We start from the raw sequence: 87,263 nt of genomic DNA on the forward strand, positions 1-87,263 counted from the left end.
TGGTGGTGGTGTGAGTGCGTGGAGTGCTTTCTTTGGCGTGGGTCTCTTTCATATTGCCGAAACGTGTTCCGCAAGGCAAGGGGCGGCCATGTAACGGACTCTGGCAAAAATGCCAAGTTCGGGCATTTCTGCCAGAGTCCGTTACATTCTGCCCCTTAACCGCCTTGCTTCACACTCTCCTAAGATTCTCCTAATAATCAGTCCATACCATTGCCGATTGTTTTTTTTATCTGTACAATTATCTGGTAATCTCTACAAAAGACACAGGAGGGTCGGTCTTGGCCAAAAAACGGCGTCGTAAAAAATCGAATCAGCAGGGAACCGCCACTTTAATTTTTATACTGGCGTTATTTGTCATTGGAGGGGGTCTCGGTGCCCGCTACGTGATGAATAAGGTGTTCACCCCGCAAACAACACAGGAACAGTCTTCAACGACGACCCTGTCACCGCAACAACGCCGGCAACGGGCGTTCATTAAACAAATGGCAACGCCAGCGGTCAAGGCTTACCATGAGACCCATCAAGTGCTGCCAAGCATCGTGATTGCGCAGGCCATATTGGAATCTAATTGGGGCCAATCACAGTTGTACAAGGAAGCTAAAAATCCTTTTGGGATGAAAGGTAGCTACAATGGGCAGACCCAACTATTTCCAACTAAAGAATATGAAAACGGCAAAGAGGTCACCATCAAGGATTATTTTCGGGTGTATCCTAACCTGAAGGCGGCCATTTTGGATCATGACCTCGTCGTTTACCATCAGTTTATTACAACAAGAACGACGAACTACGCCACGGCGGCCAAGGAACTCCAAACAAACGGCTATGCCACAGACCCCAGCTATGCGAAGAAATTGATCAACATGATTGAAAGCTACCGGTTGGCACGGTTTGATTCATATTAATGTGATGATGGAAAGATGCTGATGAGGCATCTTTTTTACTATTTGGTCAAAAATCAGTTGCACGTTAATACACAAGTGAGTACTAGTTGAAACTTGGTGCAGACAGGTCTAAAATTCTTGTCAGAACAGGTGGAAACCGGTAAGATAAATTATCGATAAGATTAATAGGGAGAGATGTCTTAATTGCTTGAGCTCATCGGGAAACTCTACGGACCATTCTTTGACCTGCATAATTGGGAAACGGTTTTGGCGTCCGGTAGCGACTGGCTGATTATTTTATCATTAGTCATGATTGAATGTTTGCTTTCTGTGGATAACGCAGTGGTACTAGCGGCTCAGACGCAGGCGTTACCCAACAGAGAGATGCAAGAAAAATCCTTGTTTTACGGTATCTGGGGTGCGTATATTTTCCGATTCTTGATTATTGGGATCGGGACGTACCTCATTAATTTTTGGGAAATCAAGGTGTTAGGGGCAGGCTACTTGCTGTTCTTAACCATCCAATATTTCACCAAGAGCCGAGTGAAGCACACTCGGAAACTAGTTTCAGACCGAAAACGTAAGAGTCCGATTTCGTTATTCTGGTCAGTTGTGATTCAAATTGAATTGATGGACATTATCTTTTCAATTGACTCGGTGTTGGCGTCACTCGCAATCTCACCAAACCCAGTCATTGTGTTGATTGGTGGGATGATTGGGATTCTCGCAATGCGGGGCATTGCAGAGATGATCATGCGTTTGATGAAAATTGTGCCAGAGTTGGAACCGATGGCATACGGGTTGATTGCGCTAATTGCAGTCAAGTTGTTTGTCAGCATTCCACTCATTGATATTGAAATTCCAGCGTCGATTTTTGGACTGATCGTTTTGGGGGCGGTTATTGTCACCCTGATCATTCACTTTATTCGACGCGGAAGAAGGGAGCTCGTAAATGGCAACGACGATCACAAAGGATAATTTAGCTGAAGAAACGAAGGCGGGCCTCGTCTTCGTTGATTTTTGGGCCCCTTGGTGCGGGCCATGTAAGATGATGGATCCCGTTTTAGAGCAACTGGAAAACGACTACGGTGACCGAATTAAGTTCGGCAAGCTGAATGTGGATCACAACCAGGACCTTGCGATGAACTATAAGGTCATGAGCATCCCGAGTTTGGTGTTGTTTCGAGACGGGAAGGCCGTTGAAAAGATTACTGGCCTTTACCCGAAGGAAAAGTTAGCCGCGTATCTCGACAAAAAATTGGCAGCTCACGCGTAACAGTTTTGACTGCTGTCGTTGAAGGAGGAACAAGCATGAAACTTGGATTTATTGGCACTGGCGTTATGGGTGCTGCAATTGCGGGGCATCTATTGGATGGCGGTCATGAGTTGTTTGTTTATAACCGGACGAAGGCCAAAACGGATGACCTGGTCAAGAAGGGGGCAACCTGGCTGATACGCCTGGTCAAGTTGCAGCTCAGGCGGATATCATTTTTTCGATGGTAGGATATCCCAAGGACGTCGAAGAAATATACTTCGGCGAGACTGGCATTTTCTCAACGTTGACAGCTGGCAAGATCGTTGTTGACATGACCACCAGCACGCCGACCCTGGCAGCTAAAATCGCGGTTACCGCAAAGGCGTTAGGGGCAACCGGCCTTGATGCGCCGGTTTCCGGTGGTGATGTTGGTGCCCAAAATGCTGCCTTAACCATCATGGTTGGCGGCGACAAGGCAGCTTATGACAAGCTGATGCCGCTCTTTGAGCTGATGGGTAAGTCCATTCATCTCTTTGGCGAAGCTGGCAAAGGTCAACACACGAAGATGGCTAATCAAATTATGATTGCTGGCACAATGACGGGCATGGTTGGAATGATGACCTACGCGAAGGCGGCTGATCTGCCTGTGGCGGATGTCATTCAAACTCTGAGTGGTGGCGGCGCAGACAACTGGAGCATGGAAAACTACGCCCCACGCATCCTTGCTGGTGATTACACGCCTGGTTTCTTTGCAAAGCACTTCTTGAAGGATCTGCGGATTGCGCTTGATGAAGCGGACAAGATGAATCTTGAGTTGCCAGCCACTAAGGAAGCCAAGCACCTCTATGAAGTGATGGTGGATGATAAAGGGCTTGGTAATGATGGGACTCAAGGGTTGATTAAGTTGTATCAGGATAAATAGCTATAAAAAAGACCTGATTTGGTCTCTTTTTTATTTTGGAATTGTTTTTACGATTGAGGGGGTAGGTCGGTTCAAGGAGGCTCTTTCTAGGCAACTGTGCCGAAACGAGTTTCGAAAAACAGAAAGCTGCGCGTAAGCCAACTCTGGCAGAAATGCCCAGGTACGGCATTTCCGCCAGAATTAGCTTACACTCCGCTTCCTACCGTTTTTCTCCACTCTCTACCCATCCAAATCACTAAAGAAACTATAAAGCTTCTCCTGAGTAAGGCCCTTTTTCTCCTCCCCAGCAACATCAAAGGTGATCTGCCATTGTCGATCACAATCAACCGATTGCCATACTTCAACGCGTCATCCAAATGGTGGGTGATCATCAGGCAAGTTAAATCTTCCTCGGTGATCCGGTCGTTAGTGGTCTTCATCAACTCTTGCGACGTCTTGGGATCCAAGGCGGCCGTATGTTCATCCAGTAAGAGGATGTCCGGTCGCTTTAGGGTTGCCATGAGGAAACTCAACGCCTGTCGCTGACCACCCGATAAGTTACCAGTTGGGGTGCTTAATCGGTGATCCAGACCGTTATTCATTGTTGCTGTGATTTCTTTAAAATGGGGAAGGGACTTCCGTAGGCCACGCGGGACCAAGTGGCGTCCTTGTCCACGTTTGGCGGCTAACAACAGGTTTTCTGCAACGGTCATCCGCGGTGCCGTCCCGAGTTTCGGATCCTGGAAGACCCGGCTCAGAAAACGGGTTCGGCGTTCTTCAGATTCATTTGCGATGGATTTGCCGCGTAACAAAATGTCACCGCTGTCGATGGATAAGTTACCAGCAATTGTGTTAAACAGAGTTGATTTACCCGCCCCGTTAGATCCGAGGACGGTCACAAAGTCACCCTCATTAATCGTCAGGTTTAGTCCCTTTAACAGGGTCAGTTCCTCCGGCGTATTGCGGTTGACCTTGGTGACAACGTCGCGTAGTTCTAGAATTGGACTAGTCATGGCTTGTCACCCCCCGTTTAATGATGTGTTTGATATTAAACATCTTCTGGAAGACTGGCAACATCATGCAGATAGCAAGCACGATTGCTGACAACAACTGCAGGTCGTTGGTGTTGAATCCGAGACGCAGCACGATCAGCAAGACGAAGCGGTACAGAATTGAACCAAGAGTAACGGCAACGAGCCGTTGATTCATGGTCAGTTCACCAAAGGCAACTTCACCGATAATGATGGAGGCCAATGCGATAACGATGATTCCGATACCCATGTTGACGTCAGCGTAACCGTTGTTTTGTGCAACTAAGGCACCACCGAGGCCAATCAGACCGTTTGAGATCATTAGCCCCATGATCTGCATGTTGTCGGTTTTGATACCCAACGAGCGGGCCATTTTTTCATTATCACCCGTGGCGATGAATGCCTGCCCCAAATCAGTTTGTAGGAAGTATACTAAGGCAACGGTGACGATGGCGATGACGATTATCCCGAGGACGACACTGTCAAAGTATTCGGGCATCGCTTTAAAAAAGTCAGCCTTGAGTAGGGTCGGCTTATTGAGCAACGTTAAGTTTGCTCGGCCCATGATCCGCAGGTTGATTGAGTAAGCTGCGGTCATAACTAAGATCCCAGCTAACAAGATTGGAATCTTGCCCTTGGTGTAGAGCAGGCCAGTAACTAACCCACAGAGCATCCCGACGCCAATGGCCATAATGGTTGCCCAGAAGGGATCCACGCCGCGATTGATCGCAGCGACACACGTTGCGGCACCCATTGGGAAGATCCCTTCAACGGTCATATCGGGGAAGTCGAGGATTCTAAACGTTAAGAATAGACCGATCAAGTGTGGCCCAGAGAAGTCCTTGGCCGATGGCTGAAACACCTAATCCAATGCTCATTTTACGATTTCTCCCTTCGCTTTAGCTTCCTTGATGACGGATGCTGGGAACGTAATGCCAAGTTGTTTAGCTTCCTTCATATTGATAATCAATTTACCATGACGTACAAATCTGATTGGCGTTGTGGCTGGTTTTTGACCCTTCAAGATCTTTGCGGTCATTTTGCCGGTCAGCACGCCGAGTTTGTACTGGTCCACACTATACGTGGCAAGGCCGCCGTCTTTAACCATGGAATCCACGGCCGGGAAGACGGGGACGTTGGCGGTATTGGCATTTTGTACGAGCGTCTGCATGGCTGAGGCAATCGTGTTATCGGTTGGCACATAGACTGCATCGACGCTGCGGACCATCTGTTGTGACACCTGTTGCACATCGTTCGTATTTGAAATGGAGTAGGCCTTCAATGGAATACCAGCTTGTTTGCACAGGACTTTAAACTGTTTGTACTGCTCAACCGCTGAATCATCGCTTGAAGTGTACATAATACCCAACGTTTTTAAATGCGGCATGACGCGGCGAATCAGGGCTAGCTGTTCGGCTAAGGGTGCCTGGTCAGACACCCCGGTCACGTTGCCGCCCGGTTTCGTATTGTTCGTCACTAAGCCGGCACCCTTTGGATCGGTAACGGCGCCCAAAATGATTGGAATTTTGGATGACGAATTAGCAAGGGCTTGTGCGGATGGGGTGGCGATACCAATCATGGCATCGGCGCCTTCGTTCACAAACCGGTTACTCATAGTCATCATGTTACTCTGATCATTTTCAGCGTTTTGATAATCGATCTTCACGTTCTTACCCGGCGCGGCGTAAACCCGCCGTCCTTCAATCCCTGAATGATACCATGGTGAATCGTGTCCAAAGCGGGTTGGGACATCAGTTGTAAAATACCCACAGTGGGCGTGTGTTTCCGGTCGGCTGCCTGGTTCGGATCATTTTCCTTCACGTAAGCAAAGCCCAGGAAAACGAGCAGAATGGCAATTAATGCATACAGTCGTTTCATAACAACCACCTATCTTAAAATAATGACAACACAACGTTGCAACATAAATCACACACAAAGGAAACTACCGCACAAAAAAAGACGACTCCTTGCGAAATCGTCTCGAGTGAGCGACGTGCAAGGTTGGGCATGCAGCGTCACTCGCAATCAAAGTAACCGGCATGGACACGTGAAATGAACAGGTGAGCTCAAACCGCATCCAAAATGGCGCAGTTTGTTACCGGAATTGCCAAGAACTATTTAATTTGGCAAAAAACTTTGTCATGCGTTGTTCCTCCAGAAATAAATTATCTTTATTATACAAAGGCGGGGGGGGAATGCGCAAGGGCAGAGTGTGAGACAAGGCGGTTTAGGGGCGGTGTGTAAGGGATTCTGTCTAAAAGTCCGGGTCTGACTTTTAGACCAGAATCCCTTACACGTTAGCCCCGTGCCTTGTCGAACACGTTTAATCTATGAGCCAAGAAAGGCGAAGCAAGATGCGCTTAGATGATAAAAACACAATGTAAGGGCCTGACTTTTTGCCAGAGTTGCTTACACAGTAGCCCTCTCGCCTTGCGGAACACGTTTAGTCTATGAGACCGAGAAAGGTGGAAGCAAGATGCGCTCAGATGCTAAAAAACACAATGTAAGGGCCTGACTTTTCTGTCAGAGTCCCTTACACGTTAACCCAGTGCTGTATCGAATAAGTTCAAATAATGAAACCAGAACCACCAAGAAAAACTTCCGCAATCCCAACAACCAATATCGCACCTATCAGGCCCTCAACTTGACCATTAAAGATAAATGTGGTAAATTAGCAAACAATTAGAATATTATGAGTCGTTGAAGAGAAGAGTAACCTGCTAAGTGGTTTAGAGAGTCTGCGGTGGTGGGAGCAGATGCACGGGTGCAGGTGAAGATGATCTCAGAGCATGGGGCGGTCATGATTGGCCAATACCCACGGAGGCAGCCGATACCCTGTCGAGTATGAAAATACTTTCGAGGCCTGAATTGCGAGATTGAGGCGAAGATGGGTGGTACCGCGCAATGTCGTCCCTAGTTGTTGAACAACTAGGGATTTTTTATCTCGATACCTTAAGGAGGAAAACGCATGACAGTAATTTTGAAAAATGGCTTTTTAAAGCAGCAGCAAGCAACACCGCTATCTGACACCGGTCGGCTAGTTAAAATCTTGGTTGTGAATCTAATGCCAAACAAGCTTGAAACCGAGCGGCAGTTTGCCGAGTTATTCAGTCAACTTACTGTCGACGTTCAGGTGACCTTCGCACGGATGGCCAGCCATCACAGCAAACATATCAGTGAGGCTGACTTTAATCACGCAGACTATGTGGCCCTCGAGGACCTTCAAAATAGTTACTTTGACGGGCTGGTTGTCACTGGGGCGCCAGTCGAGGAACTGGACTTTGAGACTGTGGACTACTGGTCGGAGTTCAAAGCGCTTCTAGACTGGCGAGAAACCCATGTCCGTGAAGTATTTTTGAGTGTTGGGCTGCCCAAGCTGGTCTGTATGCTGATTTTGGGATTCAAAAACACGTTTTACCAAGTAAGTTATTTGGTGTTTATCGGTGTCAAATTAACGCAGAAACTAAGCTGACCGCCGGGTTTGATGCCCTATCGATGCCACAGTCACGGCACTCCACGCTGACAAAAATCGATGACCCAGAAGTGGACGTTTTGGCCAGTGATCCTGAAGCTGGACCGGTCGTGATGCATGCTGTAAAGACTAGGTCTACCTATATTAGTGGGCACCATTAGTGGGCACCCTGAGTACGAAACGAATACGCTATTCAATGAATTTCATCGGGACATGGAAAAGGGATTGCCAATTCGATTGCCGAAACGGTACTTCTCAGCAGCTGTGCCCGCAAATACTTGGCGAGGTGATAGCGTCCAGTTGTATAACAACTGGGTGGCGTCGCTGAGTAATGTGCGCGTAACAACCTTTTGAATAAAAGCCTTAAGGGCAATTAAATCTTCATTAAAAACCATCGGCAATTGTTTGCGCCGGTGTTTTTTACGGCCAGGTTCGGTATACTTAATAGTGAAGAACGAACGGAGGTTAGTCATGAATAATCGAAACTGGTGGCTTTTAAATGGCCTTGGGGTCATCGTTTATTTGATTGGCACCCTGTGGCTCATGTTGCGACCGATTAAGGATATGCGTGCACTGCTGATTCCGGAACACCGGATGCAGACGGTTATTATTTGGAGCGTTATCGCGTTTGTTGTCTTTTTAATTGAATTGATCGTGCTGTTGGTGAAACGGCATGGGTTGAAGAAACGGGTTTCTGAGTCTTAGTAGGATTTGTTTTATGGATAGGAAAAGCGTCCGGCTGGTTGGCTGGGCGCTTTTTTCTGGCGTTAATTGTTTGTTGCGCTATTTTTCTGAGCCTTGGTTATGAGGCTTCTTGGTTGCTTTTGTGCTTTCTTATTTATTTGTGTGGCCTGCGATGTTGGTTCTGGCAACTGAGTAGCAATGACCACCGCACGCCCTTTTCACATTGCGGAAACGTGTTCAGCAAGGCACGGGGCGGCCATGTAACGGACTCTGGCAAAAATGCCAAGTTCGGGCATTTCTGCCAGAGTCCGTTACATTCTGCCCCTAAACCCGCCTTGCTTCACACTCTTACAAAATACTCCACAAATTATTCATAAAATGCAACGCCATGTCATACCGGATATCCTTAAAATGCAGGTAACATCCCGCCAAGATCCACCCCAGACCTGAATAGAATAGGGTGGTGACTGAGAAACTTAAGGTGTGCAGGAAACCAAAGATACAGCCACTGATTAGAATGCCGAAGAAAACGCTCCATCGGTTATTTTTTGCGAAGAAGAAATTAAAGAAGAACCCTCTAAAAATGAACTCTTCAAATACCGGCGCAGCAACCACACTATAGAAGTTATTCCAGAACGGGAGTTGCAGTGCCTGGGCATTGACCTCGCTTTGATTGGTTGGCATCGGCAGGATGTGGTGCACGATCAATTGTGACCACAACACCTGAACCGCAAGCATGCCAATGAAAAAGCCAAACAACTGTAAGATACTTTTAGTCGTAAACGGTCGTTTCTTAAAGTGGTGCGGGTTGCCCTGTTGCAATTGTCGCCGGTATAGCCAGGCGAATAGCGCCAAAATGACGGCCATCGTCATCAGCATAATGCCGATGTACTTGGTGGCTAACCCAGGATTGGATTTCGCATACCCGGTGGCTGTCGTCAGTTGTCCGGAATTGATCAAATAGATGATCAATAACACGATAAACGCGATAATACGAATGACTTGCCGTTTCAGATAGGTTGCCATGGGACACCCTCTTTTCATAAATTACTTATAGGTGACGATTTTGATCAAATTATGGTCAGGATCGCGAACCCACAGCGCTGTTGCATCGCCCTGCGCACCGGTGTAATCAATTGGGCCATCGTCAATTTCGACGGCATAGTTGGTCAGGTGCGACAGGGTTGCTTCAAGGTTATCTTTCGTTGAAAAGGCAAGGTCAGCAGTTCCAAGTGCGACGGTGCTGGCACTGATCTCCGGCTTGTCGGTCGGCGTTTCAAATTCGAGCCGGTGATGCCCTAAACGGACAGCAGGGCGGTCGAAATCTTTAATAATGGGAAGATCAAAGACCTCGTGATAGAAACGAACGGCGCGGTTAATATCACTGACGGTCAGGGTAATGCTATCAATATCTTTAATGTTCACGATGTGTCATCCTTTGAAATTAAATTGTGGCTTTCATTATACCACGAGTCACGGCGTCAGATGGTTGCCAATGAGTTGGTTTAGTGATAGGGTTATTAAGTTAATAGATGAAAATAGGGTCGACTGATGGGTCGATTGCGGGTGCAAGTTAGTCCCATTTTCTGAAAACTGGACTACTTACGAAATTCAATGATGTAATTTTATTGAAAATGCACCCTTTAAAAGTGGAACGATTGTATGGTATATGAACGAACGGATGGGTCTGGGCAGGCAATTACGTGTCCCGGGCCCCTTCTTTATGAACGAGAGGAGAATTGCAATGGCGTTATTAGAGGTTGAAGACCTAAGCATGAGCTTCGCTGATAAGAACTTATACGAGGATGCGAGTTTTCAGCTAAACAAGGGTGAACACATGGGCATCGTCGGTCAAAACGGGGTCGGAAAATCGACTGATCAAGATTATGACTGGGGACGAATTGCCGGTTACCGGTAAGATCACCTGGCAGAAGGGCATCGACGTCGGTTATTTGGATCAATACGCAGATATTCCTGATGGCATGAGGCTGATTGAATTTTTGCACACGGCGTATGCTAATTTATACGAACGCAACGATAAGATGACGGCACTATACACCGAGTATGCTGAAACTGCGGATGATAAACTGCTGGAACGCGCAGGACGGATTCAAGAGTATCTTGAAGCTAATAACTTCTATGATATTGAAACAGAAATCGAACGGATCATTTCTGGATTAGGCTCGATGACATCGGCCGCGATCATGAAGTGGCTAAGATGTCCGGTGGCCAACGGTCAAAGATTATTTTGGCTAAATTATTGCTGCAACAGCCTGACGTGATCCTTCTTGATGAACCGACCAACTACCTGGATGTGGCGCACATTGCCTGGTTAGTGGACTACTTGAATGATTTTGAAGGGGCCGCAATGATCATTTCTCATGATTATGATTTTCTAGACCAAGTGACGAACTGCATCATCAATGTGGCGTTTGGTAAGATCAACAAGTATCGTGGCAGTTTCAAAGCTGCTATGCGTCAGCGGGCTGAGCGTGAAGAAGCCCAACGTCGTGAATATGAGAAACAACAGGTTCAAATTGAAAAGACCGAAAAATTTATTTCGAAGTTTAAGGCCGGTTCACGATCAAAACAAGCGAAATCGCGTGAGAAACAACTGGCGCGGATGGACCGGGTCGATCCGCCGTCATCAAACATTCGGGCACAGTTCAACTTCCCCTATGAAGATACAGGCTCACAAAATGCGCTGGTGGTCGACCAACTCTCCGTTGGGTATAACCGCCCATTGTTGAAGCCGGTCACGTTCTCTGTGAACACCGGTGAAAAGGTTGGCTTTGAAGGCTTTAACGGGGTCGGAAAGTCGACGTTGATCAAGACGATTCTTGGCATTATCGATGCTAAGGGCGGGGCAGCCCATTTTTCACCGTCAGCTAAGGTCAGCTACTTTAGTCAAGACCTCGAATGGGATAACAACCAGCAAACACCAATGCAGATCATTCAAGAAAAATATGATCAGCTGCAACAACGGGCTATCCGCACCAAACTGGCAAAATGTGGTTTGGATGCGGCCAACGCGATGAAGCCTATTGGCCAACTTTCTGGTGGCGAACAAACAAAGGTCAAGTTAGCGATGATGGAATTTGAACCCGCAAACTTCTTGATCTTGGACGAACCAACAAACCATTTGGATGAAGAAACAAAGGAAGCCTTGAAGGACGCAATCAATGCGTTCCCGGGCAATGCTATTGTGGTTAGCCATGAGATGAGTTTTTATGAGGGATTGGCTGATAAGATCTTGAATGTGGAGAAGTTGAGTTTGAAGAATCAGAGTGTGTAAAGAGTGTGGAGCAAGGCGTTTTAGGGGCGGTGTGTAACGGACTCTGGCAGAAATGCCTGAACTTGGCATTTTTGCCAGAGTCCGTTACACGTTAGCCCCGTGCCTTGCGGAACACGTTTCGGCAATGTAAAAAGGGTGCACAGTAGCCGTTTTAACCTGGCTGCTAAAACCAGAAAAGTCCGGGCCGGACTTTTTGCCAGAGTCCGTTACACGTTAGCCCCGTGCCTTGCGGAACACGTTTCGGCAATGTGTGAAGGGAGCGCAGTAGCCTTTACAGCACGGCTGCCGAAAACAGAAAAGTTGGGGCTTGATTTTTTGGTCAGAGCCCATTACACGTTAACCCGTGCCAGCCTTGGGGAACACGCTTCGATGATAAGTCAGAGAAAACTCGAATTAATTGAAATTTGACCGTTCTATTGCCATAGAAGAAATGGTCAGTCAACTTTCAATGGTTTTCGAGTTTCATTTCGAACTTCTTTTCAAACTTAAATACTCTTAAAGTATGTTGAAGAATGCTAAACGTGTTTTTGGAGGTTGTTGGCTACGAGAAGTTAAGTGCTACAGCTTTTCTAGCCCACATTGCCGAAACGTGTTCCAGGAAGGCAAGGGGCGGCCATGTAAGGGACTCTGGCAAAAATCCAGAATCGGGATTTTCTGCCAGAGTCCCTTACATTCTGCCCCTTAACCGCCTTCCTTCCACACTCTTTAAACTTAACTAAAGTGTCAAACCACTGTGACGCCACTGCAATGCAGGCATGTTACAATGGTCACTATAAATGACATAAGGTTTGGAGCATATTTATGAAACGGGCATTACGAATTGTATTACTAGTGGTTGTGATGGTGTTGGTTGTTTTTAGTGCGCATCACTTGTTGCACTCTTCTGCCAAGCAGGAGACAACCGAGCAGAGCAGCCAAAAATCCAGTACCGGGTCTAGTCAAAAAAAGACTAGTACTTCAAGTGACGACACGACGCCGAGTTACATGAACAAAATCAACTGGCGTAAGTCCTCAGAGAACAAACCATATCCCGATTTAAACAAATTAAGCAACGTTTGGATCCACGTCTCTATTGCCAACCAGCGTGTTTACATTAAGGACGGCAACAAAACAGTCTACACGATGTATGCGTCAACTGGGATTCACAATTCAACACCGCGGGGGACGTTCCACATTCAAGCTGAACGGGGCGATTTCTTCTATAATCAATCCTCCGGTGAAGGTGCTCATTACTGGGTCTCGTTTAAAGACCATGGGGTTTATCTTTTCCACACTGTGCCGACCGACCAATATGGGAAGTACAACGTGAAGGAGGCCGACCAACTTGGCAGGACAGCTAAATCGCATGGGTGCGTGAGGTTGTCAGTTCCCGATGCGAAGTGGTTCTACAACCACGTTAAAGAGGGCACAAAAGTGGTTATCAATTAGTTTAAAAAGACCGTTCAACAGAAATGCTGAACGGTCTTTTTGTCACCTTTACATAACCTTTACACAAACGACACAGCTTCTTTACTTTGGTTTGGTAATCTATTGGTTGCAATACGAAATAAAAAACCACTCAGCTAAGTGCTGAGTGGCGGGTTTCTTAATCGTTAAAGGTGTTGTTTTCCACATCCGTAATAAATTTAGCTAAATGCGAGTAATAACTGGTGCGTTATCGATCATGTGGTGGTGACCACCTTCAGGCGTGGTTTCCAACCGAGCATGAGGGATTTCCTTTTGCATCCGGCGGGCGGTTGCTAATGGCATGGTTTCGTGTTCCCCAAAGGTCAGCAAAGTTGGTACCTTGATGTCCTTCAAGTGTGGTTCGAATTCCCATTCCTTCAGTTTCCCAGTAATCACGAACTCGTTGTCCCCTTGGAAGGCGTTGTAAACGGGGGTCGCCATTGTTGAGATCAAGTGAGAAATGGCAGCTGGCTTCTTACGGTCGACGTAGTTATCGTTTAAGACGTCAACGTAACCTTGGTACTTAGCGTCATCGTAGTTGCCTTTTGCTTCGCAGTCCTTCATGTAAGCGATGGCGTCAGCTGGCAAGAGGTCTTCACGCACTTGGTTGACGTGGGTGACGTATTCGTCGATGTTATCGACCATAGATGAGACAATGGCACCCTTCAAATGTTGACCGTATTTGGCAGCGTACATTTGAACCAGGCACCGCCCCATGATTGGCCAATTAAGTAGAAGTTGTCCAAGCCAAGCTTTTGACGGACTTCTTCAACTTCGTCAAGGAAGTAGTCGTAGGTCAAGTACTTGTCAGCAATGGCCTTATCGCTATAATCGGGTTGATCTGAGTACCATGAGCCTAATTGATCGTACATGTGGACCTGAACGTTGAGCCCCTGCTTCTTTAATTGTTGAGCAGTGTCTTCCCAGTATTCGTGGTTACCGCCAGGGCCACCGTGAAGGGCGAGTAAATGAATGTCGCCTTCACCCTGTGTGTTGGTCCAAAGATGGTAGCCGTTGTCGAGTGTGATAATCGTGGTTCCTTGTTTCATGATATCCCTCATTTCTGTAAATCGCTGCTTACTATGATAGCACTAATGGCCGAGATACGGTACTTGAAGATTGGTGGCCTTCAAGTCGATCGTGTAGAATAACGGCTGATTACCACGGACGGTCATTTCCATATCAGTTGCGTAGACGATCAGTCCAAGTTGATGCCCAGGTTGTAGGTTATAGTGCGTTGGCTGGAGTGCCACATCAAACCCGTAAAATTCGTTCGGTGAAACGGTTTTGGTGGTTGTCAGCCCATCGCGGTTTTGCAGGTTAATGTGTGCTTTGCTGATCAGTTGGTAATCGGAAAGGTTGGTGAGTTGAAATTCGCGCAGGCTTTCCTTTTTAAAATGGTAGCCGAGATCCATCGCCTGACCCGCTAATGTGACTGGAGAGGGCGTCAATCGTTTGAAATGACTATAATCGATCAACTGAAAACTTAACATTCCGACGTTTTGATTGACGGCGACTTGAACGTGAACTGTTGGGCGACCATCGATCACAAGCGGTTCAGTTTGTTTTGATGCCTTAAAAATCAGCCGGTGACCAGCCATGGCAGCGTTACTATCGTCGGTGAGTGCCGCCTGCCAGTGGTCCCAGTGCTTCGCATAGTAGCGGAAAACCTTAGTCGGAAGTTGGTCACTAAACCCTTGCTGGACTGGTTGCGGCTGATTAGCAGTGGTTAACTTATCCGCACCCAAATGGAGGGTCATCACCGGATTGTCGGGTGCCAGCCAATCTGATTGGGCGTGCCACGTTTCCGCCGTAGCGTTGTCTTGAATGAGAACATTTGGCAACAGTGTCTCAGCATGGTTATCCACATCGTAAAGTTCATGCGTCAGCCAAAGGTTGACCATGTCTGTGAAGTCTAGTGAGCGCAGATTGTTGATGTAAACGTGAGGGCCTGGTGAAGAATGACCTTTTTCGTGATTGGCAGATTTCGGATGGCTTGCCATAGCTTGCCAACATTCTTTGGCTTGACATTCCAGTCATTCAGACCATGAACGAGCAACAGGTCGGCTTTGATGTTGGCCACATCCTTACGATAATTGCGTGCGTCCCAGAACTGATTATAGTTACCGGTTTCTCGATCTTGGTCGAGGGTCATTTGATTAAGCGCATTTTGCCACTTCGATTTGATCCGGTAGTAGTCGCCGGGCTGTTTTTCACGTGAGAAGGTTTCTTCGGCTAAGACGTCGGCATCCTCTCCAGGGAAACCACCGGGTGCAATTACGAGACCGTTTTCGCGGTAGTAGTCGTACCAGCTTGAGATAGCGGCCTCACTAATGACGGTCTTTAAGCCTTCGACACCCGTGGTCGCTGCAGCTGTGGCAAGGGTACCGAGGTAGGAACGGCCGGTCATGGCAATGTGATGATTTGACCACCAGGCCTTGATGGCGATGTTATCCGTCCGATTAGTGAACGCCGTCCGTTTGCCATCTAGCCATTCAATAACAGCGGTCGCCGCAATCGTTTCTTCAATGTCACCGGTTGTGCGTAACCCATCTGAATCCTTGGTGCCAATGCCGGAAGCATAGGCGACCGCGAAGCCCCGAGCTAAGAAATAGTCATTTAAACTATAATCAAAACTGTTGCCCATCCGTTCCTCGGCAGTTTGGGTGAGGCTGGCAATTTCACGCGGCGCGGGCACATCACGGTTAATTTCAGCCTGATCGCCAATCGTATTGCTGGTGACTGGCTTTTCCGTCAGTGGAACATTGACGTTGTGGGTCAGCGCATCACCGGCCTCGTCATTTGTGCCCTGATTATAAGGGGAGGCTGTATAAAGCGTTGGCACTGGCTGTTGGTTTGATTCTGCTGGTCGGGTGACTTCGACCTTTAACAGGTCACGTTGACCGTCGTGATCAGTATCCTGAGGAGATTCTACATAGACCACCTCATGAATGAGTGCCGTCGTATCATAAACGGCTTGGGTTTTGCCATTAAAAATAACGGGTTTTTTAATCGCCGCATTGTGCACCATTGCCTGAAAATACCCGCGTGAGGTAAGATCATCCAAAAAGGTTTGACCATTCATATTATGGGTAATCAGCAATTGGTACCAGCCATGGAGCAATTCAGTATTGTCAAGGGTGGCAGTTTTAAAAATTGGGAGATTGACTTTATGGGTAATGGCGAGTGGGTCGCCGAGATCAAAATCACGTTCTGGTAAAAAATACAGAAGTTGCAGGTAGATATTATAAAATACTTGTTGCGAGACATTGTCGTGCGTTCTCAGGTAAGCCAACGCATTTTGCGTTGGCGTTGCCATGAGACCCGCAATCTTTTCTTCACCACTACTGAGCGTTTGTGTTTCGGGGAAGCTATTGATCAACAGTTGGTGAAAAAAGAGAACCGTGGGCAACGCCAAGTCACGTTCATGAATCATTTGAATACGCACTAGTTCAGTGCGTTCCTGTTCTGGCGTCACTGGTACGATAGCGAACTGATTGAGCTTCATCATTGAATCCTCCCTTAACCATTATTTGGTTTTTATTATACCCCTCCTTAAAAGCATGCCGGTCGAAGTTTGATATTCGAGCATGCTATAATAAAACAAGTTAACTGAGATTTGTTTGAAAGGGGTTTTCCATGAGCTACATTGGCGGTATCGCCTTAATTTTATTTACCACGACCATTGCCGGTGCCATTAGTGAACGCATTGGGATTCCAATCGTCATTGGGCAACTGCTGGTTGGCATCTTGCTTGGTCCTGCAGCATTGGCTGGCTGCACGCGAATGTGTTGCTGAATGCCGGCGCCGAAATTGGGGTCGTGATCTTGATGTTTATGGCTGGACTCGAGAGTGATCTTGGATTATTGAAGAAGTATTTCAAACCAGCACTGAGCGTTGCCACCTTTGGCGTTATTCTACCGATGATCTGTTTCTTTATCTATGGTGAAATCATGGACCAAGGGTTTGAACGGTCTGTCTTTTGGGGTGTTGTTTTTGCGGCAACTTCAGTCTCCATTAGTGTTGAGGTCCTAAGAGAATTTGGCCGTCTCAACTCGAAGGAGGGGGCGACCATCCTTGGCGCCGCCGTGGTGGACGACATCATGGCTGTGCTGATCTTAAGTATTTTCGTCAGCATGTTTGGCAACGTGAGTCAAACTGGCGGCTCACCCAATCTTTGGTTGAGTCTAGCAGAACAGGCGGTTTATTTCGTGCTCGTTTATCTGTTGATTCGCTGGTTAGCACCATTTTTGATCCGGTTATTTGAACACCTGGCCGTCCCGCAAGCCATTCCGATCATTTCTCTAGTGATCTGTTTGGGCATGGCCTACCTTGCGGACTTAACCGGCCTTAGCGCAGTTATCGGTGCCTTTTTCGCCGGGATTGCCATTGCGCAAACGAAGGCACACAAGGAAGTCAGTGCCAACATTAATCCGATTGGGTACGCCTTCTTTATTCCGATCTTCTTTGTCAGCATCGGACTGGAAATGAACTTTGACCACTTCCTGAGCAATATCTGGCTGATTGTCGTGATGACGATTCTTGCGTTGCTGACAAAACTCATTGGTGGGGGCTTGGGTGCAAAATTACTCGGGTTTAGCTGGAACAGTGCCTACGTGGTGGGTGCCGGAATGGTTTCGCGGGGTGAAATGGCTCTGATTATTGCCCAAATTGGGTATCAGGCCCATTTGCTGCACGCAAGCGTTTATTCAGAAGTGATTATTGTGATCGTGCTCTCCACATTATTAGCGCCATTAATGCTGAAACAGGCAATCAATGGATTATCAACCGAACAAGACTAAAAAGCACCCCTTAAAGGGCGCTTTTTTTAGTCCTGTTCAATTTCGTTTGGATCGTTGAGGCGGCTATGTTTCATCCCGTAAGTAAAGTAGAGGATCAAGCCAAAAGCAAACCAGATCAGTGAAGCAATCCACGTTTCAGCCTGCAGTTGTGTCAACATGAAGATGCAGAGCAGTCCAGACACGATTGGTAATACTGGGTAGAAGGGCACTTCGAACCCTTGGTGATTTTTGATTTCCTTGTTGTGTCGCAGTGGAATGATCCCAAAGGAGACAAACAAGAAAGCAATCAATGTCCCAATGTTAACCAGATTAGTTAACTGGTCAAGTGGCACAAAGCCACCCATGATACTGATGACAATGGTAATGGTCACAAGAGCGTTTCTTGGTAAGCCCTGACCATCCAATTTTCCTAAGAATTTCGGCAGCAGGCCATCCCGGCCAATCGAGTAGATCAACCGCGATGAACTGTAGATCATGGTGACCATCATGGTAAACATGCCGGCCATCGCGCCCAGAGAGATAATGCCTGCGATCCAGTTTTGGTGAACGAACTGTAGCGCGAAGGATACCGGGTCAGCCACGTTGAGGTCTTTGTAGCTCATCATCCGGTGAGGACAATGGAAACACCCACGTAGAGGATCGTTGTGATGATCAGCGTGCCAATAATGCCAATTGGCATGTTGCGTTTAGGATTCTTCACTTCGGCAGCTGAACTTGATACGGCATCAAACCCGAGGTAGGCAAAGAAAACGGCGGAAGCGCCCGCAAACACACCATGCACACCATACGGCGTAAACGGATGCCAGTTAGTTGGCTTCACGTAAAACGCGCCGACAACGATAAATAACAGAATAATGGCAATTTTAACAAAGACAATGATGTTGTTTAACCGGACGGATGTCCGCATCCCGCGTGCGAGCATGAGCGAGATCAGAACCACAATAATAATTGCAAACCAGTTTCCATACTGACCGTGGGCCGGGTCTAATCCGCCAACAATGGCAGCAGGGATGGGGACACCAAAACCGCTCATAAACGACTTGAAGTAGGCGCCCCAAGCGCTGGAAACGGCTGCCACGGCCAACACGTATTCCAGAATCAAAGCCCAACCGAGGACCCAGCCGACGATTTCGCCATAAACGAGATTGCCGTAGGAGTAGGCGCTTCCGGCAACCGGTATAGCGGATGCAAACTCAGCGTAGCACATGGCCGCGGTGGAACAGACAACGGCAGCAACAATAAAGGAAAGAATAATACCGGGGCCAGCTTGGTAGCCGCAACCGTCCCGGGTAAAATGAAGATTCCAGTCCCAATAACGGCACCAATTCCCAGTGAGATCAGATCGACAGCACTCATCGTTTTAGCAAAGTGCTTATCCGTCTCCAGATAACGGTCGATGCGCTCCCGGCGAAAAATACGAGCTCTAAGTGACATGTATGTTCCTCCAACTATATTAAATACTTTTTAGAAGATTAAACCTATTTTAACTTTGTTGAGAGCGCGGAGCAAGGCGTTTAAGGGGCGCGTTTAGGCTAGGTGGGAGAGAAGATTCTAAGAATGAAGTCCCGAACTTGGCATTTTTGACAAGATAGACGTGAGGGTTGGCTAAGATGTTGACGCAATAGAGTATATGTAAGGTTTTTTCTTTTCCATTGAATTAACTTGTCGCAATCTCCGGTTCAAAGATCCCAATTGCCTTTTCTGATTCGTTCTATGTTTATATTGTCGAAACGTGTTCAGGCACGGGGCTAACGTGTAACGGACGATGACTAAAAAGTCAGGCCCGGACTTTTCGGTTTTTGGGCAGCCGTGTTGTAATGACTACTGCGCTCATTTTTTATATTGCCTAAACGTGTTCAGCAAGGCAGAGGCTCCTGCCTAAGCCAACTCTGACAAAAATTCCAGGCCCAGGAATTTCTGTCAGAGTTAACTTAGGCTCCGCCCTCTAAACGCCTTGCTTCACACTCTGCACTGTACTTTACCCCCAAAACTCGTTAAAATAGATAGCAATCACTTATTACCTTAGGAGGAATTCATATGACAACAGAAGTTGCGAGTGGTGCTGTCGTTTATCAAGTTCGCGATGGCAAACCCTACTATCTATTATTAAAGAGTGCCACCAGTGTATTCTGGGGCTTTCCTAAGGGACACGTTGAAGCTGGGGAAAATTTGGCTGATACGGCACTTCGGGAAATTAAAGAAGAAACTCAGTTGACTGTTGAGCTGGACACGACTTACCACGACGAGTTGCAATACGACATGGCTAACGGTAATCATAAAGAAGTTCACTTATTCGTGAGTGAGGTTGCGGACAACGTCACGATCACGAAGCAGGATATTGAAATCGCGGATACCGCTTGGTTGCCATTTGACGAGGCAGTTGACCGGTTGACCTATGATAATTTAAAAGACCTATTAAAACGGGCTGATCAGTATATTTCTATGAAGATCACAGCCGGAAAATAAGGGAGAGGCCGCCTATGAAACGCGTTATTGTGATCACCGGTGCCACTGGTACTGGGAAAACCACGGTGAGCAGCTATCTCACCGACCAGTTTCACATCCCCCGAATTATTACGCATACAACTCGTCCCAAGCGTCCTGGAGAGCAGGAGGGTGTCGATTACTACTTTGAAACACCTGAGACGTTTAAACAGAATCACTACCTGGAATCTGTCCACTATGCCAACTACCAATATGGTTCGTCTTTAGAAGGGTTAGCCCGTGCCTTTTCAAAATCAGACCTTGTTAGCATTGTTTTGGATACCAAGGGTGCTGAGACCTACGTTAAAGAGTTGGATACTCGGGTGTCAGTTCTGTTCTTGACTGTCGCGCATCCTTTATTATTGAAAGAACGATTAGAGCAGCGCGGTGATCAGTTAGAAATGGTCAAGAATCGTTTAGCGAGTGATGAATATCGTCGTGACCTTACGTTACCGGCTGGTTTGTCAGGTATTGCTACGGTGATTCAAAATGATAAGTGGGACACGACTAAGAATCGTTTAGACGAATTCGTGGCTGAGTTAACAACACCAACCTCGCCCAAAGCATGATTAAACAGTTGTCGACAATATTGTGGTAGACTACTAAAAAGTAATCATTATTATTTAACTGCTGAAGATTGTCTGAACAATGAATCACTAACATGCCAGTCTTAGCAGAGGAGGCACATCATGCAACAAACGTTAACGCAAGCAATTGATGTTTTAAAAAAGAATCATTTAAAAGTGACGAAACAACGAAAGGCGCTCCTGACCTATCTGTTAGATAACCAGGATCACTACCACGATGTCACCTTGGTGGATGACTACATGCGCCAGCAATTCCCTGGCATGAGTCATAACACCATTTACCGCAACATTAAGGAATTTGAACAGGCGGGCATGGTGGAGCAACGGGTCGAGGGTGACCAGGCGCGCGTTAAATATCAGTGCGATTTTAGCCATCTGCATCACCACCACTTTATCTGTCAGCGCTGCGGCAAGGTCACAGAATTGAAAGAGTGCCCGCTTGACGTTTTCCAGGAACAATTGCCTGGATATCAGATTGTTGGTCATAGAATTGAACTTTACGGACTATGCGCACAGTGTCGTGCGGAAATGGCCGTAGATTAAAGACTAGCACCGCGTTGTTGGGTGCTAGTTTTTTGTTGAATGACAGGCATTTTTTATGGCTGAAACCTGGTTTTGGTACCCGCTTTATGGTTGACTAAAGGTTTTTAACCTAATATTATAGTTTGTCGTTTACTTTAGATGTTAGACTATTAGTATCAATGACAGCATAAGAAAAAATCCGCCTCAATTTGCGGGATCCTGTCCTGTAACGACTGCTAATTTTGGTTAAATTGGCCGGACGCTATTTTCAGAACAGACTTAAATTGGTATACTGTCAAAGAACCCTATTTTTAATTAATGAAAACAAGCTCATCAATTACTTAGAGTTGATTGAGATAATAATGGTATAGTATTTTATTTTAAAGGAGGTGCCATTTTTATGGCATATCGCACGCCACCATTTTTAACACCCTTTGCAATTCTTTCAATTGCACTGGCCTTAGGCGCGACTAACGTGGTGGTCAACAAAGTCAGTCATTCTACTGAGGGGACGCCGACTTCAAAAACAGCTAGCGTGGCTTCAAGTAGTTCAATGGATCCGACAACTAAGTCAAAATCGTTGTCGGATTCAGCTAAGAAGAAATCCGAGTCTGAAAGTAAGGCAAAGGAATCTTCTAAAAAGGCAGAAAGTGAATCGAAGAAGAAGGCTAGCGAATCAAGTTCAAAAGCAGCGGAAAGTTCGAAGGCCGCTGATGATTCCAGCACAACCGATACTGACACAAGTAGCGCAACGACAACTAAGTCTGGGACAACTTCAAAGAAGTCCACTGGGACGACGGATAAGTCTACCAGTACCACGCCGTCAACGGCCTCATCATCTTCGACGTATTCAAGTTCAACTACAACGGATAGTGCGACAACGGATACAGGTGGGGATACCACTGGGACATCAAGTGACCAAACAACGACTACAAATGGCTACTAGACAAATAACGCAACGTGAGGAGGGTCTTACCCTTGTTTAGCTTACTTGACATGATTAATCATTATCTGGGTTACTTCAACATTAATACGAAGTTGAAGAACCGGATCTACACCATCATCGGGGCGTTTGGGACTATTTATCTGATCTACGTGGCAACACGTTGGATTCATAATGGTTACTGGCTCCGAGGATTTGGCATTCTGCTCGTAGGCCTGATTTTAGCCTACTTTACAGTGATGAATGTGTTTTATTATTTTACGACGAAAAAACCGCCGTTCGACATTTCACCAAAGATCGAAAAATTAATGGGAAAACCATTTGGGAGCGATCCGGCTGCTGAAGCCAATCAACAAGAAGCCGCCAACGCGCAACAACAAATGGGGAATGGGTTACTCAACAGCATCCCGGCAAACGGCTACTTCGACGCCAAAAAAGTGTTGCCTGGTAAGGTCAAAGTGACACTGACGCAACAACGGAACATTGATGAATTAGCAGCACATCTGCAGCAGTTGAGCTTGATGCAGCCTGATTATTCTGGCTTGGGTCAACGTGAAATTGCGATGCAGATCGAAAAACAGCATAAGCCAATTTATGCGATCGGATTAGGCGTCAACATTCCTTACTTTGAACTAAGTCACCAGGGAAACGACCTGGTAGTTCTAGCAGGCGTTAACCAGTCACAAAAAGTCGAGGTTGGGACAGTGACCACGGTTGGGTTGCAGTCAATCAATGATATTCAAGATCGGGTGAAATTGTATTTGGCGAATGTGATCCTGGTCGGCGGTCCCTACATGGAAATGGGCCGTAATATGCCGATGGAAAAACAGGCACCATACGCTATCCGGGTGCAGTTGGCCTATGAAAAACAGGGCGAGGAAAAAACGGATACGCAACCAACGTCGCAACAACCGCTATCTTCAACGCGCGTGCTATCAAAGTGACAATGGCGCGTCACAGCTTTACTCGAGAGAACGCAATAGTCGCGCAACGGCAAGTCAGTCGGATCGGTCAACCCAGTATGGGTCTAGTGATGAGCGAGACGATAGTAACCAAACGAATGATGAACCTACGAGGATGTCGCGGTTTAGGCATTAGAGCGTGAAGCAAGGCGGTCTAGGGGCGGTGTGTAACGGAGACTGACTGAAAAGTCCGGGTCTGACTTTTTGGTCAGTCTCCGTTACACGTTAGCCCCGTGCCTTGCTGAACGCGTTTCCACTAGATAAGGGAAACGCACGTTGCCAAAGGCACAATGCAGCATGAACCCAGGACGTTAGCACCTGTTTTTTTGTCAGAGTCGGTTACACGATAGCCTCGTGCTTGCTGAACACGTTTCTGCCAAGATTCAAAAAGCCAAACAAATATAACTTAAAAAGAGAGACACCCAATCAAAATCCACCCAGGATCTTGATTGAGCGTCTTTTTTGACTGTAAACAAGCAGGCATACTTCCAGTCGAGCCGTGTTTTAGAAAAACGAGCGCCACCTTCCAACCAACGCCGACCAAAATTCATTTTAAAGATGCCATCAAACTGTGACACCCGCATCATTTTCAATCAATTACAGTGTTGGTTTTCTAAAACCTTACAACCCCACGTTTAGCTAATACTGGCCGAAGAAGTTGATTAACGTTTTAATGGTATTCTAATTAAAATGAATGACAAAAATTTTAAATGAATAAATTTTCGGTTTTTGGCTGTTCTTTCTCGCGGTATAGAGCGGTTATGACACCGGTATTCAGCGAACAAAACGCAATATACAGGACTTTACAGATAGAATTATTTTGACCAATTCGGAATAATGGTTTAGAATTATTATTGAATTAAAATTAAAAGTGTATGAAATCTCAAACAGCAGTTTTGACGATGATTCTAAACATTTGTGATTAAAGAAACTCACAGAACGGCGGGTTGCTGACTTGCCGTTCTGTTATTTTTCAAGGTGGAGGGAAAAGATATGTCAATGATTGAATTCCAAGACGTCGAGAAGTACTACGGCGACTTTCATGCGTTACACGATATCAACCTGACAATTGATAGCGGTGAAACGGTTGTGCTGATCGGCCCATCCGGTTCTGGTAAGTCAACCCTGATTCGGACGATCAATGGGTTGGAGCGCATTCAAGAGGGAAAACTGATCGTGAACGGCCAAGACTTGGCGGACCGCAAGACGGATATGAACCGGATTCGTAAGAACGTTGGATGGTGTTCCAACACTTTAACCTCTATGCGAACAAAACGATTCTCGAAAACATTATGTTGTCACCACGCCTCGTGTTGAAACGACCTGAGGAAGAAAACAAAAAGTTTGCGATGGAGTTACTTGACCGCGTCGGGTTAGCCGACCAAGCACCTAAGTTACCAGCAACTCTCAGGGGGTCAGCAACAACGGATCGCCATCGCCCGGTCATTAGCGATGAAGCCAAAGGCACTGCTGTTTGATGAACCAACCAGCGCGTTGGATCCAGAAATGATCGATGATGTGCTGAACGTTATGAAGGATATTGCCCGTGATTCTGCCATGACCATGTTGGTTGTGACCCACGAAATGGGCTTCGCTCGTGAAGTGGCCAACCGGGTTATTTTCATGGCTGACGGTCAGATTCTTGAAGACGATAGTAAGGAAAGCTTCTTTGACGGTCAACCAACTAATGAACGGGCCCGTCAATTCTTGAGTAAGATCATTACACACTAGTCAACAAAGGAGACGAGCACATGAAGAAAGTATTTCGATTAGTCGGAATCGTCCTCTCCAGTTTAGTCGTGTTAGTGATGTTGTCAGCCTGTGGCTCAAAAGCGTTATCCGCACAGAATGTGGTGACCAGAGCCAAGCAGACTAACACAATTACTTGGGGGGTCAAGGCCGATACCAAGTTGTTTGGGTTAATGGACGTTAAGGATGATACGATCAAAGGGTTTGACGTGGATATTGCCAAAGCCATTACGAAACAGATCTTGGGACCAAAAGGGAAGGCTAACTTCGTTCAGGTTACGAGTCAGACGCGGATGCCGCTACTGAAAAACGGGAACATCGATGCCATTATTGCCACGATGACCATTACGCCAGAACGGGAAAAGCAGGTTGATTTTTCGAAGTCCTACTTTGATGCTGGGCAATCCCTATTAGTGAAGGACAGCAGTCCGATTCATAACATTAAGGACCTGAATAAAAACGGGGCAACCGTTCTCGGCGTCGTTGGGTCAAACTCCGTGCAAAACGTGGCGAAGGCAGCTCCCAAAGCGCGGGTGTTGCAATTATCTGATTATGCGCAAGCAATGACGGCGTTGAAGTCTGGTCAGGGTGAAGCGTTGACGACTGACAACGGGATCCTGTTTGGGATGGCAGTTGAAAATCCTGGCTATCACGTCGTTGGTGGCGCCTTTACCAAGGAACCATACGGGGTTGCCATCAATAAGGGCCAACCTGAATTTAAGGCTGATGTGAACAAGGCACTGCGCCAAATTGAAAAATCTGGTGAGTATAACCGGATCTTGAAGAAGTGGTTCGGAAACGTCAAAGGGTTTAACTATAAGGAGATGGAACGACATTGATCTCAATATTCTCTAACTATGGTGGTCAACTCTTGCAAGGCTTTGGTCAAACACTCCTCTGTAGTGTGATTGCGCTATTCTTTAGTCTGATCATTGGCTCAATGTTTGCAATTTTTGAAACCACTCCAATTAAATTTTTGCGGGTCATTGCCCGAATTTATATCGAAGTTTTCCGGAACATTCCACTTTTGGTTATCACGATGTTCTTCTTCGTGGTGATTCCCATGTTTGTCGTGAAAATTAGTGGGTTTGCTGCCGGGACCATTGGCCTGACGATTTACACCTCAGCGTTTATTGCTGAAACGGTGCGTGCTGGGATCAACTCAGTGGATCCGGGTCAAATGGAAGGTGCCCGGGCAAACGGCCTGAGTTTCTGGCAATCAATGCGGTACATCGTGTTGCCCCAGGCGTTTCGCTACGTTATTCCACCACTGGGCAACCAGTTTATTAACTTGGTCAAAAACTCATCAGTGCTGGCCTTCGTTGCCGGCTTTGATCTGATGTACCAAGGGAACGTGATTGCTTCTGACTCACTCAGTACCATGAGTACGTACATGTGTGTCGGGGTGTTGTACCTGATCATCACCATGCCGCTAAGCTACTGGATGCGGCATCTTGAAAAGAAATTAGCAGCATAGGAGGTGCGATCATGAAAGACTTTATTGATGCTTATTCGTGGATCAACATGCGTTATCTTTTACAAGGCCTTTGGATTACCGTGGTCGTGTCACTTGCCTCGATTGCTGGTAGTTATGTGATTGGGACGATTCTCGGTATTATTCGCTATGTGAATATTAAAATTCTCTCGCCAATCGTTGGCTTTATCATTGATGTCATTAGAAATTTACCGTTACTGCTGATTATCTTCTTCACCTACTTCGGTTTACCTAATTTAGGCTCCGGCCAAGTAGTGTGTGGGCAACCATCGTTGCGATGATCGTGTTTGAATCATCGATGATTGCTGAAATCGTGCGGTCAGGAATTGTGGCGGTGCCATCCGGTCAAATGGAAGGTGCCCGTGCTAATGGATTGAGCTATAGTCAAACCATGTATCACATTATTCTGCCACAGGCGATGAAGAAAATGATTCCAGCCTTAGTCAGCCAATTTATCTCGCTGATCAAGGATACGTCATTGGCCACAATCATTGTGTTGCCTGATCTGATGCATAACGCACAGATCGTTTATGGCGAAAACACCAGCTACATTCTGCCGATGTTCTTGATGTTGGCTATTATGTACTTCGTGGTGTGCTATGCGCTGTCGCTGGTTTCACGAAGTTTGGAACGACGAATGAGTTAATTGAATTTTTGCAACAAAAAGGCTCTGACAATTGATATGTCAGGGCCTTTTTTGTTGCGATTAGGCTTCCGTTGAAACGTAGTAGGCTTGGAACCGTTGAAAATCAATATCGGTTACTTCGGCTTTGATCTGCGTACCTTCAGCTTTGTAGTCTGTTTCTAACACTGAAGCATGCTCGTTTAGATAGGAGACAACGTCACCTTTGTCGAACGGCACCATAAACGTTGCGGTAACAAAGTTCTTAAACACCTTTTTCTTGATGGCATCCACTAGTAGGTCAATGGAAGCATCATCCTTTGCTGAAATGACTAATTGATCACCAGCTTGGGTTGGATACTCACTATCGGTGAGATCAGCCTTGTTAAACACCGTTAACATTGGCAAGTCAGGAACGCCAATCTCTCGCAGTGTTTTTTCAGTTGTACTCATCATATCAGCACGGTCATCGCTAGAGTAGTCGACGATTTGAACCAAAAGATCTGCATTAGCGGCTTCGTAAAGCGTTGATTTGAAGGCTTCAACCAGAGTCGTTGGTAATTGCGAAACGAATCCAACTGTGTCACTCAGCAGGAGCTTCTTTGAATCCTCAAACTGCAGTTGACGCACACTGGTGTCCAAAGTGGCAAACAGCATGTTCTTCACCATTACTTGTTTATCGTCATTCATGCCAAACCGCTTGATGAGTTCGTTCATGATGGTGGACTTACCCGCGTTCGTATAACCGATCAAAGCCACGTTTGGTAGGTGGCCCTTTTCACGCTGTTGCCGTTTGACCTCAGCTGAGCGGTTAACTTCCTTGAGTTCATGCCGCACGTGTTGATCTGACGTTGCACTGTCCGACGGCTTAATTCGATCTGAGCTTCACCAGCCCCACGGTTGGTAAACCCGCCACCAGCACTTGTCCCAGTCTGTTGGTCCAAACTTTGGTTAGCTGCAGTGTGCAGTCGGGGCATTTGATATTGTAATTTAGCTAATTGGACTTGGAGTTTAGCTTCACGACTTTGTGCGCGGTTCGCAAAGATGGCGAGAATTAGTCCGGTTCGGTCCATGACGGGGACCTTGATGACTTTCTCAAGGTTCCGGATCTGACTAGGGGTCAGTTCATCATTTGCGACAACAATCTGTGCGCCGGTTTCGACGACAACATCGCGGACTTCTTCGACTTTCCCAGTCCCAAAGTAGGTAGCAGCAATGGGCTTAGGCAAACTCTGGTCGATGCGCTCGACCACGTTCATGTTGTTAGCGGCACTTAAGGCAGCCAATTCATCCATGCCATAGTTAAAATTGGCGCGACCGGTATTCAACCAATGTTGATGACCGGGGTTAATTCGCTGTTATCCATAGTTTTATCATCCTCATTTCCTATGTGTTGAGTATAACACAGAGTACGGAGGAAAGCGGTTAAAGAGCGGAGCGTAAGGGCACTCTGTCGAAAAGGCCGGGTCTGACTTTTGGACAGAGAGCCCTTACGTGCAGCTCTTTGCTTTCGGGAGCACGTTTCGACACAGAGTGCGGAGGAAAGCGGTTAAGGGGCAGAATGTAAGTAACTCTGGCAGAAATGCCTGAACTTGGCATTTTTGCAGAGTTACTTACATGGCCGCCCCTTGCTTTCGGGAGCACGTTTCGGCAATAGAAGATAACGGCAACTATCCAGCGGGGTTTTAGCAACCGCAGAGACGATTGCTATAACGACTAATCTTTTGTGAGATAGGCAGATAACAAAGCACTAACACCCGATAGCCAATCCTAATCCACAATATACCCGAAATATGCAACATCATCATTCATTATTGGTGCATGACTATTAACATATGCTAAATTTAATCTCCACATATAATTCTAAGAATATCAACCGTAAAAAAGCTAGCAATCTAACATCTTTAACATAGGTCACAAACCCACTATTTTCAGTCACTTACAGCAGATACATCTAAATAGAAACCTAATGCTTGTTTAAAGCAAAAATCACTACTTACTTTTGTTACATAAATATTTTTTAATTTTCTAAAGATACGCTCATAATAGACGTACCAAGGGGTTAAGTTGAGTCACACCAAAATAATGTAAAAATTCATGATTGCTTTTAATTATTCGTTAATGTAGTATTAATGCGTTATTCATTTCGGCTATTGGGTGGTCGAAATTTTGCAATTATATTTGGTGTGTTTACAGGAGAAATTTAGAGATGAAGTTAAGACGACTTGCTGAGTTAACAGCTGTCGCTGCAGTGGCGTTAACCCTTGCGGCGTGCGGTAGTAACAAGCAGTCTAGTTCAAAGGGGACCGGTAACTATGCAGCCGATCAGACCGTGAACTGGATGGAAAGTTCGCAGTTACCAACCATGGATATCTCATTAGCAACTGATGAGATTAGCATGAATATGTTGAACAACACGAATGAAGGGCTGTATCGTTTAGGGACTAATAACAAAGTCGAAGCAGGGATGGCCACTAAGACCAAAATCAGCAAAGACCAAAAGACCTGGACATTTACATTACGTAAAAATGCTAAGTGGAGTAACGGTGATCCCGTGACTGCACAAAACTTTGTCTATAGCTGGCAACGGACGGTTAACCCGAAGACCGCTGCACAATACTCATATATCTTTGATGGCGTGAAGAACGCTGATAAGATCATGAAGGGCAAGGCGCCTGTCAGCAGCTTAGGTATCAAGGCTGATGGCAAGTATAAGTTAACCGTGACTTTGGAAAAGAACATCCCATACTTCAAATTATTACTTGGGTATGTGCCATTCTTCCCGCAAGACCAAGCCTTTGTTAAAAAAGAGGGTAAGGCATATGGGACCAAGGCTAGTGCTGTTTTGTCAAACGGACCATTCAAGATCGAAGGCTGGACTGGGACTAACGATAGTTGGAAACTCGTTAAGAACAACAGTTACTGGGATGCAAAGAACGTTCATTTGAAGACCTTAAACGATCAAGTGACAAAGGATCCTGGGACAGCACTGAACCTCTTCCAGAGCGGCAAGCTTGATGAAGCTGTTTTGAGTGGTAACCAAGTGAAGAACATGTTGAACAATAAGGACATGCACGTGTTACCAATGTCCCGTTCGGCTTACCTTGAAATGAACCATAAGAAAGTGCCTGCATTTAAGAACCAAAAGATTCGTCAAGCCATTTCACTGGCACTTAACCGGAACGCTTTGACGAAGGATGTCCTTTCGGATGGCTCATTTGCAGCAAAAGGTTTTGTGACTAAGGGACTTGCCAAGAATCCTAAGACCGGTGCTGACTTTACTAAGGATGCGGACAGCAATGGAACTGGTGTGAGTTACAATACCGCTAAAGCTAAGCAACTTTGGAAACAAGGACTAAAGGAAATTGGCAAGAAGTCCGTTTCATTCACCTTGATGACTGATGATACCCAACAAGAAAAGCAAACCGGCGAATATGTTCAATCGCAATTACAAAAGGAATTGCCTGGTATCAAGGTTTCACTGAATGCCATTCCGTATAAGCAACGTTTAGCTAAATCTGCTGATCACCAGTTCCAGATGGTACTGACACTTTGGGGTGCTGACTACTCTGATCCATCAACTGACTTAGACATCATGACTTCCGACAATTCATACAACAACGGTCAGTGGAAGAACACTGAATATGATAAGTTGATTGAGAGAGCCGGTAATGAAGATGCCAACAAGCCAGAAGCACGTTGGAATGATATGGTGAAGGCTGAACAGATCTTGATGAAGGATCAAGGTGTTATCCCATTGTTCCAGAGCACGATGCCACAGTTGCTGAATGCTAAGGTTAAGGGTGTTATTTACAACACTGCTGGGACGCCATTCAACTTTAAGAATATGTATGTTTCTAAATAACCTACCATAATACGTCAAAGATCTGCCAAGGTTTCTGACTTATTGGAGTGAGTATTCTACTTGTTTAGAATACTCACTTTTCGGTTTAAAGTAGACGTATCAGAAATGAGTTAAAATGCGATAAAATTGCGCTTTGACCATTATTTTATGCTTAGTGGGGTCACGGTAATGAAACACCTTAGAACGTGTTTAAGCGCGCAAAACACAGCAAATTCTAAGATGTAAGATTTATACGTTGTAAGCAATTGATCTGCAAGTCGGATAACCCTGTCGACGATTTGCAGGTTAGTGTCTGATAGACGATTGTTGCGCAGACTAAATTTGATAAGACTGGTTTTTTCTCCGCCGTTATTCGTGGTACACTTGGGACGTATGTGAGAAACTACTATAAAAAGGACAACCTTTCTGTGAGAAGTTATCCCCATAACGAAAAAATATTCACTGAATTAGGGCGATTAACACGGGGATTTAGTGGTCATAAGCAGTTGAAAATGATAAACCAACATTGATTTTAATTGCTTTCTAATATACAATAAAACCATTCTAACTACATATTCATAAGTCAGTATGTTTATGCGGTAAAAAGGGGTTGTATTGCTTATGAAACTTAGCTCTGCTGTTAAGTTGGGTGCCGTTTCTGCTGCGTCACTGCTTTTACTGGCCGCGTGTGGGTCTAAAAGTAGCAGTAGTAAGAACCTGGCTGATGATCAGACGTTGAATTGGGTTGAAACGTCTAATATTCCAACAATGGATCCATCAAAATCCACGGATATTGTCAGTGGTGGCGCGCTAAACAACGTCGATGAAGGATTGCTTAGAATTGGGCAAAATTCCAAGGTGCGGCCTGGGATTGCTAAATCCTATTCGATCTCAAAGGATGGGAAGACATGGACGTTTAACCTCCGCCATGCCAAGTGGAGTAACGGTGATCCCGTTACAGCTCAAGATTTTGTTTATGGTTGGCAACGGACTGTAAAGCCTTCGACCGCGTCACAATATGCTTACCTGTATGATCATGTGAAGAACTATGCGGCGGTCAATAAAGGTAAGATGTCACCTTCAAAACTTGGCATTAAAGCTGATGGCAAGTACAATGTCGTTGTGAGCTTGTCTCGTCCACAAAGCTATTTTAAGTACATTGTCGGCGCACCAGCGTTTTTCCCACAAAGTCAAAAGATTGTTGATAAGTACGGTTCAAAGTACGCATCGAATTCAAAGCATGCCATCTATGATGGGCCGTTTAAGCTTGCTGGCTGGACTGGGACAAACAATTCATGGGAACTCGTTAAGAACAAGAATTATTGGTATGCAAAGGCCACAAAGCTTAAAGCCGTTAAGTTCCAAGTTATCAAAGATCAAGGGACTTGGTTGAGCCAGTATCAAAGTGGCAAGGTTGACGAACTGATCACTGACGGGACACAGTATAAACAGCTGAAGAACTCTAAGGATATGCACCTTAGAAACAGTGCGTCAACGTTCTATCTTGAACTCAACCAGCGCAAAGGGTTCTTTAAGAACAATGTAAACGCCCGTAAAGCCATTTCATTAGCAATCAATAAGAAACAATTTGTGAGTGATGTGCTAGCCGATGGGTCGAAGAATGCTAAAGGTTTGATTCCAACTGGATTAGTAAAGAAGGGGTCAACTGATTTTGCTGATGCCGCATATGTTAAATCTGGTACTGAGTACAATTTGGCACAAGCTAAATCGGACTGGAAGAAGGCTTTGAAACAAGCTGGTAAGTCAAGTGAAAGTCTGACACTGCTCTCGGATGATACGCCAGCTGGTAAAAAGACAACTGAGTTCATTCAGAGTCAGTTGACAAAATTGCCTGGGTTGAAGGTCACAACCGAAAACGTGCCATTTAACGTACGGTTAAGCCGGTCTCAAAAAGGACAATTTGATATTGTTGTCAGTGGCTGGATTGCTGACTTCCCAGACGCTATTTCGTTCAGTTCGCTGTTTACTTCAAACAACAGCTATAACAATGGTCAGTGGAAGAACGCGACCTACGATACCGATATCAAGAATGCCGAGGGTAAGGATGCCAATAACGCAGACGCCCGTTGGAACGACTTGGTTGGTGCCGAAAAGACTTTGATGGAACAACAAGGTATCGTGCCGTTGTATCAACAAAGTCAGGCACAGCTATTGAAGTCTAAGGTTCATGGTATCCAGTACTTCCCAACTGGTGCACAATGGGACTTTAGCCACGCTTATATCTCAAATAGTAAATAGGCGTGTTGGGATTTAGTAATCACGTGAAGAATTAATCGATACGTGGGGTTGTGAGGGCTTTCTAGCTTCATAGCCGAAACGTGTTTGACAAGCCAGAGGCTGCTGTGTAAGGCACTTCCGGCACAAAATCCAGGACCGGGATTTTATGCCGAAAGCACCTTACACTCCGCCCTCTACCTGGCTTGTCAAACACTCTTAAATAAATGGTTGCTCCACCGTCTAACCACACTGGGTGTGTTCTGATAGGTTTCGTGAGAGTGAGGATTGGGTATCCAGTCCTTACTTTTACATATATAAATCGTCATTTTACAGTCATGCTAAAATAGAACTAGTCTGCAAATTAGAAATGAGAGGTATATTCATGGCGAAGTATTTAGCAAAGCGGATATTTTATCTGCTACTGACATTATTTATCGTCATCACCGTCACGTTCTTCATGATGAAGCTGTTACCCGGGACACCGTTGACTAACCAACAAAAACTGTCTCCTGCGCAACAACATTTGATTTTGAAACAGTACGGGTTGACTAAGCCTGTATGGCAGCAATACTTGATCTACGTTGCTGGGATCTTCCACGGGAACTTCGGGACTTCCTTCCAATTTAGTGACCAACCTGTTTCCTACCTGATCTCTAGCCGGATCGGACCTTCACTGTTGCTTGGGTTCCAAGCGATGGTCATCGGTGTTTTGCCCGGAATCGTTTTTGGCGCTTTGGGTGCCATCAACAAGAACACCTGGATCGATTCTGGAACCACGATCATCTCAATTCTTGGGATCTCCATTCCAAGTTTCGTTCTGGCCGTTCTCCTGCAATATTACGTCGGTTTGAAGTTGGGCTGGTTCCCAATTGCCGACTGGGGCGGGTTCTCGTATACCGTTCTACCGACTCTGGCACTGGCGGCCTCGCCGTTCGCCGATACGGCCCGATTTATTCGGACTGAAATGGTGGACGTCTTAAATTCAGATTATATTGAGTTAGCGACGGCCAAAGGAATGAGCAAGTGGGGTGTGATTTACCACCATGCGCTCCGGAACAGTTTAATTCCCGTTGTTACGATTATTGGACCGTTAGCCGTCAACATTATGACTGGGTCGATGGTGATTGAAAACATCTTCTCCGTTCCTGGTATCGGGGAACAATTTGTGAAGTCGATCCTGACCAACGATTATCCAACCATCATGGCGGTGACCATCGTTTATAGTGTCATGCTGATGGTCGTCCTGCTGTTGACCGATATCGTTTACGGCATCATTGATCCACGGATTCGACTCACTGGGAACAGTAACTAATTGGGAGGAAAATAAATGGCTGATCAAGTAAAACTTCCAGCAGATAGTTTTGAGCCCCTTGATAAATCGGCTCACCTGGATAGTGAAAAAATCGCAGCGCCTAACCTGACGTTCTTACAGGATGCTTGGCGGCGGTTGAGGAAAAACAAGAGTGCGGTCATTGCAATGATCATCTTGATCTTATTCTTCCTCGCGGCGTTTGGCTCCGCATTCATTTCACCACACAATCCAAATGCGGTTAACCCGCAGTTTGCAAACTTACCACCAAAGTGGCCCGGCGTTGATATTAACGGGTTGAACGGGACGTTGAACCAGGCGGGCAGCCGGGTCAATGCGTACGCCCAAGCCCACGCCGGTTCTCATTTCTACCTCTTAGGGACCGACTACCTTGGCCGTGACCTGTTATCGCGAATCCTCTACGGGACCCGGATCTCACTGACCGTTGCCGTGATTGCAACGGCAGTTGACCTGTTGTTCGGGGTGACCTTTGGCCTGTTTTCAGGTTGGCAAGGCGGCCGGATCGATAACTTTATGCAACGGTTGATTGAAATTATTATGTCAATTCCACAACTGGTTGTTGTTGTGCTGTTGATCTTGGTTTTGAAACCAGGGATGATGTCGATCACCATCGCCATTGCGTTTTCAAGTTGGACCACCATGGCCCGGCTGATTCGAGCGCAAACCTTGGAATTGAAAGAACAAGAGTATGTTTTAGCAGCACGGACGCTTGGCGAGAGTTCCGTTAAAATCGCGTTTAAGCATCTGTTGCCAAACCTTTCAAGTATCATCATTATTCAAACGATGTTTACGATTCCAAGTGCGATCTTCTTCGAAGCATTCCTGTCCTACATTGGGATCGGGATCAGTTCACCACAAGCATCACTTGGGACACTGCTGAATGATGGGCAAAAGAACTTCCAGTTCCTGCCGTATCAGATGTGGTATCCAGCAATCGTTTTGTCGGTCATCATGATTGCGTTTAACGTGTTTGCCGATGGTTTGCGGGATGCCTTTGATCCACAAACGAAAGAGTAGGTGAGCGAAAATGATGGAAAGTAACGAAAACATTCTCGAGGTCGAAAACCTCAAAATCAATTTCAAGACCTACGCTGGGACGGTCAAAGCCATCCGTGACGTGAGCTTCAACCTGAAAAAGGGTGAGACACTCGCCATTGTTGGGGAATCCGGTTCTGGGAAAACGGTCACGACGCGGTCCATTATGGGCCTGCTGGCGAACAACGCCGAGGTTGAAGGCGGGACGGTCATGTTCCACGACCAAGACGTGCTGAAGATGTCTGAAAAACAGCTTCAAGACCTGCGTGGTGCAAAGATCGCTCAGATTTTCCAAGATCCCATGACGTCGTTGGATCCCACGATGCGTATCGGTCGGCAAATTGCTGAACCGCTGATGGTGCATAAGGGCATGAAAAAGGACAAGGCCATGGCCCAAGCCCTTGAAATGATGAAGCTTGTCGGTATTACGGATGCTGAAAATCGAATCAACGACTACCCGCACCAATTCTCAGGTGGGATGCGGCAACGGATCGTGATTGCCATTGCGCTGATCAACTATCCGGAGATCCTGATTGCTGACGAACCAACTACTGCGTTGGACGTGACGATTCAGGCACAGATTCTGGATCTTATGCGTGAGTTGCAGGACAAAATCTCAACGTCGATCATCTTTATCACCCATGACCTTGGTGTCGTGGCAGGGATGGCTGACCGGGTTGCTGTTATGTATGCGGGTAAGATCGTGGAATACGGGACGGTTGACGAAATCTTCTACAACCCAAAGCACCCTTATACTTGGGGGCTGTTAAGCTCAATGCCGACGTTGGAAACCAACGACGACGAGCTGCCTTCGATTCCAGGAACGCCGCCTGATTTACTGGATCCGCCTGCTGGCGATGCGTTTGCCCCACGGAACGCGTACGCCTTAAAGATCGATACCGAACAGGAACCGCCGTTTTTCAAGGTCTCCGATACTCACTACGCCGCAACTTGGCTGCTGCATCCGGACGCCCCGAAAGTCACGCCGCCTGTTCAGATCGTGGCACGGCAAAAACAGTTTGCTGAAATGCAAAAAACTTAGCTGCTGAGAAGTTATCGCACCCAGTAGAAGAAGAGGAGGAGAAGCAATAATGGAAGACCACAATGCCAAAAAAGTATTGGAAGTTAGCCATTTGAAGCAGTACTTCAACGTTGGCAAAAAAGACGAAGTTAAAGCCGTTGACGACATCTCCTTTGATATTTACGAGGGTGAGACCTTTGGGTTAGTGGGCGAATCCGGTTCTGGGAAGACCACGGCCGGTCGTGCCATTATCCACTTGTACACACCAACAAGCGGCTCCATCAAGTTCAATGGCGACGAAGTCATTGGCATGAAGGACAAGGCGAAAATGAAGCAGTTCCGCCGTGACATGCAGATGATCTTTCAAGATCCCTATGCCTCTTTGAATCCCCGGATGAAAGTTCGCGACATCATTGCGGAAGGCATCGACATTAATCACCTGGCAAAAACGAAGGAAGACCGTGACAAACGGGTAGCTGAATTACTCGAAACGGTCGGCCTCAATCGCGACCACGGTTCCCGTTACCCTCATGAATTCTCAGGTGGGCAGCGGCAACGGATCGGGATTGCCCGCGCCCTTGCTGTGGAACCAAAGTTCATCATTGCTGATGAACCGATCTCAGCGTTGGATGTGTCCATTCAAGCCCAAGTTGTTAACCTGTTGAAACAACTGCAAAAGGAACGTCATTTAACGTACCTTTTCATTGCCCATGATCTGTCGATGGTCAAGTACATCAGTGACCGAATCGGTGTGTTGCATTACGGGCGGATGTTGGAAGTTGGGACGTCGGATGAAGTCTACAACCATCCGTTGCACGACTACACCCGCAGCTTGCTCTCTGCTGTGCCGATTCCTGACCCAGAGTATGAGCGGATCCGGACGCAAATCGGGTATGATCCAAAGTACGAGAAGGGCGACAAGGTACGTAAACTGGTCGAAATTGCCGATCATCACTGGGTTCAAGCCAGTGAAGACGAAATTCCAATGTATCAGAAACGTGCCCAAGAGCAGGGACTTACGGTTCTTTAAATCGTCCGATAAAAAAGGCAGTCACATTTGTGGCTGCCTTTTTTGTCGTTTGTGGATAGCTTGCGTTGCATTCCGCAATTTGGCACTCCGTGTGATGGCTCGCGACTGAGCTAACTCGATTTCCACTGCGTGGCTCTCGAGTGGATCTCAGTCGTCTCGCACATCAGTAACCGACCCAAGAACGGTCGCTAACTGATGTCGACACCACAGCTCCGTGCCAAATTACTCCATTCCACTGACGTTGAACTATATTTTTACCACTGGTTAAGCATCATAATGGCGTTAAAACTAGTTTGCAGAGAATCCGCCCTCGACTGCGGGTAAAACTACTGACAGTAATGCTTCTCACAATTTGCTATTGACAGTAACGATTGATTAACCGTCTTCGTGACACCACTTATGAAGTCTTACCTTCAATGTTAACTTTGACAAGTTTTGTAGCGAAGTGGAGCCGGTCGGCATTGCAGGCTGTGGTGTCGGTATTAGTTGGCGACCGTACTTTGGTCGGTTACTAATACGGGAGACGTAGGAGATCCTTGAATTTCTGCCAAGAAATTCAATAGCTCCGTAGCGACCCCACCTCAGCCTGCAGGGCCGACCGGCGGAACGAAGCGACATTCTTATGCTATTTGGATTACTTAACAATAAACTCTCAGAGTCATAAAAAAGATGCCATAACGGCACCTTTTAAATAGCGCTTATAAGGCATCACTAGTGTTATTAAAGTAATCCACGTGAATATGACCATCTGTGATCGTAAGCTTCGTGACAGAGCCGTTTTCAGTTGTTTCTGAAGGATCGAGGGTGTCACTGTACCGTGAAACAATGCTGCGGATGGTTGTACCGTGAGAGGCGACGAGGACTTTATCGCCGTCGTGGTGGGTGGCAATTAGCCGGTTAAACCCGGCGTCTAGGCGAGCCCAGAACTGCGCGTTATCTTCCGCGTCATGGTAGGGATCCTTGGCGGCAATCATGTCCTTAACCGTTTCGATGGAGTAGCCAGCAATCATTTTACTGAAAGTGTCGTACCCGTCTGGCCCGCCGATCATGTGCCAGGCTTGCAGGTCATCGTTGCCTTCAAAATAGCCGAAGTTCTCTTCACGAAAAGCAGTATCGATGGTGGCTTCGCTAACTGTTCCGGGGTTAACGGCCAGAATGTACTTGGCAGTGTTTTGGGCGCGCGGTGCATCGCTGGTGTAGGCGGCGTCAAACGGAATCACCTTAAGCCGGTCGCCGGCGTGCTTGGCATCCGCAATGCCTTTGTCAGTCAGCGGGGCGTCCACCCAGCTTGAATCCGGTGGTACTTGTTCAAATACGTTTGCCCGTGACGGACGAAATAGACTGAAAAACTTGTCATGTATAAACTCCTTAGTGCGTCTTGTAATCAAATCTTAGGTTAAGTGTAGCATATCTATCTAGTTCAGTTTGCCAAGTTCACGCCGAATTCTTGGCGCGTCCTGTTTATTACTGGTAAATAAAATGTGATCATTGAGCTTTAACGGGGTATCACCGCTGGGCCGAATGAAGCGTTTTTCACGATAAATTTGTGTGATCGTGATGTCGTCAATGAAGGGCAGGTTGCGCACCTGAATGTCCACATATTTCCGGTTACGCAGACCGACTTCGTAAACGGCGGCTTCGGTGGAACTCAACAGTTCGATGGTAGATGGACTTTGAATCAACGCCCGCAGCATACTGATGTTAACGTCTTGGGTGTTGTAGACCTCTACGCCCATCTTGATTAAGGTCTCACGCCGGTCGTCCAAAATATTGGCGTCCTCAAACCGAGCAATGACCCGTGGGACACCATATTGTTTGGCGGCCTTAGCGAGCCGGTAGTTTTCTTTTGAGTTACTCTGTCCCAAAATGATGATGTCGGTGTCAAAAACCCCTTGATCAACGAGATCGTTGGCGTTGAGATTCTCCAGCAGGATCACGTTGGTCTCACTGTTAAACGCACTATAGTTGGTCTGCCGGTCGGTGTACATTTGCACTTGGAACCAGCCCTTCGCCAACTGTTGCGCAACGGGCACGGTCAACACGTTGGTCCCAATGAAGTGGACTTCAGTCTTTTTGAGGTCCTCTTCCTCATCTGAGTAACGCCGGTTAAAGAGCAGCGGGCCGATGACACAGGTCAAAATGGCGGCCAGCAGGAAGGCACCGGACTGTTGGCTCGTCAACTTGTTGAGGTGTTGAGCAACTTGCAACGTCGCCAAAACGACTGTCAGTGTGGTACTGGTCATGGCGGTACCGGCAAACGCGTTAGCTTTCTTAAACCGCAGTCGCAGGATCGGGTATACCAGTGCTTGGCAAGTAAATAGGCGACAAGAAAGGCCGGAATCAATATCAGTGTTTCCCGGCTTTGGAGCAGGGTTTTCAGATTCAGCCCGACACCGCTCATGATAAAGAAGATCGGGATAAAAAAGCCGTAGCCGATGGAATCTAACCGCACCTTAGTCTCTTCGTGCGGCTCCAGCAGTTTCAATACGATCCCGGCGAGGAAAGCACCCAAGACGCCTTCTGCCCCAACCGATTCCGCCACCGTAACAAGAGCGACGATCAAGAAGAAGGCCAAGCGGACATCCAGTTGCGTGGTGGACTTGTTGATTTTATCAAAGAACTTGAAGAACGCTTTGAACCGCCAGAATAGCAGGGCAGCGACGAGCAGAATCAGCAGTAACAGCCACAGTGATTTCGAGTGGGGACTGTAAATTGAGGCGTAAAAGGTCAGCCCCAACATTGGGACGACCTCCCCGAGGGCCGAGATGAGCAATACCGTTTGGCCAAAGGGTTTGCTGAGTAATTCTTTTTCCTTCAGCGCGGCGATGACGATGCCCAGCGAGATCGTCATGAAAATAATGGCCGCCAGCCACATATCGCTGAACAAGCCCGTTAGTTGAAAAATAAAACCCAGCAGGATGGACATGACCGCGATACTGGCATAACTCAGGAAAGCCAGGGTTACGGCGGAGTAGCGCGGCGCTGACACGGCCTGCTTTTGCTGCAAAGGGGACAGGTCCGTTTGTTTCCGGCTGAAGAGGGAAAAGTCGATCTCCAGACCGCTCAAGAATAACAGGACGATCACCCCGACGTTTTTTAACAACGTCAACGTTTCGCTGGTGTGAATCAGATTAAACAGACTGGGACCCAGGATGACCCCGACAATGATCTCAATGACGGCCGTGGGTAATAGGGTCAGCCTGAATCGCGCCATCACGAGCGGAATAATGAGCGCGGCTAACAAAATAATGACTAGGGAAATTTGGTTCATGAAGCACCTCACAATTGCGGTCTAAGGAACGCCGCTAAATAGGTTATCATCGCTAAAGACGACAGTGTTGAACGCGCTTGTTTAAAAATAGTCTAATTACAACACACGCCTACGGATAAGTGGTAAAATTGACTATCGAAATTTATGGATGGAGGGGTCATTATGGCTGCGACAATTAAGCAACAAGAACAAGCCCATCTTGATGATGTTGTATCAAAGATCAAGGTGGCCCAAACCAAGGCACAAACGTCGATCGATCAAGCTGAAACCGATGAAAAGGGCATTCGCGATAACTTCCAAAATGACCTGCGACTCAAGACAGATTCGTACGCCGGAATGATGGAAACGGCTTTGTCCGTTCGCCAGCAGCAACAACTGTTAGGTGAACGGCAAAATAGCTGGCAGCATGCGACGAATGAGTTGGCCACGTTAAAGAAGTTGGAAAAAACGCCGTACTTCGCGCGAATCGATTTCCACGAGGCTGGTGAGCCCAAAACGGAGACAATCTACATCGGTCTCGCATCGTTTTCAGACGAACCGGATCGTTTTCTAGTATACGATTGGCGGGCCCCGATTTCTAGTGTTTACTACGATGGCGGCCTGGGGAACGTGACTTATTTGACCCCCGATGGTGAGCAGACGGTAGACGTGAAGCTCAAACGACAGTTCCAGATCGAAGATGGCAGCATTAAGACCGTGTTTGATACTGAAGAAGCGGTTGGCGACCAAATGTTGTTGGATGCGCTGAGCGAAAAGTCGGACACCAAGATGAAGTCCATTGTGACCACCATTCAAAAGGAACAAAACCAAATTATCCGGGATACCAAGTCGGACCTGTTATTCGTGCAGGGCGCGGCTGGTTCCGGGAAAACGGCCGCGGTGTTACAGCGGGTGGCCTATCTGCTGTACCGGTATCGCGGTAAATTAACTTCTGGTCAGGTGGTGCTATTCTCGCCTAACCAACTCTTTAACGACTATATTGATCAGGTGCTGCCTGAATTAGGCGAGCACAATATGGTTCAAATGACGTACTACCAGTATGCTGGTCGACGGATCCCAAAGATGGCTGTTGAAACGCTGTCCGAACGGTTTAGCGAGGACTATTCCGATGCCGAAAAACGAATCGATACGCTGAAGGGTGGCCTGTCATTCTTTGATGCTGTTACCGCCTATGCCAACCACCTTGAAAAAGAGAACATGATCTTTAGAAACATTAATTTTAAAGGCAAGCCGTTTTTTACCAAGGAAAAGATTCATGAGATCTACTATAGTTTCAATGAAAATTATCGGCTGGGTAACCGCTTAGACGGGACGCGCGAACAGTTGATCAAGATGCTGAACCGGCGAATCAGTTCGGAAATGCGGACCAAGTGGGTCGAAGAGACTGTTCAGGACTTGAGCAAAGAAGAAATGGACAAGTTATTTGGTGACCAGCCGCGCGAATTCGATTCCGCTGATAAGGAGTTTCAATTCTTGGCACGTAAGATCGTCATGCAGGCGTTCCAGCCGATTCGTCAAGCTATTGTTCGGAACCGGTTCTTAAGCATCAATGCCCAATTTATCCACATGCTGCGCAGTTTACCGCAGATCATCGACCTCGAAAAAGCGGGCATCAGTAAGGATGATTGGAAGGCAAGTGTCAACCGGGCAATTGACCGGATCAAAGCCGGCAAGATGACGTTGAGCAATGTGTCAGCCTACCTATACTTGTTTGATAAAATGACTGGGAAAAAGGGCGAACGCGACATTCGGTACGTCTTCATTGATGAAGTACAGGACTACACGCCGTTCCAGTTGGCATTTCTGAAATTTAGTTTCCCTCGGGCGCGGTTCACGTTGCTTGGCGATTTAAACCAGGCCATTTTTACCAAGGAAAACTCGCACACGTTACTCAGTGAATTGAGTACCATGTTCGATCCTGAAAAGACACGGGTTGTGCAATTGACACAGTCGTATCGGTCAACCCAGCAGATCACCGACTTTACCCGACACATTTTAGTGAACGGGGAAGCTGTGACTGCCTTTGACCGGGATGGTCAAATCCCAACAGTTCTCGTGGCTTCGGATGATCACGCTGCGTTAGCTGCTACGATCAAGCAAATTCAACAAAACAATGATGACCATGAAACAACGGCCATCATTGGCAAAACGTTGAAACAATGTCGTGCGTTGTCTTCTCAGTTGCAGGAAGCTGGTGTTCGCGCTACCCTGATTCAATCAGAAAACCAACGATTAGCCTCAGGTGTGATCATTGTGCCATCCTTCTTAGCCAAGGGGCTCGAGTTTGACGCTGTAATCGTCTGGGACGCTTCTGATCGTAATTACTTTGAGGAAGACGACCGGCAACTGTTGTATACGATTTGTTCACGGGCAATGCACCGGCTGACGGTGATTGCTGGCGGCAAGTTGTCGCGGTTGTTTGAGACGGTGCCAACGGATGAATATGAACTAAGTGAGTCATAATGGTAGTTGTGCCAAGTGCGAATCGTTGAGATGCGTGACTTGGTGCTTTTTGTATGGTTGGTGATAAGGTCCGTTGCATTCCGCAATTCGGCAGGCCGTCGTAGTGGCTCGCGACTGAGCTAACTCGATTTCTGCTGCGCAGCTCTCGAGTGGATCTCAGTCGTCTCGCACATCAGTAACCGACCAAGAAACGGTCGCTAACTGATGTCGACACCACGATAACCTGCCGAATTGCTCCATTCCACTAACGATGAGCTTACTCTTTACCACTAGTTAAGCATCACATTAGCGTTAAACCGAGTTCGAAGAGAATCCGTCCTCGACTGCGGTAAGCCCAGTGACAGCAATGCTTCTCACAATGCACTAGTTACTAGTAACGAATGATTAACCGGTTTCATGACACCACCTTTGAAGATTTACCATCTATGTTGCCTATGCCAGTATTGTAGCGTAGTGGAGCCGTTCGGCATTGCAGGCTGTGGTGTCGGTATTAGTTAGCGACCGTACTTTGGTCGGTTACTAATACGGGAGACGTTGAGATCCTTGAATTTCTGCCAAGAAATTCAATAGCTCCGAAGCGATCCCACCTCAGCCTGCAGGGCCGAACGGCGCAACGAAGCGGACGAACGCACCGGACGAACGCACCGGACGTAACGCACCGGACTTATTGGACAAATCATGTAAAATTATGGTCCATTTGTGAACTAATCCTACGCGGATGGTAGCGCTTAATGTATAATGGTAACAATTGTAATTCGACTGATAATGTGAGGCAGACAGGCAAATGACTGATTTGATTAACTACGATGTATTTGAAAAGCCCGAGTGGCGCGATTTTTACCAGGCAGCGTCCGTGCCGTTGACACAGGCAAGCTTGAAACAGATTCAGGCGTTCAATGACCGAATTTCACTCCAAGATGTCCAGGACGTTTACATTCCCTTGATTCACCTGCTGTCGTTAAAGATTCAGGATTTTGACCGGTGGCAGGATGTGAAGTCTGACTTTCTGCATAAAACGCCCCGGCACGTGCCGTTTATCATTGGCATCGCCGGTAGTGTCGCGGTGGGGAAGAGTACGACGGCCCGGCTGCTGGAAGTGTTAATGAACCACTTTTTCCCAACGCAGCGGGTCGAACTGGTCACTACGGATGGGTTTTTATATGCGACGGATGACTTGAAACGACGTGGCATCCTTGACCGTAAAGGCTTCCCAGAATCCTACGACATGAAGTCGCTGATTGCTTTTCTAAACGAGGTGAAAGCTGGCGTCAAGGACATTACGGTGCCCGTTTATTCACATAAGGTCTACGATATTATCCCTGACCAGGTGCAACACATTACCCAGCCGGATATTTTAATCGTTGAGGGGATCAACACCCTGCAGCTGCCAAGCACCGAACAGGTCTACGTTTCTGATTTTACGGACTTTTCCATCTATGTGGACGCAAAACCCGAACTAATTGAGAAATGGTTCTTGGAACGTTTTGATGCCTTATTGAAACTTGCATTGAAGGATCCTGATAACTACTACTATGAATACGCTACCGGGGATCATGATGATGCCATCGCAGCTGCTAAACAAACTTGGGCAAGCATTGATCTGCCCAACCTAAACGAGTATATTTTGCCCACTCGCAACCGGGCAGACCTCATTATTCATAAGGGGGATCACCACATTATCGACCAGATTCTATTACGGAAATATTAGCAAATAAAACCCGAACAATTAAAATGTATTAATTTTGATTGACCGGCTTTAGGGTTTTCGGGTATGATAGGGTCATATGATTTAAGAAGAAGACAAACAACTAAGGGGTGAATCGTTTGGCAAAGGTGGATTTATCGTCCTTTGATAAGATTATTGTGCTGGACTTTGGTAGCCAGTACAACCAACTCATTACGCGTCGAATTCGTGATCTGGGGATCTACTCAGAACTGATGGCGCACACGATTACAGCTGACGAAGTAAAGGCTATCAACCCAAAGGGAATTATTTTCTCCGGCGGGCCGAATAGTGTTTACGCCAAAGACGCACTGCGCGTTGACCCAGAGATCTTCAAGCTAGGGATTCCTATCTTGGGTATCTGTTACGGGATGCAGCTGATGGCTTACACGCTGAACGGAAAAGTCGACACCGATAATGGTCAGTATGGCCGCGCAGCAATTACGGTGACAAGTGATGACGCAAAATTGTTCGCCGGCACGCCGAAGGAACAAAACGTTTGGATGAGCCATGGTGACCTCGTTACCGAAGTCCCAGAAGGCTTTACCAGCGTTGCAGCCAGTCCTGAATGTCCCATTTCTGCCATGCAAGATACGGCGCGTAACTTCTACGGGATTCAATTCCATGCCGAAGTACGGAACACGGATTACGGCAATGAGATCTTAAAGCACTTTGCGTTTGATGTTTGTCAAGCTGAAGCAAACTGGTCAATGGATGATTTCATTGACCTGCAGATTCAGCATATTCGCGAAACTGTTGGCGACAGGAAGGTTCTCTTGGGCCTTTCTGGTGGGGTAGATTCCTCAGTTGTTGGGGTGCTGCTTCATAAAGCCATCGGTAACCAACTGACCAGTATCTTTGTTGATCACGGTTTGTTGCGGAAGGGCGAAGTTGAACAAGTGATGGATAGCCTCAAGGGCAAGTTCGGCCTCAACATTATCCAGGTCGATGCGCATGAGCGGTTCTTATCCAAGCTGGCTGGTGTCAGCGACCCTGAAAAGAAGCGGAAGATCATTGGTAACGAGTTTATCCAGGTCTTTAACGATGAAGCCACCAAGCTTGATGGGATTGACTTCTTAGCACAGGGAACCCTCTACACCGACGTGATCGAAAGTGGGACTGACACGGCGCAAACCATTAAGTCTCACCATAACGTTGGTGGATTGCCAGACGACATGCAATTCCAATTGATCGAACCGTTGCGGTCGCTCTTTAAGGATGAAGCACGTGAACTGGGTGAAAAACTCGGCATGCCTTCTGAACTCGTTTGGCGTCAGCCATTCCCTGGTCCTGGGTTAGGGATTCGGGTAATTGGTGAAATTACTGAAGAAAAACTTGAAATCGTGCGTGAGAGTGACTTTATCTTACGTGACGAAATTAAAAAAGCTGGCTTAGACCGTGATATTTGGCAATACTTCACGGTGTTACCAGGAATTCGGTCAGTGGGTGTCATGGGTGATGGTCGGACATACGACTACACCGTTGGTATCCGTGCTGTGACTTCAATTGACGGGATGACTGCGGACTTCGCACACATTCCGTGGGATGTGCTGAGTCACATTTCAACACGCATCGTAAACGAATGCGATCATGTTAACCGTATCGTGTATGACGTCACGAGCAAGCCACCTTCGACCATTGAGTGGGAATAATTTTCTGTTACGAGTGCTCGGTAAAATAAAATAACTTTGAACCGCCGCAATGATGAATTGCGGCGGTTTTTTCTCCGCTTTTTACTCATAATGTGTGACAACTGAGGAAATAACGGATTTTTAATTATTATCAGTGAATGAGTCTCATAACTGGGTAATTTTAAGCACCAGTCCATTGAACCATGTTCACATGGACATTATAGTTAAACTATTGTTTGCTATAATTAAAGGGTAAAATTACCGCTGGAGAGCGATTAGAGAGTTGAAACCTGTATTAAATTAAAAAAGTGGAGTGGACAACGAATGGAAAGAGTATCGGAATATGCAACCCAGATCAACAACTATTGGAAAAAGTATCAAACAAGTGACATGTATCTTGATTTTATTTCGATGTACGACGAAGATGAACTTAAAACGATCTTCGAAAACTTTATGACTGGACTTCTGACACTTGGCGGTACTGATCCGAAGAAGTGGCGTGTTGAAAATTACCAGATGGCTATGGAACTCGAATTTTCGGATATCAGTGATCAGTTCAGCGATAAGAACAAAGCTGAAATCACCCGCGAATTTCAGGATGTTCTGGAACCGCTAGAAGGCAGTGCGATTTTTGTCTTCGATGAGGTTGACAACGAAAAATTGGGTAACGACTTTGATGCCATGCTGGTCCAAGTAGAAGACGACTTTAAAATTGGCGCTGCTTATTACCCTGAATACTATAGCAATCCAGACGCCGATGACAAGCCGCCGTACACAAAACCATTGGATAACACACAGAAGCGCACCCTCGCCAACATCAAGAGTGAGCTTGCGAACTGGTTGGCTGACTTCAAGGAAAGTGACGAATGGCGGATGCTGGACGATGCCATTCCATTTGAAGATGCAGACTGGTACATCCATATTTTAGTTGAACAGGTGTATACCAAGTATCACCAGGTACCTAAGGACTGGACGCCTGAAGCCATTCAAATGGTCATGGCATCCTACTTCGTCAGCAATGTCGGCATGACCGCTGACAAGTACAAGGATGTTGCGCCGGCACTGATGACGTTTGTTGGGTTTATGAAATCGCACGGTCTGATTGATGCAGACGCAGCGGATGTTAACATTCAAGAAATTCAAAAAACGAACCCAACGATGATGGCCCGCGCTGAGGATCCTAGCACTTACTCAGAGTCCAAGAAAATGATTTTGGCAATGCAGGATGAAAAGATCGATATGAAAGATCAAAATGCGGTCAACGCATTTATGGTGCGGACAAATGAAAATACGCAGGCCGAACGTGCTTCAAAGGGTCAGCCTTACGATAAGTCACTCGTTAGCCAGCCAAAGGATGACTATCTGACAATGGCTCATCCGACTGAATTAGAAGGCCACAAGTGGACAAAATCCGTCGCCACGCGCATTCATGATGACATGACGCGGAATGCTTGGTACTTGTGGAGTCAGCCCGCACAACAGCGTCTGCATCATCAAATGAGTGAAGCAACCTTCGTGAATAACATTGTGTTGTTTGCGGATGAGGTGTACGCTAAAACACTGGCCACACCAAAGCGGTGGGACGCGACTCAACTGCGTGTTGTGTTAGCAACGCGAAAGCAGGAAACCTCGCAGCAGATCTACCAGCTGCTGATTGCTAGTTTGACTGCATTGATACCTTATTTGACTGCTGAAAGGAAGCTAAACAAAGCCAACGCCGAGGGCATTCAAGCGGTGATAGATGCCGAACGCGAAGACTTGCAATATGGTAAAGTTGTGTCGATGAAGCAAGCTAAGAAACTACTTGGCAAGAAAAAGAAGAATAAGAAGCGCCATTAATAACTGTCACAAAAGGGACTGGGCCTTGATAGAGGCCAGTCTCTTTTTGACTTGACGCAATCGCGTCGCTGATTCTAGTTGAATGGCTGGAATCATGGTAAACTAGAGGGAATTATGACTACAGTTAAAGGAGACAAGCATGGCTAAAAAGGACACTGATCCAGAAAAAATCTACGCCGCCTATCGCGCAGACTATGACAAAACGGAGAATGCAAAGCAAATTGCTGAATTGTTTCCAGAGGGTGAACTAAACGCGATTTTAGGAACGTTTACTTTAACACTCCTTCAAAATGCCGGGACCGACCCTCAAAAATGGCAGGTGACGGATATTAAGTCCGCGATGGAAGGTGTTTTCATTGCGTTTAAATCAAATTTGTCCAACATTTCAGAGACTGATCTGCAGGGTTACTACCGGGATCTATATGTGCCGCTGAATGATTTTGTTGTCTTTATCGTGAATAAGATTGCGACGGGTCTAAACCACTCAGATATGGCAACTGCGTTCATAGACATTGAGTCGACATACGGTGTTGGCGAAGGTAGCTATGTTGACGATGGTGGCAACGTTGACCTTGTCGGTTTTTCAGCACCAGAGTATGATACCGAATACACAATGGATGTTAAATATAAAAAAAGGGGAATTGGTAATCACACAGAGTGGCAAGAATACCGCGCGAAAGATATTAATCATTACGTGTCGGATTGGCTGACTGAATTTTTCACTTCGCCGGAGTGGCAAGCGTTACCGGATTCAATCACCCAAGAGGATGCCATTCTGTACGTGACGGAAATGACGTTTGATGCTTATGATGAATTTCATTCATCACCCAAAAATTGGGGTGTTCCGGTCATTAAAATGGTGTTGACTGATCACTTTGTGCATCAAGTTATTATTCAACCTGACCAGTACAGTACGATCGTGCCGACGTTAACAGCGTTCTTTACTTTTGCCAAGCGAGCAGGCTACATTCGGGCTGTTCAGGCCGACAAGACAATCAAAACCATCAAGGGTGTAGAAGCAGATATGATTGAAGCAGGCCAAGATCGTGACAAGTACAGCGAAACTAAAAAGATGTGGCTAGACATGGCAGCAGCTGGTATCAGCCGTGAGAATCGCGAAGCCGCAGAGACTTTCATTGCGACCTGGATTGAAAATCAACAAGCAGCGCGTGCAGGAAGTCAATTCATGGATTATGAGCGCAATCTCGTTTATCAACCTGAGGATGATTACGTGAACATGCCACATCCTGATCCAGTCGGTAAGCATCACTGGACAAAGGCAGTCGCCACAAGGAATCACGATGATCTAGCCAGATATGCCTGGACGATGTGGAGCTTACCTGCTAACCAGGATCTGCATGCCGAACTAAACGAAGCTGATTTTGTGGACTTCATTGTTTTCTTTGGTGACGTGATGTATGCCCAGTTTTTGGAAACAATATTGCATTGGGATGCGCAGTCTGCTCACGTTGTGTTTTCGGGATATGATGCCGCTGAGCAACCTGAAAGCTTCGAACTGTTGCGGGAGACCTTGAAACGGCTGGTTGATCATTTGATGACTGAAGGCAAATTGACGCGCCCTGTTGGAGAAGAAATTCGTGCCGTATTTGATGCAGCGCCACTGACGCCGAAGTCACAAGCTAAGTCCAATGTGGTTTCGATGGATGAGGCGCGGAAACGATTGAAGAATAAAAAAGATTGAAGCGGCGTGACTAACTGCCGACTTCAACAATAAAAAAGCCCCAGACTAAATCTTGAATAAGATCTTAGCCTGGGGCCTTTTTTGAGTTAGCGTTTAGCAGCTGTGCTGAACCGTTCTCGTGCGTTAGGCACGCTTTAATCTAAACCGTAAACTAGGCTCCGTGAACCACAACATCAGGAAGTTAACCATCAGCAGACAAGCCGTTGAGATAAACACGGTGTTGTAGCCGAACAGACCGGCCAGTGTGCCACCCAAGAGGGACCCAAACATGTTACCCAATGCTTGGAAGGATTGGTTCCACGAAAAGATTGCGGAGGTCGCTGTTGCTGGTGAGTTTTTGGTCAGCAACGTTTGAATGGTTGGGAACAATGCACCGTCAGAGATCCCAATCAGGAATCGCAGGGCACCGAGAATCCAAATGCTCGTCACGAACCCTTGAGGTAGATACATGATCATTGCAAACAGATAACCACCCATCAGCACTTTGCTTGACCCATTTGAGTCACCATATTCACCCAGTCTTGGCGCAGCTAGAATGTTGGAGATTCCGGGTAGGGCTGCGATGATCCCGGCCACAAACGCAATCGGGCCATTATTATGCATCAGTTGTTTCACATACAGACTAATAATTGGCGCAATGGAGGTATTTCCCAGTTGGACAAACATGGTCGATAGGAGCAACACGATGATTAAACGCGGGTTCTGGAATTGGCCGAGTAATCCGCTGATGCCATGCTGCTTGGCCTGCTTTTCCTTAGTGACCGGAACAAAGTATTCCTTCACCAGCGTTGCGGACAGGCTACCGGCAACGGCAAGTAATCCTGAGGTAATAAAGAACGTCATCCGAATTGAGAAAATTTCAGCCAGGGCACCGCCAATAATCGGCCCCATCAGCATACCTGAGGTTGACCCGGTGACCAGTGTGCCCAGAGCTTTCCCGCTGTGGTTACGCGGGGTTTGTGAGGCAATGAGGGCCTGGGCGTTTGAAATAAAGCCAGAGAAGAGCCCCTGAAGTGCCCGCAACGCCATCAATTCCAAGACGTTACTGACTAACCCCATAAGACACATTGCAACAGCCATTCCAAACGATGCCCGGATCAGCATCACTTTACGGCCTTTGCGTTCGGCAAGGGCGCCCCACATTGGTGAGACAATGGCGGTGACTAAGAAGGTCGCCGCGTAAACGACCCCACTATAAAAGGACACCTGTGCTTTAGTAAAGTTGCCCAGTTCACTGACATACAGTGACATGAACGGCATAATTTCACTAAAGCGATGCCAGCAATAAATGTACAGCCCCAAAGAACGTATAGATTACGTTTCCAAGGGGATTTTTCACGATGCGCTTCATCCATGATGCTTAAAGATCTCCCTTATCTTATTTTGATGCAGTGTGGTCAAAACGGGCCACGGTTTTTAAGAAACTTAGTCAGGTGAATGAAAAGACACACAAAGACGCAGTTACTACTCATAGAATTGAAAAACGACCTTGCCGTTTTTGGGCTTCTATTCAAGCAACTGATGCCATGAAAGCCTTTTCTTAAATTAACCATTGTAAATTTAATTTACAAAGAGTAATAATAGGCGTGTTAGATAAAAAAAGCAAGCGAGTGAGACGATGGTACAAAAAAGAAATTTATCAATTCAAAAAATAACGGCGGCCGCTAAGCAGATCGTGAATGAATCAGGGGCAGAAAGCTTACGGTTTAGTCAGGTGGCAGAAGCGCTTGGCGTGCGGCCTCAAGCGATGTACGCCTATTTTCCTGATAAGGAGCAGCTAAAGGTTGCTTGATTGTTGACTATTTGGATGAGGTCACAGGAAAGATTGAAAAACAGTTGGTGGGCGTTTCTGGTGAACGGGCACTGACTTTATTTTGCGAGCAGCTGCATCAACTGTTGCTGGCACAGCCTGAAATGACCCGCCTTGCCTTTGGCGGGATCGATTATAGTCATCAAGAAGTGGCCTTTGAACACCTTCATGAACTGATTTCACTCTTAGAACGGTTAATCGAACCGTTCACGTCCAGTCAAACGCAGATGTTAAACGAAGCGCGGCTGTTTCGGGCGTTGGTCTTCGGTTACGTGCAAAACGAACTTTGGGGGCTTTTTCAATTGTCAAAGGTGCCAGCACAGGAGAGCTTTGATGCTGCACTGTCGCAGGTGATTTCGAATTTAACTGCATAATAAAAGAACACATTGGTTTTAATCGCATAGGCGGTTATTGACAATGTGTTTTTTTGTGTCGGTCGTGATTAACGCAGACTTTAAATTGGGCACTGCTATCTTACTAGTGTTCTTAAAAGAATCGGCGAAGATTAAGCTTGTTAATACAATTGTTCTTATTGCAATAATGTTTTCTGTAAAGAGTTTGATTCTTAATTAATAGATGGGTATACTTAGACAATGTAAAGAACAGAAAAGGCGGGAAAAACGTGAAAAGTACTGATAACTATAATATTGCAGACCGATTGCATAATTTAGTGGCCCGCGAGACCGAAGTGGTCCACGGCCGGCTTCGTAACCTAGGGTTAAATAACCAGCAGGCACGGCTTTTAAAGTATGTGAGCGAGCATCCAGGAACGATTCAAAAAGACGTTGCGCAGTTTTTGAACCGGCAGAATGCGACGGTCACGAACATGTTGAAATCACTGGAACGGCAAGGCTACATCAGCCGTAAAATTCCGGATGATAATGAACGACAGAAGCAACTCTACCTTGAACCAAAGGGTGAAGAGTTAATTACGTCCATCAACCAAGTCTTTGAGGAATTGGAGGCCCAGGTGGTCGATGCAGTTCCGGAAAAAGAGTTGGCGGGATTGACTAAAAACTTGGATCGGATTAGGGATAGGTTGGATGCGTTGTAGAGAGTAGAGAGTGGAGCAAGGCGGTTTAGGGGCGGTGTGTAACGGACTCTGACCGAAAAGTCTGGGCCTGACTTTTTGGTCAGAGTCCGTTACACGTTAGCCCCGTGCCTTGCGGAACTCGTTTCGGCAAGGTAGCCAAGAAAGACAAACTCAAAGAAGTAGAAAAAGAGAACCCAAAACAAGTCTTCAAAAGGACCCTCATTTAAAAAGCGTTCAGCCAAACCCAAAAAGGAGTTAAGCTGAACGCTTTTTATCGCTCAAGCCCAAAACAACAATTACCCTTGCATCCCAAGCAGCGGTGTCAACGTATCCTGCGCAATCAGTGCCACATGGTGCGTAGCCCGTGAAATGGCGGTGTACAGACGGTGCCGTGCCAATGACGTTGCCGGATACTCAGCAGTGGTGGCATCTGGCAAAATCACGTTGCCAAACTCCAGCCCCTTAGCCAGGTCCAGCGGCAACACAACGAGACCGGTTGTTGGAAGTGGTTTGTCGGATGTTATCAGGGTCGGTGAGAACGCTTGTAGGCTTGCTGCGAGAGCCGTTGCAGTTTGTGCAGTGTTTGTTATGACTGCAGTCAAGCCTGGCAGGGCGGTAAAACTGGTCAGCTGATTTTGCAGTTGCGTCATTGTATCCTGACTGTTCTGAGTGACGGTAATTGCCGGAGCTGTTCCGTTATCTTGAACAGAGGTGGGCTGAATGACGGCTGCGTTATCAGCAAGTTGGCTAAACAGCGCGGTTATTTCAGCGGTTGATCGGTAACTGGTCGTCAGGTCATATGTGACAACGGGGTGTTGCGGCGTGTTGAAAATCGAGCGCAGTGCGTCAAAGTTGGCCTTATCTGATGTGATGGCTTGGTTCTCATCGCCAAGCATGATAAAACGCGCCTTGGAAAAGAAGTGGCGCAATACCATCAGCTGTACCTCTGAGTAGTCCTGAACTTCGTCAATTAAAACGAGTTTTGCGCGCTGATTGCCATACCCCGTCAGAAATATCTTGAGCAGGAGCCAGGCCGCAACAGTTAAATGGTTGATGTGTAATAAGCGTTTACCTAGGGCTTCGAAATTTAGCCATTGATAGGCTTTCGCGTTTTGACTTTTTGTAGACGCCCGTTGTTGCAGGTACTGAAGCGTTAACTGATGAACTTGATCATCGGTCTGTGGATCAACGTGGTGACCAAAATAGTGTTCTTGTTGGGTAGGGGATAACGATAAAACGGTGTCCTGAGTTTGTTTATCAGTTGCTAACGTTCTGAGAAAGTCTTGGCACCGCAGCGCAATGACATCCTGAACAGCCTTTAATCGCTGCTGCCCCATTGGTAGGTGGTTGAACTGCTGATCAATGGCGAGAATATCAGCGGTGTTAAGCGCAGTATTTCCTAGTAGTGTTACCGGCGAAACATCGCTCGGCGTTAATGTGACTTGATCCAGGTTGGCGATGAGCTGATCAAGTTGATTTCGCGACGTTGTTTCCGATTTAGCTAATGTGCTTGGCAAATCAGGGATATCTTCAATAAATTGATCCCATGTCAGACTAATCGGATTTGTTTCGCCTAAGTTCGGCAGGACCGCACTAATATAGTGCTGAAAAGTCAGACTAGGGGTGAAGAAGTAAATGTCTTCTGGTGATAACGTTTCGCGGTGTTGGTAGAGCAGGTAAGCAACCCGCTGGAGCATCACGGAAGTTTTGCCACTGCCGGCGATCCCGTTAACCAGCATGACGGGATCATTTGGTGCTCTCACAATGGCGTTTTGTGTCTTTTGAATTGTGGCGGTAATTGCGTCATGGTGGCATTATTATGGGCGGATAGGGTGTCGCGTAAAAGCGGATCTTCAATGGTAATGGTGGTGTCAAAATAGGCGCGTAGGTTGTCATGATCAATGTCAAACTGCCGACGTCCGGTCAACACTGTCTGAATGATTTGGCCATTCGCTTCGTAGCTAGTTGGGCCGTTATCCTGCTGGTAATATGTCGCTGCAATGGGGGATCGCCAGTCTAAAACGAGCGGTTCGCCAGCATCGTCATCAACGCCAACAGTCCCGATATAGTAGGATTCTGGCTGCTCATCGGCGCTGAATTTCAAGTGACCTTTGCAAAATAAGGTTGCGTCAACAGTGTTGTAACCTTTGATAGTTGGCCGGTACTAATATCGTGGTTATGGTTAACGATATCGATTTCACGGTTAATGGCTTCAATATCAGCATAGGTTTCCATTGTTTTGATGTCCGTATCAAAGTTGAGGGTCAGTTCCTGATCCAGCTGCTCCTTGGTCGCAAAACCCTGTGTTTTGTTCGCAGTTAATTGAGCGTTAAGGGTGTCACGCATGTCTTCTAATTGGTGATAGACCTTGGTAAGGTGTGCTTGTTCGGATGCAAAGATTGATGCCATTTAATAACCCCCATTTTCTTAACAAGAAATATGCCGTGACAAAATTTGCCATGGAAGTTCATTTTATCTTGATTCGTTCTGTTGTCAATACAATTGTTTTAATTACAATATCGGATTGAAATATCAAATTGAAATCCTGATCAGTTTCGGTGGATGGGTAGCTTAATGTGTCCAAGCTAGACTGGTCATTTCGCGACTTGCCAGATTTTGGCAACTAGGGGTGACACAAATCAGCGGGGGAGACCAACTTTTGGTACCCGTGCTAACATAAACGAACGACCAGTGGTACACTATTGGCGGGGAAGCACCAAATGCTTCAGGAGAGACAAAAAGATGGGCATAACGGTATTACACTAGCGTCGTTTATTGAACGACTGTGAAGTAATACCTTTTCGTGTGTCCTAAAAATGAGGCGAAATTGAGGATAGCCTAATACTTGTATGAGTTTTAGAAACGGATGATGGTCTTCTTTGAAGCGGTTCGATATACTAAAATTAATCATTAACCAACAAAAAGGTGGTATATGTAGATGAAAAGATGGTCGTGGCTAATAGGTTTCATGCTTGGCGCGGTGTTACTGGTTGGCTGCACACGCCGGGTTACAGTAAAGGTCCCGACACAGTCTAACGCGAGTTTCATTGCCCAAACGCACTACCATCGTCATGATGTGGAGCAGCGTGAATTAACAACGTTTGTCCAGAAACAGTTGCTGACTTCAAAGGGGCTCTACACGAATTATTTGACCTCGGCGAACCAACGATCGCAGGCAACTGGGCATGAAATGCTAGTGGAGTCATCTGCCTCTGGCTAACCTATTTGGCACAAACAAAACAATCTAGTGCATTTCGACGTAGTTACAAGCAGACCCTGACCACGTTTGACCAGGGTGATCAGTTGAGCTATCGCTACGATCCGGCAACAAAAAAACGTGCAACCGTTAACGCCACACTGGATGATCTGCGCGTGATTCGTGCCTTAGAAATCTATGCCGCTCAAACACATAGCCAGGCGTATGCCAAAAAAGCTGCGACTCGGTTTGCTTTGTTGAAAAAACACAATTTAGCAAAGGGACGATTGGTCGATTTCTACGACGTTCACGCCCACCAAGCAAGCACAACCAGTTCGCTAGCTTATTATGATCTGTTGACACTGCGCTATTTTGAGTCGGTTTCCAAAACGCAGCGCCACTATTATCAAAAACAACTTGAGCTTGTTCAAGCCGGTTATTTGGGGAATGCTTTTCCACTGTACGCGGCAAGCTACGACTGGCAAAGCGGTGAGTATAGTAGTCAGCATCTGAATACATCAGAGGCGTTAGAAGTCCTGCTACATTTGGCTGAGGTGGGCAAGCTGCGGCAACAGTCTCTGGATTGGCTGGTCCAGCAAGTCCGGGCGCATAAACTCTATAACAGCTACACGATCGATGGCATTGTTGTGAACAAGGATCAGGCTGCCGCCAACTATGCGTTAGCAGCCTTGATTTTTGCAACGGTGCATGACCGCGAGATGTACCAAACAGCGATGCGGGCGGTCTGGGCCTCTCAAGTGGTGACAAGACGCTCGCCAATTTATGGCGCGTTAGGCGATGCGACGACTAATCAAACGTATTCATTCAATAACCTAACGGCAGTGGTGGCAACGACTTATTAAAGAGGGGGTGACAACATGAAAACAGGGATTCAACGACAGGCAGTTCGGTTAAGTCAATGGCTATCGCCGGCCCTATTTGCCTGCTTATTTGCAGCTGTTGTCACGATTCCATTACTCTTTTTGACGCCCATTCACGGCCTGGCGGATAACGGAGATTTTTACCGGGCAATGCTGAGCAATGGTATTTATCGCCTACCCTCTCAGCACAGTCAGTATCTGAGTTTTGTTATTCAAAAATTCGGGTTGATGCAGTACTTTAATGAAAACAACGTTGCGGTTTTTTCATCGCAAACATTGGTGGTAAAGCTGGCGGTTTTGTTAAACGAACTGTTCTATAGTCGCCACATCTTTGATATTCGGTTCCTTGCGGCAGTGTACGAAGGCTTTTTCCTCGGGGCAATCTATTTGTTAACGAAGGCGCTTGTGCATCCCCACCGCAATATAAGCAGTTACATCATTGCTGCCCTTGTTGTCCTAATGTTTGCGGATGGGACGATGACGCTCTACTTTAATTCTTTCTTTGCCGAGCCAGGGATGCTGATTGCTGCCATGTACCTCTTTGCCGCGTTAATGGCCATCGTCCACAAGTGTTATCGGCATGACTGGCCAATGATCGTCCTCTTTGTGGTCAGCACTGTCTTTTTGATTACGAACAAACAGCAAAATGCCCCCTTAGCACTCAGTTTTATCGTGGCAGGTGCTGGCCTGTTGTTCTTGCCAACGCTGAGTGCTCACCGACTGGCGATTATCGCGAGTCTGGTGCTTATCCTTGGGCTGGTGGCCTGACCTATAAGCTGATCAATTCAGAATTCAGTACCGTCAATCAATATCAGGCACTCACTCATGGCGCGCTGATTGAAACAAGTGATCCCAGCCGAAAACTTGAGAAACAAGGGTTAAATGAAGCCTATGCGCTGATGCGTAATGAGAATTATTACCCCAAAACGTTTACGGCGGTTAAGCCTAGTGATCCCAATATTCAAAAACAGTTGTTGAACAAGTACGGCACCGGGTGTTGATTCGCTATTATGCGGAGAATCCGAAACAATTTGCACAATTAATGGACCTTGCCGCAAAAGACGTTATGCAAACAAGGGTCAGTGCTGTCGGTGACTTTGCCCGTGGGTCCGGCAAAAAGCCGGTGCCCAGTCGACTTTTTTTACTGGATATAGCAGGTTCATGTCAAACTACTTTCCAGGCAGGTACGCGTTTGATTGCTTGTTGGCAGTCGCGTTTATAGCAATCTACAGTGTTTCAGCATGGTTGGATTATAGAGCCAAGCGCACTGGTGGTTTGATCCGTTTCTTTCTTGTTACGGGACTGATGACTGTTTGTGTGTTTGTACCGATTATTTCCATTATTGGTGACGGGGACGCGGACCTAGCGAAGCATTTATTTATGGTGCCTGTCTGCTACAACCTGACCTTTATTCTCTTTGTTTCGGATGTTTTGAATAAACGGTTGTGGCTGGCGAATGACAGCGAGGAGACTACTGATGATGCGTAGACATGGGCTGATTCATATTATGATTATTTTGGCGGGTGCCATTCTCTGTGGCCTTAATTTGATGCCGGAATCGTTAACCCATGCAAGCTCCCAGCGTGTTTTGATCGTGTATGATGCGCAAAATACAGGTGACGGCGGCGCTAAAAGAATCGACGTGCTGCAACGCAGTTTGACGTCACTTGACCTGCACGTTAAAACAGTCGCACAAAGTGATTATCAACAAGGAATGTTGTCCCAAGGCCATTATAGCGGTGTCATTACGGTTATAAATTGGCCAGCAGTGGGCATCACGAACAAACGCTTTTTAGCTGATCGTCAGGCCTATCATGGAATAAAACTGCACATTGGCGGTGATCTAACACAACAAGAAGCGACAGCGATGGGGGCTAAACGGGTTATCCGATATCAACAGCAACTTACACTGAAAACCACTGGTGACAGTACTAGCTTACCTTTTTTAAAGACAATTACACTGCTCACACATTTGCCAAGTCATGTACACCAGTACGGCCATCTCGTGACGCAATCTGGCACTGAAAATGGTCATGCGTATGGTGTAACGTCAAACCAAAATGGGTACCTCCCGTTTTTGGTCACCAGTGGGGATGGCCTGATTACTGCCCAGCGCCTATTAGCTGATTTGTTCAGCCAATCAGCGTCGCATCACCCGCTGCTGACAATCACGAAGGTGACCCCATACAGTGACTTATCACGGCTCGTTCAGCTTAGCCGCTACCTTAACCGACACCATATTCGGTTCGCAGTGAGTGCTGTTTCAGTCGCTGAAAATGCTGAACTCGCTGCATATCGGCAGTATACAAAGCGGTTGCGGCAAGTAGAATTAAATGGTGGTGTCATTTTTCTACAGACACCGAAGATTGGCGGGGCCTCCGCTGCCAGTGGGAACAAGTTGAACCAACTCATGACCGGAGAGTTAGTGGATCTGGCAAACCAGGCCGTCTTTCCGGTTGGCATTAGCAGCGCAGGGTATTGGAATCAGGATATTGTTTTAAGAAAAAATGCCCTTTCGAAGGCGTCGAGTTGGGTATTGTTGCCTAACAAAGCGCCAACCTATTTGAAACAGGATAATAACGCGGCGGTTGCTAAGACAACATACATGGCCATGCCATTCCATTCAGTTGCCCACCAACCGTTGACTAACCTCCCGCTAGCAACGGCCTTAACGATAAACACACCTGATTCAAGAAAACGAGTCAGGATAATTGAACAACAGGTCACCCAAACCCATTTTCACTGGGCTGATCTACAGACGAATGGGTTTCAGGGCACCATTCATGTTGGCACCACAGCGTTAGCTTACAAGAACGGGCATTATTATTTGAATGGTCATCGACAACGGGTGACTCATAACGTGGCGTCACCGTACAAAACACCCAAACCGGTGGCGACACAACCGCTATTTAAACGTTTTTTTAAAGTGCAAGGGTGCTTTTAAACATCTTCTTTGCGGTTGTTTTGATTGCACTGATTGGATTTATCATTGTTGGCAGACGCATTTACTGGCGTCGATTTAGGCGTTAACGAAGGAGGACTAAGGTGGCAATTCTTGATAGTTTATTAATGGTCGCGGTGGTATCGATATGGGGTATCCTGGTGATCAACTTAGTGTTAACGCTTGCCGGTTATACCTGGTATTTGCGGCACGTTAAACGGCCTGAACCAGAGCTGCCAGAAATACCGCCATTTGTTTCGATTCTCGTTCCGGCGCATAACGAGGAGATCGTTATCGTTAAAACGGTGCTTTCCCTTCTTAGTTTTGATTATCCACACGACCGTTATGAAGTGATCATCATTAATGATAATTCTAGTGATCATTCTGCTGATAAATTGGCAGCCCTGCAACACGAATTTACAACTGACCGATTAAAGGTCATCAATACCGATAGTGTCACGGGCGGTAAAGGAAAATCCAACGCCCTTAACATTGGATTGAAACAAGCACGCGGATCCATCATTTCCGTTTATGATGCGGACAACACACCGGAAGCGCCGGCACTGCGAATCTTGGTTGCTGAACTCTTAGCCAATGACCGTCAGGCCGCTGTTATCGGTAAGTTTCGAACCCGAAATAAGAACGCCTCATTGTTGACCCGTTTTATTAACATCGAAACGCTGTCCTTTCAATGGATGGCCCAGGCTGGCCGACAACAACTCTTTCATCTATGCACGATCCTGGAACAAACTACGTGATCCGCCGAGATATTTTGGAAAAAGTTGGGCAGTGGGATGTAAAAGCACTGGCCGAGGACACAGAAATCAGCTTTCGAATCTATCGGATGGGCTATCGAATCGGCTTTCAACCTTTAGCAGTCACTTGGGAACAGGAGCCGCAGACGCTTGACGTGTGGTTCCATCAGCGGACGCGGTGGGTTAAGGGCAACATCTACGTCATTTTAAAGAACGGCAAACTGCTCTTTAAAAAGGAGGGCCGACCAATTCGATTTGACTTGCTTTACTATCTGGCTGTCTACTTCATGCTGATGATGTCTTTGATCCTTTCAGATACAGTTTTTGTGCTGTCAGTAGCTGGCATCGTGCATTCAAATCTTCAGGGATTCAGTAACGGACTGTGGCTGTTCGCCGTCGTGATGTTTATCGTCAGTACCTTTTTGACGATTACCACGGAACGGGGCGAGTTGACCTTCAGTAATTTGTGTTTAATTGTTTTGATGTATTTAGTCTATAGTCAAATGTGGCTGGCAGTGGCCGCCTACGGAATGGTGGGGTATATTCGTGAACAAGTCTTTCATCAACAAGCAAAATGGTATAAAACCAAACGTTATCAGTAGCGGCCTAGTGGTTCTTGGCCTCCTGGTCGTTGTGATCAGCGCGCTGGTCATTCCCCGTGACGTCAAGGCCGCGTCAACGCAGACGTACACGGACCAATTTCAAAATGCAACAACGACGCTTTCAGGGACGTCAGTTACGGCATCAATGTATTTCTCAAAAGAATCCTATTGGGATGTAAAAAACGCGACGTTTAATTTGGTTTACCAAGCCTCCCAGCTTACTAACCAACAAACTTCTTCAATTACTGTGGCAGTGAACGGCGTTAAGATAGTGTCATTTCGGCCAAAAACTGGCACCGGTACGCAGACCAAGGCAATTTCAATACCGACGAAATTGCTGTCGGCTGACAATCAGTTAACGGTGAGTGGTCAAATTGAAACGCAAAAAAAGGGACAAGCTGCGCAGGTCACCCAAACGCCGGCTAATTGGCTGACTATAACGGATGCGGCCAATGTGACATTTCAGTATCAATTAACTCAAGCCAAGAATACAGTAGCGTCATTTTATAGTCACTATATCGGCGATGACACCGTCAATCAGCAACACGATTATTTAGTCACAGCGGACCAACCCAGTTCGGCTGAATTGACGGCCAGTATGCTGGCGTTATCGGGAACATCGCGCCCAATTTCGACGCAAACGAATCAAGTTCAGTTTGAGAATTGGTCTAATTTGAAGACCGCTAACGGAGATTATGTAATGGTGGTGGCAACCTATAATCATTTACCAGCAGTTTTAAAACGCACGATTTCAAAAAATAAGATTGCGCATCATGCGGTTATTCAGACAATGACGACAAAGGGTCAACATTACCTGATTGTGACTGCCAAAAACGCCAAGTTGTTGACACGTGCCGGACGATTTGTCGCAAATCAAGCACTAATGACTGAAAGCCAGCAGCCGACAGTTATGGTGGCAGGTAACACGAATACTGCAACTGCTGCAGGGCATCTTAACGCTGAACAATATTCACTAACGGATAAGGCCGTTCAGTTTTCTGGAACGGGTCACCACGAGAGCAGTTACTACGTTTCGCTGCCAAACGACCGGACGAATGCTGATGGGTCAACCATTACTCTGAATATGCGATATAGCGATAACCTGGACTTTAAACGGTCCTTAGTCACAGTTTCGGTAAACGACACGGTGACTGGCAGCCACCGGCTTGTTCTGGGTCATCTAAATGGCGACCGGCTTGAATTTAACGTGCCGCGAGGAACCGCACTTGGCAGTAGTTTCGTGGTGACCGTTGCGATGGACCTTGCAGTTAAGGACGCAACTCAGACAACCGATGGGGACACACCATGGGCAGTAATCGAACCGTCCTCAAAAATGAAGGTCAAGTCACAAAAATCAAATGACCTGCTGCTCACAAATTATCCCACGCTGTTTATGAAAAATGAGACTTTTCATCAGTTAGCTGTTATTGTGCCCAAAACGTTGACCGCTTCCGATTATCAGACGCTAGGCAACCTCTTTAATCTCATGGGCAGCTATGCAAAATTCAATACTGGAAGCTTAACTTTCTATCATCATCCAAGCCAGAAAGTGCTGAAAGAAAGCAACGTGATTGCCATTGGTACACCCAGACAGAATCCGCTGATCAAACGCCTTAATCCAAAACTCTATTTTAAATATAACCAAGCGGACACCCATTTCGTTTCAAATGAAAAGTTAAGCTTGACGCCGCAATATGGTCATACGATTGGGACAGATCAACTGTTACGGTCACCGTATAACGCCAAACGCGGGTTGTTGGTCGTCACCGGCGCGACTCCTGAGGCCACGTATCTCGCATCAACTCAGCTTAATACGGCGTCGACCATCCAGCAATATACTGGGGATGCGATCCTGGTCGATACAGATAATCAGCACATGGGGTATCGGTTTAAGAAAAACAAAGCCATCGATGAATCGTTGACGGTCAAGCGGAATTTAAACGACAATATGCAGTTGCTACTGTACCTGGGTGCAGCTTTGGTCGTTATTGCGGTTATTGGTGTTGCCATTATCTTAGTTCTGAAAAAACAGGGGCTGCTCAAGCGAGGGGGTCAAACAAATGACAAGTAAGCATCAAAACGCAAACCTCTACATTGATGTCTGCTGGTTACTTTTCTTGGCAGCATTTGCCGGTACAGCCATTTTGATGGCACTCTCCGGTCACCTGATTTTGAACACCATTTACCTGTTTTGCACGGTTGTTTTACTGCTGATGACGTACTTTTGGGGCTGATAACAGGTTTAGTGGCTAACCTCCTATTTATTGCGGTTCAGGTCGTCATTGTGTTATATCAGTACCTACAACAAACACAAGATATTCCTTGGCCGCTCCTATTCTGGATGGTGCAGCCAATATTATTGAGCGTCATTCTCTATTTTTTGACTGTGAATCAGACCTATTTACAACAGCAGAATCGTGATCTTCAAACGGCCTTGGTTGAGCGAGGGGCCTTTGATACGCAAACCAATTTGCGGACTCGGGTTGCTTATCAAGAGGATGCCCAGGTATTTATTGAGACTAATCGCCGGTTCAACTTGCCGGTGGCGACGTTAGTCATTAAGATTCGCTATTACAATGATCTACGCCGAATGATGTCCTCAGACCAGTTAACAGAATTGTTGCAATTGGCATCGGCCACCATCAAAAAAATTACCCGTGAAAATGATATTACCTATCTATTAGACCGGGACGACCCGACATGGGCAATCTTGATCTATGCGGACACGGATGGCGCTAGGGTAGCGACTGGTCGCATTAAAGACGGGTTTGATAAAACCGTCCAGCAAAACCCAGACTTGGCGAATCTAGCATTGACCTTAGTCGTCGGAGTGGCAACCTGGGATCCAGAAACCATGAAAACACCGTCTGATTTTATGAATGCTGGGTTGAGGGAGACGGAGTATGACGTGTCGTAGAGAGCGGAACAAACCGCTTCTGTGCAAGTCTTTGGTTTGTGGAGCTCGTTTTAGCACGGTTGCTAGAAGGAGATATTTAGGGGATTCGAATGACGTGTCGTAGAGCGTGAAGGAAAACGGTAGGAAGCGGAGTGTAAGCTAACTCTGGCGAAAATGCCCGAACTTGGCATTTTGGCCAGAGTTGGCTTACACTCCGCTTTCTGTTTTTCGAAACGCGTTTCGGCGTGGCTGCCAAGAAAGAAAAACAGAAATGCCCGGTTTTGGCATTTTTGTCAGAGTCCTCTTGTGTGCAGCTTTCTGTTTTCCGAAACGCGTTTCGACATGGTTGCCAAGAAAGAAGCCGAAAGTCGCTTTCAAAAAAAACTCAACAGGAACGAACGCCACTCCTATCCATTACCTCCAACCAATCATCAAATTCACCCACAACACACGAAAAGGGCCACCACCCCTTTTTTGTGGTGGTGATTTTGCTAAAATGAAAGCGAATACAAACTTGAACGGAGGGATTTTATGACGGAAATGAAAGCGTCACAGGCGCTGGTGAAAGAACTTGAAAACTGGGGAATTGATCATGTATATGGTATTCCGGCTGATTCAATTATTGATGGGTTTGCACCTGAGCAGGCATCAGTCAACTATATCCAGGTTCGCCACGAAGAAGTGGGGGCATTAGCTGCCGCAGCGGAAACAAAGTTGACCGGCAAAATTGGTGTTGCACTAGCATCTGTTGGTCCTGGGGCCGTTCACCTGTTATACGGCATGGTGGACGCTAAAATGGACCATACGCCAATGTTGTTGATTATGAGCACCGTTGCCACTAGTATGATCAACACACGGTTCATTCAGGACATGGATGAAGACGAGTTGTTTGCGAGTCTCGATACCTTCCATGAGCAAATCAGCAACCCACAGCAGATTCCGGATACAATCCGTCGGGCCATTACGGCAGCGTATGAGACCCAGTCGCCATCCGTTGTCATCATTCCGGATAATTTAGCCAGCAAAACCATTAATTACACCCCAGTTCCAGTTCAGCACATCCAACAACAGAAAGGGAGCGGCACGCGTGAACAGGTTTATGAAACAATTAACCTGATCAAGAGTGCCCAGCGACCAGTTATGGTTGTCGGGACGGGGATTAGGACGCAAAGGCTGCCGTGGTTGGTGTTTCCAAAAAATTTGGGCTACCTGTCATTTCCTCTGCGCCGGCTGCCGGGATGGTGCCAAGTAATTTTGAAAATTTCATGGGCTCTCAGGGTCGTATCGGAACGCAACCTGCGTATGAAGTGCTGCATGCTGCTGACCTGGTCTTAATGGTCGGCAGCGCTAATTCGTTTGTCCGATTCTTAGACAAGAACGTGACGTTTATTCAGGTCAATGATCAGGCATCGGAACTTGGCCGACAAGCGGCGGGCACCCAAATGATTCTGGCTGATAGCGGGACGTATCTGCAGCAGCTGATCGATGCGCAACCTGACCGTTTACCAGAAACGTCATTTTTAAAGGCCGCCCAACGGTCACGAGCAAACTGGCTAAAGTACTTAGACGCGCGGGCAGCAGAACGGCCTGAGGGGTTGTTAACCGCTGAAGGTGTCCTTAAAGAAGTCGGGACGCTTGCGGATGCCGATACGATCTACGAGTTAGATATTGGGAATAATACTGTTTGGGCGACCCGGTCGTTACCGTTTGATCAAAACCAGAAGATGACGATGTCCGCTTGGTTTGGCGCAATGGGGTACGCAGTTTCTGCTGGGATCGCTGCTAAAATTGCCGAACCGGATCGGCGGGTGATCACAGTCTCTGGTGACGGTGGTTTTTCAATGATCGTTCAGGATATTTTGACACAGGTCCAATATCAACTGCCGATTATTAACGTGGTTCTTGAAAATGGTGGGTTCGGTTTCATTCGGCAAGAAAAAGCGAATAGCGGTCAGAGCGATTATGCGTTAAACTTTAAGAATGCAAACTGGGCTGGCGTTGCTGAAAATATGGGGGCCATTGGATTACGTGTCACAGACGATGCGTCGTTAACGGCTGCCATTCAAAAATGCAACGACTTGATTCAGGCAGGAAACACGACGCCGATCGTTATTGATGCCATCATCAGTGATCAGCCACCGTTGGAAACAGGACGGATGGCACTTGATCCTAAAGTGGACAGTGCTGACGAGATCAAGGTATTTCGTGCGCAGTACAATTTCCCTGCTGACAAGTATCCGGCTCTGAGCACACTGATCGATCAAAATTAAGTGAAACGGAGAGGCAGTATGGAGTTTAAATGGCAGGTTGAGACGATAGGACAGTCCGCCAAACAATTTTTGGCACAACAGGGCGTCAGCCACCGGATGTTTTCACAAATTAACCATAGCAACGGTCAAATTCTGGTCAACAACGTGGCGGTTGCACCGGCAACAAAATTGGCTGTCGGCGACGCGTTGACGTTGATCGTCCCAGCTGAACCGGCTGACCCTAACGTACCGGTCAGTCACGAACCGCTAGCAATCGTATCTGAAGACCCGAATTTTCTAGTCGTTTCGAAACCGGCCGGCCTAACAGTGGTCCCAGGACCCAGCAACCGAACGGATACCCTGGTGAATCGCGTAAAGGGGCATCTAGTTGCGGAACAGGAAGTCAATTTGGTACCCCACGTGATCACGCGATTAGATCGGGATACCAGTGGGTTGGTGTTGCTGGCGAAGCACCGATTGGCCAATTCTTGGATGAACCAGGAACTCTCCGACCACACACTGGTTAAACGCTACTTGGCGTTCGTTGGTGGCCGACTTGACCAGGACCATGCTATGATTGATGCGCCACTTAGACGTGCGGATGATGGATTTAACCAAATCGTTGCGGACGATGGCAAGCCGGCGCAGACAGAGTACTGGGTCAAACAACGGACAGCGTCGTTCACGCTAGTTGAAGTCTTGCTGCACACTGGGCGAACGCACCAAATTCGTGCCCATTTTGAATCCATTGGCCACCCACTATTGGGTGATGCGCTGTATGGCGGTGATCAGCAGCTCATCACGCGTCAAGCGCTGCATGCGTTTCACTTGGATTATCCAGATCCGGTGACGCATCAGCATCAAACATTTGAACAGCCGTTGCCAGATGATATGCAACACTTATTGTCTTAAAAAAAGAGCTAGTGGACCCGACCAATTCGATATTTGGTTGAGCCAACTAGCTTGTTTTTTGTTAGTTCAATGAGTAACAACCTCGTAAAATGAGAAATGGCTTGCACTTCTAAAAAGAAAGGGCAAAAGGCTTGTAATTTCATTTAAATCCGGTATAGTACGTGTGTAATAACAGATAAGGAGTGAATATAGATGACAGGTAATGACGAGTCACAGCAGGCAATTGAAAAGATTTTAAACCAAATGGAGGAAAACCTTTCCGAGTTGTCGTGGTTTGACTGTGACTTAAAAGATGACCAGTTTAAGACGCATATGGCGGAAATTCGCAAGTCATTGCGCCTCGCAAAACGCTCATACGCTGATCGTAAGCTGGTAACCGAATAACGTGTTGCTTGGTAATTCTGTTTGTTTCTTGACTTTAGAACGATCGTACTCAAAACGAATGTGGTCGGGTGACTGATTCACATTGCACCACAATAGGCGCCGCTGATCTGAAGAGGTCACGGGGTCTATTTTATTTTGCCCGAATAGTTTAAACTAGACTTATAATTGCGATTTCAGAGAGAAGGGTATTTCAATGACTGACGAGCAGCAGACTGCAACGTGTCTGGTAGACGGCAAATTGTATTTTTTAGATGAGGGGATCTACCTGTCAGAACTGTCGACGAGCATGCGCAATCGGGTGAAAAGTGATCATCCAGAAGCAAAGGTGACGGATTTTATCTGTAATCGTCACCTGTTAAAGTACCGTTTGGCGAACGTGGATGCGATGATCAATGCAGATTTGAAACAAAGTCAAAAGATCAATCGGAAATTAACCCGCGCGCTACAAAGCGATGATTATGAAATTACTGACGTCAACGAATCGCTCAATAACAGTTTGACCACCGGACAGAAGGTCTCTGACGCGGTGGCGCACTTCGGTGGTAGTTGGGGCTTTATCTTCATTTTCGCCATGGTGCTGTTAACCTGGATGCTGGTCAACGGCTTGCAGGTCCTTGGGATTCATTTCGACCCGTACCCCTACATTTTACTAAACCTATGTCTAAGCTGTATCTCTGCGTTACAGGCGCCCATTATCATGATGAGCCAAAATCGGTCGGCGGACCGGGACCGCATGGATGCTGAAAATGACTACCATGTTAACCAAAAATCAGAACATGAATTACGAATCCTTCACGCTAAGTTGGATCATTTAACGCAGAATCAGATTCCGCATACGTTGGAAATTGAACGCATGCAGATCGAAATTTTGGGTGAAATTCGTGGCGAACTTAATGAGCTGCGGGATAATCAAGCTCAAATGGCTGCTGATAAATCGACTAAGTAGAATGTCGTTGCGTCATTAAGCGGTTCTCGACAATTATCTGTTAGGGTCAATTTTGACAAGTGTTGCCATTTCCGGTATCCTCTTACTTAACCATGAATGGAGGATTTTTAGTGATAGTCATACGTGAGGCGCAGCCCGCTGATGCAGGTCAGATAGCGCCCTTAATTAATTTGATTTTCGACGAGATGCAATTGGAAGAATTGGAAGACGTGCCCGAACCCGACTTAGAGAAGGTCATCACGATGGCGTACCGAACCAGAAGTTATCTGGCAAGTGACGCAACCACCGTGGTGGCCGAGGCCAATGGCCAAGTTGTGGGTGTCGCGTTTGGATATCCCGGAGAAAATGAAGCGCGTGTTGACGAGGTGCTGCGGCGTCTCTCAAATAAATCAGCGGCGTTTAAGCAACCCTTTGAGGCGGAGTCTGAGACGGATGGCGACGAATGGTATCTTGATTCGATTGCGGTGTCGCCAGACTTTCAGGGTCACGGGGTCGGCAGTCAGTTGTTAAAGGCACTGCCTGCTTACGCGCAACGTGATGGTGAGTCCGTGATGGGACTCATCGTTGATTTCGAAAATCCAGGTGCAATGAAATTAAACCACGTCGACACGAGCTCGCTCTGGCCGAAAAGAATGCGGCAAAGACTACATCTAACAGAGAAGCTAGTCGCAACCTCATTTTGTAGCACTTAACTTAATAAATTAAAAAACTAGAACACGCAGCCATCTACTGGTTGCGTGTTTTTAAAAATCATTGTTAATTTTTGTTGCACTTACCACATAAAGATGATATCCTAATCTTCAGACAATAAAAAAAGGAGAACCCGCCATCCAAATGACGCCTAAAATTACACCAGTCACCGAAAAAGACCTCGCAACACTACACACCTTAAGTATCCAGACCTTCACCGAAACCTTCGGCAGGTACAATACTGATGCAAACATGTCAAGCTATCTAGCGACGTCTTACGCACCCGACCAGCTCAAAGCGGAATTAACAAATTCCGATTCCGATTTTGTATTTCTCCACGTTAACGGCCAGCTAGCGGGCTATCTCAAACTCAATCAGGGCGCCGCACAGTCTGACGATATGGGGAAGGACTACCTTGAAGTTGAGCGGATCTATATTAAAAGTGCGTTCCAACACAGTGGATTAGGGCGGACGCTCATCACTTACGCTGAAGAACAGGCCGAAAAGAAACACCTTACAAAAATCTGGTTAGGTGTGTGGGAACACAATGAAAATGCGAAGGCGTTTTACCAACGATTAGGGTTCCATCAAACTGGGGCGCACGATTTCTTCTTAGGGGACGAGCAACAGACTGATTTTATTATGGAAAAAGAACTTGCCAACTAAAAAACGACTCAGCTAACAGGGTGTTAGTTGAGTCGTTGATCTTATCGTTAATCATCAAATGTTTTGAGTTTCCCTTTAAAATCATCAATCGATTGATAGCCTTTTGCGGCCATAATTGCGCTGAGCTCTTTGGACAGGCGTTTAAAGATGCGGGTGCCTTCGAAGCCAAACTGAGTCCCGACCTGGACCATTGACGCGCCACAGAGGATGTGTTCGAAAACATCAGTCCCATTCATGACACCGCCAGTGCCAATGATGGCAATCTCTGGTTTCAAGCGCAAGCTAAGTCCACGAACGTTTGCTAAAGCAGTTGGCTTGATGAAAGTGCCACCGATGCCGCCCAAACCGCCTAGCTTGATTGCCACACGCTCGGCATTGGGATCAATGACGAGCCCGTTGCCGACACTGTTGATTGAATTAACAAATGTCAGCGGGAAGTCGTTTAAGACTGCCGCAATCTGATCGAAGTGGACCAAATCAAAGTAGGGTGGCAACTTGACACCCAGCGGCTTGTCGTAGAAGGCAAAGACTTGGGTCAAAATTTCGCGTACCCGGTCAAAGTCATAGCCGACTTGCGGCTTACCAGGTACGTTTGGGCAGGAGAGGTTCAGTTCAACGAACCCGTTAAAGTCAGAATCGGCAACCTTATGGAGCATTGCTAAATTGTCTTCAAGGGTCGTGCCCGCAATCGACAACAAGTTGGTCTTGTCTGGCCGCGCTGCTTGATCTTTCAGGACAAAATCCAGGTAATAGTCCAATCCGTGATTGGGCAATCCCATGGAATTGATGCAGCCACCAGGAAGGCTCTTCATCCGTGGCTCTGGATTGCCTTCACGCACGTTTGGGGTCGCACTCTTTGTGACGTACGCACCAGCGGGCGATGCAATCAGTTGGTTCAAGTCATTCTCGTCAGCACAACGCACACCCGCGGCGTTCATCATGCAGTTACTAAAGGTTCTATCAGCAATCGTTGTTGATAAATCTGTCATCAAAAGTCAGCTCCCAGTCTGAATTTATTTTGGTTATTTAGTTCCTAGCTACTGTAACCGGAAAATCATTTTTCGTCAACATAAAGTTTGTACACGAATGCGCAAGTTGTCGGTTTTAACCAGTATGACCCGTGACCAGACTGGGATTTGCTGGTACACTAAAATAAAGATTCAAGACGGAGGTGCACGATTTTGGACCATCAACGACCTTATTTACAATTGGGAAATCGACAGTTAGACCACATGATGGTGTATCTGACAACGCCGGTGACCCCGCAAAACCACGTGGATTTCCATTTTCTGGGGTCAGAGTTAAAGCAAATTCGGCCGGGCTTTTGGACGATGCCGGCGTATTTAAACGACTACGACACCATGAGCCTGTTCTTTTTATTCACCGCCGATGAGAATGGTGAAATGGCGATTATGATGGCTGCCGGTGAGTGGCAGGACGGCAAGCTCGGATTGTCTGACCCGATGCCGACTGGCGCTGGGCTTAACACCCTGTACCATCACCGGCACAAGAATGCCGTCAAAGCGTTTAACTACTTACTGGCACTGACGATGAATGGTAAAGCAGAGTGGCGGCAATTGCCGGTTTAAGGAGGTACTGATGAGATCGAAGACCTTTAATTGGCCGCTCTTTTTGTCACCCTTTATTTCCCGGGTGGGGGATTCACTCTATCTGTTTGGCTTAAACTGGTTTGTGGTAAAAGCCAGCGGCAGTACTGCGTTGCTGGGCATCGTACAGGCAGTTGGCGGCATCACATTGCTGTGCGGTGATCTGTTTTGCGGCGTGCTGATCGATAATTATAACCGGAAACGAATCCTAGTGGCGTCGGAGTTCATTTGTTTACTGGCCTGTTTTAGTTTTGCGGTTGTGATCGACCCGGAGAATCCGGCTGCCTGGCAGTTGATCGGTCTGACCTGCATGCTGGATGTTGGCGTGGCGTTTAGTTTTCCGGCCGCCAAGGCGATTGTGCCGGAAATCCTAGCATCGAGCGCACTTCAGCGGTTTAACGCCTTTTCGAACACGGCACTTAATTTGGCGGATATTGTGACACCGCTTTTGGGTGGCATGTTATTGACCATTAACTGGATCGACTTCCGGTCGTTCTTGCTGATCAATGGGCTTTCCTTTACGCTGTCATTTATGTTACTCGTTGGCCTAAAGTACGAGACACCAGCAGTCACCACCAATCGCCTGAGTTTTAAGACCAGTTTGTTGTCCGGCTTCAAGTACGTTGGCGCTCACAAGACACTGATCGAAAACGTCATTTTAAGCGGTTTCGCTAACGTGTTGTTCGCGGCAGTCAAACTGGTACTGCCCTTTGTGGTCAACCATTTTTATCAAGCAGATCCGCAGAAGTACAGTTTTCTGCTCACCGGATTAGCGCTGGGTGGCATTTTAGGCGGTCTGCGACTGACGCTAGTTCACCGGCCTGCCACGCGAAATGATAACTATCGCGATTTAATACTGGCAGCGTGGGGATTGATTGTTGCGGGGCTAGTTCGCCAGTACTGGGTACTTCTGGCTTTCGCCTTTGTGTACGGCTTTGCTATGGCGTCATTTAATATTCGGGCGTTTACCATGACGCAAGACATGACTGAAAATGCCTATCTGGGGCGCATTTTTGGGATTTGGTTCATCGCACTGGATGGGTTTCAGCCGCTTGGTTCGTTTACGTTTGGCTTCTTAACGGATTATACAAAGAACCTGACGTTTATGATTATTGGGGTTGTTCTGCTTGTCGGGTTGTTATTGATTCGGCTGACCATGAATCACGACCAGGTGTTGAAACGTGATTGACATCTGCCACACCGCCCGCTATACTTTGATATAAATAAACCTTTTAACTTGGTCCCGTGAGGCTAAGAAGGGGCCGTTCGAGTTTAAAAAGAAACAAACGGACACCTCTATACCTGCGCGGGTATGGGGGTGTTTTTGTGTGTTTGCCGCCAGCCAAGAAGGGATGAGGGGAAGGACGGAATCATTATGGCAAAGGACCAGCAGGAACGGTACCGAAACCCGGATGCGGTGTTAGACATCTGGGAGCGGCCGTCGTTTGGACAGTGGGTCGGACTTTCGATTCAGCACTTATTTTCGATGTTTGGCTCAACTGTTCTGGTGCCAATATTAGTTGGGTTAAACCCAGGAATAGCCCTTTTTAGCTCTGGAGTTGGGACGTTAATGTACATCCTGATCACGAAGGGAAAGATTCCAGCCTATATGGGGTCAAGTTTTTCGTTCATCGTCGTCATGCAAAGCCTGATGAAGGCGGCAGGCTACCCCTCGATTGCTCAGGGGACGCTAGCCGTTGGGATCGTTTATCTGATTGTGAGCGTCATCGTTGGGTTGATCGGGTCGGATTGGATCGACAAGGCGCTCCCACCAATCGTGGTGGGGCCGATCATCATGGTGATTGGGTTGTCGTTGGCAAGTACGGCGGCTTCAGATGCGACGCTGGTCAATGGTAAGTACAGCATCACGTCGTTTTGCATCGCCATTGCCACACTGCTGATCACGGTGTTTTTCAACATGTTCCTGAAAGGCTTTCTGGGGTTGATTCCCATTCTACTTGGCATCGTTTGCGGCTATATAATTGCGGTTTTTGCCGGGGTCGTGGACTTTACGTCAGTATTACACGCAGCTTGGTTCCAAGTGCCCGCCTTTCAGATTCCTGGCGTCACTTACAAGCTCACCTGGCACATTGATGCCATTTTGAGCATGGCACCCATTGCGTTTGTCACGATGACGGAACACATGGGGCACATTATGGTGCTCAATAAGTTGACCCATCGGAACTTCTTCAAGGACCCAGGTTTAAACCACACCCTGGCTGGGGACGGGACTGCTTCAATTATTGCCAGCTTGGTCGGTGGACCGCCGATCACCAGTTATGGCGAAAACATCGGTGTGCTTGCAATCACGCGGGTACATTCGGTTTACATGCTGGGTGGCGCTGCATTCTTTGCGGTGGTGTTTTCCTTTGTGGGTAAGCTCAGTGCACTGATTGAAAGTATTCCGTCACCCGTTATCGGCGGGGTCAGCTTCCTGCTGTTTGGCGTTATTGCCTCAAGCGGGATGCGGGTCCTGGTAGATAACCACGTCGACTTTAATGAAAAACGTAATTTGATGATTGCGGCCACGATTCTGGTCATCGGGATCGGGAATGCCAGTCTGCAGTTTGCGGGACTGACGTTCTCAGGCCTGTCGGTGGTGACGGTGCTTGGGATCGCGATGAATCTCATTTTGCCGCGACACGCATTAAACGAATAGGAGGGCTGCGATTATGGCCAGCAAGAATGGAATGGGGAAAGTTTCGTCAATTCCCATGGCATCCCGGCACATGTCCTACTGGGACATGTTTGCCACATGGGTCGGTGCCAACGCGAATAACGGTACCTGGTACGTTGGCGGTGTCATTGCCGCTTGCGGTTGGGTGACTGCCTCAACAACTTTAGTGATTTCTGGTATTATTTCGTATCTGCTTTTAGCAGCTGCCGGATTCATGGGGTATAAGACGGGTTTGACTGCCATGACGTTGACCCGAGCTTCGTTTGGACTACGCGGCAGTTTGTTGCCATCAGTAATCAACCTGGTACAATTTATTGGTTGGGCCTCCGTGAACACGTTTATCGCAGCGACCTCAATGAGTTTCTTGTTCCATGACCTCTTTGGCTGGCCGGTTTACGGCAAACCTGGTGGGGAACTCGGAGTGATTGTCGGCATCGCTGTTATGAGTGTGTTTCATTTGCTGAGTGTTTCCGTGGGGCAACGGTCTGTTCAAATGATTGAACGGGTCGGCATCATCTTGGTATTCGTCTTTGTGGTTTGGGAAACGATCGTTGTTTTCAAAACGGTCTCGTTTCACCAGATTCTCCACTGGCAAGCGCCCAAGGCATTACGAATGACGCCGGGGGCCGCCATTGATGTGCTGGCAGCCTTTAACCTCGCTTGGGTGACTGCTGCCAGCGATTTTTCACGCTTTACGGGCGTCAAACGAAATGCGACTCAGGCTTCATTTTTAGGTGCTAACCTTGGGTTGTATTGGTTTGCGTTCATCGGTGTGATTGCGACAATTGGGACGGCCATTACGCTAGGCCACTTTGATCCGAATAACTCTGATCCAAGCACCATTGCCAGTAAATTAGGGCTTGGCTTCCTTGCGATGATCGTCATTATTTTAACCAGTACAACGGCGAACGCAGTCAATTTGATGTCTCAGCGGGTTCGGCACTCACGAACATGACGCGACGGTTGAGTCTGAAGGTGAGTCTCTGGGTCGTGACCCTGGTTGCAACAGCAGTGACGTTCTTACCATTGTTCGTTGCTTCATTCTTGGATATTTTCACTGTCTTTCTAGATGGTATCGGGATGGTGCTTGGCCCGGAAATTGGAATTTTCTTGGTTGACTACTTCTGGTTGCATCATCAGGATTATGAAGTGGACCAGTTTGCGAAGATCAACGGCCGGTATTGGTATCGTGGCGGTGTCAATTGGATCGCCATTCTCACCTGGATCATCTCCGTGGGGTGCTACATGGCACTTAAACACGTTTCGGTGATCGCAAACACGATTGGTGCGACCTTCGTTGTGATCGTGATTAGTATGGTGTTATACGGTGGATTGATGAAATTAACGAAATCCACGCCAAAATAATTGTTTTATTACTGTTGATAATGGTATTCTAATGATGATAACGGGATGTTAAACCGACCAGTGACTTAAAAATTGTTACGTTGATCGTTTTTGATTAGTAACCGTCGAATAGTCGCTAAACATTGACTGAGTAACATCATGCCTATGGATGGCGCTTCAATGCGCTTTGAGTGTTTAACAATAGTTAAACCAGTAATCGTACAAAATGACGAGTAATTTGGAACATCAAGTGATTGATTTCCTAATTGCTGGCCGGATCTCGTTATCAGGCGGTGGGCTTTGGCTCATCGTCTTTTTGGTTCCAATGGGATTAGTATTGTGGGGGATGGCGTTGCATTCCGCAATTTGGCACGGAGCTGTGGTGGCTCGCGATGAAGCTAATTCGATTTCTGCTGCGCAGCTCTCGAATGAATCTCCATCGACTCGCACATCAGTAACCGACCCAAGAACGGTCGCTAACTGATGTCGACACCACAGCTCCGTGCCAAATTGCGCCATTCCACTTACATAGAACTTACTTATGACTCTTGAAAAAGCATCACAATGGCGTAAAACAAGGTTTGAGGAGAATCCGCCCTTGACTGCCGACAAGAAGTCCATTGTCAGCAATGATTGATTCAATATGGTGTGCGCTATGAACACTAGCCAACCAGTCTTGCTAGTGCGATGAAGCAATGGTCGTCAACGTTAACTATTTTTCAACGTAGCAGGATAACACATTTAAAAAAAGCCCCACATCACAAAAGTGATGTGGGGTTTAATAGTTGTGGGTTAAATTATGCGGTGTGACCTGCTGGAACAGCGGTCTTGGTAAGCCGTTCGTAAGCAAAGTCTTGGACGTCAGTGAGGTCGTCGGCTTTCACTTCGACGGTGCCGGTCTTTGTAAAGCCGGACTTTTCGATGATGTGTTGCATGCCCAGGTTGTCTGGATGAGTATCAATGCGGATACCCTTAATGGAATCAAAGTTGTCGACTTCTTCAAAAATAGCATTGAAGAGTTTGCCGGCAAGTCCGTGGCCACGGTGGTTTGCTGATACGGCTACACGGTGAATTGCGACGTAGCTGTCATCGTCTGTCAGCCACTTGCCATCAATGTCTTGGTAACTGTCATCGGGACCGGGGATTACGGCCGCGGCGCCTAACACTTCGTAATCTTCAACTAAGATCATGGTATGACCATTTTGGATGTCATCCACTAGGATCTTAGTGTCAGGGTAAATGCCCTGCCATTGATCGATGTGTTGTGCCGCCAGATGGCGTTTGCCATCCTGGATGATGGATTCAATTTGTGGTAAGTCTTTCATTTCTGCGCGACGTAAGTACATTTCGCAATCCCTCCTTTGTGATATTCACAAGATTTTGATATCTTAACGCGATTTTTGCAGGTTGTCTACTAAAATCTAAATTTATTTTCCTAATAATTTAATTAAGAAAATTCTAATTTTAAAAGCCTTGATAGACCAGTATTGGAAGCGGGTTACATGACGGGTTTATCATTTTTAAAAATCTGGTATGGTTCCTGTAGTGACGGGGACTCTCATGACTAAATTAGTTTGAATTGTGCGTTCAGTTAAAGGGTGTCCCCTGATGATGCAGTGCCTTAATCTTTTTTTGACTTTGGTTAGGTTTTGTAACGGGTGTGTGGCCGATAGATCTTTTAAGACCACCACTGTCCGATTTGTGAAAATTGTGATTTAGACTGTCTGTTCCAGATAATCAAGAATCGTTGTTAGGAGTCCCGAATTATTTTCTTTAAATATTAAAAGATTATTTAAAAATAACACCAGTCATGCGATAATAGGATGTAACGGAGGCGAGCAATCATGGGGGAAAGAGAGACACTATCAGGACAGAAATTTTTGACAGTGACGGTGTTAAATGCTGGCATTACAGTGGTGGAGCTTATCGGCGGTGTGCTGTCAGGCAGCCTGTCCTTACTTTCGGATGCCTTTCATAATCTAGGCGACACCTTCTCTATCGCTATCGGATACTTTGCACATCGCATCAGTCGGCGATGCGAGGATGAGCACAATACATATGGGTACGGACGCGCCCGAATATTAGCTGCACTGTTGAATTCACTCCTGTTGATCGTGGTTGCCATTTTTCTGGTTGCTGAAGCCGTTAAGCGTTTGATGCAACCCGAACACATTAATGGCGACGTCATGATTACCGTTGCCGTGATCGGACTTGTGGCCAATTTAATTTCAGCCGTTTTAATGCATGGCGGGTCAAAACACAATATGAACGCGAAAGCCACGTATCTTCACCTCTTAAGCGACACGTTGTCCTCTTTTGGGGTTATATTCGGCGGATTGATGATCGCGTGGTATATCTCGGTAGAATCATGGCCCATCGTCCGGCATGCCGTGACGATTCTCATGCAAGGCGCGCCAAAACTTGACTATGAGGACATTAAAACGGACCTCATGAAGATCGATGGGATAACCAGCGTTCACCACATTCATGCGTGGATGATCGACGAAAATCGAATTGTGTTTTCCGCACACGTTAATATGAGGGATATGAAATTAAGCGAAGCTGAAATGATTTATCACCGAATTGAGCGTGTCCTAACGACGAAGTACCATATCTTTCACGTCACGATTCAAGCGGAAGATGTGCGTGGTAAGGACGCGGAACTGATTTCACTAAACGAAGATACTGCGGAGAAACCGTAAGTCGATTTTGATGGTAAATAAGGAGTAAAGATTATGACACCAATGAAAGAGGACTATCTCAAAATTATCTTTGAACTTGGTGGTGCAGGCGCTAAGGTTTCAAATAAGCAAATTGCCATTAGTTTGAATATTGCTGCGAGTTCGGTGACTGAAATGGTCAGCAAAATGGCCGAAGAAGGCTATGTGATCCACGAACCCTACGCTGGGATCTCCTTGACTGAAGAAGGTCGGCGGCTGGCAGTCATGCTGGTCCGGAACCACCGATTGTGGGAGACCTTCTTGGTAAACAGGCTAGGCTATGAACTGCCAGAAATTGACGAAGAAGCTGAAAAGCTTGAACACGTCACCAGCCCAAAACTAGCCAATGCGTTAGATGATGCACTGGGTAGACCAAGTCGCTGCCCACACGGTGGCATTATTCCAGACCGTGACGGAAATTACGATGAGGATAGTCACCTGGTCTTAAACGACGTTGAGGATGGCAAGACGGTGGTGGTTGAGCGATTTATCGACAACCACGACTTGTTGACGTATCTAGGTGATATCAAGTTAGACATTGGCGATAAATTAACGGTCAAAAAGCACGACCTATTTGAAGGTCCAGTTCTCGTTGAGAATTTAACTGATAAGCAGAATTTGACGATTGGGTATAAGGCGGCGCATTATATTTTTGTGAGGTAGAGAGTGGAAGAAAGCGGTTTGAAGATGGAGCAAAAGCCGACGCTGACAGAAATTCCTGGGCTTGGAATTTATGTCAGCGTCGGCTTGGGTGCAACCTTCTACTTTCTGGAACTCGTTTCGACTCGAGGACAGAGAACCACACATAAATGCCTGAACTTGGTATTTATGCCAGAGTTGGCTTACACGCAACTTTCTATTAAGACCAGAACTCGTTTCGGCAATCTTACCAAAAAAGACCAACTAAAAAAACATCAAGACCCCAGACCAAATCCATTTCAGGATATTGGCCTGGGGTCTTTTTAAAAAAATAAACGCATCACCGCTCTTTTTAACGACTCTATCTGCGAGAACTGATATAATCTTTAACAGATATAACCGGAATAGGGGAGGTGCACGGATGGCAACGGAACGTGGTCAACTCGTTTTAAAAACGGCATTACAAGCGGGTCGAATAATGATTCAAAACGGGTCAGAAGTGGCTCGGGTAGATGATACGTTAACTCGAATTGCTCAGAACTCGGGGTATCCAGACAGTAAGGTTTATGTGACGATCACGGGTATCATGATGGCGTTATCCAGCGAGGGAAACGCGCAGGTGGAGCCCGTTAAAAATCGAACGATTGATCTGGAAATGGTCACCCGCGTCAATGATCTATCGCGACGGTATGCAGCCCACGATATCTCGTTAGTCCAATTCGATGAAGCGTTGGCGGATCTTGAAGCGCACCCACACACGTTCCCAGTGTGGCTCCAACTGGTTGCGGCGGCGTTCGTGAGTGGCACGCTGGAAATTGTTTTTCGGGGTAACTACCACGATGCGCTGGTGACATTTTTGATTGGATTTTTGGGTTACGCGGTGTTTCTTGGCGTGAACCGACTTGCTCGGGTACGGTTCCTGAGTGAATTTTTGGCCGCCATCGTCATCGGCGTTTTAGCCATTGAAACGGTCAAGTGGGGTTGGGGCAACAGTACTGACGACATTATCATTGGGAGCGTCATGCCGCTTGTGCGGCGTGCCATTGACAAACGCGGTGCGTGACATCATGTCTGGCGACCTCGTCAGCGGTATTGCGCGTGGGATGGAAGCAGTGATGAGTGCTGTGGCAATTGGGAGCGGGACTGCCGTGATCCTGCAGTTAATGTGAGGTGATAACGATGTTAACTTTAGTGATCGACCTTATTTTAACGTACGTGTCCACCGTCGCTTTTGGGATTATTCTCAATATTCCGCGCCGCGCGTTAAACACCAGCGGTTGGATCGGCTTGTTGAGTTTTCTGGCCTATAAATTGTACTTGATGGCAGGTGGCGGCATCGTCGGCGGCAACTTCCTCGGCGCTGTTCTGATTGGCGTATTAAGTATGCAGGCGGCTCGCTGGCTAAAAATGCCGGTGATCAATTTCAATATCCCAAGTCTGGTACCGTTTGTGCCGGGTGGCCAAGCCTATCAAATGGTGAAAAATTTCGCGTTAGGCAATTCAAGTACGGCGTTACAATACCTGCTAGAAGTCGCAGAAATAGCGGGCGCAATTGCGTTTGGGTTTCTGTTGGCGGAATTGTTTAATCGCCTGCAAGCAAGAATTATGCTGAGGTTTTCAAGTAAATGGCGACATGAGCATGGGAGAAATGCGAAACTGTAGAGAGCGTGAAGCAAGGCGGTTAGGGGCGGAGCATAAGGGACTCTGGTCAGAAAAGTCCGGGCCTGACTTTTTTGACCAGAGTCCCTTATGCAGTAGCCCCGTGCCTTGCTGAACGCGTTTCCACTAGATAAGGGGAAAGCACGTAGCCAGATCCGCAATGCATTATGACCGCAGAATGTAGAACTGGCACATTTGCCAGCGTCCGTGACATGGCCGTCCGTGGCTTGCTGAGTGTGTTTCTACTCGATCTAGCTAAGGAGAAAAGTACGTAGACTGGGACTCAGTGAGTCATGAACCCAGTATGCGGATCGACTTATTGGACCAGAACCGCCCGAGCGAAAACAGTTACTTCAGAACGACACATTACTCAAAAACAACAAACCGATATCCTGCTCACGCTTCAACTGTGAAGTTTGAGCTGGGCATCGGTTTGTTGTTTTATCATGAACTGGTATTGTAACAGTGGTTTTTGTTGCTTTTTGCGATTGTTTGCTAAAGACCCTGGCTGCTTTGGTGCTTTGGTTTCTTGGCGTCGAAACGTGTTCCGGAAGGCAAGGGGCTAACGTGTAAGTGACTCTGACCAAAAAGTCAGACCCGGACTTTTCGGTCAGAGTCACTTACACAACGCCCCTTAACCGCCTTCCTCCACACTCTAGATCACAAAACTAACCCCCAAAATCACCAACACAACCGTCGTAATCACCACATACATTCGGTCACGTTCTTTTCAAAAAGCAAAGATCGATACGACCACTCTTAAAATTGGTGTCAGTATCAGGCAGAACAGACCCAGCATCATCACAGCATAGGGTTTCAGCTGGGTGACGCCCGTCATAATGGCATGTATCGTTGTTGGATGGACATTTGTCGGATACCCGGTTTTACCACCGTTGGCGATAAGCAGAATCAAGCCGAGTAACATGACGATGGCAGCGATGCTGACACCAATCTGCAGGATTCGGCCTATAATGGCTTCGATATGATTCATTTCGGCCGTCGTAGTTGGCGACGTGTTTTGTTGTTTATCCATTACTAGCCTCCAAATCCTTTAAAAATCATTTGTAAGCCGATCAATAAGATCACCGGAATAAAAATCATGCGAATGACTCGTGATGGTAGGACTTGCATGATGCGCGTACCCAGCACGGCACCCACCAGAATGCCTAGTGCTAACGGCACCGCGATGTTTGGCAGAATTGCACCATTAAAAAAGTACACGGTGGCGCTGGCTGCTGCGGTTACGCCCATCATCAGGTTACTTGTGGCAGATGATGGTTTGAGCGGCATCTTCATGAAGGTATCCATGGCGGTTACTTTGAAGGCACCTGAGCCAATCCCAAGCAGTCCACTGGCTAACCCGGCACCCAGCATCACAACAAACCCCTGGGGGACATTGGTGACTTGATAGTCGACCTGTTTAAATGACGCTTTGTCAAAGTAGGTGCCGTTTAACTTGAGCTTCGTTGCAATCGCATCATCCTGAACGGTTCGCTCTGATTCGGCACTGCGGCGTAATTTACGATACATATTCCAGCCGGAGAACAGGAGCAGGGCACCAAACAAAAAGTACAGGTACTTAGGATTGAGAACGCCTGTCAGCAGCGCACCCATGATTGCGCCGATGGTCGTGGCGATCTCCAAGAACATGGCAACCCGCAAGTTCAACACATCATCATGCAGATAGGCGATGGTTGAGCCGGAACTCGTTGCAATGACCGCGATAATGCTTGCACCAATGGCGTATTTAATATCGAGACCCATGGATAGTGTTAATACGGGGGTGACGACGATGCCACCGCCAAGACCAAGAATCGCCCCGACAATGCCGGTGGCCAGGCCGACACCCATCATTAAAAGGATACTAAAGCCCATAAACTCACCTCAATTTGAATTAAAAATATGTATGAATTGGCCGTTTTGTAAAAACGACACTGCACTAAACATAGCATAATCGAATTGTTAAGCAAATGTTTCTTTTCTAAAATAGGTCAAGATAGGTGCTTATTTTATGCTATACTCGATTTTGCAGTGTTTAACTGTGGTGAATAATCAGTGGAGGAATCATCATTATGATCATCGAATCAGAACGGGATCGGCCTTTTCGTTTGCTGATCAGTGGGGCTTTTCTAGTGTTTTTGATGAAGGTTGTCATGGACCATTCCGGCCCGCTCCAGTTCATGGATGACATCCTGGTCTCAGCAGTTCAAAAGCATACCACGGGGACAAAGGACGTATTATTTAAGTTGATCACGACCTTAGCGAGTCCAACAATGGATATCATATGGGTGCTCGTGATCGGTTTTCTCTTGTGGGGATTTAAGTATAAAATTCCTGCGTTATGGGCGCTAGGGACGCTCATTGGCGGTGACGTGGTTGCGTTTATCGTCAAACACATCGTTGCGCGTCAACGACCAATTGGTCATTTGGCGTCGGATAGCGGCTATAGTTTTCCAAGTGGTCACGTTTTTGGCACCTTCTTACTTGTCGCCATTCTCTGGATCATTGCGGTACCGCTATTGTCGACCATGTGGCACCGGGTGCTCATTAGAACGTTAATGGTCATCTGGTTGGCGCTCGTTGCTTTTCACGTGTGTACCTTGGTGCGCATTACCCAACCGATACCATCGGTGCGATGTTACTGGGTTACGCCTGGTTGCAGATTGCTGAGTGGTTGTATCTGTGGTTGGCTCCAAAATTAAAAAATTGGCACCTGACACAACGGTCTGTGTTGTAGCGAGTTGCCGTATAAAAAGCTGAGGTCTGGATTAGACCTCAGCTTTTTTAGGACTAAATGAGCAATACAATGGACGTTGCCAGTGCCATTTAGTACATTAAGAGGGAGAAGAATGGTTCATTTGAAGCATTTCTGACGATTTGCAAAAAGAAGGGATGATTATCATGAATAAACGATTAACACGTTCAGATCAACGGATTTTCTCAGGCGTTTTAGGCGGCATCGCGGAATATTTTGATTGGGATCCGGCTTGGGTGCGTTTGGGCTACGTCGTCCTAAGTGTTGCAACTGGTGGTTTGGGCGGCCTGTTGGTATACATTGGTGCCGCTGTCGTTATCCCTGAAAAATAACCGGTCATTCCGTTTGCGTTAACGTCTCGTTTAGCCACTCCTCTGCCAGTTTAAGCCAGTGGGCCACGTGAGGTTGGTCAGCATCTCGTTTCCAAGCCGTGAGATGGTTCGCGAGTGCGATACCATGCGGACCATGGTGGAAAACGTGCAGTTCGTAGGGAATGTTGTTTTCCGCAAGAGCTTTGGCGTACGCCAGACTATTTTTGGCCGGCACCAGCGGATCATCACCTGTGACCCAAATAAAGGTGGGCGGATTAGCCGCAGAAACGTGCTGGTCTGCGGCAAATTTGTCTGGCGTCGAGGTCCAAGCGGCTAATGTTTCAGCGTCGGTCGGGAACCCAAGCGCGGGATTGATCACGGGGTAGCCTAAGATAACTGCTTGTGGTTTAAGACTGATCGAGCGCTGCCTGATTGCGTTTTGAGCCAGTCAGTGTGCCAGTAGTCGCTGTAAAGACTCACAATGTGACCGCCAACGGAAAAGCCGGCAATCACAATGGTGTTTGCATCGACGTGCCACTCGTCGGCATGCCGGCGAACCAGTGCCACCGCTTGGGCTAAATCGATAACGGGCGCAGGCAGCAGCGGTTTCTTTTCACCGGCAAAATGGTAACGCAGGTAAAAACACTGGTAGCCTAAATTGGAAAATGCCAGCGCTAAGGTCTCTGCCTGAGCTTCTGGAATGTGCGTGTAGGAGCCGCCAGGGACAACGATTACTGCCGGATAATTCTCGTGAGTACTGGTATCATCAGCGTCCTTGATGTACCTCTTAGATAGGCCGTGGCATCTTCTGCCAGGGTCTCTTTAATGATTTTCATCGTATCATCACCTATAATGGATTGAGTTTACGATTAAGTTTAACGCACTTTAGGCAAAGGACGAAGGATAATGACGTTGCAATTGCAAACAGACCGCATGATGCTGCGGCCATTTTTAGAATCGGACCTCGCGGATTATTTTGAAATCGTGGGAAATCCTAATAGCGCTATTGCGGCCGGTTTCCAAACGGCACGGACGATGGAAGATGCTCAGTTTATGCTGCAGCGCGCGATGACGACTGGGATGGTCTACGCGCTGGTTGAACGGCGCACGGAAAAAGTAATCGGCAGTATTGGTTTGTATGAAAAAATGGGCAGTGATGGCAGTCCGATTTATGATGAAAGTGAATTGGGCTACGTGCTGAACCAGGCGTTTTGGGGGCGCGGGTACATGCCTGAAGCTGGCCAGGCGCTGATCGATTACGTCTCAAAAGAACGGCTGTTTCAGCGTCTCTGGGCGAGTTCCCTCGATGAGAATGAACGCTCACAGCGTGTTTTAGTGAAATTGAGATTTGAATTAGTTGACCGGTATCAACATTCGGATCACGCGTTGTATCAGCCGGGAAAACTCGAGCTGATCTATCAACGCGAACTTAGTTAAGGTTTGATGAGGATTCACCATAGAACCGAATACTGATTGCAAACGTCACCCAATCGGTATAATATGTACCTATCGAATAGAAGAGGCGCAGGACTTATGAGTCGCTGCGGTGAGGCAGATCAGTGCCGTTAAGCCGCAGTTAAAGGAAGTTTTGCCGAAGTGTGGTGACCCTGATCCGTCACCATGCTGGGGTCAGTCTTAATAGGGCTGGCACTGTCGCGAACCGCGGAGAGCTTCCTACGATGATGACGATGAACCTATTGATCGGTCTTCTCGCGGGTGAACTGCGGGCAGGCCGTTTTTCTATTTGCAAAATGAAATTCCGGTTAATTCAAATGAGGGTTAGCTGTTAGGAAAGTGAGAGGAATTTAGCATGGCAGATAATGATAACGATCATCAGGTGAAGCGTGAACTGAAAACACGCCATCTATCGATGATCGCGCTTGGCGGTAGTATTGGGACGGGGCTGTTCGTTGCGAGCGGTTCTGCGATTTCCACTGCCGGTCCAGGAGGTGCCTTAGTCGCTTATGTTGCCATGGGTGCCATGGTGTACTTCCTGATGACGAGTTTGGGTGAAATGGCCACGAATATGCCCGTTTCCGGCTCGTTTGCCACGTATTCAACCAAGTATGTTGACCCAGCCTTAGGATTTGCGATGGGCTGGAATTATTGGTTTAACTGGGCCATCACGCTGGCGGTCGATATCAGTACTGCAGCGCTGGTCATGAAGTATTGGCTGCCGAACATTCCCAGTTGGATCTGGAGTGTCGCGGTCCTGGTCCTCATCTTTTTGATCAATGCACTCACGGTTAAAGCGTTTGGTGAAACGGAATACTGGATGGCGATGATCAAAGTCATTACCGTCATCATTTTCCTGATCGTCGGCGTGTTAACGATTATTGGGGTCATGGGCGGCCACGCCACTGGACTTGAAAACTTCACGTATAAGAAGGCCCCATTTGTTGGTGGGCTGCCCGCAACGCTGAGTGTGTTCGTGGTTGCTGGGTTCTCCTTCCAAGGGACTGAATTAGTCGGAATTACTGCCGGCGAATCCAAAACGCCCGAAAAGAGTATCCCAAAGGCCATCAATCAGGTCTTTTGGCGGATTTTGCTCTTCTACATTTTTGCTATTTTTGTCATTGCATGTATTATTCCATACACGAGTCCTGATCTGTTGGGCTCGTCTGCTTCAGATATTGCCATCAGTCCATTCACGCTTGTCTTTAAGCGGGCTGGTCTCGCTGCGGCTGCCAGTGTCATGAACGCCGTTATTTTAACGTCAGTGATCTCAGCTGCGAACTCTGGGATGTATGCTTCTTCACGGATGCTTTACTCCCTGTCACTTGACGGGTACGCACCAAAGTACTTTGAACACACGACGAAGCATGGGGTGCCATTGCGTGCACAGGTGGCCACCACGGTTGTTGGTGCGCTGACCTTCATCGCAAGTATTGCGGGACCGCAAGTGTACGTATGGCTCGTGGCGGCGTCCGGTCTGACTGGATTCATCGCCTGGGTCGGCATCGCGATTTCTCATTTCCGCTTCCGGCGTGCTTTTGTTAAGCAGGGCCACAAGGAATCTGAGCTGAAATACCATGCCAAGTGGTTCCCACTGGGACCAATTCTGGCACTGATCCTCTGTATCGTGGTGATCGTGGGTCAAGATCCTGGTTCATTTGTCCACTTTGACTGGGAGAAGATTCTGGTCACTTACCTGAGTGTGCCACTGTTTATCGTGCTGTTCTTCTACTACAAGATCCGGCACCACACAAAGATGATTCCGCTTGATGAGGTCGATGTTGAGCCTCACAAACGGGATGAAACAACGGATGATGAAGAAGCTTAATTGAATGTGATTCTTAAAAGTCGGTAGACCAGAAGGTTGCCGGCTTTTT

64 protein-coding genes, 21 pseudogenes and 1 riboswitch are annotated in these 87,263 nt (G+C 47.0%); of the genes and pseudogenes, 64 read left to right on the top strand and 21 right to left on the bottom strand.

From position 1 onward, the window contains the following. Nucleotides 1–278 precede the first annotated feature (278 nt). From JCM11969_RS04245 to JCM11969_RS20295, 4 genes and pseudogenes are all read left to right on the top strand, one after another. The gene (locus JCM11969_RS04245) at nt 279–902 is read left to right on the top strand and encodes a glycoside hydrolase family 73 protein (RefSeq protein WP_054708642.1); all 624 of its coding nucleotides are present in this window, start codon (nt 279–281) and stop codon (nt 900–902) included. Nucleotides 903–1,085: 183 nt separating this feature from the next. Then, nucleotides 1,086–1,859: a TerC family protein gene (locus JCM11969_RS04250; RefSeq protein WP_054708645.1), complete on the top strand. Its 774-nt coding sequence runs from the start codon at nt 1,086–1,088 to the stop codon at nt 1,857–1,859. Further along, on the top strand, nt 1,834–2,157 hold the full coding sequence (trxA, locus tag JCM11969_RS04255; RefSeq protein ID WP_054708648.1) for a thioredoxin: 324 nt from the start codon (nt 1,834–1,836) through the stop codon (nt 2,155–2,157). The genes JCM11969_RS04250 and trxA overlap by 26 nt, the downstream gene beginning before the upstream one ends. Before the next feature lie 92 nt (nt 2,158–2,249). Beyond that, a pseudogene (locus JCM11969_RS20295) lies at nt 2,250–3,058 on the top strand (NAD(P)-dependent oxidoreductase). A gap of 219 nt (nt 3,059–3,277) precedes the next feature. Here JCM11969_RS20295 and JCM11969_RS04265 read toward each other — a convergent pair. From JCM11969_RS04265 to trpX, 3 pseudogenes are all read right to left on the bottom strand, one after another. Next, a pseudogene (locus JCM11969_RS04265) lies at nt 3,278–4,050 on the bottom strand (ABC transporter ATP-binding protein). Next, a pseudogene (locus JCM11969_RS04270) lies at nt 4,043–4,940 on the bottom strand (ABC transporter permease). The pseudogenes JCM11969_RS04265 and JCM11969_RS04270 overlap by 8 nt, the downstream one beginning before the upstream one ends. Before the next feature lie 2 nt (nt 4,941–4,942). Beyond that, nucleotides 4,943–5,946, bottom strand: a pseudogene (trpX, locus tag JCM11969_RS04275) (tryptophan ABC transporter substrate-binding protein). Between the two features lie 1,186 nt (nt 5,947–7,132). On the opposite strand from trpX, the pseudogene JCM11969_RS19675 reads away from it, so the two are divergent. The 3 genes and pseudogenes from JCM11969_RS19675 to JCM11969_RS04290 all read left to right on the top strand — a co-directional run bounded on the left by JCM11969_RS19675 (nt 7,133) and on the right by JCM11969_RS04290 (nt 8,245). Further along, nucleotides 7,133–7,701 (top strand): annotated as a pseudogene (locus JCM11969_RS19675) (homoserine O-acetyltransferase/O-succinyltransferase family protein). 52 nt (nt 7,702–7,753) lie between these two features. Continuing rightward, nucleotides 7,754–7,894 (top strand): hypothetical protein, encoded by a 141-nt coding sequence (locus tag JCM11969_RS20300; RefSeq protein ID WP_369523195.1) that lies wholly within the window; start codon nt 7,754–7,756, stop codon nt 7,892–7,894. Between the two features lie 117 nt (nt 7,895–8,011). Continuing rightward, complete coding sequence (locus tag JCM11969_RS04290) at nt 8,012–8,245, top strand: DUF3923 family protein (RefSeq protein ID WP_054708658.1); 234 nt, start codon at nt 8,012–8,014, stop codon at nt 8,243–8,245. 327 nt (nt 8,246–8,572) lie between these two features. Here the strand turns inward: JCM11969_RS04290 and JCM11969_RS04295 are convergent, their stop codons facing one another. Both JCM11969_RS04295 and JCM11969_RS04300 read right to left on the bottom strand, forming a co-directional pair. Beyond that, entirely contained in the window at nt 8,573–9,250 is a 678-nt protein-coding gene (locus tag JCM11969_RS04295; RefSeq protein ID WP_065902600.1) for a type II CAAX endopeptidase family protein, read from the bottom strand. Between the two features lie 21 nt (nt 9,251–9,271). Further along, on the bottom strand, nt 9,272–9,649 hold the full coding sequence (locus JCM11969_RS04300; RefSeq protein ID WP_054708662.1) for a VOC family protein: 378 nt from the start codon (nt 9,647–9,649) through the stop codon (nt 9,272–9,274). A 319-nt stretch (nt 9,650–9,968) separates the two neighbouring features. Between JCM11969_RS04300 and abc-f the strand changes: the two are divergent. After that, nucleotides 9,969–11,519 (top strand): annotated as a pseudogene (gene abc-f / locus JCM11969_RS04305) (ribosomal protection-like ABC-F family protein). Between the two features lie 801 nt (nt 11,520–12,320). Beyond that, entirely contained in the window at nt 12,321–12,947 is a 627-nt protein-coding gene (locus tag JCM11969_RS04310) for a L,D-transpeptidase (RefSeq protein WP_054708663.1), read from the top strand. Nucleotides 12,948–13,104: 157 nt separating this feature from the next. Here the strand turns inward: JCM11969_RS04310 and JCM11969_RS04315 are convergent. Together JCM11969_RS04315 and JCM11969_RS04320 are read right to left on the bottom strand one after the other, a co-directional pair. Next, nucleotides 13,105–14,014, bottom strand: a pseudogene (locus JCM11969_RS04315) (proline-specific peptidase family protein). 42 nt (nt 14,015–14,056) lie between these two features. Continuing rightward, nucleotides 14,057–16,473: pseudogene (locus tag JCM11969_RS04320) on the bottom strand (Xaa-Pro dipeptidyl-peptidase). Nucleotides 16,474–16,604: 131 nt separating this feature from the next. Between JCM11969_RS04320 and JCM11969_RS04325 the strand changes: the two are divergent. Continuing rightward, nucleotides 16,605–17,767 (top strand): annotated as a pseudogene (locus JCM11969_RS04325) (cation:proton antiporter). Nucleotides 17,768–17,793: 26 nt separating this feature from the next. On the opposite strand, the pseudogene JCM11969_RS04330 reads toward JCM11969_RS04325, so the two are convergent. Next, nucleotides 17,794–19,201 (bottom strand): annotated as a pseudogene (locus tag JCM11969_RS04330) (APC family permease). Between the two features lie 603 nt (nt 19,202–19,804). Here JCM11969_RS04330 and JCM11969_RS04335 point away from each other — a divergent pair. From JCM11969_RS04335 to JCM11969_RS04375, 9 genes and pseudogenes are all read left to right on the top strand, one after another. Next, entirely contained in the window at nt 19,805–20,233 is a 429-nt protein-coding gene (locus JCM11969_RS04335) for a bis(5'-nucleosyl)-tetraphosphatase (RefSeq protein WP_054708664.1), read from the top strand. Nucleotides 20,234–20,247: 14 nt separating this feature from the next. After that, nucleotides 20,248–20,820, top strand: coding sequence for a nucleoside/nucleotide kinase family protein (locus JCM11969_RS04340; protein ID WP_054708665.1), 573 nt, complete (start codon nt 20,248–20,250; stop codon nt 20,818–20,820). Nucleotides 20,821–20,940: 120 nt separating this feature from the next. Beyond that, the gene (locus JCM11969_RS04345; protein WP_054708668.1) at nt 20,941–21,381 is read left to right on the top strand and encodes a Fur family transcriptional regulator; all 441 of its coding nucleotides are present in this window, start codon (nt 20,941–20,943) and stop codon (nt 21,379–21,381) included. A 379-nt stretch (nt 21,382–21,760) separates the two neighbouring features. Beyond that, on the top strand, nt 21,761–22,306 hold the full coding sequence (locus tag JCM11969_RS04350; protein WP_054708672.1) for a hypothetical protein: 546 nt from the start codon (nt 21,761–21,763) through the stop codon (nt 22,304–22,306). Between the two features lie 32 nt (nt 22,307–22,338). Further along, entirely contained in the window at nt 22,339–23,247 is a 909-nt protein-coding gene (locus tag JCM11969_RS04355) for a DUF6681 family protein (RefSeq protein WP_054708675.1), read from the top strand. 1,017 nt (nt 23,248–24,264) lie between these two features. Continuing rightward, nucleotides 24,265–24,996: pseudogene (locus tag JCM11969_RS04360) on the top strand (amino acid ABC transporter ATP-binding protein). Nucleotides 24,997–25,016: 20 nt separating this feature from the next. Further along, nucleotides 25,017–25,853, top strand: a complete 837-nt coding sequence (locus JCM11969_RS04365) for a transporter substrate-binding domain-containing protein (RefSeq protein WP_054708678.1) — start codon at nt 25,017–25,019, stop codon at nt 25,851–25,853. Beyond that, complete coding sequence (locus JCM11969_RS04370) at nt 25,850–26,491, top strand: amino acid ABC transporter permease (RefSeq protein ID WP_054708681.1); 642 nt, start codon at nt 25,850–25,852, stop codon at nt 26,489–26,491. Before JCM11969_RS04365 ends, JCM11969_RS04370 begins: the two co-directional genes overlap by 4 nt. Before the next feature lie 11 nt (nt 26,492–26,502). Then, nucleotides 26,503–27,155 (top strand): annotated as a pseudogene (locus JCM11969_RS04375) (amino acid ABC transporter permease). Between the two features lie 60 nt (nt 27,156–27,215). On the opposite strand, the pseudogene hflX reads toward JCM11969_RS04375, so the two are convergent. Beyond that, nucleotides 27,216–28,497, bottom strand: a pseudogene (gene hflX, locus JCM11969_RS04380) (GTPase HflX). 843 nt (nt 28,498–29,340) lie between these two features. Here hflX and JCM11969_RS04385 point away from each other — a divergent pair. From JCM11969_RS04385 to JCM11969_RS04410, 6 genes are all read left to right on the top strand, one after another. After that, nucleotides 29,341–30,996 carry a peptide ABC transporter substrate-binding protein gene (locus JCM11969_RS04385; RefSeq protein WP_054708685.1) on the top strand — a complete coding sequence of 552 codons (1,656 nt, stop codon included), beginning with the start codon at nt 29,341–29,343 and terminating at the stop codon, nt 30,994–30,996. 600 nt (nt 30,997–31,596) lie between these two features. Then, nucleotides 31,597–33,234: a peptide ABC transporter substrate-binding protein gene (locus tag JCM11969_RS04390; protein ID WP_054708688.1), complete on the top strand. Its 1,638-nt coding sequence runs from the start codon at nt 31,597–31,599 to the stop codon at nt 33,232–33,234. Nucleotides 33,235–33,595: 361 nt separating this feature from the next. Further along, nucleotides 33,596–34,525 (top strand): oligopeptide ABC transporter permease, encoded by a 930-nt coding sequence (gene opp3b / locus JCM11969_RS04395; protein ID WP_054708691.1) that lies wholly within the window; start codon nt 33,596–33,598, stop codon nt 34,523–34,525. Nucleotides 34,526–34,540: 15 nt separating this feature from the next. Then, complete coding sequence (locus tag JCM11969_RS04400) at nt 34,541–35,560, top strand: ABC transporter permease (RefSeq protein ID WP_054708694.1); 1,020 nt, start codon at nt 34,541–34,543, stop codon at nt 35,558–35,560. Nucleotides 35,561–35,573: 13 nt separating this feature from the next. Next, nucleotides 35,574–36,620, top strand: coding sequence for an ABC transporter ATP-binding protein (locus JCM11969_RS04405; protein ID WP_054708698.1), 1,047 nt, complete (start codon nt 35,574–35,576; stop codon nt 36,618–36,620). 49 nt (nt 36,621–36,669) lie between these two features. After that, nucleotides 36,670–37,629 (top strand): ABC transporter ATP-binding protein, encoded by a 960-nt coding sequence (locus JCM11969_RS04410; RefSeq protein ID WP_054708701.1) that lies wholly within the window; start codon nt 36,670–36,672, stop codon nt 37,627–37,629. A 698-nt stretch (nt 37,630–38,327) separates the two neighbouring features. Here JCM11969_RS04410 and JCM11969_RS04415 read toward each other — a convergent pair. Further along, on the bottom strand, nt 38,328–38,912 hold the full coding sequence (locus JCM11969_RS04415) for a histidine phosphatase family protein (RefSeq protein WP_369523191.1): 585 nt from the start codon (nt 38,910–38,912) through the stop codon (nt 38,328–38,330). Nucleotides 38,913–39,044: 132 nt separating this feature from the next. Next, nucleotides 39,045–40,900 (bottom strand): annotated as a pseudogene (locus tag JCM11969_RS04420) (cation:proton antiporter domain-containing protein). A 162-nt stretch (nt 40,901–41,062) separates the two neighbouring features. On the opposite strand from JCM11969_RS04420, the gene helD reads away from it, so the two are divergent. From helD to JCM11969_RS04445, 5 genes are all read left to right on the top strand, one after another. Beyond that, a complete protein-coding gene (helD, locus tag JCM11969_RS04425; protein WP_054708704.1) occupies nt 41,063–43,363 on the top strand; it encodes an RNA polymerase recycling motor HelD in 2,301 nt (766 codons plus the stop codon). A 784-nt stretch (nt 43,364–44,147) separates the two neighbouring features. Then, nucleotides 44,148–45,071, top strand: a complete 924-nt coding sequence (gene coaA, locus JCM11969_RS04430; protein WP_054708709.1) for a type I pantothenate kinase — start codon at nt 44,148–44,150, stop codon at nt 45,069–45,071. A gap of 116 nt (nt 45,072–45,187) precedes the next feature. Further along, the gene (gene guaA / locus JCM11969_RS04435; RefSeq protein WP_156319251.1) at nt 45,188–46,738 is read left to right on the top strand and encodes a glutamine-hydrolyzing GMP synthase; all 1,551 of its coding nucleotides are present in this window, start codon (nt 45,188–45,190) and stop codon (nt 46,736–46,738) included. Between the two features lie 303 nt (nt 46,739–47,041). Continuing rightward, nucleotides 47,042–48,556 (top strand): hypothetical protein, encoded by a 1,515-nt coding sequence (locus tag JCM11969_RS04440; RefSeq protein ID WP_054708715.1) that lies wholly within the window; start codon nt 47,042–47,044, stop codon nt 48,554–48,556. A gap of 139 nt (nt 48,557–48,695) precedes the next feature. Beyond that, nucleotides 48,696–50,258 carry a hypothetical protein gene (locus tag JCM11969_RS04445; protein ID WP_054708717.1) on the top strand — a complete coding sequence of 521 codons (1,563 nt, stop codon included), beginning with the start codon at nt 48,696–48,698 and terminating at the stop codon, nt 50,256–50,258. 123 nt (nt 50,259–50,381) lie between these two features. On the opposite strand, the pseudogene JCM11969_RS04450 reads toward JCM11969_RS04445, so the two are convergent. After that, a pseudogene (locus tag JCM11969_RS04450) lies at nt 50,382–51,613 on the bottom strand (MFS transporter). A gap of 263 nt (nt 51,614–51,876) precedes the next feature. On the opposite strand from JCM11969_RS04450, the gene JCM11969_RS18700 reads away from it, so the two are divergent. The 3 genes from JCM11969_RS18700 (at nt 51,877) to JCM11969_RS04460 (ending at nt 53,122) form a co-directional block, all read left to right on the top strand. After that, nucleotides 51,877–52,050, top strand: a complete 174-nt coding sequence (locus tag JCM11969_RS18700; RefSeq protein WP_225353132.1) for a TetR/AcrR family transcriptional regulator — start codon at nt 51,877–51,879, stop codon at nt 52,048–52,050. Then, complete coding sequence (locus tag JCM11969_RS04455; RefSeq protein ID WP_225353133.1) at nt 52,047–52,442, top strand: WHG domain-containing protein; 396 nt, start codon at nt 52,047–52,049, stop codon at nt 52,440–52,442. Before JCM11969_RS18700 ends, JCM11969_RS04455 begins: the two co-directional genes overlap by 4 nt. Nucleotides 52,443–52,690: 248 nt before the next feature. Further along, nucleotides 52,691–53,122, top strand: coding sequence for a MarR family winged helix-turn-helix transcriptional regulator (locus tag JCM11969_RS04460; protein ID WP_054708718.1), 432 nt, complete (start codon nt 52,691–52,693; stop codon nt 53,120–53,122). 275 nt (nt 53,123–53,397) lie between these two features. On the opposite strand, the gene JCM11969_RS04465 is transcribed toward JCM11969_RS04460, so the two are convergent. From JCM11969_RS04465 to JCM11969_RS04475, 3 genes are read right to left on the bottom strand one after another with little or no spacing between them, the layout of a single operon-like run. After that, nucleotides 53,398–54,864 carry a UvrD-helicase domain-containing protein gene (locus JCM11969_RS04465; protein ID WP_156319252.1) on the bottom strand — a complete coding sequence of 489 codons (1,467 nt, stop codon included), beginning with the start codon at nt 54,862–54,864 and terminating at the stop codon, nt 53,398–53,400. Further along, nucleotides 54,861–55,205 (bottom strand): hypothetical protein, encoded by a 345-nt coding sequence (locus tag JCM11969_RS04470; RefSeq protein WP_054708722.1) that lies wholly within the window; start codon nt 55,203–55,205, stop codon nt 54,861–54,863. The genes JCM11969_RS04465 and JCM11969_RS04470 overlap by 4 nt, the downstream gene beginning before the upstream one ends. Then, nucleotides 55,202–55,510: a hypothetical protein gene (locus JCM11969_RS04475; RefSeq protein ID WP_054708725.1), complete on the bottom strand. Its 309-nt coding sequence runs from the start codon at nt 55,508–55,510 to the stop codon at nt 55,202–55,204. Before JCM11969_RS04475 ends, JCM11969_RS04470 begins: the two co-directional genes overlap by 4 nt. Nucleotides 55,511–56,039: 529 nt before the next feature. Between JCM11969_RS04475 and JCM11969_RS20305 the strand changes: the two genes are divergently transcribed. The 17 genes and pseudogenes from JCM11969_RS20305 to JCM11969_RS04545 all read left to right on the top strand — a co-directional run bounded on the left by JCM11969_RS20305 (nt 56,040) and on the right by JCM11969_RS04545 (nt 70,219). Then, nucleotides 56,040–56,321 (top strand): hypothetical protein, encoded by a 282-nt coding sequence (locus tag JCM11969_RS20305; RefSeq protein ID WP_369523192.1) that lies wholly within the window; start codon nt 56,040–56,042, stop codon nt 56,319–56,321. Nucleotides 56,322–56,326: 5 nt separating this feature from the next. After that, nucleotides 56,327–57,160: a hypothetical protein gene (locus JCM11969_RS04480; protein WP_369523193.1), complete on the top strand. Its 834-nt coding sequence runs from the start codon at nt 56,327–56,329 to the stop codon at nt 57,158–57,160. Between the two features lie 15 nt (nt 57,161–57,175). Further along, nucleotides 57,176–57,946: a glycan biosynthesis hexose transferase WsfD gene (gene wsfD / locus JCM11969_RS18705; RefSeq protein WP_225353134.1), complete on the top strand. Its 771-nt coding sequence runs from the start codon at nt 57,176–57,178 to the stop codon at nt 57,944–57,946. An 11-nt stretch (nt 57,947–57,957) separates the two neighbouring features. Next, nucleotides 57,958–58,179 carry a YfdI family membrane protein gene (locus JCM11969_RS20820; protein ID WP_500861338.1) on the top strand — a complete coding sequence of 74 codons (222 nt, stop codon included), beginning with the start codon at nt 57,958–57,960 and terminating at the stop codon, nt 58,177–58,179. Nucleotides 58,180–58,303: 124 nt separating this feature from the next. Further along, nucleotides 58,304–58,666: pseudogene (wsfD, locus tag JCM11969_RS18710) on the top strand (glycan biosynthesis hexose transferase WsfD); the annotation flags it as partial. Continuing rightward, the gene (locus JCM11969_RS04490) at nt 58,656–60,122 is read left to right on the top strand and encodes a hypothetical protein (protein WP_054708729.1); all 1,467 of its coding nucleotides are present in this window, start codon (nt 58,656–58,658) and stop codon (nt 60,120–60,122) included. The pseudogene wsfD (JCM11969_RS18710) and the gene JCM11969_RS04490, both read left to right, overlap by 11 nt. A 125-nt stretch (nt 60,123–60,247) precedes the next feature. Continuing rightward, nucleotides 60,248–61,476: pseudogene (locus JCM11969_RS04495) on the top strand (glycosyltransferase family 2 protein). Continuing rightward, nucleotides 61,421–63,547, top strand: a complete 2,127-nt coding sequence (locus JCM11969_RS04500) for a cellulose biosynthesis cyclic di-GMP-binding regulatory protein BcsB (RefSeq protein WP_225353136.1) — start codon at nt 61,421–61,423, stop codon at nt 63,545–63,547. Before JCM11969_RS04495 ends, JCM11969_RS04500 begins: the two are co-directional and overlap by 56 nt. Beyond that, nucleotides 63,537–63,710, top strand: a complete 174-nt coding sequence (locus tag JCM11969_RS18715) for a hypothetical protein (RefSeq protein ID WP_225353137.1) — start codon at nt 63,537–63,539, stop codon at nt 63,708–63,710. Before JCM11969_RS04500 ends, JCM11969_RS18715 begins: the two co-directional genes overlap by 11 nt. 11 nt (nt 63,711–63,721) lie before the next feature. Further along, nucleotides 63,722–64,393, top strand: coding sequence for a diguanylate cyclase domain-containing protein (locus tag JCM11969_RS04505; protein WP_225353138.1), 672 nt, complete (start codon nt 63,722–63,724; stop codon nt 64,391–64,393). Nucleotides 64,394–64,912: 519 nt separating this feature from the next. After that, nucleotides 64,913–65,239, top strand: a pseudogene (locus tag JCM11969_RS20310) (thiamine pyrophosphate-binding protein); the annotation flags it as partial. Nucleotides 65,240–65,550: 311 nt separating this feature from the next. Next, entirely contained in the window at nt 65,551–66,642 is a 1,092-nt protein-coding gene (locus JCM11969_RS19685) for a thiamine pyrophosphate-dependent enzyme (RefSeq protein ID WP_082409179.1), read from the top strand. 18 nt (nt 66,643–66,660) lie between these two features. Continuing rightward, entirely contained in the window at nt 66,661–67,533 is an 873-nt protein-coding gene (locus JCM11969_RS04525; protein ID WP_054708741.1) for an RluA family pseudouridine synthase, read from the top strand. Between the two features lie 192 nt (nt 67,534–67,725). Further along, nucleotides 67,726–67,917 (top strand): hypothetical protein, encoded by a 192-nt coding sequence (locus tag JCM11969_RS04530; protein WP_054708744.1) that lies wholly within the window; start codon nt 67,726–67,728, stop codon nt 67,915–67,917. 193 nt (nt 67,918–68,110) lie between these two features. Further along, complete coding sequence (locus tag JCM11969_RS04535; RefSeq protein WP_054708746.1) at nt 68,111–68,863, top strand: DUF1003 domain-containing protein; 753 nt, start codon at nt 68,111–68,113, stop codon at nt 68,861–68,863. A gap of 110 nt (nt 68,864–68,973) precedes the next feature. Further along, on the top strand, nt 68,974–69,555 hold the full coding sequence (locus tag JCM11969_RS04540; protein WP_082409180.1) for a GNAT family N-acetyltransferase: 582 nt from the start codon (nt 68,974–68,976) through the stop codon (nt 69,553–69,555). Nucleotides 69,556–69,697: 142 nt separating this feature from the next. Then, nucleotides 69,698–70,219 (top strand): GNAT family N-acetyltransferase, encoded by a 522-nt coding sequence (locus JCM11969_RS04545; RefSeq protein ID WP_054708749.1) that lies wholly within the window; start codon nt 69,698–69,700, stop codon nt 70,217–70,219. 47 nt (nt 70,220–70,266) lie between these two features. Here JCM11969_RS04545 and JCM11969_RS04550 read toward each other — a convergent pair whose 3' ends face one another. Beyond that, the gene (locus JCM11969_RS04550; protein ID WP_054708752.1) at nt 70,267–71,208 is read right to left on the bottom strand and encodes a dihydroorotate oxidase; all 942 of its coding nucleotides are present in this window, start codon (nt 71,206–71,208) and stop codon (nt 70,267–70,269) included. A gap of 192 nt (nt 71,209–71,400) precedes the next feature. On the opposite strand from JCM11969_RS04550, the gene JCM11969_RS04555 reads away from it, so the two are divergent. The 5 genes and pseudogenes from JCM11969_RS04555 to JCM11969_RS17565 all read left to right on the top strand — a co-directional run bounded on the left by JCM11969_RS04555 (nt 71,401) and on the right by JCM11969_RS17565 (nt 76,331). Continuing rightward, the gene (locus JCM11969_RS04555; RefSeq protein ID WP_054708755.1) at nt 71,401–71,808 is read left to right on the top strand and encodes a hypothetical protein; all 408 of its coding nucleotides are present in this window, start codon (nt 71,401–71,403) and stop codon (nt 71,806–71,808) included. A gap of 10 nt (nt 71,809–71,818) precedes the next feature. After that, nucleotides 71,819–73,015, top strand: coding sequence for an MFS transporter (locus JCM11969_RS04560; protein ID WP_054708764.1), 1,197 nt, complete (start codon nt 71,819–71,821; stop codon nt 73,013–73,015). 186 nt (nt 73,016–73,201) lie between these two features. After that, nucleotides 73,202–74,485, top strand: a complete 1,284-nt coding sequence (locus tag JCM11969_RS04565) for a uracil-xanthine permease family protein (protein WP_054708767.1) — start codon at nt 73,202–73,204, stop codon at nt 74,483–74,485. A gap of 13 nt (nt 74,486–74,498) precedes the next feature. Beyond that, nucleotides 74,499–75,868, top strand: a pseudogene (locus tag JCM11969_RS04570) (cytosine permease). Between the two features lie 217 nt (nt 75,869–76,085). Next, a complete protein-coding gene (locus JCM11969_RS17565) occupies nt 76,086–76,331 on the top strand; it encodes a hypothetical protein (RefSeq protein WP_156319253.1) in 246 nt (81 codons plus the stop codon). Nucleotides 76,332–76,644: 313 nt separating this feature from the next. On the opposite strand, the gene JCM11969_RS04575 is transcribed toward JCM11969_RS17565, so the two are convergent. Next, nucleotides 76,645–77,193 (bottom strand): GNAT family N-acetyltransferase, encoded by a 549-nt coding sequence (locus JCM11969_RS04575; RefSeq protein WP_054708768.1) that lies wholly within the window; start codon nt 77,191–77,193, stop codon nt 76,645–76,647. A 498-nt stretch (nt 77,194–77,691) separates the two neighbouring features. Here JCM11969_RS04575 and JCM11969_RS04580 point away from each other — a divergent pair, with 498 nt between their 5' ends. From JCM11969_RS04580 to JCM11969_RS04600, 5 genes and pseudogenes are all read left to right on the top strand, one after another. Next, nucleotides 77,692–78,549 carry a cation diffusion facilitator family transporter gene (locus JCM11969_RS04580; RefSeq protein ID WP_054708769.1) on the top strand — a complete coding sequence of 286 codons (858 nt, stop codon included), beginning with the start codon at nt 77,692–77,694 and terminating at the stop codon, nt 78,547–78,549. 33 nt (nt 78,550–78,582) lie between these two features. Beyond that, the gene (locus JCM11969_RS04585; RefSeq protein ID WP_054708773.1) at nt 78,583–79,230 is read left to right on the top strand and encodes a metal-dependent transcriptional regulator; all 648 of its coding nucleotides are present in this window, start codon (nt 78,583–78,585) and stop codon (nt 79,228–79,230) included. Nucleotides 79,231–79,233: 3 nt separating this feature from the next. After that, nucleotides 79,234–79,533, top strand: a complete 300-nt coding sequence (locus JCM11969_RS04590; RefSeq protein WP_065902651.1) for a hypothetical protein — start codon at nt 79,234–79,236, stop codon at nt 79,531–79,533. 94 nt (nt 79,534–79,627) lie between these two features. Beyond that, a pseudogene (locus JCM11969_RS04595) lies at nt 79,628–80,375 on the top strand (threonine/serine exporter family protein). A gap of 10 nt (nt 80,376–80,385) precedes the next feature. Further along, complete coding sequence (locus JCM11969_RS04600; RefSeq protein ID WP_054708779.1) at nt 80,386–80,868, top strand: threonine/serine exporter family protein; 483 nt, start codon at nt 80,386–80,388, stop codon at nt 80,866–80,868. A gap of 730 nt (nt 80,869–81,598) precedes the next feature. On the opposite strand, the pseudogene JCM11969_RS04605 reads toward JCM11969_RS04600, so the two are convergent. Further along, nucleotides 81,599–81,898 (bottom strand): annotated as a pseudogene (locus JCM11969_RS04605) (DUF1634 domain-containing protein); the annotation flags it as partial. A 2-nt stretch (nt 81,899–81,900) separates the two neighbouring features. Continuing rightward, nucleotides 81,901–82,740 carry a sulfite exporter TauE/SafE family protein gene (locus JCM11969_RS04610; protein ID WP_054708782.1) on the bottom strand — a complete coding sequence of 280 codons (840 nt, stop codon included), beginning with the start codon at nt 82,738–82,740 and terminating at the stop codon, nt 81,901–81,903. A gap of 718 nt (nt 82,741–83,458) precedes the next feature. Here JCM11969_RS04610 and JCM11969_RS20315 point away from each other — a divergent pair. Together JCM11969_RS20315 and JCM11969_RS04620 are read left to right on the top strand one after the other, a co-directional pair. Further along, a complete protein-coding gene (locus tag JCM11969_RS20315) occupies nt 83,459–83,602 on the top strand; it encodes a hypothetical protein (RefSeq protein ID WP_369523194.1) in 144 nt (47 codons plus the stop codon). Between the two features lie 164 nt (nt 83,603–83,766). Beyond that, nucleotides 83,767–83,952 (top strand): PspC domain-containing protein, encoded by a 186-nt coding sequence (locus JCM11969_RS04620; protein WP_054708792.1) that lies wholly within the window; start codon nt 83,767–83,769, stop codon nt 83,950–83,952. Nucleotides 83,953–83,956: 4 nt separating this feature from the next. On the opposite strand, the gene JCM11969_RS18735 is transcribed toward JCM11969_RS04620, so the two are convergent. Together JCM11969_RS18735 and JCM11969_RS18740 are read right to left on the bottom strand one after the other, a co-directional pair. Beyond that, entirely contained in the window at nt 83,957–84,310 is a 354-nt protein-coding gene (locus JCM11969_RS18735) for an alpha/beta hydrolase (RefSeq protein WP_225353139.1), read from the bottom strand. A gap of 8 nt (nt 84,311–84,318) precedes the next feature. After that, entirely contained in the window at nt 84,319–84,711 is a 393-nt protein-coding gene (locus tag JCM11969_RS18740) for an alpha/beta hydrolase (RefSeq protein ID WP_369523196.1), read from the bottom strand. A 126-nt stretch (nt 84,712–84,837) separates the two neighbouring features. On the opposite strand from JCM11969_RS18740, the gene JCM11969_RS04630 reads away from it, so the two are divergent. Next, a complete protein-coding gene (locus JCM11969_RS04630) occupies nt 84,838–85,368 on the top strand; it encodes a GNAT family N-acetyltransferase (RefSeq protein WP_054708796.1) in 531 nt (176 codons plus the stop codon). Nucleotides 85,369–85,440: 72 nt separating this feature from the next. Beyond that, nucleotides 85,441–85,612: riboswitch (Lysine riboswitch) on the top strand. 129 nt (nt 85,613–85,741) lie between these two features. After that, entirely contained in the window at nt 85,742–87,214 is a 1,473-nt protein-coding gene (locus JCM11969_RS04640; RefSeq protein WP_054708809.1) for an amino acid permease, read from the top strand. Nucleotides 87,215–87,263: the final 49 nt, after the last annotated feature.

Source organism: Secundilactobacillus paracollinoides DSM 15502 = JCM 11969 (assembly GCF_001311135.1).
Lineage (GTDB): Bacteria > Bacillota > Bacilli > Lactobacillales > Lactobacillaceae > Secundilactobacillus > Secundilactobacillus paracollinoides.

What these genes read in the sequence shown, in the direction of transcription:
- JCM11969_RS04475 (WP_054708725.1), bottom strand. Translation starts at nt 55,510, where the DNA reads ATGGCATCAATCTTTGCATCCGAACAAGCACACCTTACCAAGGTCTAT.
- JCM11969_RS18700 (WP_225353132.1), top strand. Translation starts at nt 51,877, where the DNA reads ATGGTACAAAAAAGAAATTTATCAATTCAAAAAATAACGGCGGCCGCT.
- wsfD (WP_225353134.1), top strand. Translation starts at nt 57,176, where the DNA reads ATGAAAACAGGGATTCAACGACAGGCAGTTCGGTTAAGTCAATGGCTA.
- JCM11969_RS20300 (WP_369523195.1), top strand. Translation starts at nt 7,754, where the DNA reads ATGGAAAAGGGATTGCCAATTCGATTGCCGAAACGGTACTTCTCAGCA.
- JCM11969_RS04335 (WP_054708664.1), top strand. Translation starts at nt 19,805, where the DNA reads ATGACAACAGAAGTTGCGAGTGGTGCTGTCGTTTATCAAGTTCGCGAT.
- JCM11969_RS04535 (WP_054708746.1), top strand. Translation starts at nt 68,111, where the DNA reads ATGACTGACGAGCAGCAGACTGCAACGTGTCTGGTAGACGGCAAATTG.
- JCM11969_RS04575 (WP_054708768.1), bottom strand. Translation starts at nt 77,193, where the DNA reads ATGTACTTACGTCGCGCAGAAATGAAAGACTTACCACAAATTGAATCC.
- JCM11969_RS04345 (WP_054708668.1), top strand. Translation starts at nt 20,941, where the DNA reads ATGCAACAAACGTTAACGCAAGCAATTGATGTTTTAAAAAAGAATCAT.
- JCM11969_RS20305 (WP_369523192.1), top strand. Translation starts at nt 56,040, where the DNA reads ATGAAAAGATGGTCGTGGCTAATAGGTTTCATGCTTGGCGCGGTGTTA.
- JCM11969_RS04410 (WP_054708701.1), top strand. Translation starts at nt 36,670, where the DNA reads ATGGAAGACCACAATGCCAAAAAAGTATTGGAAGTTAGCCATTTGAAG.
- coaA (WP_054708709.1), top strand. Translation starts at nt 44,148, where the DNA reads ATGACTGATTTGATTAACTACGATGTATTTGAAAAGCCCGAGTGGCGC.
- JCM11969_RS04310 (WP_054708663.1), top strand. Translation starts at nt 12,321, where the DNA reads ATGAAACGGGCATTACGAATTGTATTACTAGTGGTTGTGATGGTGTTG.
- JCM11969_RS04560 (WP_054708764.1), top strand. Translation starts at nt 71,819, where the DNA reads ATGAGATCGAAGACCTTTAATTGGCCGCTCTTTTTGTCACCCTTTATT.
- JCM11969_RS04525 (WP_054708741.1), top strand. Translation starts at nt 66,661, where the DNA reads ATGGAGTTTAAATGGCAGGTTGAGACGATAGGACAGTCCGCCAAACAA.
- JCM11969_RS04350 (WP_054708672.1), top strand. Translation starts at nt 21,761, where the DNA reads ATGGCATATCGCACGCCACCATTTTTAACACCCTTTGCAATTCTTTCA.
- JCM11969_RS04385 (WP_054708685.1), top strand. Translation starts at nt 29,341, where the DNA reads ATGAAGTTAAGACGACTTGCTGAGTTAACAGCTGTCGCTGCAGTGGCG.
- JCM11969_RS04585 (WP_054708773.1), top strand. Translation starts at nt 78,583, where the DNA reads ATGACACCAATGAAAGAGGACTATCTCAAAATTATCTTTGAACTTGGT.
- opp3b (WP_054708691.1), top strand. Translation starts at nt 33,596, where the DNA reads ATGGCGAAGTATTTAGCAAAGCGGATATTTTATCTGCTACTGACATTA.
- JCM11969_RS04405 (WP_054708698.1), top strand. Translation starts at nt 35,574, where the DNA reads ATGGAAAGTAACGAAAACATTCTCGAGGTCGAAAACCTCAAAATCAAT.
- JCM11969_RS04640 (WP_054708809.1), top strand. Translation starts at nt 85,742, where the DNA reads ATGGCAGATAATGATAACGATCATCAGGTGAAGCGTGAACTGAAAACA.
- JCM11969_RS04580 (WP_054708769.1), top strand. Translation starts at nt 77,692, where the DNA reads ATGGGGGAAAGAGAGACACTATCAGGACAGAAATTTTTGACAGTGACG.
- JCM11969_RS04440 (WP_054708715.1), top strand. Translation starts at nt 47,042, where the DNA reads ATGGAAAGAGTATCGGAATATGCAACCCAGATCAACAACTATTGGAAA.
- JCM11969_RS04550 (WP_054708752.1), bottom strand. Translation starts at nt 71,208, where the DNA reads ATGACAGATTTATCAACAACGATTGCTGATAGAACCTTTAGTAACTGC.
- helD (WP_054708704.1), top strand. Translation starts at nt 41,063, where the DNA reads ATGGCTGCGACAATTAAGCAACAAGAACAAGCCCATCTTGATGATGTT.
- JCM11969_RS04600 (WP_054708779.1), top strand. Translation starts at nt 80,386, where the DNA reads ATGTTAACTTTAGTGATCGACCTTATTTTAACGTACGTGTCCACCGTC.
- JCM11969_RS04340 (WP_054708665.1), top strand. Translation starts at nt 20,248, where the DNA reads ATGAAACGCGTTATTGTGATCACCGGTGCCACTGGTACTGGGAAAACC.
- JCM11969_RS04490 (WP_054708729.1), top strand. Translation starts at nt 58,656, where the DNA reads ATGATGCGTAGACATGGGCTGATTCATATTATGATTATTTTGGCGGGT.
- trxA (WP_054708648.1), top strand. Translation starts at nt 1,834, where the DNA reads ATGGCAACGACGATCACAAAGGATAATTTAGCTGAAGAAACGAAGGCG.
- JCM11969_RS04290 (WP_054708658.1), top strand. Translation starts at nt 8,012, where the DNA reads ATGAATAATCGAAACTGGTGGCTTTTAAATGGCCTTGGGGTCATCGTT.
- JCM11969_RS04630 (WP_054708796.1), top strand. Translation starts at nt 84,838, where the DNA reads ATGACGTTGCAATTGCAAACAGACCGCATGATGCTGCGGCCATTTTTA.
- JCM11969_RS04620 (WP_054708792.1), top strand. Translation starts at nt 83,767, where the DNA reads ATGAATAAACGATTAACACGTTCAGATCAACGGATTTTCTCAGGCGTT.
- JCM11969_RS04565 (WP_054708767.1), top strand. Translation starts at nt 73,202, where the DNA reads ATGGCAAAGGACCAGCAGGAACGGTACCGAAACCCGGATGCGGTGTTA.
- JCM11969_RS04545 (WP_054708749.1), top strand. Translation starts at nt 69,698, where the DNA reads ATGACGCCTAAAATTACACCAGTCACCGAAAAAGACCTCGCAACACTA.
- JCM11969_RS04530 (WP_054708744.1), top strand. Translation starts at nt 67,726, where the DNA reads ATGACAGGTAATGACGAGTCACAGCAGGCAATTGAAAAGATTTTAAAC.
- JCM11969_RS04295 (WP_065902600.1), bottom strand. Translation starts at nt 9,250, where the DNA reads ATGGCAACCTATCTGAAACGGCAAGTCATTCGTATTATCGCGTTTATC.
- JCM11969_RS04610 (WP_054708782.1), bottom strand. Translation starts at nt 82,740, where the DNA reads ATGGGCTTTAGTATCCTTTTAATGATGGGTGTCGGCCTGGCCACCGGC.
- JCM11969_RS04365 (WP_054708678.1), top strand. Translation starts at nt 25,017, where the DNA reads ATGAAGAAAGTATTTCGATTAGTCGGAATCGTCCTCTCCAGTTTAGTC.
- JCM11969_RS18715 (WP_225353137.1), top strand. Translation starts at nt 63,537, where the DNA reads ATGACAAGTAAGCATCAAAACGCAAACCTCTACATTGATGTCTGCTGG.
- JCM11969_RS04400 (WP_054708694.1), top strand. Translation starts at nt 34,541, where the DNA reads ATGGCTGATCAAGTAAAACTTCCAGCAGATAGTTTTGAGCCCCTTGAT.
- JCM11969_RS04390 (WP_054708688.1), top strand. Translation starts at nt 31,597, where the DNA reads ATGAAACTTAGCTCTGCTGTTAAGTTGGGTGCCGTTTCTGCTGCGTCA.
- JCM11969_RS04445 (WP_054708717.1), top strand. Translation starts at nt 48,696, where the DNA reads ATGGCTAAAAAGGACACTGATCCAGAAAAAATCTACGCCGCCTATCGC.